Origin of the sequence: Desulfoscipio geothermicus DSM 3669, assembly GCF_900115975.1 — a bacterium.
Classification (GTDB): domain Bacteria; phylum Bacillota; class Desulfotomaculia; order Desulfotomaculales; family Desulfallaceae; genus Desulfoscipio; species Desulfoscipio geothermicus.
In genome coordinates, this window is record NZ_FOYM01000006.1 from 1 (window position 1) to 115,343 (window position 115,343).

Here is a 115,343-nt window from a genome sequence, read left to right on the forward strand (position 1 = left end):
GCCGTATACATGGAAACATGTACGTACGGTTCGGGGGAGAATGCACCAAAACCTACTCAAGTAATTGAGTAAGGCGTGGTGCATTTATCCCACTCAGGCTCACCCGGGGGTGGATGTACTTGGTAGCCGTGATAGACTGGTATTCCCGTTATGTAGTTAGTTGGGCTATGGATCAGACTTTGGAGATCGATTTTGTTTTAAAAGCTGTTAAGCAAGCATTGATGCAATCCACGCCGGTCATCTTAAATAGCGACCAAGGAAGTCAATTTACCAGCCCTCAGTACATCCAGTTGCTCCAAGATGCCGGAATTAAAATTAGCATGGATGGTAAGGGTAGGGCCATTGATAATATTTTCACCGAGCGTCTCTGGCGGAGCCTGAAGTATGAGGAGGTGTACCTGAACGAATATACAAGTCCACGGCAAGCTCGCCAAAGGGTGGGTGATTACCTCGATTTTTATAACCACCGGCGCCCGCACCAGTCCCTGGATTACCGGACGCCGGCGGAGGTCTATCAGTTTCAATGAGGTTTTGGCCGCCCTTTACATGGAGCCTCTCGGCCTGTGTTTCCGGGAGGCCGGCGGGGAGGCCGCGCTGTGCTTGGGCCTCCCGCCCAAACAGGCTAACACAGGCCGCACTCCATGTAAAGGGCTTCGCAAGCGGCCAAAACCTTGGGTCGGCACTAATGGCTAAATTGTTAATATGTGGCAAATATGAAACTTGAATATTATAATTCCTCTTGATATATTGCCGTAATTAACTAATTAAAAACACTTGTTTGTATCTTGAATTTTAAAAAAATATGTCTTGACAATGGGGTCCACCTTGGTTTGGAATTTAAATTGGCCTTTCACCTTGGTGAAGTCATAAATGATATATACATGCCTTTGTTTTTTGCCAAGAGGATTGTTCCAGCTTAAAAATATTGATGAAGGTACAATCAATAAATATTTGCTATCGGCACCAAAAGTGCGGAAGAGCCACTTTTTTCTTGACATTCGCAAATTAAACCGAATTTCCAGGCGATTTTGGTTTTTTCTTGCAGTATTTTGCTGGTTAAGGTAATTATTGGTTGTTACTTTCCAGATTGAAGTTTAATTCTATAATCATTATTATAATAGGAGTTATGCAGTTAGTGCAAATTAATCCCAAAATACACAACTCAAAAAATATAAAGATGGCATTTTTGTCATTACTTTGGCAAATATGGGTTATACAAATGAAGGAATTATGCAAACCAGCCTTCGAGAAGAAGGATCACGGTCGAGGGGCCGGGATACCGGTACTCAAAACAATCTAGGATTTGTTCGATCTGCCCCTCTTGTTCTCCCAAACCGGAATCCGTAAGCACTCTGGTATTCCCGCATGGCTTCTGGCTTTTACCTACATATGCGGATTGGTTGATAATGCAAGTTCTGCGATCCAAAATGCAAAGTTTTCATCGGATGCTCCGTTTTTACAGCAGTTGCTTTCGGGCCGTATGATTTCACAAAGCACCTTCAGCCGGTTTCTGTCAAAACCTTAAGAACCTATGCCAAGCAGTGGAGAATAGAAGTTTTTTACCGGTCAGTCAAGCAGAATCTTGGTTTAACATCCTGCTATGCTCGGTCTGAAGTAGCTTATTTCGCACATGTGGAACTCTTGTTTACGGCGAAGACCCTTCTTTGCTATGCTACCTGGGAGTGCAATAAAGAAGGCGCTGAACAAGCTCTCTCCCTCTGCGAAGTTATTTGGTACTTTTTAACGCCGGTTGTCGGATCCGCTGTTGCAACCAGCTAATCCAAGTGTATTTTGACATGACAACCTAGCGCATTACAAGTCTGATCGATAAATTGTGGCCAACTTCTTTGGACTTTAAGTTATGGAATTAGGAGTATTATCCTGAAACTGCATAACTACTGTTTTTTACTTAAGTACGTGCCGAGGAGGAACCAATACGCAATATGGGTTTTAGTACCTTTCGAATCTCCACTATTAATTTATCGTCCTGCTCTCCTGGTTGCGGGCCAGTTCTTTTTGACCCGGCAGGAAGAGGGCCAGCAGTAAACCGATCACCGGGAAAATTATCATCACTTGAAATGCTGCCGGGAGTCCCCATTGATCAGCCACCCAGCCTAATAAAGTAGTTCCCACCCCGCCCATACCGACGGCGAAACCTAACATTAACCCTGAAGCCAGGCCCACATTATTGGGCAGGAGTTCCTGTCCGAAAACCACTGTTACGGCAAAGGTGGAGACTATGAGAAATCCGGCCAGGGCCACTATTACGGTTGTCCAGATGCCGCCAATCCTTACAAATAAAAACAATAAAGGCAACAGCATGGCCGTGGATCCGATGATTACATTTTTGAAGCCCCAGCGGTCCGCGGCCGGACCCCCTACTATGGTCCCAAAAGCGCCGGCAAAAAGAAATACCGAGGTGAGAGTAGCGGCATATACCTCGCTTCGCTGCAGGTAATGAACAAAATATTGCGGTAAAAAGGTGACCATTCCGAAGTGCACCCAGGAACGCATGGTTACCACCAGTACCAGCAGTATCACCGGTACAATTACTTTCCCAATATTCAAATTACCTGTTCTAGCGGAAGATTGTTCTCTATTTCCGGGGGCCGACCCTGAAATACCCGGCTGGGTACCCATGATGTTAGAAAGGTAGATCCAGAGCAACAGGGCCATGGCCCCGTTTAACCCCAAAAAACCTATGGACCCTCTTAAACCCGCCAAACCAAATAAAAAGCTGGCCAACACGGGGCCTGCCGCAAAGCCGATATTGCCGCCAACTGAAAACAGGGCCATTCCGGAAGCTTTTCGTGACCCGCTAGCAAAACGGGCGAATTTCGAGCCTTCGGGGTGGTAGGCGGCCACGCCCAGCCCGCTGACCAGTGCCGCTATTAATAAAATCATATAGTTGGGACTGTAACCGGTGAAAGCCATACCCAATCCGGCCAGTAAACAGCCCAGGGGGACCAGCCAGGCGGCCCGAAACCGGTCGCTAAAAATGCCGAAAATTGGCTGGATAACGGAAGAACTTAAGTTAAAAGCCAGCATCACAATGCCCACTTGCAGCTGGCTGAGTACAAAAGCGGGCTGTAAAAAAGTCAGCATCATAGGGATTGCTCCCTGGGTAATGTCGGTAATGGCATGACCCGTGCTCAACAAAGCGAGCACTTTTTTGTTCATTTTCATGTTATATAGACCTTTCTTGTTTTAGGATATGGAATTAACATTTTAAGAAGCGTTTTCCCCGGCAAAAGGTTTCCCATTGAGAACACAAAATTCTTTTTTCTCCTCGAATAAAAAACATGCTAAATAAGTTCAATGAGATGCTTATTCGAGCCTTCGCTAATGGTCGCGTTCCGGTTGCTTTATAAGAGCGGAATAATTTTTGTTTTTGCAAGCTCATCCTCTTCTCCAACCAATATACTTCTCAGCCCAACCTATCCCCAAATCCATTAATTTACCCTGGGTGGGAACCCCGTCTTCATCCCATCCCATAATTCTGTAATAATTGGCCCGGGCTTGTTCTAACTCTTCTTTGGAGAATTTGACTCCTTTCAAGGGCCCCTCCGCAAAAGAATGTTCAAACCACCGGCTCTTGATCATATCATCGTTTTTGGTGAACCCTTCCCTGATGTTAAAAACACGGCAAAGGGTGGCCGCCCTTTCTCCAACCTTTAATAGTTCCCAGAGACTGGTTGTCCACCCGGTAACCGCTTCCACCATTTGAACCACTTGCCTGTAACTCCACGGCACGAACATACAGCATAAGGTGCAGTTGCCAAGGTGGATCCAGTTTCCAAAATAGGCTAACAGCCTCATTTTTTCTTCCCCAATATTCTGCAGCGGGATGGGGTTTAACAACCCCAAGGGTTTGATCATATCGGCAGTCACATTAAAATACGTATCGTGGATATTGTGGCAATGGTCCGCCCCGGTGGGGGATACCATATAACCGACCCCCAGCCCCTGTTTGAGCCTCGGTTCGTGCATCGGGATTTCCTGGCCCTTGATATGCATGGCAAATTCGGCGGAATTACGGCCAATTATCTCCGATGCCCTTTTCACACCTTCACTTAATATTTTTCCAAAGTCACGCCGGTGGGCTATTTGCTCAATCATCTCCAACATCGCTTCGGCATTGCCAAACTTAAGTTCAATTCCTCCGGTATCTTCCCCGGTTAATATCCCCTTTTCATAACATTCCATGGCAAAAGCAATGGAAACTCCTGTGGAAATGGTATCGAGTCCATAACTATTGCATAATTCATTTCCTTTGGCCACAGCGGCTAAATTATCAATTCCCAGCAGAGAACCAAGTGAAGCAATGCTTTCATACTCCGGCCCTCCATAAACCGGATCAACGTTATATGGTTCTAAAACCTTTACTACGCGTTTACAGCGTACAGGACAAGAATAGCAGGATTCACTTTTTACGTAAATGGTATCCCTGATTGTCTCGCCGGATATTTGTTGAGCGCCATCAAAAGTGCCGCTGGTAAAATTACGTGTCGGCAAAGCACCGAGTTCATTAAGCATGGTTACAAAACAAGCCGTGCCTAAATCGTGCAAGTGGGAGACTTTATTAACATTTTGGCCCATCCACTGAGCAAGTTCTTTTACGGTTTCAGGGTCGGCCAGCGCTGTCTTTTGGGTGCCGCGCACGGCGACAGCCTTCAAGTTCTTTGAACCCATCACTGCCCCCATTCCGGTTCGACCGGCAAAATGGGTAAGATCATGGGCAATATTCGCGTAACGGACTAAATTTTCTCCCGCTATACCTATTTGAGCTATTCTTATTTTATTGTCCCCGAGCTCTTCCTTGATCATATCCTGCGCTGCTGCGGTCTTTTTCCCCCAAATGTGCCCGGCGTCCCGAATTTCCGCCTGGCCGTTCTTAATCCATAAATAGACGGGGGAGTCCGATTTTCCTTCAATAATCACGGCGTCAAAACCCGCCTTGTTTAATTCGGCACCCCAGAAGCCGCCGGCCTCGCTATCCCCGTAGGCTCCCGTCAACGGGGACTTGGCACCTACACTGCTTCGCCCCGTCCCCGGCAGGGGCGCCCCGGTAAGAGGTCCGCCGGCAAAAATTAATTTGTTTTCCGGTCCCAAGGGATCTATTCCCAGAGCCAATTCCTTTAATAAGTAATGTATAATGAGGCCCCTTCCGCCAAAATACTGTCGATAAAAATTTTCACCGGGCCGTTCAAGCGCTGTGGTTTTAGTTGATAAATTAACCCGCAAAATATTTCCCGTGATACTCATCAGCAATATACCCCCTTATAAACATGGTCCCTCTAAATATAGCTCAAGCGGATTATTTATTTTGATCGTTTACGTCTTGGTTAAGAACCCGAAGCAATGTCGAGCACCTTGACCAACAATTTCTCCGGCCCGCTTCACGTCCTCGGCAAGGGCACCATAAAACCGCAGCGGAATCATCAAGAGAACAAAAACAATTAGGGTTAAAAACGGTCCGTTTTGGATGAGCGCACTAAACCAGGTGGACTGATCGGCTCCGCTGTACAACATAATGCCCGTCCACAAAAAAAATAGACCGTATCTTACGTACCAATTTACCCTGCCCCGCGCCCGGACCAGTCGGCGGCATTCCCAACGACGGGTTGGCGGCCAGACCCGAAGTAGTATTAGAAGCGCCGCATTCCAATCCAAGAATTATTTGATCCACCGGGTAAAAATCAGGCTTTGTTTCCGCCACCTGTTTCATCAAATTGTTTACTATGGTTACCTTTTGATATTGTTGCCGAAATTCCCCCGGGCTCCTGAATGATGATCTTTCCCGTTGGTTTTACGGAAGCGGCTATTTGATCCGCCAGCAGTTCCGGCTTTAATGTTTTACCCCCCAATCCCACAACTAAAACAGAGCCTACATTAGGCTTGCGTCCCAATCCGGCCAAGGTGCGGAAAGTTTGATCCAGATTTTTTCTATCTGACCGCAGCCATATTGATTGGCTAAATATACGGCTCCGGGAACATGGCGAGCTATCATTTCCGACACATCAGGGCACATCCTAAACCGGAAGTAAATAACACATGATTGCGGACGCCGACCCTGCCGTCCGGTCGCACCCCATTTTTACCACCCTTAATATTTTTTCTTTTGCTCTTTACAATCTCATGTTGGTCAGAGCTTAAATAGAAAATCATCTCATATCTTCCAAATTCGGGGATTAACCAGATATTTTGGTCGCTCCCCGCGTAAAACGGACACCACACCCTCCGCCACGTCCCGGGCCATGCGCACTAGCGCCCCGTCGGTCATGGCCGCGATATGCGGCGTCACGACAACATTATCCAGCGTAAATAAGGGATGGTTCTTGCCGGGTGGCTCCTGCGCAAAAACGTCCACTGCGGCCCCGGCAATAGACTTTTCCTTTAGCGCCTGGTAAAGATCATCTTCATTTACTACGCCACCCCGGGCCGAATTAATCAGAAACGCGGTCGGTTTCATCAGGTCCAACTGTTTTTTCCCGATCAGACCTCTGGTCCCCGGAGTAAGCGGCACGTGTACGGAAATAAAATCCGCTTTTTCAAACACCTCTTCTAGAGATCCACAGGGTTCCACCCCGGCCTGTTGGATAACGTCAGGCGCCAGGTACGCATCGTAACCGCAAACCTGCATATCAAAACCCTTGGTGCAAATCTCAGCAATACGGCGAGCTATTTTCCCCACACCAACCAGTCCGAGCGTTTTGCCGTACAGCTCCTGAGTTGTGTAACCCAGTTTGGTAACCAAGCCGGGCAGGGAACCGGGCCGGTCGAACTCGCCCGTTCGCAGAGCATTGTCTACTTCTTTTAAACGCTTGCACAGGTAAAGCATGGTGGCCAGAACGTGTTCGGCCACCGATAACACGTTGGCATCCGGCGTATTGACCACCGCCACGCCATACTGGTCGGCTGCTTTCAGGTCAATATTGTCCAAACCCATACCATGTCTGCCAATTACTTTTAGCTTTTTCCCCGCTTCTATGATTGCAGATGTCACTTTACTGCTGCGCACGATCAATGCATCAGCATCAGCAATAGCCTTGATAACCGTTTCTTCTCCCGGGTCGGCGGCAATCTCCAGTTCCGCGGCCTCCCGGATAATGTTCATCCCTTCTTCATGAATGGCCTCTGTTAATAACACCTTTTTGGTCATTTATGTACACCTCTTTATAATTTTGGCAACCAATTACAGTTAATTACTTATTGTCATAACTCTACCACTGCCGCGAAATACTTACTGCATTTGCGACCAATTTTTCATTACTTCCCTAAAACACTTATGCTTGCGCCCTTTTACCGGCGCCAGCCGTCCTGTTCATACAGGTAAAGAAAGGTATTATCGAATCTTTATTCTGTACCATGGCCAAACTCAAGTTCACTCCCATAATGAGCCCAGGATAAAAAAATGCAATAGTTACTTTAACAGAATTTTATAGAGTCACAACCTATACGATCAGCTAAGATAATGGCATCACTTATCTGGACAGGTTCAATATCAAAAAACATGTTGGATGCTGTTCCTTGCTCCCAAGCGATATTAGCCAACTTGTTAATCTCAGTTCGATCATTATAATCCATACCTAATTGACTAAGCGTACAAGGTAAACCTACGTCTTTAAAAAAACCAACTATTTGTTTAATTTCTTTTTTAGACCGGCCTTCTAATAGCATTTGTACTAATGTACCAAATGCCACTACTTCTCCATGGAGGCCATCCTTTTTGCCAAGGCTCCTGTATCCGTGGTAAATACTATGAGCCACAGCGAGCCCACCGCTCTCAAAACCGATACCACTTAATAACAAATTAGCTTCCACACATCTTTCAAAAGCAAAACCCCATACTCCGTTTTCTGCAGATAATTTAGCTATGCCCCCGTATTCCAGGAGAGTTTCTCGAGCCATCTTAGCACATTGAATGGCTAATAAAGACGGACGTCCACCGGATATCGTCTTGGCTTCCGACTTGTAACAGGCCTCCGCTTCATAGCTAACTCCTATAGCCCCCCCCATTCCAGACACGAAAAAGCGTATTGGTGATTTAGCTATAACCTCGGTATCTACCAAGACGATATCAGGATTACGATTGAAAAATTCGTAATGGCTAAATTCTCCTTTATCAGTATATATTACGGAAAGTGCACTCGTAGGAGCATCAGTTGAAGCTACTGTGGGTATTATTACAACTGGTTTATCCAAGTATTGTGCTACTACTTTGGCTGTATCAATGACTTTCCCACCACCAACTCCTATTACCGCTTTAACCTTGTTTTTCCGCCCTAAGCTAACTAAACACTCAATTTCTCGCTGCGTGCATTCTTTTGTAAAAAATTCCTTAATCCATCCTATTCCAGAATCTTTAAAAGATCTTGTAAGAGTAGTTTCAACAGCAGCCCATGCTCTTTTTCCACTGCAGATTAAAAATTCATCTCCTAAGCCTCCCAAAAAATCAGCTGCCCATTTTAAGCTTCCAGGCCCCTGAATGTATTTACCAGGAAAAGCTGCTACAGACGGTAGATTAGAATACTTTATTCTATTACTTTTTAAAGTTTGATCATTATGGTCTTTCATAAATATTCCTCCGCCTTTTTATTCCTTTATTTTACATTAAAATTTTTTTCATAATTTCATAAAATAATTACCATACTACCTTACAAGCCACTCCCATTCTTCGAAACCATCTTTCTAATTCCTGCATTCTCTCTCGTGAAGGAGGGGATAGATGAGAAAGAGGAAAGATAAGACCAAAAAGTTTATATTTGCTCGCACCTAGACGATGATAAGGAAGAATCTCCAATCTTAAAAATGACTTATTCTTTATGAATTCCCCTAAACTAACAAGATTTAATGGTTCATCGTTGTAGCCAGGTATCAACGGAAATCTAATTACCACATTAGAATTTAATTTAATTAAATTCTTTAGATTTTCCAATATTAGTTTGTTATCTTGACCTGTTAGGTCTTTATGTTTAATAGAATCCATGTGTTTTATATCATACAAAAACCAATCTACTTGATTAGCCAGTTCCTTAAGCAAAGACCAAGGGCCATAACCACTTGTATCCAAAGCAACATTTATGTTTTTTTCTTTAAGACTCTTTATCAATTCAATCAAAAAATCCCCTTGCATAAGAGGCTCTCCTCCGGAAATGGTAACTCCTCCGCCGGAAGTTTCGTAAAATGGTCTCTCTCTTTCAACTTCTTCTAAAATTTGTTCTACTCCCATGTACGTGCCCACCTTTTTTAATGCCTTTGAATAACAGGCTTGTAGACACTGTTCACATAAATTGCATTTTTCTTTGCAAAAATCCACACTGCCTTTTTCATTTAAAAACAATGCTTTCAAGGAACATACTTTTAGACATTCTTTACATTCCGGAGGGCACAAAAAGGGATCAAAGGTAAGTTCAGGAAAAAACTTCTGAGTATCAGGATTTGCACACCAAAGACAACGTAGTGGGCAACCCTTAAAAAAAATAGTGCTTCTAATGCCAGGGCCATCTTGAATGCTATAGTGTTGAATACTGTGAATAAGTCCCTTCATAGCTATAATTTCGTACTCACTCCTCGTAAGATAATAATTACCAAAGTAAATTTTATCCAGAAGTGGACACAACCTGTATATCTATATCCACAACTCACTACTTGGAGCTATATCTCAAGTTCGCTGCGGGCTATAATTTCATCTTGCATTTCCTTGCTTAACTGGGTGAATAAAGCCACATAAGCAGCTACCCGTACCATTAGGTCGGGATACTTTTCCGGGTACTTTTGTGCTTCCCGCAGCAATTCAACATTAACTACATTTACTTGGATGTGAAACCCACCAAGTTCCATAAAAGTACGAACATAGCTAGCTAGCTTTATAATTTTTTCCTCGCCTTTTAAGGTAGACACTGGAAACTTGACATTAAGAAGTGTACCATTAGCCACCTGCACATGATCTAGTTTTGCTACTGAGCGAGCTACTGCTGTTGGCCCTCTCCTAATACGGCCTTGAGCAGGTGAACAAGCATCTGAAAGTGGGTCATTACATTTCCGTCCGTCGGCTGTTACTACCCCTTGACCAAATGGGACATGGGCTGATATAGAGAATAACCCCGGGATAAACTTTCCACCCCGACGGTTTTGGTAACGAAATACTTCTTCACAGTAATGCTGAGATATAAGACGGGCCAGGCTGTCTACCTGGTCGTTATCATTACCATACTTGGGAGAATCATTTAAAAGAAGCAACCTAATATTTTCTTTGCCTACAAAGTTACTCTTAACTGCATTAAGAAGTTCGGAAGGTTTTAAACGCTTGTGTTCAAAAATATGGCTATTAATAGCCGCTAAAGAGTCTGCCGCAGTAGCTAATCCAATACCCTGAATACCCGTAAAATTATAACACGCGCCACCCGAATTTAATTCCTGCCCTTTTTCTAAACAATCATCAATTAAAACACTTTCAAAGGGAAGGGGGAGAACCTTACGATGGGCATCTTCCACGACATGTAAAGCTGTTACTAAAAGGCGAACAGCTGAAGCAACCTGCGTACGATAAGCATATAAAAAATCATCAAATGTACCAAAACTTTCAAAATTACCTGTAGGTGGCCCTAGCCTCTGACCAGATTTCATATCTATTCCATCGTTCATTGCTAATTCAACACATTTGCCAAAATTGATCAAGCCAGCATTGTGCCACCCCCATGTTTTACCAGGGACAGAACTTTCTACACAACCGACAAAAGCATAATTACGCGCATCCTGCAACGGTATACCAAGGCTTAATAAAATATCAAGACCGATATGAGCATTAAATATTTTCGGTTTCATTGTATGCGGAATAAGAGAACATGCCTTAGCAAGAAAGTCGTTACTCATTTCTTTAGTGTACAAGACACCAATATCGGGTTGGGGTAGCTTAACTCTCTCCTCAACCTCTAGGATTAGTTCAGAAAGCTCATTTGTGGCATCCCTACCCTCAGGTGTAAAACCACCTACTTGCGGAGCCTGCGTGATAGGAAAACCTCCATAATAGGATGCAGCCGTATTATTATATAGCTTAATAATTTCATTACACTTAATCCAGAAGGATTCTAATAGGGAAAGAACCTTTTCCTTATCCATAACCCCCTTTTCTATATCAGTTTTGTAATAGGGGTATAGGTACTGGTCCATTCTTCCAAGAGTTACAGCTAAGCCATTTTGGTTAATATAACAAATTAGATGTATAAACCATAAAGATTGCAAAGCTTCATGAAAAGTTTGAGCAGGTTCAGCGGGTACTCTTTTACATACTCGAACAATTTCCTCCAAGGCCGCTTTCCTCTTTGTAGAACATGATGACATCTGGCTCTCAGCCAAATCAGCATAGCGCTTTGCAAAATAGATAACGGCTTCACATGATATTTTTACAGCTTTGTAAAATACATATTGGTCAAATTCCTCTGGGTTAGTTAGGTCAAGTTTTTTTTGTTTTTCATCAATCTCAGCCAAAATATTGCGTAGACCCTTACGCAAGACCTTTTCATAGTTCGGCAAGTAGTGTCCAATTCCGCCCGTTAGCATGTTTTCAAAAGCAATAAGCTTAGCTTCTCTGGCGGCTTTTACTTCCTCTGGCATTGCTGCAAGAGCCACATCTTCAACTGCTTTGCCCCTCCAATAAGGAAGAAGGTCAGACAGAATTTTTTTGTCTTCTTTACATACATTAAAGCGATCACCGTCACGCCTATTGAAATCATCAAGTTGTTCGAGTACCCATTGCCAGGAAAATTCTGGATAAATTGGGGCTGAAAAGGGTTCAGGCCCAAGCCCTCCCACAATTAGTTCATAGTCTTTAATATATATAGTCATTTTACTAAGAATTTTTTTAAGCATTAAAGCTCTACGCATTATAGTTGGAAGACCTTCGCTCTCCTTGTGGACTTCAGTAACTAAAACAACGCGCTCCGTGGTTAGTTTTGGCTGGCGCAACTTTTTCAAACAAGCTTCACGAAATCTCTTTCTTTCAACATCAATAGACATTATAACAATACCTCCTTTAAAATAATTAGTTTAGAAAAATAGATGTTCTTATTTTATTATCTAAATATATTAGCCATATATAAAACAGTCCCGGGGAAATAAGTAACTATTAATAAAACAACAATGGACACTGCCACAAAAGGTAATACTGCCTTAACTAATCTTTCAAAAGTTGTATTAGCTATCTTACAAGCTATAAATAAGCAGACTCCTACAGGTGGCGTAGTAAGTCCAATTATTAGGTTTAACACCATTATTACTCCAAGATGTATTGGATCGATTCCTGCCGCATTAGCTATAGGAAGAAAGATTGGAGTTAAAATAAGAATACTGGCAATAGTTTCCATAAACATTCCAACAAAAAGTAATATTATATTTATTAAAAGTAAAATAACGTATTTATTAGAAGAAATACTAAGTATTAATTCACTCATCATTTGCGGGATTTGCTCATAAGTTAAAACCCACCCAAACAAAGCACCTGTGCTTACTATCATTAAGGCTGCCGCTGTAGTAGTCGCTGTCTCAATCATAATGCGTGGCAAATCTTTTAATTTTAGCTCTTTATATACAAAAAAACCAATTATAAAAGCATAAATAACAGCAATGGCACCAGCTTCGGTTGGTGTAAATATTCCAGATAGAATTCCACCTAAGATAATTATAGGAGCAATTAAAGCAGCTATTGCATCAAAAAAACTTTTAAAAATATTTTTAAAAGATATACGGGCTTCTAATTTAGGATAGTTCCTTTTAACAGCATAATAATAACAAAGTCCCATCTGGCTCAACCCTAATAATATTCCTGGTATTAATCCTCCTAAGAAAAGTGCCCCAATTGATTGTCCGGCAACTATTCCGTATATTACCATTACTATGCTCGGTGGTATTATCGGCCCCACACAAGAGGAAGCCGCGGTAACTGCAGCAGAAAAATCTTTATCATATCCATCTTTTTTCATCGCCGGAATAAGAACACTTCCAATAGCCGAAGTATCCGCGGTTGCTGACCCGGAAATTCCTGCAAACAGCATACTTGCCATTACATTAACAAGAGCAAACCCTCCCCTTATATAACCAACGATCATTCTACAAAAATTAACAATCCGAGTCGTGAGGCCCCCTGCATTCATAATACCGCCAGTTAGAACAAAAAACGGAATGGCCATTAATACAAACGAATCAAGGCCCACAAACATTCTTTGAGGAATCATAAGTGAAGAAGCATCAGAAATAGATATATACGAAAAAGAAGTAAGACCAAGTACAAATACTATTGGCACACCAATTATTAGTAAAAATATAAATATCCATATAACTATCAAAATAATCCTCCTTATGATTAAACTTCTTTCTCAAGAAACCAAGAACTTATAACAAAAAAGAACATCAAGATTACGCCCATGGGGATTGCTCCATATGCTAAACCCATTGGGATTCTTAAAGCAGGACTTAATTGATTTCTGCTAGTAACAAGATAGATAAGATCAAAACTATATACTATTACCACCACAAGAAAAACAACAATTAAAAATTTTCCCAATATCCTTAAAGGTCTCTGTACAACCTTAGGAACCGCATCAATAAATAAACTCACACCAACAAGTTCATTTCGACGGAGCGCAAGACTACCCCCAACAAAAGCAAAGTAAACACATAAATACCTTACCAATTCCTCTATCCAAAAAAAAGAGTAACTAAAAATATAACGACTGACTACCTGAATACCTACTAATAAAACTATTACCCCAAGAGTAAATATACACATTCCTTTTGCAAAATTTTGTACATATTTATCTATAATTTTTATTAATTTTGTTAACTTATTCCTGTCCATTAAAAATAGCTCCTTGATCAAAAATTAACAACTTACGCATAAAGTGAAGGAATATATTTTTAACATACTGTTTGTAATTTAAAAAGGTTATAGATTGGAGTGCAAGAGCACTCCAATCTCGTGTAATTTTCCTTTTTATTTTAATCAACTGTCTGAATTTTAGGAATAAGGTCCTTAACCCAATCCGGTTGTTCAGCAAGATATTTATCCCAAACGGGTTTTACACATTTAATAAAAGGTTCAAAATCTTCAGGTTTATTAAACTGGATACCTGCTTTTTTCATTTCCTCTATTCCAATATCTTCAAGTTTCAAGTATTCTTTATCTAATACTGAAACCACTTCTGGCATAACCTCGATGATTAGTTCCTGAATATCTTGAGGCAGTTTTTCCCAGTTATTTGCTGAATATAGCCATATAACACCGTTGGCAACAACGGGCATCCTGGTAATATATTTTGCATTCTCATATAACTTATCAGCATATATAGTTCCTATTGCATTTTCAGCACCATCTACAGTTCCCAGTTGAAGGGCCGTGTATAGTTCTGAATAGGCAATAGGTGTTGGATTTGCACCCATAGCTTTATAGCTATCCATATGAAGAGGTACTTCCATAAGACGAATCTTAAGACCCTTAAAATCTTCAGGTTTTTCTATAGGGCGAACATTATTAAAGGGTTCTCTAAAGATACTAGCGCCAAAATGCAATGTCTTAAAACCATACTTCATGTCAACCTTCTCTAAAAATTCTTTACCGATATCTCCATACATAACTTTCTGATAATGCTCTGACCCTTTAAAGAGAAAAGGTAGTGCAAAAGCATTAAGTTCTGGAATAAAACTTGCTCCTACTCCTAGCGTTAAGAGATTCATATCGATGGATCCCGCTTGCATACCTTCCGCTATATCTCGTTCCCCTCCAAGTTGCATAGCTGGGTATATTTTTACTTTTACTCTGCCATTACTTTTTTCCTCCATAAGCTCCTTGAATTTCAAAGAGGCATATTGATATGGATGCTCTATTGAACAAACATGAGCAAGTTTTATAATAATGGGTTCTTCTTGCGTAGCTTGTCCATCCTCTGTAGCCTTTGAAGACTGGCATCCAAAGAGAAATAAACTAGCGATAAGTAACGACATTAATAATATGATACATTTTGCCTTGTTCAACCTCATTTAAATTTCGCTCCCTTCTATGATTAATATAATTAAGTTTAAATTTAATGTAAGCTAATGTTTAAGCCTTAATCACCTCCTTCATATTTTCACTTACAGGCGGGAAGATCTTTAGCCAGGTTGCGGGCTGTACGGGAGTCTTAAGGCACACATTATTTTGAATTGTTCCTATAGTTGCATAATTGGGACAAAACCGGTTTTTAGAAACTCAGTATCAACAACAAATGAATCAGCTTTTTTATTTCGAACCTCCATTTCAAGAATTTTTATTCAGTTGTCACATCCAACATTGAAAATCCGCTTGCAAACCTGAATTTATCTTGGACTTACCACCAACCTTTCCTGATTAAATTCCCTTGGTTATCAAATTCCAGATTTACTTCATCCAGAATCTTAAAATCCTTATTTTTCGGCAAGTTATTTAATAATGCTTGGGATACCATTAACTTGGACAGCTGCATGGTATTATTAATAAACATGATTTTGATATCCCGGAGATTCTTCCCCTGGACGGCATTTAAACCAACCGTTATGGCGTCCAGGTCGTTTTCCATCACCAGCGGCATCTTTCCTCTGCTAAGGGAGCCTGCGGCAATTACATTGGCGTAGGTGGCCTGAAAATTAATTTTATCGGCAAAGCGGCGCGTAATCACGTCAGCAAGTCCCATACCTAAGGCGTTGCCGTGTGAAGCGTCGGACAAATCCAGGGCCACTATATTTTCCACGCGAGGCTTCTCCTCACTGGACGCAGGGCTGGTCACCCTGCCAATTACATTAACATCAATTCCACTGCCGCTGATATTTTTACCCATCTCATCAACTATTAGCAGATCGATATGTTCAGCAGGGAGAGATGGCATTAAATCCTTTGCCAGAACTAATAGCTCAGCATCTACTTCTTCCATTTTTTCTTTCCTAACTGCTGCAATTTTTGCAGTCTGTTTTAATGCATTTTCCACTATACCCAATCCGGCTTTTATCGGGGCCTTCTCTAGTGCAATGCGGGCAGCATAAACTATTTCAGGATATAAGCCAAAGGAATGTAATTCAGTACACCCTTTTTGTTTGCCAAGACCGATAGCTATCATTTTCATTAAGCCGCTTTCGATCCTTGCTTTAAATTTCGTATGAGGTTTTACCCTATTAATAACAAAGATCGCATCGGCATTAAATGCGTTTTTATCCATATAAACTGCGGCACCTTTTTCGGTCCGTCCTAGTTCTACTACTTCCGTATCAGATATTATGGGAGCGCCAACAGCTTCTTCATTTATACCTAAACTATCTAAAACTTCAGTTTGTCCTTCAGCAGTACCACCACCATGACTTCCCATGGCCGGCACAATAAAAGGCTTAGCGCCTAAATCTTTAAACTCTTTTACAACAACCTTCAAAATTTTAGCAATATTTTTAATGCCCCTGCTACCGGCAGTTATAGCTACTTTTTGATCCTTATGTATTAATTGGTCTATTTCAATTTTTTTCAGTTGTTGTACTACTTCTTCTTCTATATTTTTAACTACCGGCTGAGAAAAGCTTTGGTAAATTAAATATAACCCGGGAACGTCCATAAAGCTAATAATCATTCCCTTCTTAATTGAAAAATTATATTTTACCAGGTTTGGGTTAGCATATTTGCTTTAAGCTAAGTTGTCTGACAAATATTCTGCATACTAATAGCAAAATCAGGACATACGTAAAGGCATTTCAGGCAGCCAATGCAGTTTTCCGTTCTTGCGGCTACAGAGGGCTTGTAACCCTGAGGATTGAAGGTATCAGATATTTCAAACACATCCAAGGTGCATACTTCTTTACAGTACTGGCATCCCTTGCAGATCGTAAAGTTAACTTCAGTCTTAAATTCGCGGCGGTCACAGGCCAAACAGCGTTGGGCTTCGGCCATGGCCGCTTGTTTATCGTACCCGAGTTCTATCAAGTTGAAGCCGTTAAGGCGCTGGTCTACAGGTATATATTTTGCCTGTACACGCAATGTACCCCGGGGGCTTTCTTCTTGCATTTCACCTTGCTCTGCCTTTTCAGCCGGCAGGTCAATTATGCCAGAGCCACCTAAAAATTTATCTATGGAGGAGCTTACCTGTCTACCCTGAGCAATGGCTTCAATTATGGAAGACGGTCCGGTCACAGCATCGCCGGCGGCAAAAATACTTTGTCTGGAAGTTGCCAGGGTATTTCTGTCTACTTTTATAGTGCCGTTATCATTGGCTTCCAGGCTCAATGTTTGCGCATCCACTTTTTGCCCCACGGCCAGGATTACATTATTACATTCGATGATATACTCGCTTCCTTCAACCGGCACGGGAGCTGGCCTGCCACTGCTGTCTGTAGGGCCGAGAGTCATTTTAATACAGGTTATACTTTTTTCTGTTATCTTGACCGGAGCAGTTAAATATTCAATTCTTACGCCTTCTTCAAGCGCATCTGATATTTCTTCGGGGCCGGCCGGCATTTCGGCCCTGGTGCGGCGGTATACCATGGTGACTTCCGATCCGAGTCGTACCGCGGCCCGCGCAGCATCTACCGCTGTGTTTCCGCCACCCACTACAACTACTTTTTTGCCTATGGCCGGGTTATTTCCCGAGTTAACATCTTTTAAGAAGGAAATGCCGTTCAATACACGAGTGCTTTCTTCTCCTTCGATGCTCATTCTTGTTCCCTGCCAAGCACCCACAGTAAACAGCACAACGTCATAACCTTTATTAAACAACTCTTCCTGGCCGGTTATTTTGGTATTGTTGACTATTTCTACACCCTGACGGGTAATCAACGATATTTCCTTGTCCAGCACGTCATTAGGCAGCCTGTACTCGGGAATACCATACCGCATCATGCCGCCTGCTGCAGGCAAGGCCTCAAAAATTTTAACTTCGTGTCCATTCCGAGCCAGGTAATAAGCGGCTGTTAAGCCGCAGGGGCCGGCACCCACTATGGCGACTTTTTTCCCTGTTGCCGGTGCTTTAGCAATATCTGCTTCGTTCACCTGTCCGTATTCCTGTGCTGCCCGTTTGAGCAACCTGATAGCTACCGGTTCATCATATTGCACCCTGGCGCATTTTGATTCGCAGGGGTGTATGCAAGCATAACCGCAAACTGCGGGAAACGGTATTTTTTCGCGTATTACGGCTAATGCCTCTGTGAATTTTCCTGCTCTTATATACCTTATATAGCGGGGCACATCCACGCCCGCCGGACAAGCTGCTTTACATGAAGCGGTGGTAGATTTTCCGTTTTTCATGGCGGTCTCCTTTCTGGCTCACTAATTATTGTTCTTTACCAACTTAACACCGGTATTTAATGCTTTTATATTCATCTCAGCTACTTTCCCGGAAAATCTCCTTTTTAAAGCCTGGGCCAGGCTTTCTATTTGTACCATGTCAGTTTTTGTGACCATGGCGCCCAGGGCGATGATGTTGGCGGTACCCACATGCCCCAGTTTACTGGCAAGCTCGGTGAATGGATAACCATAAAGATTATCTCCCACACGGGTTTTCAAGAGGGTGGTATCATAAAACACCGGTATTTTGGATTCAATAGTGGCATACATTTCCATAGCCTGTTCCGTAAGGGCCAGTACTACATCCGGTTCCTGCACTTGTTGAAAAATTATTTCATTTCTACTGATAACGACTTCGGATTTGGAAAACCCACCCCTACTGGCTATACCATATGATTGAGTCTGAACCGCGTTCTGGCCTTCTATAATTGCTGCTTCAGCCAGTATAATGCCGCATGATACCAATCCCTGGCCACCTGAGCCAGCCATGATGATTTCGTATTTATCTTTCATTTGATTCACCTTCCCTTTAAGAACCCATTGCCCTAGCCCTGATTTCTTCATATCTGGTATTATAGTCAGGAGCATCCCGATCAACCAATTTGCCAATTATAAAGTATCCATCTTTTTGTGAATCAGTCAGTTGGGCATATTTTTCTTTAGTTACACCTTTTTCTTTAAGCCAGTTAAGCATTTTAACGGCTACTTTCATGTTGTTGTTGCGGCCAAAATGAGTGGGACATGGGCTTACTACCTCTACCAAGGAAAATCCTTTTTTGCTTAGGCCTTCTTTAATCAGGTTTTTCAGGTCCCAGCCGTGATATACTGTACCCCGAGCTACGTAATTGGCCCCAGCAGCTTCAGCCAGTGCACAGACATCCAGTTCTCTCTCGGGGTTGCCGTATACAGTTGTGCTTGTACGCCTGTCAGACGGGGTTGTGGCGGAAACCTGCCCGCCTGTCATACCATAATTGTAGTTGTTAACTATTATAGCGGTGAGGTCTATGTTTCTCCTCGCGGCATGAATAAAATGATTGCCGCCTATGGTTACGCCGTCGCCGTCACCCATTAAAACTACTACGTTTAATTTAGGGTTGTATGCTTTTACGCCGGTGGCAAAAGCTAACGCCCTTCCATGGGTAGTATGTAGGGCATTGGTTACCAGGTAATCATCGGCTTTCCCCCAACAGCCTATCCCTGTAACCACTACGGTATTTTCATTTGTAAAATCCAACTCTTCAAATGCGCGTAGCATGTTGCCCAGCGTTATCCCGTGACCACAGCCGGGACACCACATCAGCGGTAGGCAGCCATTCTTCAAGTATTTCAAGCCTGTTGCATGTGTCACGTTAACACCTCTTTCTTAAGTCATTCCTTGTTTATAACTTTTAATATATCCTTCGGAGTGATTATTGTGCCGTTATATCTATTAACCCGCCTTATTTCAATATTGGGGCCCAAAACCCGTTGCACTTCACCCGCCACCTGACCGCTGTAATTCATTTCCGGTACTACAACGGTCTTGATTCTTGGGCCCAAGGCCGCTATTTCTTTGTCAGGGAAGGGCCAGATAGTTAGAAGCTGCAGTACTCCGGCCTTGATACCCATTTCCCGGGCCTGTAGGGCCGCTGCCCTGGCTGCACGGGTGGTGGCACCAAAGGCAATAAGCAAAATATCCATGTCTTCGGTGTCAAAAGTCTTGGTCATAACTATTTCGTCGCGATAACGTTCTATTTTACGGTGCAGCTGCGCCACCCGCCACTCAGCATTAGCGGGATTATTGTTGCTGTAACCATCATAGCCATGCATGGAACTGGTTACGTGAAATACATACTCGCTTCCGTAGGCTGCCAACGGGGCGATATCATCATCTTCCGGTAAAAATGGTTTATACTCTTCCGGCGAGACAGATGGTTTTTTCCTATCCACTATTTCTAATTCTCCCGGGGCCGGGTAGCTAAGGTTTTCACGCATGTGAGCAACTATTTCATCCGCAGCCAGTACTACCGGCACACGGTACTTTTCAGCAAAATTGAACGCCTTCACTGTTAAGGTAAAGCACTCTTCTACTGTGGCCGGTGAGAGGGCAATGATACTCTGGTCGCCATGGCGTCCCCATCTCACCTGCATAACATCAGACTGTGCAGGCTTGGTAGCCAGTCCGGTGCTTGGGCCGGCACGCTGCACATTAATTATTACACAGGGAACTTCACCCATTACCGCCAAGCCCAGGTTTTCCTGCATAAGCGAAAATCCTGGACCACTAGTAGCGGTAAAAGATTTGGCTCCGGCCAGCGACGCTCCCACCATTGCTGCTATGCTGGCTATTTCATCTTCCATCTGCATGTAAACACCCCCCACTTTGGGAAGCAATTTTGAACATTCCTCTGCTATCTCGGAGGAGGGTGTTATTGGGTAGCCGGCATAAAACCTGGCTCCGGCGTATATTGCCCCTTCTGCTATCGCCTGGTTACCCTGAACCAGTCTTGTTTCCCGTTCCAATTTTATCCCCCTTTTCGTCCTTTACCCTTGTAAAAATGTATCCAGCCAAAATGGATACAAAAGTTACACTTAATGAACTTACAGTAAAATATACCATTACGTGAAACGCATACCATTAATTGCTTATAAAAAAAAATTGAGTTAATTCTAAAATTTGAAAACCTTATGATAAGAGGAAATTTCAGCTGCACCTTCCTTAACTAATTGAATAAAATTTTCTATTTCTGACTGGCGATCCATAGGTGCGGCAATGGAAAGCGTTGAAGTTACCTTACCATCCTTGTCCCAAATTGGAGCGCTAACGGAAATCACGCCAGAAACCTTTTCTCCTATACTTGTAGCATAACCACGCTGGCGTATCAGTTTTAAATCTTGCTCCAATAAATCTCGATTAATAATTGTATTCGGGGTAAGAGGCTTTAATTCAACTTCGTTAAAATACTTTTCAAGTTCTTCTTTCGAGAAATATGCCAATATTGCCTTTCCAGATGCACCCGCATACAATGGTGATTCTTGTCCTAAATAGACCATCACTCTAACCGCACTTTTACCTTGTAGGCAATCGATGCATATCCTCTGGTTGTTATGTAAAAAGTAAATATAAACGGTTTCCATACAACTATCCCGAATTCTTCTTAAAATAGGCGCTGCCACCTGCTTAACGGTTAATCGTTCAGAAACCGCGTAGCTATAATGAAGAAATTTCATTCCGAGTGCATATTTTTGTAAGCTACTGTCCCTTTCCACATACCCCCCTTTTTCAAGTGTATTCAGTATTCTTGCCAGGGTTGTTTTAGATAAACCCAAAGTCTTATGCAAAGAAGCAAGGCTTTGCGGTTCTTTTTCTTTGCAAAGCACCTCTAATATTTCAAAAGCCCTTTTCACCGCTCGTACTTCGGTCAAATGCATTCACCCTCTATCGTTTCATCTAGTGGGATGCGTAACAAATTTGATTATTAAGATAATTTTAAAAAACCAATGTTAACCTGTCAACAATTTTTCACAATTTTTTTACGAAATTGTTAATTTAAATTTGATTTTGCTGCAAAAACCCTATTTTCTATAAATCAACTACAATATATAACCGTCAAAAGTTTACTCATAACTATATATAGACAATAATCGCTTAAATTTAGACTTTTCGCAGTGAAATCAAATTTTACATAAAAGCCTGACTCAAATTGGATCAGGCTCTATGGCTAGTTCAGGATTAATATTACACATAAAACGCAACTTAACTTCGCGTTGCAAACTTTATCCCCCATTTTCGTATTGCTTGTTAGTTAATTAAATAATTGTTAAAACTTACACCCAGCCCCTTGCTTTCATAGCTTCCTCCCCCCTGCGCAAAGCCCTTACCCAGGCCGCCATGCGCATACTGATATGCTCTATAATAAAAATCCTGCTTTACCTAACTTTTTAATTGTTTAATATTGCATAACAAAAAGATAAGATATATCATCATTACTAACCCGGCTGTCAAAGATGACATATAAAAACGCTTTACCAAAAAGGCCGGGCCGGCAAGTCGAAATATTTAGTCGCATAAGGTGGTGGGAATAAATGATGGTCGAGAAACATGTTTATATTTCCGGTATCGTCCAGGGAGTTTACTTCCGGGATTATACCAGACGCGAAGCCGAAAAACTGGGGGTAAAAGGCTGGGTGCGCAACCTGCCCGACGGCAGGGTGGAAGCTGTTTTTGCAGGCCCCGCGGAGGCTGTGGAGAAAATAATCGCCTGGTGCCATCAGGGTTCCCCCAGCGCACATGTTACCGGCGTGGAAGTGACGAATAATGTACCGGCAAAAGATTTCAACGATTTTAAAATAACCGGTTGAAATGTACCAATCTCTTATCTGTTGCACAAAAAACTGTATAGTGCGAGGTGACTATACTTGAGTGATCGCCCTTTGCTGCTGGTGGAGGAAACCGGCTCAACCGATGGCCGGTCGCAAGAACACAACAACCAAGAGATTATAGCCATTGCAGTTTACGGTAAAAATATGGAGGTACCTTTGCCGGTATCCACCCAGCGGGTATTCACAGGTGACAACCGGTTTAAATTTCCCACGGAAATAACTGCCGGGGCCGCCAAAACCAGGGTAGTTTACCGGTATACCATTGACCAGTGGCGGGAACTGTTGGAGTCCACAACCCGGACCTCTTCCCCCGGTGGCTTAAAGCAACTAATGATACCCCTGCTGTTACATATGCAAAAGCAATTCCCGGATGTATTCGGGAATATTGATTACGACCGGGAATTTGACCCCGGTGACTACGCTGAACTAATTGCCATGCAGTAGCGGCCACCGCTATGGTGGACCGCTTTTAGGCCAGTGTTTTGATATTGCGCTGTTTGGGCAATGTAGGGATCTGTGATTTATTTTCCGAATCTTTTAAAAATAATAAACAGACCTGCGCCGGGCGTGGAGATAGGTCTAAGGGCTTTTCGGGAGCGGGATTCCGGGAATACATAAATTAAAAGTTCCTGTAGGTATGCAATGGAGGTAACCTGAATTGACCAAACATGATATTCAGTTAGTTGAAAAAAATGAAAAAATTGCTTTACTGATCGAAGAGGCCGCCCTAAAGGGCACGCGGCGGGCGGAACGCTATCCGGAACGAAAATTTTTCGGTTATTTCTGCAGTTACTGGCCTGAAGAACTGGTCCTGGCAGCAGGTCTTGAGCCGCTGCGCATCCTTCCCCCGTCCGCCCGGGGCACCCCGGCTGAACTGCCCGCGTACTGCTGCTCACTGGCCCGGGTCAGCCTGTTCATGTCTAATACAGGCAGCTTCCAGGACCTGGCCGGGGTTGGTTTTGCCCATACCTGCGATACCATGCAATGCCTCGGCGGAATATGGGCCGGGACCACACAAAACAATACCACTCCGGTAATAGTACCGGTAATTTTAAACGCCCCGGGGGCAAAAAAATACTACGCGGCGGAATTAGAAAGCCTGTTATTGCAGTTGGGACAACTGGCGGGAAGCGAACCTGGCGATGCAGAACTGAACCGGGCATTGGAATTGTGTTCACGGATTCGCAGCCTGGCGACGGAACTGGATGGCTTGCGCGACAAACTGCCCTCCCCGCTTGTACCGGCCCTGCTGCGCGCGAGCCAGGTAATGCCCCGGGATGTATACGCCGGGACACTGGAAGAAGCCATGCCCGCACTGCGCAACCAGGCCCGGGAACAGCCGGACCGGCAGCGTGTACTGTTAAGCGGCGCGGTACTGGAAAACGACAGCCTTTACGAGATGATTGAAGAACTGGGCGGCCGGGTCGTGGCTGATGATACCTGCACCGGTTTTCGGCACTTCGCGGCAGCGCCGGAGGCGGAAATACCAGGCGCCCCGCTGGAAAAAATCGTGTCCCGCTATATGACCATGCCGCCCTGCCCGTGCCGCAACCGGGGGGGGGAATGAACGCATGCATTACCTGGTAAATCTGGCCCGCAACCGGCAAGCCGCGGGTGCCGTACTGGTTAACAGAAAATATTGCGAGCCCCACGCCTGGGACGCAGTGCCGGCGGCCGAGCGCCTGCGGGCCGGCGGTGTACATACCCTGGTGTTGGAATTGGAAGGAGCTGACGTTGGCGGGCAGGAGCGCACCCGGCTGCAGGCTTTCCTGGAGAGTCTTTAATTTTATCCTTTATGTAATACCGTGCACAGGGCAGGCGCTCACCCGTTGCCAGTACATATATTGCCAATACACAAGTTAGTCAAAGGAGAGAATTCAAATGGCCGAAAAGCGCAAGTATCTACCGCTGGCCAGCACCAAACACCTGGAGAAAATGATGACCCGCCACTATGCCCTGTCCCGCTATCACCGGCTCTGGGGCAAGCCATTAAAGCGCCCCCTGGCCTGGATAACCAGCGGCGCTCCCGTGGAACTGCTGCGGGCATTCAATATCCATCCGGTGTACCCGGAAAACTACGGAGCCATATGCGGTACGAGACGGGTATCCGCAAAACTATGCCAGGTGGCCGAGGCGGCCGGGTACTCACAGGACCTTTGTTCTTACGCCCGCACCCATATCGGTTCCATCCTGCGCCCGGACCTGGCCCCCATGGGCGGACTGCCCAAACCGCCGGACCTGCTGGTATGCTGCAATAACATCTGCGGCACTGTTTTAAAGTGGTACGAAGCCCTGGCCCGGATTTTTCAAGTGCCGCTTTTGGTTCTGGATACTCCTTACTTGCCCGCCCGGTTGACCGACCACACCAAAGAGTACGTGCTTGCGCAGTTCGAGCAAATGGTGGTTGACCTGGAACGGCTGACCGGCCGCCGCCTGAACCGGCGGGAGCTTGCGGAGCAACTGGCCAGGAGCAGCCAGGCCATTGCGTTATGGAAAGAAATACGCGAATTTTGCAAGACCAGTCCCTCCCCGCTGAATGCGCCCGACCTGTTTATCCACATGGCACCCATAGTAACCTTGCGGGGAACGCAACAAGCCGTGGACTACTACCGCAGGCTAAAGGAAGAAGTCAACCGGAGGGTACGGCAACGCCAGGGCGCCGTGGATGGAGAAAAAATCCGGCTGGTCTGGGACAACATTGCCATCTGGTACCGGATTTTCGGATTTTTCAAAATGTTTTCCGAAAGGGGCGCTTGCTTTGTAACCGATACATACAGCGGGGGCTGGGTGATGGAACTGCCTTCCGGCGACCCACTGGAGAGCATGGCCATCACCTATACCGAAATTTTTTTAAATCGTTCACCGGACTTCCGGGCAGAGCAAATGATTAATCTGATCAAGGAATATAACGCAGACGGATTCGTCATGCATTCCAACCGGTCCTGCAAACCTTATTCGCTGATCCAGGAAGTGATCCGCCGCCGGGTGACGCGAGAAACCGGCGTCCCCGGTCTGGTGGTGGAAGCGGATATGGCCGACGAGCGGGTTTACGCGGAAGAGCCCATTCGCAACCGGGTGCAGGCTTTCCTGGAAACAGTGGGCGGAATTTAAAATATCGCAACTACATTGTTTGGAGGAATAAACAAAGTGGCTCGTTATTTTTTAGGCGTGGATATCGGCTCCCTGACCACAAAAGTGGTACTGGTCAACAAAAACGGCGATATGGTAGCCCGCGCCACCGGGCGTTCCGGGTACAGCGGGCGCAATGTGGCCAACCGGCTGTCGAACGGATTACTGGAAGAAAAAAAACTGGCCCCCAAAGACATAGCGGCCGCTGTGGCCACCGGTTACGGGCGGGTGACCTTCCCCGCAGACCGGGAAGTATCCGAGATCACCTGTCAGGCCAAGGGCATCGCCCACCTGTTTGCCGGTGCCGGAACCGTCATAGACATCGGCGGTCAGGACAGCAAAGTGATTAGATTGCTGCCCGGCGGGAAAGTAATTGATTTTGCCATGAACGACAAGTGTGCCGCCGGAACAGGGCGGTTTTTGGAAGTGATGGCCGCCGCCCTGGAATTGGAAATACAAGAACTGGGCCCCCTGGCCGCCCGGGCCCGGGAACATTGCGCCATCTCTTCTTTTTGCACGGTCTTTGCGGAATCAGAGGTTATCTCCCATGTATCCGCCGGAGCGCCAAAGGCGGATATCGTGGCCGGCGTATGCGATTCCGTGGCCGCCCGGGTCGCCTCCATGACCTCCCGCACGGGGTTGGAACCCGAAGTAGTTTTCACCGGCGGGGTGGCCCGCAACAGCGGGGTGGTCAACGCTCTGGCCAAACAACTGGGCTGCCGGCTGTCGGTTCCCGAAGAACCCGAGATTACTGCCGCCCTGGGTGCCGCCCTGTTTGCCAGGGATAATGCTGATTAAAATCAAACACCCCCTGCCCTTGGCCGGGTAGGGGGTATATTTAAATATTTACTGGCTTAATTCAATGCAACCTTCTTTTGTGTATTTTAACAACCCGCTACAGCTTTCTCCCCAGTAAAAACTGCAAAGTCGGCATTCCAGGCAAATTTGCTCATTAACTTTGGGTTGCGGCGCCATAGCAAACCCTCCCTTGCCTTGTTTGTGAAAATAATTTTAAAATTTATGCGGCGCCGCAGCAATGAATTCTCCTTGAATTGGCAAATTATAATATTTAACGGCTTTCATCCGGGTTAAAAAGCGTTTTCTATATGTGTAATTTGCATATCTTCCACACAGTTTACCGCCACCACGTCAAATCGTACATTTAACTCCCCCATTGACCTTTGAACCAGGTAATATTGAGCCAGCCGGCGCAATTTACGCACCTTGGCCGCCGTAATGCTTTCCTGCGGAAGTCCGAATGTCCGGGTACTCTTTGTCCGCACCTCAACAAAAATCAGACAGCCGCCATCCCGGGCGATGATATCAATTTCCCCCAGGCGGCACCGGTAATTACGCTCCACTATGCGCAGTCCTTTTTTTTGCAAATAACTTGCAGCTATATTTTCACCCCTGATTCCAAGGCGACGCCTTTGCAAAGTCAAGCCGGTTACCTACTTTCCCTGCGGCAAAAGACCTTTTTCCATTAAATATTCAGTTAATAATTTAGCCGTGTTTCCGGTAATTTTCAAACAGTTTTTCAGGTGCTCCTTGGTGTCAAAGGGGTGGGGATTCAACACGCGGCAGCAGGTGGCGGAAAACTTTTGTTCAAAGCGGTCATGCAATTCCTGCGTCAGTTTATAGCATCCATCCCTGTCTTCACTGGCACTGATGCGTCCCTTTAAAAGACCGAGCATTGCAGCAGATGCGGTAAGCGCCCCGCACATGCAGCCGGCATGGCCCAGCCCGCCCCCGAAGCCGGTAAACATCCTGGCCAGAGTGGGGTCAATGTCCGGCGCCAGCAGTTCCCGAAAAGCGATAAATATTGATTCCGCGCAATTGTAGCCGTTGCGGAAGTTCTCGCCCGCCTTGTTGCGCATTTGGGTAGCCAGATCGTTATCCATTTGTTACACACTCCTTTTATTATTTTTTGACCCGCAACTTTTTGATCGCCGCATTTAAACCATCCAGGGTCAGTTCAAACATGGGAAACACTTCACCAATCAGCTTGATGGTTCGGGCCCCCTCCACCATTTCCCAGTGCGCCCTGGGGATGGGATTCAGCCACACGCTGTGCTCAAAATGCCCGGCCAGTCGCTGCAGCCAGGTTAAGCCGGGCTCTTCGTTGTCCGCCCCCCAGTCCAGCGCCCCGTACGACATCAATAACTCACCGGGGCCCATGCTGGCATCGCCCACGATGACCAGCCTGTAATCCGGGCCGTAGCGGCGCAGGAAATCGTACGTGCCGGTGGCGTTTTTTCTAAGGCAAAAAGGATCGTTAAAAATGACTTCGTAGATACAGTTATGAAAATAATAAAATTGCAAGTCCCGGAAGTGAGTTGACTTGTTGGCTGCATTGAACAGGCGGCTGCAAAGCCTCTGGTAGGGGTTCATCGAGCCACCGGAATCCATGAGAATAAGTAATTTGATATTGTTTTTACGTCCCCTGGCCCAGACCAGTTCCAGCCTGCCGGCATTGCGCCCGGTGGCCTCCACGGTGCCGTCCAGGTCCAGCACGTCCCGCTCACCGTCCACCGCCGTGCTGAGCAACCGCAGCTTGCGCAAGGCCAGTTCAAACTGCCGGGTATTTAGCGTTTCATCCGTACGAAAATCCCGGTAAGCCCTGGCGGCAGCCACCTTCACCGCTGAGCGGTTCACCGATTCCCCGCCGATGCGTACGCCGGCCGGGTGGTAACCGGAATGCCCGAAGGGAGAAGTACCTCCCGTACCTATCCAATGCGAACCCCCGTGATGCTCCCCGGTTTGCTTCATCAGGCGTTCAGCCAGTTTTTTCTTTAACTCATCCAGGCTCCAGTGAAAATCCGCAACCTTATCAGCCTGGCCAACTTTAAGGGGCGGCAGGGCGTTCTCCAGCCATTTCAACACTTCACCGGTAATTTCCGGCGGGGTTTCAATTCCTTCAAAGCACTGCAAAAACGCCCGGTCAAAGGCGTCATACTGGGTCTCACTTTTGATGAGCACCGACCGCGCCAGGTAATAAAAATTGATCAGGCTGTTATTGGCCAGGCCGAGTTCAAGCGCCTCCATCAGGGCCAGCCATTCGATGACAGTAACTTTGACCCCTTCCCGGCGCAACGCGTAAAACAGGCCGGTAAACATGCGATCAACCCCGCCGGTATCCGGTTAGATTTTTTCTCCCCGCGCCGGGCAGTTCGCCGCCGCCATACCTGCGCTGCAATAAAGCCATGTCATTATCCTTTTTCAGCAACACGCCGGGCAGGGGCATTTCGGCTTCAATCATATCCGGGTCCACGCCGCCCGCGGCCAGCGCCTGCACCCAGTCCAGCAGTTCGCTGGTGCTGGGTTTCTTTTGCAACCCGGGCAAACTTCTAATCTTATAAAAAGCTCTTACCGCACTGCGCACCAGCTTTATGTCCAAGTCCGGATAATGCACATTAATAATTTCCCACATCATTTGCTCGTCCGGAAAGGCAATGTAATGAAAAATGCACCGGCGTAAAAAGGCGTCCGGCAATTCCTTTTCCGCATTGCTGGTGATCACTACGATGGGCCGGTGGCGGGCCGTGACGGTTTCACCGGTTTCCGGTATGTAAAAGCTCATCTGATCCAGTTCCCAGAGCAAGTCATTGGGAAATTCGATATCCGCTTTATCAATTTCGTCAATCAACAAAACCGTCTGCTCTTCCGAAACAAAGGCTTCGCCCAGTTTGCCCAGTTTAATGTACTGTTTGATGTCCCGTACGTCTCCCTCGCCAAACTGGCTGTCATACAGCCGCTGGACGGTGTCATAAACGTAAAGCCCGTCCTGGGCCTTGGTCGTGGACTTGATGTTCCATATAATCAGCCGCATTTGCATGTTTTCCGCAATGCTTTGAGCCAGCATGGTTTTGCCCGTGCCGGGCTCGCCTTTGATCAACAGCGGGCGTTTTAACAGTGCAGCCACGTTAACGGCGTTTATCAGTTCTTCCGACGCTATATACTTTGCCGAACCCCGGTAATGTTTCTTTTGTTCCATAACTCCCCCCTGTAAACACTATTTTAAGCATACCAGTTTACCCAATTATAACACGACTGCTCCCAAATGGCATCGCCCGTTCTCTTCTATATAAATAAAGATACTATCAACAAAAAACACTTTTTTTAAATTTTATAAAAACAAAAAGGAATCCGTTTATTTATTTAGAATATTGTTAATATAATGTTACGTCAAGGAGGTGCGCTAAAAATATGGACTGGAGCACGTTGATACTGGATAAAAAAGAGGGAAAAGGATACATAAAGCTAAACCGTCCCAATTACAACTCCCTCAACTTGGAAATGGCTAATGAACTTATCCAGGCATTGGAAAATTGTTGTGAAGATGAGAATGTTAAAGTAGTTATTTTGACCGGGTCCGGTAATGGTTTTTGTTCAGGAGGAGATCTTAAAACCGCGCGTGAGTCGGAGAATCCCGACCCTTCGGATTACTGGAAACATCTAACCCGCCGTTTGAATAGAATTATTGTGGACATTCGCTATGTGCGCAAGCCCGTAATTGCGGCCATCAACGGGCCGGTGGCCGGGGCGGGCATGAGTATCGCCGCCGCCTGCGACCTGCGCATCGCCAAGCGAAGTGCAGTTTTCAAACAGGCCTGGACCAGCGTCGGCTTGGTGCCCGACGGCGCCTGGACATTGCTCATCCCGTTAATGGTCGGCATGGGACGCGCCAGCGAACTGGTATTCATGGACTCTGTAATTTCAGCGGAAAAGGCGCTGGATATGGGCCTGGTTAACGCCGTTTTTAATGACGAGCAATTTGACCGGAACGTGGAAGCCTGGGCGAATAAATTGAAAAGCGGCCCCACCGAAGCATTCGCCAGGGCCAAGGAATTGCTTAACGAGTCCATGCTGTCGTTGCTGGAAGCCCAGCTCAGCCGCGAACGACGGGAAATCGTCACCACCGCCTTGACCAGCGACTACCTGGAAGGTATGCACTCCTTCCTGGAAAAACGCAAGCCAAGTTTTAAAGGCGAGTAAGTTGCACACACATTTAAACATTACGTACCGGTAAAAAGCTAGAGCGTGTTTAACCACTCTAGCTTTTTATCGGCCCCAAATTACCTGCAGCTAACTTGCACAGTGTAACCAAGAACCAATGGCAATTAAGCCATGACAGTGGACAAACGTGACTGTTTTATAGAGGCCGGTTTAAACATCAGTATTTAACCTTAGCTAAAAATGTCCCTCAGTTGTATTTCTAACCCGGTTAACAGAGGGGACGTTAACGTGTCCTCATCATCATAAGATTGAAACAGATTCCAGTTTTTCTCGGCAGGTATAAAAACTTCAATAATCTTATGGTCGGGATCAACTATCCAGTATTCCTTTACTCCATGCTTGTAATATATTTTACTTTTCTCGACTTTATCATATTTGCCTGTTGACGGCGACAATACTTCAACCACTAAATCGGGGGCACCTTGAACATTCATTTCGGTAATAATGTCCAAACGTTCTTTTGAGATAAATAGTATATCCGGCTGGGGCTTTTCTGTTTCTGATAAAAGAACATCCGTTGGGGCGATTAATACCTTGCCTAAATTGTTTCTGCGAACAAAATCTCTTATAATTGAAGCTATTGCTAATGTAATTTCCTGGTGAATCGTTCTTGGTGCTGGAACCAAAATTAACTTCCCTCCGATCAGCTCGTATTGATTGTCGTCGTCAATTTTTAAATAATCCTCATAGGTATACAACCTGTCGGCATTTTCGGTTCGCATGAACACCCCCCCTTTTACCTAAAGCCTACCTGTTTGATTAAATAATGTCAAGTTAATGGTGCACACTATTATGCCCAAGATAGCCGCTTCCAACATGCTGGAAGCCCGGCTGATGCATCTGTGGCTGGAGTATACAAAAGGGGACAGGCATCGTAAAAGGGGACTGGCTCCGATTCGCTTTGTGAATCGGTGCCTGTCCCCTTTTGTAATTAGCTTAGTGTTTAGTGCAAGAAGAACGTATGCGCCGCGTTGTTGACCACTTCGGAAAGCGGCCCCGGATAGACCCCAATGATCAGTGTGGCAATCATGGTAACGATCAGGGTTACGGCGACGGGGCTGGAAACACTGATGGGCGTGGCGTCGATGGGCTCATCCCGGTACATAACCAGGGCAACCCGCAGGTAATAGTACACCGACACCATGCTCATGATCAGACCGATGAATACCAGCCAGAGGTATCCGTCCACGATGGTCTTGAACAGGTAGAACTTGCCCACGAAGCCGGCCAGCGGCGGAATACCCGCCATACTGAGCATGGCCACCAGCATCACTGCGGCCATCAACGGGGAACGCTGGCTCAGGCCGGCGTAGTCCTTTAATTCGTCACTGCCCGTAATATTGTAGAAGTAGGCTGCCACGGTAAAGGCCCCCACCGTTGCAAACACATACAGGAAGGCGTAGAACATGACACCCTTGATGCCGGCCTCGGTGGCTGTAACCAGGCCGACCATGATATATCCTGCCTGGGCGATGCTGGAGTAGGCCAGCAGCCTTTTAATGTTGGTCTGCGGAATAGCCACCAGGTTGCCCACAATGATGGTCACCGCCGCCAGGATGGCGATTACCATGGCCCAGTTTTCCCAGATTCCCGGCAGCCCGGCGATGAACAAGCGCAGCAGGATAGCGAATGACGCCGCCTTGGAACCCACGGCCAGGAATGCCGTCACCGGAGTGGGCGCGCCCTCGTAAACATCGGGCGACCACATGTGAAACGGCACGGCGGATATTTTGAAGCCCAGACCGGCCACCAGCATCACCACCGCCAGCACCAGCGCCGGGGAAACGGGCTGCATGGCCACGATCCGGCTGACATCAAGCATGATGACGCTGCCGGTCAAACCATACAGCAAGCTCAGGCCGTAAAGCAGCACCGCCGAACTCATGCCGGCCAGCAGGATATATTTAATGCCCGATTCCACTGATTTTGCTTCCAGTTTGCGGAAGCAAACCAGAATGATAAAGGAAATGGTCATTAATTCCAGGCCCAGGTACAGAGTGATGAAATCACCGGCCGAAGCCATGACCATCATGCCCAGGGTGGCGAAAATGGTTATGCTGTAATATTCGGCCTGGTCTCCTATGCTGTCCACATAGCGCATGCAACCCAGGATTACCAGCGCAGCGGACAAAAGGAAGGTAATTTTCCAGAACAACGCATAATTATCCACCAGGTACATGCCGTCCAGCAGTTCCCGGTTGTCGCCCCACAGGGCCACGGCCACCCCGATAATGCCCAGCAGGCCCAGGAAACTGACCCAACCCAAACCGTGCCTGGAGCCTTTGGGTACAATCAACCCGAGTATGAGCACACCCAGGCCCAGGACCGCAGTTAACATCTCCAGTGTCAATGCAGAAGGATCAAATGGCATTTATAACTTCCCCCCTATCTGAAGAGCGTCGCTAATGGCCGCATGGAGGGGTACGACGCCGCTGTTAATCATGTCGAACAACAGGGATGGGAGGAAACCCCCGACAACCAGCACGGTACCCAGCACCACCAGGGGTACCAGTTCCGGTCCTCTGATATCCTCCAGGTGATTATATTCCGGGCGGGGCGGGCCGAACAGGGTGTTGGCGCCGGCACGCAACACGTACAGTGCGGTAATGATGATACCGGCGATACCAATAACGGCCAAGCCGCCGAAATTATTGAAACCGGAAATGAAGATGGTAAACTCAGGAATAAAGCTGACCAGACCGGGCAGGCCCAGCGAAGCCATGGCCGCCATCATGAAGCCCACCGCCAGGCGAGGTGTTTGCCTGGCCAGACCGCCCATATCCGGAATCCAGCGGGTATGGGTTTTTTCATAAATGAACCCGATCATGGAGAAGAAGAGGGCCGCCATTACGCCGTGGGCAAACATGTTGGCCACCGCGCCGTTCAATCCGATGACGTCCAGGCAGGCCACGGCCAGAATTACATAACCCATGTGGCTCACACTGGAATAACCGACGACATACTTGAGGTCCTTTTGGGCCAGCGCGCCCATGGCGGCGTATGCCACGCCGATAATGCCCAGCACGGCCATGTAAGGCGCCCAGAAGGATGCGCCCACCGGCAGCATGTAAACCGCAATCTTCACCAGACCGTAGCCGCCGATCTTTTTCAATACGCCGGCGTGAATCATACTTACCGCCGTGGGAGCGCCGGCGTAGCCGTCAGGCGACCAGGAGTGGAACGGCCACATGGATATCAGTGAACCGAAACCGATCAGCATCAAGGCAAACAGCCAGATTTGATCAAACCGCGACAACTGCTGAGCCACCTGGGCCATACCGGTAAAACTCATGTCCGGCACGCCGGCCAGTGCGGTGGTCTTCACAAACAGCGCAATCACGCCGGCCAGCAGGAAGGCGCTTCCGATCAACAGGTAGATGGTCAGTTTCATACCGGCGTACTCTTTAGTGACCCGTTTGGAACTACCCCAGATAACCACCATGATGTAAATGGGGATGACCACCACTTCATAAAACAGCAGGAAGATAAACAGGTCGTGGGCGATAAATGTGCCCATAACACCGGTAATCAGCAGCATCAACAGGATGAAGAATTCCCTGGGCCGGTTGTTGATGTTCCAGGAGGCGAATACCGCTGAGAAACCGATCAGGTTGGTTAAAAGCAGCATGGGCAGGCTGATGCCGTCCGCAGCCAGGAAAAATGTCACGCCCAGGTCCTTGATCCACGGCAGGTCATGTCCAAAGACAAACTGCAGCCCGCCGATTTCCTTGTTGTAGGTGAAATAGACGAACAAACTGAGAGCCAGGGATACAAAGGTGCCGACCGCGGCGATGCTCTTGTGCAGCATGTGTTCTTCCTTGGGCACAAACACCATGATCAATGCTGCAGCCACGGGAGCCAGCAATATGGTTAGCAAGATCGGAAAATCCATTTATTTCACACCTCCCAGTAGCAGGCTGGTGGCAGATGGGCCGCTAAAAGCCATTAAGACGGCCACAGCCAGCACGCCAAGGAAGAAAACAAGCACATAGTTTTGCAACCGGCCGGACTGGAACACGCGCAGGCCGTCCCCCGAAAACCGGGCAAAAGCACCGATGCCGTTTACTATTCCGTCCACCACGTAAATGTCAAACAGGTAGAATAACCGGGCGGTGCCGTCCACCAAAGCGTGGTTGAACCAGAGATACAGTTCGTCGATGTAGTACTTGTTATACAGCATCCGGTAAACGGGTCCGAACCATTCGGCCATCCTGCGGGCCCGTTTTTTCTTGGCGTCCTTGAGATATAGCGTATAGGCCAGGTAAATACCGGCAGCAGCCAGTACAATGGAACCGATCATGGCACCGTAATTGATGGGGCCGTGATGCGGGTGTCCGAAACGGATCCATTCGCCCCAGATATTATGCCAGGGAGTGCCCAGCCAGCCCACGCTGATGGCGCCCGCCGCAAGAACTACCAGCGGCAGGGTCATGACCCACGGGGATTCATGCGGGTGATTCTCGGGATTTTCCTCGCCGAAGAAAGCCAGGAAAATCATCCGCCACATATAGAAAGCAGTCAGAAACGCGGTAAATGCGGCCAGGGCGAACAACACGTAATGCCCGCCGCCCAGAGCGGCCACCAGAATTTCGTCTTTACTCCAAAAGCCCGCAAAGGGCGGAATACCGGCAATAGCCAGGCCGCCTACAACAAAGGTCCAGGCGGTGATGGGCATTTTCTTAACCAGTCCGCCCATCTCCCATACGTCGGCTTTATGGTGCAGCGCATGCAACACACTGCCGGCGCCCAGGAACATCAGGGCCTTGAAAAAGGCGTGAGTCCACATGTGGAACAATCCGGCGCTCAGGCTGCCCACTCCCAGGGCCAGCATCATGTAGCCGATCTGGCTGACGGTGGAATAAGCCAGAATGCGCTTGATTTCCCGCTGGGTAATAGCTATGGTTGCAGCGAAAAATGCGGTAAAGCCGCCCGTAACCGCCACCAACTGCATGGCGGAAGGCACCTCGTGGAATAAGAACATGGTCCGGGCCACCAGGTATACACCGGCGACGACCATGGTAGCGGCGTGAATCAGCGCGCTGACCGGTGTGGGGCCTTCCATGGCGTCAGGCAACCATACATGCAGCGGAAACTGGCCGGACTTGCCGATAGGCCCGATAAACACCAGCACGGCAATCAGCGTAATCATGCCAAAGGTAGTGTATTCTTCAAAATGAGCAATCTTATCACTGAGTTCCACCAGGTTCAGGGTGCCGAAAATGATTTGCAGGGACAACAGTCCGAGCAACAAACCGAAGTCCGCAATCCGGCAGGTGACGAAAGCCTTTTTGGCCGCCTCCCGTGCGGATACTTTATGCGTGTAAAAACCGATCAGCAGGTACGAACAGAGTCCCACCAACTCCCAGGCAATAAACATCTGCAACAGGTTGCTGGAAATCACCAGCAGGAGCATGGAGGCTCCGAACAATGACAGGTAAGAGAAGAAAACTGAAAACCCTTCCTCCCCTTCCATATAACCGATGGAGTACAGATAAATAAAAGTAGCTATAAACGATACCATGAACATCATCATGGCCGATACGGGGTCCAACTGCACTCCTACTTCCACCAACAAGTCCGGCATTCCCGGCAATCCCAGGGAAAACCAGCGCGTAGCATATACCAGTGGTTTCTCAATATATTCATGATTGGTAAAAATCCCGTAAGCCGCCAGAGTGGCAATTACACAGGACATAGCCATGGAACCGACCGCCACGATGGCGCTTAACTTTTGCCATGGCCGGGTGAGGAACACAATTACCACAAAGGCACAGGCGGGAAGGAGCGGCACCAACCATGCATGCTGCATTGCAAATTCAACAAGCATTATTTTAAGCACCTACCTTCACTATTGAAAATCCTACCATTTAAGCCAGTCGAAATCATCCAGATTCACTGACAGCCTATTCCGGTAGATGGCAATGATGATGGCCAATCCTACCCCCACTTCGGCAGCGGCCACAGTTATGACAAAAATGGAGAAAATCTGCCCGATGAAATCTGCCGGGGTAATGTATTTGCTGAAGGCCACCAGGTTGATATTGACCGCATTGAGCATCAACTCAATACAAATCAAAACAGCTACGGCATTACGCTTGGTCAAAACCCCGAACAGGCCGATGCTGAAGAGGAGTGCCGAAAGCACGACGTAATGGGTCAGGCTAATCTCTGGCATTGGCCTTCACCTCCTCGTCCCTGGCTATAACAATGGCGCCGACCAGCGCCACCAGCAAAAGCAAGGCCGCCACTTCAAAGGGTATGACATACTTGCTGAGCAGCAGCGTTCCGATAAACTGCACTGTATTGGCCGGAACCTCTTGCGCGGTTACCAACTCCGTCCAAGCGGTGCGACCGGCCAGTACGGCGCACAAAGCCACTACCAGCGCCACCAATCCGCCGCCGGCAAGCAACTGCTTGTTGAACAGGTTTGTTGCCTTCATATCGGCCCGCTGAATGAGCATGATACCGAAAACCACCATGATACAGACCGCGCCGGCATAAACCAGCACCTGTACTGCGGCGATAAAGTCGGCATCCAGCAACAGAAACAGGCCGGCCATGGCGACAAAGGTAACCGCCAGAAACAAAACCGAATGCACAATGTTGCGCACAAACACCACCAGGGTAGCCGCTCCCAGGATGGTTAGCGCCAGACCGTAAAACGCCACTACACTGTATATACTGCTTTCCATCTGTTACTGACCCTCCTTATCGGGTGCCTTGCCGGCGGCAACCTCGGAATCAGCGGCGGGCTCGGCAGGTTTGTCGGTCTTGGCCTTGGGTTTCGGTTTTGCCTTGGCCTTTTTATCGTCCCCTGCTTTGGCCGCCGGCGCTTCCTCATCCACCGGTTCGGCAGGCGCTTCCCGCTGTACCAGCACAAGAGGGAGGTCCCGGTAAAAATACTGGTTCATATTGAAATCCTGAGAAAAGTGCAACGCGTCTTTGTTGCATGATTCCACGCACAGCCCGCAGAACAGGCAGTACTGGATATTCATTATATAATCAGTCATAAATTGTTTTTTGCCCACTTTTTGCTTTTTGATTGTAATTACCTTATTGGGACAGGCATTGGCACACAGCGAACAGGCAATACACTTGTCAACATCCAGTATAAAACGACCGTGGAAGCGCTCCGGTACCGGGTGCTGTTCATCCGGGTATTGCACGGTCAGCTTCTGCGCCCAAAATTCCTTCCAGGTAATTTGCAGTCCTTTGATCAACCCTTTTCCAAACATGCAATCACCACCCTATCGCCTGGTATATTTTCATCCCTATACCGGTTATAAAGATGTTGGCCAGGGCAAGGGGCACCAGCACCTTCCAACCAAAGCCCATAAGCTGGTCCACCCTGATGCGCGGATAGGTCCAGCGGAACTGCATGACGATGAAAATCAAAATGTACATCTTGAGGAAGAACCATACCCAGGACGGGATGAAGTCCAGGCCGAAAGGCGCGTGCCAGCCGCCGAGAAACATTATGGTGGCCATGGCGCAGATTACCATGATATTCGCATACTCGGCCAGGAAGAACATGGCGAATGCCATCCCACCGTACTCGGTATACGGCCCGGCGATAATTTCGGACTCACCTTCCACCAGGTCGAACGGGGTGCGGTTTGTTTCCGCCACAGCAGCGATAAAATAAATCAGAAAGGCAATCGGTTGAGTGAAAATAAACCAGGTGTGTTCCTGCGCAGCTATAATATCGGACATTTTCAAACTGCCCACTATCATGACCACGCCCAAAAGTCCCAGCACCAGCGGCAGCTCGTAACTTACCATCTGAGCCACCACGCGCATGCTGCCGATCAGCGAGTATTTACTGTTGGAAGCCCAGCCGCCCATCCAGAAAAACAAAGTCGATAATGAGGCTATGGCCAGCAAGTAAAACACGCCGATATTCATGTCAATGGCCGCCATATTTTTACCAAAGGGTATCACGGCAAATACCATAAGCGTCGGCACGAAAATCAGTACCGGAGCCAGCAAAAACACAACCACATCGGCTTTTTTGGGGATTACAATTTCCTTGCTGATCAACTTGCCGATATCCGCCGTGGTTTGTAAAAGTCCCTTGGGACCTACCCGGTTGGGGCCAATACGGGCCTGCATGTAGGCGGCAACCTTGCGCTCCATGTATACCAACCACAGAGCATTGACCAAAATAAAAACGAGGATAGCCACAAGCTTGGCCAGCATAACGATGGCTTCATTTATCTCCCCCGGCGTCCCCAGACCGCCGAGAAGTGATCTAAGCCAGTCGGCTATACCTACAAATAAATTTTCCAACATGCCACTTCTCCCCTATGATCCCGTATTTGCTAACAGTCCACTTCACCAAGAACGATATCAATACTACCCAAAATAGCCACAACGTCGGCGATCAAATAACCCTTGAGCATTTCATCCAGGTATCCCAGATTGATAAACGACGGGCGCCGCACATGCACACGGTACGGTTTATTACTGCCGTCACTGACAACATAGTAGCCGATAATGCCCTTGGAAGTTTCAATCTCATGGTATACCTCGCCCTTGGGCGGTTTCAGCACCTTGGGTACCTTGGCCATTACCGGACCGTCGACTTCTTTGATCTGCTCAATAGCTTGTTTGATAATTTTTACCGACTGCTCCATTTCCAACACCCGGCAGTAGAACCGGTCAAAGCAATCGCCGTTTTCACCCAGCGGTACTTCAAAGTCAAAACGGTCGTAAATACCGTAAGGCTTGGCCTTGCGCAAATCGTAGTTAACCCCGCTGGCCCGCAGTACCGGACCGCTCAAACTGTAATTGACAGCCGTTTCCGGCTTGAGTTGACCTACGAACTTGGTCCGGGCCTGAAAAATTTCATTGCCGGTAATCAATCCGTTATACTCCTCTATATAGCCCGGCATTTCATCCATAAGCTTATCCAGCTTATCCAGCCAGCCCTCGGGCGCATCGTCGGCCACACCGCCTATGCGGGCGTAGCTGAGGGTCATTCGGGAACCGGTCAATTCCTCCAGCAAGTCCATCATTTTCTCCCGCTCACGGAAGCACAGGAGGAAGCCGGTGAAGCCACCGATATCCAGCGCGTATACGCCGGTAGCCAGCACGTGACTGGTAAGCCTGGAAAGCTCGCCGGATATTACCCGTAAATATTCGGCCCGTTCCGGCACTTCAATGCCCATCATCTTTTCAACCGCCTGCACATAGCCCAGGTTCTGCAGCATTGCCGCCAGGTAATCCATCCGGTCGGTATAGGGAATCACCTGGGTATAGGTGCGCGACTCGGCCAGTTTTTCAATACCCCGGTGCAGATAACCGCAAACCGGCTCGGCCTTGACAATTCTTTCTCCGTCCAGAGTGAGAATGATCTGAAAGACACCGTGGGTACTGGGGTGCTGTGGACCGAAGTTCAGAAAATATTCTTGCGTCCTTAACATTTGCTACACCTCTTATAATCCCTATAATAGGTTACTCCCTGCCGCCTTCCCAACGGAAGTCCTTGCGCAGAGGGTGTCCTTCAAACTTATCGTCCAATAAAATGCGTTTCAGGTTGGGGTGACCGGTAAATACAATCCCCAGCAAGTCATACACTTCCCGCTCCTGCCAGTTGGCGCCGCCCCAGACAGGGAAAACCGACGGCACTTCCGGATGCTCCCTGTCGACATCGGTTTTAACCATCAGTGTGTAGCCCTTTTCAATGGAGTTGAGGTTGTATACCACTTGAAGTTTGTTTTCTTCGGGATAATCAACTGCTGTCAAATTGGTCAGGAAATCCAGCGCGTATTCATCTTTCATCGCTTGCATGAACTCCAGCAGTTTATCCGCCGGAACATTGACGGTCTTTTGCTCATCAAATTCAATATAGCTGAACTTTTGTTTCATTTCATCAACCGGTGCGAGTTGTTCTTTCATTTAACCCGTCACCACCTTGCTCTTATTCTGCAGCCGTTCACGTTTATCCAAAATCTTGTCCTTCAACATGAGGAACCCTTCAATAACGGCGTCGGGCCTGGGAGGACAACCAGGCACATAAACATCCACAGGCACCAGTTTATTGGCGCCGGGCACCACATAATATGAATCGACAAACGGTCCGCCTGATATGGCGCAACTGCCCACGGCGATGCACCACTTGGGCTCGGCCATTTGCTCCCATAAACGAAGCACGAAGGGGGCCGCCTTTTTAGTTATGGTACCGGCCACCACCATGACGTCCGCCTGACGGGGCGTACCGCGCATAACCTCGTATCCGAAACGGGAAAGATCATAACGCGGGCCGTTGGCGCCCATCAAAGCCTCGATGGCGCAGCATGCCAGGCCGAAACCCAGCGGCCATATTGAGTGCGCCCTGGCCAGGTTCAATATTTTTTCCACCGGTGCCAAGTAAACCAATCGCTTCAACTCGTGCATGGTGTGGTAATCAGGGTTATCTCCGAAATATTCAGGGGCCCAGATATCTTTTTGCACGGTTTCAATCTGTGTTTTCCCCTTGTTTACTTCCATTCCAACGCACCTTCCTTCCAGGCGTACCACAAGCCCACAATCAAAATGAAGATAAAGATGATCATCTCAATGAACGCAAATAATCCCAGGCTCTGGAATTTCACCGCCCAGGGATAAAGGTAAATTGTTTCTACGTCAAATATGACAAAAAGTAATGCATAGAGGAAGTAACTGGTCCTGAACTGCACCCAGGTGGGGCCCACAGTCGGCAAACCGCACTCATATTCTTCCAGTTTGACCGGGTTTAACCGCCTGGGGTGGATAATAAAAGATGTAACAATTCCACCCGCCCCAAAGATTAATGCAACCACAAAAAATATAAACACACCCGCCCAATCTGACACTTCTCTCCCCCCTTTCCCTTTAATTTTTCATAGCAATAAAACAATTGCTTTATATATTCAAACCGGGGAGAACAAAAACCACTACATGTGAAATTCGTAACTCCCTGGCACGCCAACAAACATTTTGAAAACAAGCGCCTGTTCAAAATCAACAAGCCCAGTCCGGCAATTTATGATCGCTTTCTCACAATGTCGTCTACCTGACAGAAGTATTTAAAGATATTATATAAAATTTTGTCAAATTAACTATTTTGGTCCGTATTGTCATGTTTGTCAATTAACTGCTTGACCGGCGCAAAACCGCGCCTGTGTATGGGGCACGGTCCGAATGCCGCCAGGGCCGTCATATGGGAAGCGGTACTATATCCTTTGTGGCGGTCGAAGCCGTATTCGGGGTATAGTACGTGACAAATATTCATCAACCTGTCCCTGGTGACCTTGGCCACCACCGAAGCCGCGGCAATGGAGGGACATAACCCGTCGCCCCCGACCACGGCCCTTTGTTCCAGGTCCGTCAATGACAGGGTAAACTTCCCGTCAAGCAAAACCAGGTCCGGCTTTAATGCCAGGTTTTGTACCGCCCGCTGCATGGCCAACATTGAAGCACGGTGAATATTGTATTTCTCGATTTCGCCGACGGTGGCCATGCCCACCGCCCAATCCAGGGCCGCATCCTTAATCCTGGTTTCCAAAGTTTCGCGCCTGGCCGGGACAAGTTTTTTGGAATCATCCAGCCCGTCCAACAGCCAACCTTCGGGCAGGATAACGGCTGCCGCCACCACCGGCCCGGCCAGCGGACCGCGGCCCGCCTCATCCACACCCGCCACCAGGCTCTGGCCCGGTTTTTTCAAGGTCTGTTCGTATTCCCGCATCCTTGCCAGGCGCTGCCGGTTCGCTTCATACTTTTGCCGGTCGGCCACGCACCGTTTGTATAAAGCCTGCACCGCTGACCGGTTGTCCCGGGCCATGGCCGCCAGCAAATCTTCAGCCGGCCCGCCACCTTGTTGCAGCAGCTTTTTTATCTGGGTCACCGTCAGGGAACTTATATCCACGGCAATAACTCCGACAGGAAAGCTAAACTTATATTTTTTTTCGCGGGTTGACCGGCAAATCCCTGCCCGCAGCAAAATATTTTTAGGTTTTTTTACTTACTGTCCAGGCAAATCAAGGGTATACTTCCCCAATCTACCCTCCCTGAATTCTTTAAGCACCAGCACCGCGGTCTTGTACCCGTCCACCTTTCCGCCGGAAACAATAAACCCTCTCTTGGTCCCAATGCTTATCAAAACCTCCCAGGCAGTGCCCGGCGGATTATCCAGTTTGTAACGCTCAGCCAATACGCCCGGGGCCCGGTCCAGCAACCATTCCACCAGTTTCAGACAAACATCTTCGGGGTCGTAAACCTGTTCCTTGATGGCGCCGGTCATGGCCAGTTTATACGCAGCCTCCGGGTCCTCAAACTTGGGCCACAAAATACCGGGCGTATCCAACAATTCCAGGCCGCTGCCCAGCTTGATCCACTGCTCCCCCCGGGTGACGCCGGGGCGGTTGCCCGTGCGGGCGGCCTTTTTCCCGGCCAGCCGGTTGATCAGCATCGACTTGCCCACGTTGGGCACGCCCACCACCATGCAGCGCGCCAGTCGGGCCCGGCGGCCCCTGGCCCTGTATTTATTCAAGGCCGGGCGGGCCTGTTGTTCGGTCAGCGCGACCATCTGCTTGACCCCCATGCCCCGCTGCGCATCAACGGCCACCGCCGGCAGGCCATTTTTTTTGAAAAAATCCAGCCAGAGCGCGGTTTTTGCCGGGTCGGCCAGGTCAGCTTTATTTAAGGCCATCACCCTCGGTTTGCCCTGCAAAATCCGATCTATGTCAGGGTTTCGGCTGCTGGCCGGTATCCGGGCATCCAGCAGTTCAATAACCACGTCCACCAGTTTTAGATTTTGCTGTACCTGCCTGCGGGCCTTGGCCATGTGCCCGGGGTACCACTGGATATCCATGCTTTCACCTGCATCGTCCTAATATTAACTTATTCTTTCCACCAAAGCTTATGATTCATATTTACAGCAACCTGATCCGGTCCAGGGGCCAGTATATCAACACTGCCTTGCCCACGATGTTTTCTTCCGGCATCGGCCCCCAGACCCGGCTGTCGTCACTGTTGTTGCGGTTGTCGCCCATCATGAAATAGCTGTCCGGCGGTACTTTCACCGGTCCGAAATCATCGAACCGCAAGCCTCCCGGCAAGTAATTCTCCGCCACCGGCTTGCCGTTTATAAACAGCCGGCTGTTGCGAATTTCCACCGTTTCCCCGCCGCGGCCGATCGTGCGTTTGACGAAATCCCGACTGGGGTCCAGGGGGAACCTGAACACCATGATGTCGCCCCGTCGGGGCTCGCTGAAACGATACGTCAATTTGCTGACAATGATTCTATCCCCGACTTGCAAGGTCGGCACCATGGATTCCGACGGGATATAAAACGGTTGAAAAACAAACATCCTTATTACTACCGCCAGTAAGACCGCTATGGCAATCGACTCCAATATCTCCATGACAGCCGATTTTTCCTTTTTACCCGGCTTGTTTTCCAGTTGCTCCCGCCCCGCCTGTTCCATTTTCATCCCCTCAAGCTTTAACAGATTTAAAAAGGGACTGTCTAACAAGCAGTCCCTGATTATAACTAGCGAATGTCTTTAATGCGAGCGGCTTTGCCGCGCAGGTTGCGCAGGTAGTAAAGTCTGGCCCTGCGGACGCGCCCGCGTCTGACCACTTCAATTTTGTCAATGCGCGGGGAATGCAAAGGGAAAGTTCTTTCTACGCCAACCCCGTATGATACCCGGCGAACGGTAAAAGTTTCACCCAGACCGCCGCCGCGGCGCCTGATAACCGCGCCTTCAAAAACCTGAATCCGCTCCCGGCCGCCTTCAACCACCTTGACGTGCACCCGCACCGTGTCACCGGGACGAAACTCGGGAATGTCCTGTTTAAAATGTCCTTCTTCAACGGCTTTAATTAAATCCATGCAATGTACCTCCTTCCCCCCGGGCGTTCATGCCCCGCATCATTTCAGAGCAGCGGACCGCCGTAATCAACAAGAAAAATTATACCATAATCGGCCTCGTAGCGCAAGAATGCCTGCATTAGTCTAACTGCAAAATTCCCCGAATTACTTCTGCCATTTCGCGGAGTATGTCACGATCTTCGTCGGTGAGGATTTCCTCCCGTAGCAAGTCGGGACGGCGCTCCAGGGTTTTCAGCAAGGCCTGGCGACGGCGCCAGCGCCTGATATTTTCATGGTGGCCGCTGAGCAGGATGTCCGGCACGATTAGCCCCTCGTATTCCCGGGGCCGGGTGTACTGTGGATACTCCAACAGTCCCCGGTAAAAAGAATCCTCTTCCGCCGAGGCGCTTTCGCCAAGGACACCGGGGATCATGCGGGATACCGCGTCCACCACCACCATGGCCGGCAGTTCACCGCCGGTGAGCACGTAATCGCCGATAGACAGTTCGTCCGTCACCGCCAGTTCCCGCACCCGCTCGTCGAATCCTTCGTAATGACCGCAAATGATCACCAGGTGTTCCTCCCGGGCCAGATCCCTGGCCCAATTCTGATCAAAGGGCAGGCCGGTGGGGCACATCAGCACCACCCTGTTCAGAGCGCCGCCCCGCAGGCCTCGCACATGCTCCAACGCCCGCATGACAGGCGGCGCCTGCATTACCATCCCGGCGCCCCCGCCGTAGGGAGTGTCATCCACGGTATTGTGCTTGTTGCCGGAAAAGTCCCGGATGTCGGTGAAGTTTATTTCCAAGAGCCCCTTTTCCCGGGCCCGTTTGATAATACTGCTGTCAAACGGCCCCGCGAACATTTCCGGAAACAGTGTCAGGATATCGATTTTCATGATCATTCCTCCAACGGTTCAACGGTGCCTGGCACCAAGTCAGCAAGTTATTGCGTTTCCTCCAGCCCCTCCGGCAGTTCCACGGTCATCCTTTTCTCCGCCGTATCGACGCGAAGCACCACTTTTTTCAGCGCCGGTATTAAAAGCGGCCGCCGGGTATTTCCTTCCACCACATAGACATCGTTGGCTCCGGTTTGTAACACTTCCTTCACATGCCCCAGGGAGCGCCCTTCGGTGGTAACCACTTCCAGTCCGACGATGTCAAAGATATAAAAGGTATCCTCCGGTAGGGGCATCAACTCTTCCCGGGGAATCATCACCAACGCCCCCTTGAGCGCCTCCCCGGCGTTCATGTCGTTAACGCCCGCAAACTTAACAATAATAAACTTTTTATGTTGATAGGTTTTCTCAACAAGGCGGATTTCAAACCGACCGCCCTGCTGCAGATAGACCCTTTCAGTGTCGGCAAAACGTTCGGGGAAGTCGGTGAGCGGAATCACCCGCACTTCGCCCCGGTTTCCCTGAGTGTTTACTATTTTGCCTATGGCAATAAATTTATTTGCCTCTTCTGTCAATAATCCCACCCCCTCGGGAAGGTCCAAGCCGGTTTCCAATACGTTCAAATATGTACAAAAGAGGGCCTTGAAGCCCCCTTTGGTAAATCGTTATTTATTATTTCACGGACCGGCGGCCATTAAATAATTTCCACGGTAACCTTTTTGCGCTCTTTGGTGGCTGCCGCTTTCACCACGGTGCGTATGGCCCTGGCGATCCGGCCCTGTTTGCCGATAACCTTGCCCATATCGTCCGGGGCAACGCGCAACTCAATGGTACAGGATTTTTCATTTTCAATCATGTCCACGGTTACCATATCAGGATTGTCGACGAGGGCTTTGGCCAAAGTTTCCACCAGTTCCTTCATGGGATTAACCTCCTCAAATTACTGGCCCTCGCTGCCGGCGGCATTTTTGGTGATGCCGACCTTATTAAACAGGGCTTTGGTGGTGTCCGTCAGTTGTGCACCTCTGCGCAACCATTCCGCTGCCTTCTCTTCGTTGATTTTGATCACTGCAGGTTCTTTCAGCGGATCATAATAACCTATCTCCTCAATAAAGCGACCATCTCTGGGAGATCTGGAATCAGCCACCACTATCCGGTAAAAAGGATTTTTTTTGGCCCCCATTCTTTTCAGCCTGATCTTGACTGCCACTTGTGTTCACCTCCTTATGCTGGTTTGTACGTCATACACCATGCGATTGGATATGTTTGCTGTTGCATTAAAAAGGCGATCCTTTTTTCCCCAGTCCGAGCAGATTTTTACCCAGCTTGCCTTTTTTGGCGCTTTTTTCCATTTCCATGAGCTGCTTCATCATTTTTCGGGTTTGCTCAAATTGCTTGAGCAGGCGGTTTACTTCCTGCACGCTGGTGCCGCTGCCCCGGGCTATGCGCTTGCGCCGGCTACCGTTGATCTCCTGCGGGTGCTGCCTTTCCCAGGGCGTCATGGAGCTGATAATGGCCTCCACGTAAACCAGGTCCTTTTCATCAACTTCCAGGTTTTTTAGTTTCTTCATATTTCCCAAACCCGGAATCATGCCCAGGATCTGGTCAATAGGACCCATCTTTTTTACCTGGTTAAGCTGCTGGACGAAATCATCCAGGGTAAATTCCATGCTCCGGATACGCTTATTGAGTTTTTCCACCTGTTCGGCGTCAAAGCTGGCCTGGGCTTTTTCAATCAGCGAGAGCACGTCGCCCATACCCAGTATGCGGTCAGCCATCCTGTCCGGGTGAAAAGCCTCCAGGGCGTCCAGTTTTTCGCCCATGCCGACGAATTTAATGGGACAACCGGTGACCGCCTTCACGGACAGCGCCGCCCCGCCCCTAGTATCGCCGTCCAGCTTGGTGAGCACCACCCCGGTTAAGGACAAGCGCTCGTTGAATGTTTTGGCCACGTTAACCGCGTCCTGGCCGGTCATGGCATCGACCACCAGCAGTATCTCATTGGGCTTGACAGTTTGCGCGATATTTTGGAGTTCGGTCATCAGTTCGTCGTCTATGTGCAGCCGGCCGGCGGTGTCGATAATCACCAGGTCGTTGCCGTCCCTGCGGGCCTTTTCCACCGCAGCCCGGGCAATATCCGGCGGCGCCACGCTGTCGCCCATGCTGAACACGGGCACATCAAGCTGCCCGCCCAGCACTTGCAGCTGCTTGATAGCGGCCGGGCGGTAGATATCACAGGCCACCAGCAAAGGCCGCCGCCCCTGGCGGCGCAGGTGATTGGCCAGCTTGGCGGTTGAGGTGGTTTTACCCGCCCCGTGCAGGCCCACCATCATCACTACCGTGGGCGGTGCAGGAGCCGGTTCAATCTTGCTCTGGGTGCCACCCATCAGCATCGCCAGTTCATCGTGCACAATTTTTATCACTTGCTGGGCCGGGGTCAGGCTTTGCAAAACATCGCTGCCCACAGCCCGCTCCCGCACCCGGGCAATAAAATCCTTGACTACCTTAAAGTTAACGTCCGCGCCGATCAGCGCCCGGCGCACTTCCTTTAACGCCTGGTCCACGTCCTCCTCGGTCAGCCGGCCCTTTCCTTTCAGTTTTTTAAATGTTTCCTGGAGCCTTTCAGCCAATCCGGAAAAAACCATCACCTTACCCCCTGTCCATCTCCAGTATTTCCTGTAATATCTCTCTGGCCCGGGCAATTCTACCTGGCGAATTTTTATTATGCTCTTCCAGCAACCGGGCCGCCTCGGCCAGCTTGTTACGCTGTTTTAAAAATTTGTCTATCAGCCCCAGTTTCCGTTCATAGTTCCGCAGCGTGCTTTCCGCCCGTTTCAGTGTATCATAAACCGCCTGCCGGCTGACGCCGTAGTTTTCGGCAATTTCCCCCAGGGAATAGTCGTTTCCGTAATATAATTCAATGAACTTCTGCTGCCTTTTGGTCAACAACTGGCCGTAAAAATCACACAGCAGCGTCATCATGGTTACTTTATCCATACTCATTTAAAAAAACCTTCTCGCATATAAAGTAAAAATACTTTACAGCAAGATTTTACTCAAAACTCTTTCGAGTGTCAAGTATTCTAATTAACACCCCGTGATAACGTGTTTTTTAATAAAAAGGGGACTGGCTCATTTTTCGCTTTTTGAAAAAGGTGCCTGCCCCCTTTTTACGCAAAATATAAGACTTTTTAGCGCTACTAAAAATTGACAAAATAAATGTGTAATGATAAATTTAAATTGTGCACAAAAATTTGCACAACCGGGAGGGATGAAATTTTGATCTCTGAAAAACAGGTTTCCATAATTTCACCTGAATTGATTATAACTCTGGATAACGCGGTGGCCTTACAGAGGAATGAAGTCCGGTCCTTGCATAAAAATTACGGCAATGCCGGCCTGGTAAACCTGATGGGCATATTGAACTTTGACCGGCAATTTGTCCGGGCTGAAGGAACGCGGGTATGGGACAGCGAGGGGAACGCTTACCTGGATTTCCTGGGTGGATACGGCTCGCTGAACATAGGCCATAACCATCCCCGGGTTATCGAGGCCGTGGAGCAAGTCAGGGAATTACCCAATATATTGCAAGCCAGTATTCCGACCATAACAGCGGCGCTGCTGCACAACCTGGCCGTAATCACCCCGGGTAAATTAAAAAGATCCTTTTTGTGCAACAGCGGCGCCGAGGCCGTGGAAGGCGCTCTCAAACTGGCCCGGGCCGCCACGGGGAGAAAGACATTCATTTACTGCCGCAACTCTTTCCACGGCAAATCGTTCGGTGCCCTGTCCGTGACGGGCAGGGAAAAGTATCGCGAACTTTTCGAGCCCCTGCTTTTCGATTGCCGGGAGGTGCCTTTCGGCGATATTGATGCACTGCGCAAGGCCCTGCGGAAGTATCAAGCCGCAGCTTTCATCGTGGAGCCCGTTCAGGGCGAAGGGGGCATTAATATGCCGCCCCGGGGCTACCTCTCCGAGGCAGCCCGGGCCTGCCGGGATGCCGGCACCCTTTTCATCGCCGATGAAATCCAGACCGGTTTTGGCCGGACCGGGGCCATGTTCGCCTGCCAGCATGAAAATGTGGAGCCGGATGTCATGTGCCTGGCCAAGTCCCTGGGCGGGGGCATCATGCCCATCGGCGCGTTCATCACCAACGACGACATCTGGCAAAAAGCGTACGGCAGTGTGGAAAAAGCCACTCTGCATACCTCCACTTTCGGCGGCAACACCTGGGCCGCCGCGGCCGGAATAGCGGCCATAGAGGTGCTGGTCAAAGAAAAGCTGCCCGCCGCGGCGGCGGAAAAGGGCACTTACTTTATCTCCGGCCTGAGGGATTTGCAAAAAAAATACCCCCTGCTGCAGGAAGTACGGGGGCAGGGTCTTTTAATCGGCATAGAGCTGGCCCAGCCGGGCGGCCTGACCAACAAGGCCACCATGGGACTGGCGTCGAAACTTTCCCATGAATACCTGGGCAGCATGGTGGCCGGCGAATTGTTGAACCGGCACCGCATCATTACCGCCTATACTTTAAACAACCCCAATGTAATAAGAATGGAACCGCCTTTGACCGTAACCGGGGAGGAGCTGGATTATGTGCTCAACGCCCTGGACGACGTGCTTAAAAAGCATAAGGGATTTTTCAGTTTCGCCGCCACCAGCGCCAAGACGGTGCTAAAAAGTATCCGGGGCAAATAAGAACCGGTTTACTGATACAGGCCCTTGCCATACCCAAAGCAAGGGCCTTCTCTATACACGGCGCCGGTTATTTGCGTTTGCCAGGTATCGTTTAAACAGCACTTTGCTATCATCTTTTAAACCAGCGTACAGGGTTAATATATTTTTTTAACCGGACAACAACTTCCTTGCCCAAAATTAAACCACCGACCCAAAATGACACTTCACCTGTAACAGCAAGCGCCGTAGAAATGCCTACTTTCACACCGGTGGAAAAAGGGGTAAACGGCACAACTAAAATTAAGCCATATAAAATAAATGACAATACAATAAAACCTGCACCCAGTTTCCTGAACTTATTATTCCTAGAATCAACCGTTGTACGAACCTCTTCTTGCTTTTGATCCATCACCTGGTTTTCCTCTCAAAGAATGATTTTCCTTTTCCTGCATACATGCGATAAAAAAAGCGTTACATACTTAAGATCACATGTAATTATCTTTTCAACCGTAAATCTTCTTATCATAAATTATCTTACCCGTCAAATGACCTTTCCACAGTGTAACATATCCTCATCCGGCCAGGCAAAATATATTTTCGTTTTTTACCTAAATTTTAAAAAAATATATTTTTTTGTCTCTAAAAAAAGTCAAATATAACATAAATACCTCCCTAAACGGAAAAGCTGTTTTAATAGTAAGTGTTATAAAAGAATATGCTTGATAAATGGTTTTAAGGGGGAATATCATGCCCAAGGCCGGTAAATTACGTTCTATTCGGGCAAGTGAATTAAGGAAAGTCACTGCCGGTAAATTAAGAACCTTTGATGCCGAAGATCTACGAGATGTTACAACGGAAGAACTGGAAGAATTATGCGAAGCCCCAGGGGATCAGGGGTGCGCGGATCAACTAAAGGCTGCGGCCGAAGACCGCCAAATGTTAAAAACTACCGATTTTTTTAAAGAGACACGAGACTAACTCAGAAAGTTGTAAGATTAAGGAGTAATAAAAAAATTAAAAACTGTAAAAAAATTTCAAGAAGGCGAATAAAAACCCGTACCCCCTGTTAGAAAGGTAAGGACGGGTTTTTGTTGCATTTCTTTCTGTAATTTTTTTTAAACATAACCCAAGTGTTAACATTTTTGTCCAAAATGGCTTAGCTGGCATTTTTTTAGTAAGCTGCAGAAATCACAATGAGTTTTCCCCTTAAAGTCCGGTAGGTTGCGTCCCACTCCGGCTACCATGGCAATTGATTTGCGGGGCATCATTAAGTTTAAATCTGTCAGACGAAGGCCAATTTGCTCAGCTTTAAGAAAGTGAAAGATAGTTTGCATATCTTCAAGCGAACGCCAGTATGAGTGTCCGGGACCCATGGGAAAGGTCGTTTTCAGGCCTGCGTTACGGTAATGCTCCTTGATTTTATCCATTAATGAACTACTGCTTTTGACAATATATGCTGTTCCGGCCGCACTAAGGGCAAAAGCTTCCAACGTTTTCCCAGCCTTACTATAGTAATCCTCACGATCGTCTAATGCACTTCCGACGGTCATCGCGAAAATAATTAACTTATCAGCAGTTCCCGCCACCCTCACCAAAAGTCCGCTGGTTAACTTTTGCCCTTCCTCAAGAAAAAGCTCCTGCTCTCGGGCACCCAATATATCAACCTCACGCCAAATCACGGTTGGGCGGACTAAAGCGGTGGCTTCCGCCAATAACTGGCGGTGTAATTCCACCGTACTTGGACGGGGAGGACGTTTGCTGTAATCAGCCCCTTCTGCTTGGAAAAGATCTTCTACAGTCACATCCGGCAATGTAATTTCCCAAATCTTCGGCTCTGTCATAACTTTGCTTCCATCCTTTTCTATTCAGGCTTTAGAATAATAAGGTGTGGCCAACCCAAATAAAGTCTCAAATGGTTTTAAAATACGTGCATTCTGCAAAAATACTATTAAATTTGGGATAACTGCCTAATTCAACAAATTTAACAGAACCAGCTATACCAGCTGCCCGGCGATACTCACTTAACGATAGTAAAGCTAATTTGGACCCGGTACCCGCGGCATTGCCGACCATTTTGATTTTACTTTCCAGTTCCAGCGGAATTAATCCGATCATACATGCGCTGTGCGGGTTTAAATAATTCCCAAAGGCCCCGGCCAATAGAACTTCTTTGATTTCGCCGGCCTTGATACCATAAACTTCCATCAAAACCCTAACACCTGCCGCTATTGCACCCTTGGCCAACTGAAGTTCCCGAATATCACTCTGGGTAATCATAATCGGCCTGCCGTGTCCGGTTTTACTTGCGTCTGCAAGAAGAAAAGCGGCTTCACCTTCGCACTTCGTAAGACGGTCTTTAAATCCTTGTGCCGCATTATTTGTTAATTGTTCAAAAGGTAATATTTTTCCCCTCTTATTAATAATACCCAATTCCAGCAATCCCGCCACCGTATCAAGCAAACCAGAACCGCAAATGCCCAGGGGTCTGCCCCCTCTAATTACAGAATATTCAAGTTTATCCCCAAAATAAACATGGTCAATGGCTCCGGTGGCGCCCCTCATGCCGCTGCTTATCTGGGCTCCTTCAAAGGCAGGCCCGGCCGCGGCAGAACAGGCAACTATTTTTTCTCTTGAGCCTAGAGCAATTTCCCCGTTGGTACCAATATCTATGACCAGCTTGATATCATCACTCCGGTCAATTTCTGTAGCCAAGAGCACCGCTGTTGTGTCCGCTCCGACAAAACCTGCAATATTGGGCAGCACGATGATTTTACCTGCCTGGTTAATGTCAATTTGCAGTTCATTGGCATTTATCACCAAGGGTTCACTGATAGCTGATACATATGGTGATACCGCGACATTCCGGGGGCTTATACCAAGAAAAAGATGATTCATACAGGTGTTTGCCACAATGGATATCCCGTAGATATGCTTTCTGCTTATTCCGGCTTTTTCTGCCGCTTCCCCAATAAGTTTATTTATTGCCTCTAACACAACGGCATGCAGTTTTTCAAGCCCGTCTTTTTCCTGGTTTGCAAAGGTGATACGTGAAATAACATCTGCGCCGAACTTCGCCTGCGGGTTAAGCGTCGATACCACACCTAACTCATTCCCGGAATAAATGTCCAGCAAATATCCTACGATAGTAGTTGTCCCAATATCAAAAGCCATGCCCAGCATGGTCCCCGTGGTATCTTGCTCCTCGATTCCCACTACTTTATTGCCATACATAACTGCAGTAAGGCAATGCTCGGCCTCTCGAATGGTTCCCGGCAGCTGGCGCAAAAGGGAAACCGGCACTTCTAAATCGGAATGATTATACCCGTGTTTAGCCAGGCAATCTTTCAGACGACGCCAATCTGACCGCTGAGCATCCAGCGAAGGCTTCTCAACTTCAACAAATATTTTGTTTAAGTGCGGCTCAACCTGAAATGCCCTTTGCCCTGAGGTTATCAAAATATTGTGCTGCAGCTGTTCAGGCAGCTCCACGGTAATATTACCGTGGATTTTGGTTGAGCAAGCTAAGCGAATTCCGTCTTCCAATTCTTTTTCCTTAAGGATTTCCTGCTCCACAGCGGTCGGTTCGCCCGCACCCGCCAAAATCTTCACCCGGCATTTTCCGCACTTTCCCCTGCCGCCGCAAGGAAAATCAGCATCAAATCCAGCCTCGTTTATAGCTTCCATAATGGTGCTGCCTGCCAATACTTCTATTTCCAAATCTCCGGGTTGGAAAATCACTTTATAGCCTTTCAAGGTAAATCCCCCTAACACTAGAGTAATTTAAAGGTTAGCGGAGCCATGGGGACGGTTCAAGCGTCCCCGAAGCGCAGCGAAGGGCCGAAGGGAAGACGATGGAACCGTCCCCGTGGCGTAGCCGGAAAAAACTAAACTGCACCGGTAACTGATGCAGCTTTTCAACCCCCATCCAATCATCTTGGAATTTCATTCACTAATTCCCTGTAATTTAATATAGTCTCCCCGATAATAAGTTATCCCCAGGCCCATTGGCTTGTTTTCAGTGTTATAAAGTTTCTGCTCAACAACCAATAAGGCGAGCCCGTCGTAAATATTTAAATATCTTTTTATATCATCACCAGGCACTGCGGAATAAATTACCAGTTCTTTCTTCAACGCAAAAAGAGGAACTTTTTTAGATAACATTTCGGGAAAAGTTGCATGTTCAATTTCCTTTTCTACAATAGGCATCCCTTTTTGATAAAGTAAATATTTAACGTCATATGCTACGGGGGCGCCATCTGTATAGAACAGCCTGCGAATCATAATAACGTTTTTGTTTTTGGTAATTTGCAGATCACTGGCCAACTTTTCATCCGGCATAATAATATTAACTTCTAACAGTTTTGTTTGATCAACACTGTTAATAGAGTTGTTCTTCTCGTCGTAGTATATGGTATATTTGTTAAGCTCAGGTTTCCGAACAAAATTACCTTTCCCCGGAATAGAATAAATGTATCCTTCGTTAGCTAAAACGGCTAGACCTTTTCTCACAGTCATCCGGCTGGCGCCATATTCATCACATAATGCTTTTTCTGATGGTACGGTATCACCCGGTTTTAATTCGGCGCTGTTTATCTTCTTCTTGATATCTTCAACTATTCTTAGGTAAACCGGACTAACCATTATCAATTACTCCCTGTTCTTTAATGCCGTTCATCCACTCTTTGCAAACTTTAACCCCAACCGAAGCGTCGTTGGCAAAGTTATCCGCCCCAATAAATTTACAGATTTCTTCTGTGAGATGGTTGCCGCCAACAATAATCTTGACTTTGTCCCTGACCCCGGCTTCTACAAAAGCATCTACTACCTCTTTCATTGTATCGACGGTATTGGTCAACACTCCGCTAAGCCCCAAAATGTCCGGTTTGTATTCCTCATATTTTTTTAAAAACAATTCTTTGGGCACATCCACCCCAAGGTCAATAACCTCAAAGCCGTTTGCCTCCAACATCCCCCTGAAAATATCCTTGCCAATATCATGGATATCCCCTTTTACAGTGCCAAGAAGAACCTTGCCAATTTTGTTATTATGTTTAACGTAAAAATGGGTAGTCATTTTATCCAATTCCAGCACTTGTTTGAAAATAAGTCCTGCCATAATTAAATCAGCTATATAATAATCCTTGCACTCATAAAGTTTACCTACCCGGTTCATGCCTTCGTTTACCAGGTCCAGCAGGTAAAGTGGATCCATACCGTCATTTAACAGTTCGTCGGCTAATTTAACGACATTCTCTTCGTCCAACTGTTCCACAAGCCTTATTAATAACCTTTCCTTTTTTCCCAAATCTTTCATTCTGCCCTCCGTTAAACATAACATTGGAGTTTTGCTTGACTTTATATAGCCTGATGGGCTGGTACTGTATGCGCCAATCCGAGGTGAGTAATACTTACCGTTCCGCCTTTGGGGACAACGCAAAAGTCTTCATCATAAGGTCCCGTCAACAGCTTTTTCAGGAACCAAATGTCACCTTTAGCCATAACCAGTTCCAGGGCAGTGTTTTGGGCCAACTCTTCAGCTTTTCTTAAACAGTCCTCCAGATTATAAGCTCCGGTGTCTATAAGCATAAAATAATGGTAGTGCTTAAGCATTACTTCAAACAATCTTTTGGTCCTTTTTTCGCCATAACGTTTTAGCGCGTGCTCGTATTCCACAAATATGCTTTTAGAACCTTCCATCCAACCTTTGGTTAAAAAATATGTCTGTTTATGGCGTTCAAATTTTTCATCAGGCCGGCTTAGTACCATAGATATACAATCTTCCGTCTTAGGGATAATCAGGTTAGCCGTTGAGGCCTTTAAACCTACCAGACCGTTCCCGCAGCAACCATAGACAAACAAAATGTTATCTATGTTTTTCAGGCTATCTATTTCTTCCTGCAGTTTTGCCCTTAATTGGTTGGGGTCGTTATGGTAATCAGACTCTACCCAAATTACCGGAGGCCGACATCCGGTTTCGTGCATGGCCAAATTCAATTCATCATGCAGTGTTTGGCAGGCAATAATCGCATCACTCACAAAAATCATCCCCGTAAGCAATGTAGTAACAAAGCCAAGTTTAATATTTAGGTTAAACCGGAAAACCTGCGGTAACAATGCGAGACGTATATACAACCATATACTAATTCTCATCATAAATTTAGTAAATCTTTTTGTCAACTATAGGATGCCGGTCCGGCCCACTATTGAAGATGCCGAGTTTAAACCAAGTTGCGCGGCTTAAGTATAAGGGAGGGGGAACAGGAAAGTTCCCCCTGCTTCCCGACACAGCTTCTCCTTTTATCAGGTGGCTTCGGCAAAGTCAGCACCGGCTTTAGCCCGGAGCTTGGCGCCCAGTTCAGGAAGCAACAAGACCACAACGCTCACGAGGGAAAAGCACAAACTGCCCAGGGAGAAGAACAGGTTGTAGTTCTGACCCGCCAACGGAGCAATAACAAAAGATGGGATAAAGACAGCTCCGATAACCTGAAGGGTACCGATGATTCCTCCGGCGCTTCCGGCATAAACGGGGCCTATTTCCGGAAGCAGCATCGGAAATGCTATAAGCAACGGTGCGCACATTCCCGACATGATGCCGAGAACGACAAGCAGCACCGGCATGGCCGCCCCTTGGGGCGCAACCCAGGCAGAGTACCCGGCCATCGCTCCCAAAATTGCTACAGATGCCAAAAAGGGCTTCATTTTGCCAATGCGGTTGGAGACGACAGGCCCTAAGATACTGCCGACAATGGTACCAAACGTGATTAAAGACGTCATAAAACCGGCCGTTACCGGACTCATCCCACGCACATTATGTAATGCATTTGGTAGGAACCCGGAAAATGCCATGGAAGAGCCCATAAAAAACATCAATGCCACACCCACCAGCCAAACGTTTCTGCTCCTGGCAGCAACACCGATATACTTAGTCACGGGCATAACCGGCAGATCAGGCGCTCCCTCAGGCTTGGCTTTAATGAACACCATCCATAAAATCCATACTGCCAGCATGACTAAACCTGCAGTAATGAAGGCGCTTTTAGTTGTGGGAAACAATGCTGATGTGGCTAAAGCGATACTCATGCCGACACCGGTGGCAGAAAAATAGATACCCATAGCGATGCCCATGTGCTCTTTGGGAAACCATGCTCCCAGAAGCTTTGATACGTTAGCATTCAAGAAGCCGGGACAGATCCCGGCCAGGAACATCAGGGCAAACAACTCCAAGAAGTTGTCGGCGGCAAATCGGAAAAACGCTCCTGCTATAGAAAAAACAAATCCTACTGCAACCACTCTTTTGACGCCCCACCGGTCAGCCAAGGCGCCTGCCGCAAAGCTAAAAAATAAACCTGCCAACATGGGCGCGGTTAGGACCATGCTATACTGCCCGGATGTCAGTTGGAAATCGGGGATAATCTTATACGCCAGAGCTGCTACTTGAAACTGTGCGGCAAGCCCGATACACACGGCAGACCACATGATGGCCAGGATCACCCAGCGATATGGCGAGAGCACTGTTTTTAAACTTTCATTCATATTTATATTCAACCCTTTTGAGTAATTTTTAACATGTATCTCCCGCGGGGCTAAAAAAGTAAAAATAATACAGAGAGACGGGGGCTCTCTCTGTATTAACCGGGGTAAACCAACCCGCTGCTAAAATATTACATTAACAGGAACATAATGAATGAAAACATCATTTCCTCATAACCCTGCATTTTGGGAGCCATTACCTTGGCTTGTTTTTCGTCGATTTCAGGATGCTCCGCCCGATACTGTTCCCAGGTTTTATAATATTTTGTATTCATACCCAACCCTCCCCTAATAATTAGCATTGGCGGCCACATACTCCAACACCGCACGCGCGTTTTCCACATTCACGCTGTCCAGTGTAATCGGAACCTTATCAAAATCAAAGTAATACCTGCCGCCCGGCGCCAGAATATCTAAAAGTTCCTTGGCCTTGTCAATGCACTGCTGCTTGGTTCCGGTTTTGAGCAATGAAACTGGATAGAAACCTGCAATAATGTGTTTTTTGCCGAGTTTTTCTTTAACCAGTTTGGGGTCGCCGTATTCAAATCTCATGATTGTGTTTTCCGGTAATTCATACAGGTAATCAAGATAGCGCATCCAGTCATGCTCAACAAAAAGATTTGAAGGGTGTCCCGCTTCGGCCAGCGCTTCAACCAGTTTCTTGAATGTAGGCCAGTAAAATCTCTCAAAATCTTTAGTGCGCATAAACGGCGCCATATGCAGCGGGATAAAAGTGGCATTGTATTTTGACGGAAATGGCTGCATCCCGGCTTTGATCATCAGCGGAGTTGCTGCTTCCACCGCCGCTTCCACTTTATCCGGAACTCTTCTTATATCGGTTGAAATACCTTTAAAGCCCCTTAACTGGTCGGAAATAAAATCAAAGGGCGCCTCGGTAAACCCTGCAAAGAAATTTACGTCACCATAGCCATATTTTTGGTTCAGCCTGCCGTAGATCATTATGGCAGTGCCCATTTCGTCATGGAAAGCTTTAAATGCTTTGGCCAGGGCCAGTGCTTTTGTACTGGCATCGGTATCAAGTTCAGTATATATACGCGGCAGTATTTTCTCGATGATACAGTTGTAGGGGGAGGCAATGAAATCATCGTATTCTTCCTGCAACAACCCTTCAACTTCGGGGTGCTGCAAAAAACCATTGGAGCTCATCACAAAATTTCTTGCCCCCAGCAGTCTGTAGAAGGAAGGGAATCTGAAGGCGTTCACAGGAAGCAAGTCCGAGTAGAAATCCCGGCATATTTGATCAAATATTTCTTCAAGCTGGCCGGTGTCCCATTGGGCTTCCATCAGGTTTTTTCCAGCATACTGAATAGCAAATTCGATGGAAAAACTCACAAAAATGGGCACCCTTTTGGGGATATTACCGTCAATCACATCGCGGAACAATTGTGTTCTTTCCCGGGCCAAAGCCATTACGTCGGTCATACTATTTCACCCACCCTTGACATATTTTAACGCCTTCGGCGGCGTTGGTTGTGAAAGCGTCCGCACCGATAGCCCTGCATGCTTCCTCTGTAACAGGGTTCCCGCCAATAATTACTTTAACTCCATCGCGCAATCCGGCTTCTTTAAGCGCATCCACTGTTTTTTTCATGGAATCCAGGGCGAGGGTAAGCACGCCGCTCATGCCCACGATTTCCGGCTTTATTTCTTTTACTTTTTCCACAAAAGTGCCGGCGGGAACGTCGATGCCCAGGTCGATGACTTCAAAACCGGCTGCTTCTGACATGCTCTTAAAAATATTTTTACCGATGTCGTGTAAATCACCTTCAACCGTGCCAAGAACAATTTTCCCCACTTTGGCGGTGCTTTCCCCACCTATGACAGGCTTTAAGATATCGATTGCCGCATTAAGTAATTCCCCGGCAAAAATTAAATCACCGACAAAGTACTCTTTCGCGTCAAATAGGTCACCGACTATGGCCATTCCCTGCTGACATGCGTTTACCACCGCTGCGGCTTCTTCGCTGCCGGGGTTCGCAGCTACAAATTCTTTTAACATTCCTAACACCTTTGGTTCGTCGAGATCTCCTACGGCCTGAGTTAATACTTGCATATCCAACATTTGTAAGTCCCCCTTTAGTATAGTAGTTGTTAGATAATCCGTTTGCGTTTGCTGGTTGCTCTTACTGCTTGATGCTTATTATCCCCCCCTCATATAAGCTAATTTTTGTGCGTATTCATCGGTAAATAATAAAAGCGTTGGTTTGGTTCTTTCTCAGCCTTTGCATAAAACCTGACTATATTGTACATACTTGTACATACAAGTTACGCAAAAAAATATATTCTTGTGCTGGAAAGGCTTGTCTTTTGCTAACTGTTTACTTGTCAAATGTTTATTTAACGGCACTTCTATCTGGGCCAATTTTGTTTTTCCGATAAGCATTGGCAAAATTCCTGCAATGCCTGTCGCGCCCGAGTAATGCTTCAGTTGCCAGAAGGGTGGTTAATATATCTCTGTTGCATGGGTCAAGGATGGCCGAATCCATGCCCGCATAGGCTGCAATGGTTAAGAAGTGTTGGTTAATAATTTTTCTTAGGGGCATGCCAAAGGAAATGTTACTTAAGCCTGAGGTTACTTTAATTGTGGGGTAGAGTTTTTTTACAGTTGTTAATGTCTCAATGAAGTTTAAAAATGACTGGTTATCTGCTGATAGCGCCATTACCAGTGGGTCAATGTGGATTCTGTCGGGGGTTATATCATACTTTTGGGCTTTTTCTACCATTATTTTGGTTATATCAACCCTTGTCGGAACATCAGACGGAATGCCCTTGTTATCACAGGTTAAGGCAATAACCTGCCATTCCGTCCCCTGAATCATGGGGTAAATAACTTCACACTTTTCGCCTTCTTCAGATACCGAGTTAATGATGCCAGGCTGCTTTGCGTACTTGAAAACCTGTTCAATTACTCTTGGATTGGGACTGTCAATACATAAGGGTTTATCGACGGCATTCTGAACAATGTCCATTAGCCATTTTAAAGTTTCAGCTTCAATCTCCGGAGCAGTGCTTGCACATACGTCAAGATAGTCGGCGCCTGCTTCAACCTGCTTAACGGCCAGATTACGAATATGCTCTTCGTCCTTGTTTTCTATAGCCTTTTTTACGCTCGGGATCGTTCCATTAATTTTCTCTCCAATAATTATCAATTTGAAAACTTCCCCCTTATTTTATGCTTTTAAATTTTTGTATTTACTTGTATATACATGTATATTTATATATTATCATACTTGACTAAATTGTCAATACATAACTATCTGATAAATTAAAAATTTAAAGTTTTTTTATTTTTTTGAAAGAGCGGGATAGGACATTCCTTAGTTGGGGACATTCATACGTTGGGGACGTTCCTCCGAAGGAGGTGTGTCCCCGTACCTTATAACCGTCCCCATGGCTCCGCTAACCTTTAAATATATTAGAAGAAGGATTTTATAAAGCAACGTCGAAAAACATATCTCCGTGAAAAAATTACCCAGGAAAGGAGAATGAACTATGCCCATTTTTGAATATAAGTGCAAATGTGGTAAAGTATTTGAAGCCCTTACCCTCCCTGCTAAAGAAAACGAACAGCTTAAATGCCCGGAATGCGGAGGAATAGAATTGACCAAATTGATCTCCAAGCCTTTCCTGCCCAACTCGGTGGGCGCACCGGCGGACTTGCGCGGTTCTTCCGCATGCTGCGGCAGTAAACCGGAAAATCAGGGCTGCACGCCGGGCAGCTGCTGCGGGGATACTGCGGAAAAAGGGCTGGAACACTAAAAAAAGCCAAAAGGAGCCATTCCCCTTTTATAACTTAATGCAAAATTTTTAAAGGCCCGACCATTTTGGTCAGGGCCTTTACTTTTAAGCAGCGCCAAGAAATAATAGTATCCAAATATTAACCTATTTTTCCTAAAACAGCGCGACAGAAGGCCGGCAGGTCGTCGGGCATGCGGGAGGTGACCAGGTTGCCGTCCACCACCACTTCCTGATCAACATATTCTGCACCGGCATTGATTAGATCATCCTTGATGGCAAAGAAAGACGTCGCCTTTTTGCCTTTTAATATTCCCGCCGAAGCCAGCATCCAGCCGCCGTGACAGATGGATGCCACTACGCCGCCTTTTTGGTACACCTTGCGCACCAGATTGACCATGGCCGGGTCGCGGCGCATGAAATCCGGAGCAAACCCGCCGGGGATAATCACCGCGTCAAATTGCGCGGGATCGGCGTTCACGGCGGAAACATCTTCTTTGGCCGGCAATCCTACCTTGCTGGGGTAAGCCTCCCTTCTGCCCGTGCCCACCACCGTTACTTCGCAACCCGCTTCCTTAAAGCGATAGTACGGGTAGATAAACTCGTACTCGTTGTACATTTCTTCCAGCAAAATAGCCACCTTTTTAGCCATTGACTTTGGCCTCCTTTCTGCTTACCAGTGATTCAGCGGTACGCTGGGCTTCCTCCAGTACCGCGTCCTCGTCCAGCGTCAGAATACGGCGGTTTTCCATAACTACCCGGCCGTCGATAATCACCGTGTCCACGTCCGACGAAGCCGCGGCATACACCACGTGGGCGTACAGGTCAAACAAAGGGTAAAGGTGCGGTTTATGCATATCCAACAATATTATATCGGCCCGCAGGCCGGGTTTAATGCGGCCAATGGTATCTTCCATGCCCAGCACCCGGGCCCCCTCGGCGGTAGCCATAAGCAGGGCCGTATAGGCCGGCAAAGCTCTGGAATCGCCGGTATGCACTTTTTGCAGCAGCGCGGCGGCCCGGATTTCCTCCAGCATATCCAGATTGTTGTTACTGGCCGCGCCGTCGGTGCCCAGGCCGACTACCGCCCCGGCTTCCAGCAAACGGCTCACCGGGGCCACCCCGCTGGCCAGCTTCATATTGCTCTGGGGATTGTGGGCAATGCCTACCCGGCGCCGGGCCATGATTTCAATATCGTTGTCGTCCAGGTGCACGCAGTGGGCGGCCAGCACGGGCAATTCAAACAGCCCCACTTCCTCCATCAGAGCAACGGGTGACTTGCCGTACCGCTCATTAATTTCCTTTATTTCATCCAGGGTTTCGGCCAGGTGAATGTGAATTCCCACCCCCAGTTCCTTCGCCGCCTCTATTACCCTTTTCAAATACTCGGGCGGGCAGGTGTAGGGAGCGTGGGGCCCGAACATGGCGGTGACCCGCCCGCCGGCGCCGCCGTGCCACTCTTTGATAAACTCCACACTTTCCGAGAAAGCCCGGTCGGCCTTGGGGCCGAAACCGATCATGCCCCGGCTGAGCACGGCCCGCATCCCGGACTCATCCACCGCTTGGGCCACCCGCCCCATGGCATCGTACATATCGGCGAAGGTGGTGGTGCCCCCGCGAATCATTTCGGCGCAGCACAGCAACGTGCCCCGGTAGATGTCATCCGGCGTCAGGTGCTCCTCCAGGGGCCAGATTTTTTCTTTCAACCACTGCATCAGGGGCAGGTCGTCGGCATATCCTCTGAGCAGCGTCATGGCCGCGTGGGTGTGGCAGTTAATCAAGCCGGGCATGGCCATCATCCGGGGACAGTCCAACACCCGGTCCGGTACAAAATCCTCCGGCGTGGAACCGGCCGGCCCCACGTGGGATATTTCATTATCCTGCACCGCAATTTCCCCGTTGCGGATAATCTCCCCTTCGCCATCCATAGTTAAAACAGCCATACATTTAATCAGCAGCTTCGACATAACACCCTCCTTTTACGGGGTCAGACTTAAACTTATTTAAACTAACTGCAATATTAATATATTCCAATAAACAACAAACAGCAACTACAACCATTTTTTGTCTTGCGCCGGGCCGGCTCTCTATCCTTGTCGGGGCTGGCCGTAAGCGGTCAAATATGCATCCCGGAGGGCTACCACCTCACCGGGGGGAATAATCGCCGCCCGGCCCAGCAATTCCGCCAAAGTATAAACCCGGGCCGCCTTTTCCACCACCTGACAGACTGTAAACGCCTCTTCCACAGTACGCCCAATACCCACCAGACCGTGGTTGGCCAGCAGCACGGCGTTGTTTTGACCCAGCGCTTCCACCGCCACGGCGGCCAGGTTGCTCGTGCCCGCCCGCGCATAACGGGCCACCGGCACTTCGTCGCCCGCCAATTGCACCTGGTCCTCCAGGATGGGCGGCAGCGGTTTACCGGCCACCGCCAGCGCGCTGGCGTAGACGCTATGCGTATGCACTATCGCGCCCGCATCGGGGCGGGCGTTGTACACCGCCAGGTGCAATTTCAACTCCGTGGACGGCCGGCGCTCGCCCTCTATCACGCGGCCCCCGCCGTCCACCACCACCAGGTCCGTCTTGGACATGGCATCGTATGGAATGCCGCTGGGGGTTACCACGAAAATATGTTCACCGGGCACCCGGGCCGTTATGTTGCCCCAGGTGCCCGCCACCAAACCGGAGCCGGCCATGCGCAATCCTGTCTTTAAAACCTGCTCTTTTACTTTTTCCGCTGTCACCGACATAGCTGTTCCGCTCCCGTACTGTTACTCAAACTGCCATTCATTGATATACTTGACCTGTTCTTCCGAAAGCCGGTCTATTTCTATACCCAGTGATTTTAATTTTAACTCGGCCACCCGCGCATCCAGTTCGGGCGGTACGTTGTACACTTTCTTTTCCAGTTCTTTACCGCGCTGCACAATGTACAACGCTGACAGGGCCTGCAGGGCAAAGGACATGTCCATTATTTCCGCGGGGTGCCCGTCACCGGCCGCCAGGTTCACCAGCCTGCCTTCAGCCAGCAGGTACAGGCGACGACCATCGGGAAGCATGAATTCCTCAATGTTTTTACGCACGGTACGCCGGGAAACGGAAACCCGCTCCAGTTCCGGTATGTTGATCTCGACGTCGAAGTGACCGGCGTTGGCCAGGACGGCCCCGTCCTTCATCCGCCGGAAATGCCCGGCGCGCAGCAAATCCCGGCATCCGGTGACGGTAATGAAAATATCGCCCTCGGCGGCGGCCTGCTCGCTCTTCATAACCCGGAAACCGTCCATATAAGCTTCAATGGCCTTAACGGGATCCACCTCACAAATAATCACATCGGCCCCCAGGCCCTTGGCCCGCATGGCCACCCCTTTGCCGCACCAGCCGTACCCGAAAACCACCACGGTTTTACCCGCCGTAACCAGGTTGGTGGTACGCAGTATCCCGGCCCAGGCGGACTCCCCCGTACCGTACCGGTTGTCGAATAGATGCTTGCAGCGGGCATCGTTGACAGAAATCATGGGAAACAACAACTGCCCGGCCCGCTCCAGGGCACGCAGGCGCAGCACCCCGGTGGTGGTTTCTTCGGCACCGCCCAGCACCTCCCCGGCCTGTTCCCGCAGGTCGGTATGCAGCAAGTGCACCAAATCTCCTCCGTCGTCTATCACTACATGGGGACGGTTGGCCAGCACCAGGCGCAGGTGCCGGTCGTATTCTTCGGCGGTGGCGTCATACCAGGCGTAAACCTTGATCCCTGCATGGGCCAGGGCGGCAGCCACATCGTCCTGGGTGGAAAGAGGGTTGGAACCCGTAATGGCCACATCGCCCCCCCCGGCCCGGAGCACTTCGGCCAGGTAAGCGGTTTTGGCTTCCAGGTGAATGCTCAGAGCCACCCTGATCCCCCGGAACGGCTTCTCTCTTTCAAATTCCGCGCGGATTACGTTTAGCACGGGCATGTGGGCCCGTACCCAGTCTATTTTAAGCCTGCCCTGTTCGTGCAGGTTGATGTCCCGGATTACATAGTCGGACAAGAGATCAACTCCTTTAATTTGTGTTTCCGCCATAAGAGCATTATTTATACAGGGCCGGTTGTTCTCACAACCACGTTGCGCGCATTATACAGGACCGCCGGAGCCGGTCCGAGGCAAGCTAAATTCCCGTCGGCGCGTAGATTCTGAACGCAGCGGAGAACAACCGGGACCCTACTTTTTGCGTGACCATTCTTTATTCCTTCCCCGCCAGCGCGGCCAGCGAATCGATATAAGGCGGGCGGGCCACGCCCCGGTCGGTGATGATGGCGGTGACCAGGCGGGCCGGGGTGACGTCGAACGCCGGGTTCCAGACTTTAACCCCCTCCGGGGCCACCCTTTTACCGGCAATGTGCGTAACTTCCTGCTCGTCCCGCGTTTCTATGGGAATATCCCGGCCGCTTGCGATATTAAAATCAATGGTGGACATGGGCGCGGCCACGTAAAAGGGAATGTTGTGTTCCCGGGCCAGCACCGCCACACCGTATGTACCGATTTTATTGGCCACGTCGCCGTTGGCGGCAATGCGGTCGGCCCCCACGATAACCAGGTCCACTTTGCCCTGCGCCATTAAATACCCGGCCATATTGTCCGTTAATAACGTAACCGGTATATTCTCCTGCAGCATTTCCCAGGTGGTCAGGCGGGCACCCTGCAGCAGCGGCCTGGTTTCATCGGCATAAACGTGCACATTTTTTCCGGCTTTGTGTGCCGCCCGGATGACCCCCAGGGCAGTGCCCAGACCCGCCGTGGCCAGGGCTCCGGCGTTGCAGTGCGTCAATACGGCGGCATTGTCGGGAAACAGGGTTTGCCCGAATTCGCCCATCCGCCGGTTGCTTTCCAGGTCTTCGCGATAAATGGCGTGGGCTTCTTCCAGTAGCGCTTTCTTGAGGTCGTTGATATTATCGTTTGTGTTCCCCCGCAGCGTCTCCAGCATCCGGTCCAGGGCCCACTGCAAATTTACCGCGGTGGGCCTGGTGGCGGCCAGATCGCCGGCGATTTTCTCCACGGCGGTGATAAATACTTCCCTGCTTGCGGCCTGCACGGCATTAGCCCCCAGGGCCAGTCCGTAAGCGGCAGCGGCGCCGATGGCCGGCGCGCCCCGCACGCTCAGCCGGCGTATGGCGTCACAGACGGTTTCATAGTGCTCGCATTTGATATATTCCGCAGTTTCCGGCAGCAACGTCTGATCCAGAATCTCCAGTCGCCCGTCAACCCAGCGCATTGTTTCCATTTGCGACATCCTTTCAACAGCTTTCATCTTTCAACAAAACTACGATTCAACACCCGGCACCGGAGTTATTTCACCGCGGACGGGTCCTGGGGATGCCGGTGGCACGGGCAGTCCGCATCCTCATCAAGAGCGGCAATGGCCTCCATCACCAGTTTTCGCAGGTTGTGCACATTTTCGTCCATGATATCCACCACTTCCTGGTGCGACAGCCGGTCCGGGGAAATTCCCGCGGCAAAATTGGTGACCATGGCAATGGTGGCGTAGCATATTTCCGCCTCCCGGGCCAACACCACCTCGGGCACGCTGGTCATACCCACCAGGTCCCCGCCCAGCTGGCTGAACATGCGAATTTCCGCCGGCGTTTCAAACCGGGGCCCTTCAGTACAAACATATGTGCCGGTTTTATGATAGGGCAGCCCGTGCTTTTGCGCCGCCTCTTGCAGCACCCGGCGCAGTCTGGGACAATAGGGATCGGTCATATCCAGGTGAATGACCCCTTCTTCCAGGAATGTTTGCGGCCTGGACTTGGTGAAATCCAGAAACTGGTCCACAAAAACAAAATTTTTGGGCTTCATGTCGGAATTCAAAGAACCCACCGCTGCGGTGGCAAATATGTTTTTGACCCCCAGCATATGCAATCCGTAAACGTTGGCCCGATAATTAATCAGGTGCGGCGGTACGGAATGGTCCTCGCCGTGCCGGGCCATAAAGGCCACCCGTTTACCCTGGTAACCGCCCACCTTTACCTTTACCAAGCCAAAGGGTGTATCCACCTTTTCCTCGGTGATATCCGTGAGAATATTGGGGTCGTAAACCCCGGTACCGCCGATAATGGCAATGCGTACAGTCATGACAAACCTCCGTTTTTTTAATGTTAGCATAACGTTTAACATTACCTACTATTCGCGTTTTTTCCATGTTTTCCTTTCACAAGAAAAAGGGGACAGGCACCTTTTTCGCATATACTTTCCTTAACAACAAGAAAAGCGAGTATGCTTCACTCGCTTATACCACCTGTTCCTCGGCCCGGCTTTCCCGGTCAAACAGGGCCTCCACAAATTCCTTGGCATCAAAGGGACGCAGATCGTCCATCCCCTCGCCTATACCGATCATTTTAATGGGGATCTCCAAACCCTGCTTGACGGCTATGATTACCCCGCCCTTGGCGGTGCCGTCCAACTTGGTCAGGGCCACGCCGGTAACCCCCACGGCCTCATTAAAGAGCCTGGCCTGGTTGATGGCGTTCTGCCCGGTGGTCGCATCCAGCACCAACAGCACTTCATGCGGAGCGCCCGGCATTTCCCGGCCCAGCACCCGGTGCACCTTTTTCAATTCCTCCATCAGGTTGCTCTTGGTATGCAGCCTGCCCGCGGTATCCACGATAACCACATCCGCTTTCCGGGCCCTGGCGGCCTGCAGCGAATCATAGGCCACGGCAGCCGGGTCGGATCCCTCGGAGTGTTTAATTACCGGCACCCCCACCCGGTTGCCCCAAATTTCCAGCTGGTCAATGGCTGCCGCCCGGAAGGTGTCGGCAGCGCTTAAAAGCACGCTTTTCCCATTTTCCTTGAAATAGTGCGCCAGCTTCCCGATGGTGGTGGTTTTACCCACGCCGTTCACCCCCACCACCATAATTACGGCCGGTTTATCGGCATCAACATTCAGAGAAGGAGTTTCTTCGCCAAGTATGGCCTGTATTTGTTCTTTCAGCAAGGCCCGCAATTCCTCCGCATCGCTGATGTGGCGTTTTTTAACCTCGCTGCGCAGGTTCTCCACCATCTCCACCGCGGCATCAATGCCTACATCAGCCTGGATAAGCGCTTCTTCCAATTCTTCGTACAGATCTTCGTCGATTGCTTTGCGGCCCGTCACAATCTGGTCGATTTTTTCCACAAAATTTTTCCGTGTTTTAATCAGGCTTTCCTTCAGCTTACCGAAAAACCCCATGGTTTACCTCCCGGATTAGTCGCTCTGCAGGTACTTTTCCAGCGCCATTTTGGCTGCCTGCTGCTCGGCTTCCTTTTTTGATTTGCCCCGGCCCCAGCCCATTTTCTTACCCCGGTGTTCCACCGCGGCAGTAAACACTTTATCGTGATCAGGGCCTGCCTCATTTATAATATGGTAATGAATGGGGTCGGTGGATTTGCGCTGCAGTACCTCCTGCAGGTCGGTCTTGTAATCGCGGGCCGTTTGGCCCGTTTTAATTTTCTCTAAAATGCCGGCCAATTCCTGCAAGGCCACCCGGCGCGCCTCTTCCAGCCCCGCGTCCAAATAAACCGAGCCCAGCAGGGCTTCGAAGGCATCCGCTAAAAGGGAGGGCCTGTCCCTCCCGCCGGACCGCTCTTCGCCGCGCCCCATTAGCAAATACCGGCCCAGTTCCAAGCGGCGGGCCACCAGGGCCAAAGAAGGCTCGCACACCGTCAGGGCGCGCATTTTGGTCAGCTCGCCTTCGGTTTTTTCCGGGAAAGAATGATAGAAATAGTCGCTGATAACCAGCTCCAGCACGGCGTCACCCAGGTACTCCAGGCGCTCGTTGTTATAATGTTCCCGCCCCTTGTTTTCATATGTATAGGAGCTGTGCACCAGCGCCTGGCGCAACAATTCCGGGTTGCGCCAGGTGTAATGCAGCCGCTTTTGCAGTTCGGTCAGCCCGTTCTCAAACCGCTCCATATCATTAATTCCTTTCTCTGACAAACCTCTCAAAGACCAGCGTGGCATTGTGGCCGCCAAAGCCGAAGGAGTTGGTCAGCGCCACTTTGACATCGGCCCGGCGTGCCACGTTTGGCACGTAGTCCAGGTCGCACTCCGGGTCCGGCGTATCCAGGTTGATGGTGGGCGGAATCTCCCCCCGGTCAATGGCCAGTACGCAAACCGCCGCCTCCAGGCCTCCGGCCGCTCCCAGCAGGTGTCCCGTCATGGACTTGGTCGAACTGACCGCCAGGCGGGCAGCGTGCTCCCCGAAAACTTCCTTGATGGCCAGGGTTTCCAGCTTGTCGCCCAGTGGGGTGGAGGTCCCGTGCGCATTGATGTAATCCGCGTCCTGCGGCGCAAGGCCGGCGTCCTCCAGGGCCAACCGCATGGACAGGGCCGCCCCCGCGCCTTCCGGGTCCGGGGCGGTGATGTGATAAGCATCGCAGGAGGCGCCGTAACCCGTTATTTCGGCCAGGATATTGGCTCCCCGGGCCAGGGCGTGTTCCATTTCCTCCAGGATAAGTATTACCGCGCCTTCCCCGATGATAAAACCGTCACGCCCGGCGTCAAAGGGGCGGCTGGCACCGGCCGGATTGTCATTACGGGTAGATAACGCCTTCATTGAACAAAAACCGGCCACGGCCAGCGGCGTAACGGGCGCCTCGGTGCCGCCGGTGATCATCACATCGGCCTGCCCGCGCTGAATCAACCTGAAAGCGTCCCCCACAGCGTTGGAACTGGAGGCACAGGCGCTGGTAGTGGTCACATTGCAGCCGCGCAGGCCAAAGTTGATGGCCACCCGCCCGGCGCCCATATTGGAAATCATCATCGGTATAAAAAGCGGGCTCACCCGGCCCGGCCCGCGCTCCATCAGCACCCTGTGCTGGTCCTCCAGCGTTTCCAGGCCGCCCACCCCGGAACCCAGGATAACGCCCGCCCGCTCCCGGTTGATTTTAGTCATATCCAGGGCGGCATTTTCCACTGCCATGGTCGTGGCGGCCACCGCGTAATGGGTAAACCGGTCCATCCGGCGAGCCTCTTTGCGGTCTATAAAGTCAGTGGGATTAAAATTCTTTACCTCTGCCGCTATTTTACTGCTGTATCCTTCGGTGTCAAACCGGGTTATCGGCCCCACCCCGCTGACCCCGCCGGTGAGATTGCGCCAGAACTCTTCCAGGCTGTTCCCCACCGGGGTTACGACGCCGATACCGGTTACTACAACTCTTTTTAACAAAGCCCTATACCTCCCAGGGGCAATTATATAATTTCAAAAAAGCCCACCGGTGTTCCGGCGGGGCTTTTAATTTTATTGTTGATGTTCTTTGATATACTGTACGGCTTCTCCCACCTTGCGGATTTTTTCCGCGTCCTCGTCGGGGATCTGCAGCTCAAAGGTTTTCTCCAGGGCCATGATTAATTCCACGATGTCCAGGGAATCCGCGCCCAGGTCATCGACAAATGAAGCCTCGGGAGTTACTTCTTCCTGGTCTACGCCAAGCTGCTCAACTATTATTTCCTTAACCTTTTCAAATATATCGGCCACTTTTTCACCTCCCCTCACAGCTTAAAAAAATAATCACATAAATATGGTATATTACATGGTCATGCCGCCGTCCACCGCTATAACCTGCCCGGTGACATACCCGGCCCCGTCGCCCGCCAGAAAGGCCACCACGGAGGCCACTTCCTCCGGCTCACCCAGCCGGCCCAGGGCGATGCGGTCGAGCATGCCGGCCTTGTTTTCTTCCGTCAACCCGGCAGTCATGTCGGTTGCTATATAGCCCGGCGCCACAGCGTTAACCGTAATATTACGCGAGCCCAGTTCCCGGGCCAGGGATTTGGTGAGACCCACCAGACCGGCCTTGGCGGCGGCGTAATTGGCCTGCCCCGGGTTGCCGGCCAGGCCCACCACGGAACTGATATTGATAATTCGCCCCCACCGCGCCTTTAACATGGGGCGCATCACCGCCCGGGCGCAGTTATAAGCCCCTTTTAAATTGACATTAATCACCGCGTCCCAGTCTTCTTCCCGCATGCGCGGCAGCAAATTGTCGCGGGTGATGCCGGCGTTATTGACCAGTATATCGATGCGCCCGAATGTTTCCAGAACCTGTTTCATCATGGTATTGACCTGCTCCTGGTCGGCCACGTCGGCCCCTATCACCAGGGCTTCGGCGCCGCATGCGCGCACGGCATCCGCCGTTTCCCCGGCGGCCGCGGCATTACCGGCGTAATTGACCACCACCGCGGCACCCCGGGCGGCCAGTGCAACGGCCACGGCCCGGCCGATGCCCCGGGAAGACCCGGTAACAACGGCCACTTTTCCGTTCAGATCCAATTTATACAGCCTCCTTCAACCGGGCAATAACCTTTTCCGGCTCGGCCTCGCTTTGGAAATTGACAGATTGGGTCTGCCGGCTGATTTTTTTCAGCAGGCCGGTCAGTACCTGCCCCGGCCCCACTTCCACAAACAAATTGTAGCCGTCAGCCAGCAGGCGGCGCATGCTTTGTTCCCATAGCACGGGACCGGAAACCTGGCGAATCAGCGCATCCCGCACTTGCTGCGCGGTGTATACGTAGTCAGCGGTAATATTGGCCATCACCGGCACCGCCGGGTCCCTGATCTCCACCCGGGCCAACTCCGCCACCAGCTTTTCGCCGGCGGGCGCCATCATACTGCTGTGGAAAGGAGCGCTTACTTGCAACAGAATACACCGCCGCGCGCCCATCTCTTTAAAAATTTCCTGCGCCCGTTTCAAAGCTTTGTTTTCACCGGCCACCACCACTTGACCCGGACAGTTGAAGTTGGCTGCCTCGACTATGCCGGCGTTCGCCGCGCGGCGGCATCCTTCTTCCACTTCGTCCGGGGTCAGTCCCAGCACAGCCATCATACCGCCCCGGCCCAGGGGGACGGCCTCCTGCATAAATTGCCCGCGCAAGCGAACCAGCCGCACGGCATCGCTGAATTTAAGGGAACCGGCCGCCACCAGGGCCGAATATTCGCCCAGGCTGTGCCCGGCAACCGCCCCGGGACGTACCCCGGCCCGCCTGATGACCTCGTACAACGCAATGCTGGCGGTAAGGATAGCCGGCTGCGCGTTAACGGTTTTCTGCAGTTCTTCCGCCGGACCCTCAAATATCAACCCGGAAAGCGAAAACCCCAGGGCCCGGTCCGCCATATCAAATACTTCCCGTACATAATCATACTTATCGTATAAGTCCTTACCCATACCCACGAACTGCGACCCCTGCCCGGGGAAAATGTATGCCAGCATCTTAAACCACCACCTTGCTGCAAATATTTTTGATAATTTTTTCTGCTTCCGTTACCACATCATTTATAATTTCCCGGGCCGGCTGGACCCGGCGCACCATGGCTGAAACCTGGCCGGCCATTACCGATCCCATAGCAATGTCACCGTCAACCATGGCCAACTTCAAGCGGCCCACGCCAAGCCTTTCAAACTCTTCTGCCGGAGCACAGGAATCTTCCAGCTCCATAAATTGCCTGGCCAGCTTGTTTTTCAGCACCCGTACGGGATGGCCGGTGGGCCTGCCGGTAACGATGGTGTCCCGGTCCTTGGCCTTGATAATCATTTCCTTGACCTGCGGGTGTACTGTACATTCTTCAGCGCTGATAAACCGGGTGCCAATCTGCACGCCCTCGGCGCCCAGCATCAGCGCCGCGGCCATCCCCCTGCCGTCGCAAATGCCTCCGGCGGCGATTACCGGCACCTCCACGGCCTCCACCACCTGGGGAACCAGGGCCATGGTGGTCAATTCCCCCACGTGCCCGCCGGATTCCATGCCTTCGGCAATCAGGGCGTCAACCCCGGAACGAACCAGCCTTTTGGCCAGGGCCACCGAGGATACCACGGGAATCACTCTGATGCCGGCCCCGTGCAGCAAGGGCAGGTATTTGCCAGGATTACCCGCCCCGGTGGTAACCACGGCCACCCGTTCTTCCGCCAGCAGTTGCATGATGTCCTCGGCGTGGGGTGAAAGCAACATCACGTTGACCCCGAAGGGTTTACCGGTCAACGCCTTGGTTTTTCTTACCTGCTCCCGCACCCATTCGGGCGGAGCCTGACCCGAACCGATAATACCCAGCCCGCCGCCCTCACTCACGGCGGCGACCAGTTCGGCGGTGGAAACCCAGGCCATACCGCCCTGCAGTACGGGGTGCTCTATACCCAGCAATTCGCAAATGCGCGTTCTAATACTGTTTCCCTCCTACCGCTTTTTATAATCATACCACTTAATCAGCAAGCCAGCCCAGGTGAGACCGGCACCGAAACCCACCATCACCACATTGTCGCCGTCTTTAATTTTACCACTGTGCAGTGACTCTTCCAAGGCCAGCGGAATGGAAGCCGTAGAAGTATTGCCGTAGCGGTCCACATTCACGGCCACCCGCTCCATGGGCAGTTTCATCTTTTTAGCGGCGTGTTCGATAATGCGAATGTTGGCCTGGTGCGGGATCAAAAAGTCCACGTCCGCGCCGGTCATGCCGGCCCGGCGCAACACCTCGTTTGCACCGTCCTCCATGGCACGCACGGCGAACTTGAAAACTTCACGCCCGTTCATGGTCAAACAGTGCAAATTTCGTTCTACAGTTTCCGCTGTGGCCGGTTGCCGGGATCCGCCCGCCGGCAACTGCAAAAGGTGGCCGCCGCTGCCGTCCGAACCCAGCGCGGTGGCCAGGATGCCACGGTCGCCGGGCACCCGGCGCAACACCACCGAGCCCGCCGCATCGCCGAACAGCACGCAGGTATTGCGGTCCCGCCAGTTTAAAATCCGCGACAGCGTTTCCGCGCCCGCCACCAGCACCGTCCGCGCAGTACCGGCGGCAATAAATTGCGCACCAACGGCGACCCCGTAAATAAACCCGGTGCAACCTGCCAGCAAGTCAAACGCCCCGGCATTGGCCGCACCCAACCTGTCTTGCAACAGACAGGCCGTGGCGGGAAAGAGCATGTCCGGTGTATTGGTGGCCGCAATCACCAGATCCAGTTCTTCGGGCCGTACGCCGGCATCGTCCAGGGCCCTGCGGGAAGCGGTCAGGGCCAGATCGGAAGTGGCCTCATCCGCGGAAGCCAACCGCCTTTCGAGAATCCCCGTGCGCGTGCGAATCCATTCATCGCTGGTGTCCACTATTTGCTGTATGTCTGCGTTGGTCAATACCCGCTCGGGCGCGTAAGTTCCTACGCCCACAATACCCGCCCGGATTGTTTCACATCCCATCGACATATCCAACCTCTCGTACCGGATCATGCAAGCTGGCGCCAATGGCGCCGATCAACCCGGCTTCCACGGATTCCCGGGCACGGAACAGGGCATTTTTAATGGCCAGCGCCCTGGAAGTACCGTGGCAGACAATAGCCACCCCGTTAACCCCCAAAAGCGGTGCCCCGCCGTACTCGGAATAATCCAATCTTTTCTTTAAATTCCGCATGGCCGGCAATGTCAGGGTGGCACCGATTTTCGCCAGGCTGCTCTGCTGCATTTCCCGCTTGATCATTTTCATCAGCGCGTCGGCCAGCCCCTCGCCGGTTTTCAGCACCACATTGCCCACAAAACCGTCGCATACGGCTACGTCAACCGTACCTTGAAAAATGTCCCGACCCTCAATGTTGCCGTAAAAGTTCACCGGCGCTTCCTGCAGCAGCGGGTAAGTCTGTTGGGTCAGTTCATTGCCCTTGGAACTCTCTTCACCGACATTCACCAGCCCCACCCGGGGGCTGTCAATACCCAAAATCTTTTGGGCATACAGCGAACCCATAACTGCAAACTGCAACAGGTGCTTGGGCTTGCAATCCACATTAGCGCCCACGTCAAGCAGTATGGTAACTCCCCGCACGGTGGGCAGCACACTGGCTATGGCCGGGCGGGCAATGCCGGGTATGCGACCCCAGTTCAGCAGGGCGGCGGCCATGGTGGCGCCGGTACTGCCGGCGGAAACCATTGCCTTGACATGGCCGCTGCGTACCAGTTCAGCGGCCACGACCACCGAAGCATTTTTTTTACGTCGCACTGCCACAGCCGGCGCCTCGTCCATGGCGATCACTTCCGTTGCATGTACAATTTCCAGAGCAGAACATGGTTCTGCCAGTTCATCAATTTCTTTTACCAAAGTATCTCTGTCACCCACCAAGACTACTTCCAACCCGTTTTCCCGGCAGGCTTCCCAGGCCCCCCGCACTATTTCCCGGGGCGCGTGATCGCCACCCATGGCATCAAGGGCTATTTTCAAGCCTGTTAACCTCCTCGGATAGATCAAATACCAAAAATTTTCCTTGAAACACTAACTCATCCCGAACATGGGAAGAAACCCTTACCATATATTTATTGCCCTTTTTCCTGGTGATTAACGCCCGGGCCACTACTTTTTCATTGCGAAAAACCGGCCTTTTGAAACTGGTTTTGGCCGTTCCCGTGAGGACCACATCGGCATCGATAAGCGACACGGCCAGCGAATTGGCCTGGGCAAAAAGATACCGCCCGTCAAGTACCTTGGTTTTACGCAACGTCATTTCTTCGGTGACGGTAAGGATGGATAATCCCTCCCGGCCCACCTCCAAGGTAACCAACTCGCCCACTATCTCGGTGCTCTCAATCGACCGCAGGTTGCGGTACGCCCCCCGGGCCATTTTTTTAACCCGCTCCCGCATTTCCGGAATGTCCAGTTCAGCCCGGTCCAACCTGATGGTTTGAATGCTGACCCCCAATACTTGCGCCAAATCCTCGTCGGTCAAAAAAGGGTTCCCGGCAAGATACCTGGTCAATAAAACATGTCTTTCCGATTTTACACAACCGTTTTTACTCATTTTTACACCTTGCTGTGTACCCGGAAAATTAGCACCAGGTACTAAAACAGAGTATATATCAATTGGGAAATAAAAGCAACCTCCAGGGGCATAAAAAAATAAGCTCTTTTTCGAGCTTATTTTTTGCAAATATTCCTTTATTTGGCTGCCACTACTTCTCTGCCTTTATAATAACCGCATTCAGAGCAAGCCCGGTGCGGCACCGTCAGTTCATGGCATTGCGGACAGTTGACCAGCTTGGGGGCTTCAATTTTCCAGTGCGCCCTGCGCTGCCGCTTGCGTTGTTTGGATGTTCTCCTCTTTGGCACTCCCATGTTTCTCCACCCCCTTTAATTTATGACTCAAAGAGGATGTTCGAAAAGTCCGCGCGAGATCCACTTCGAATTTCTGCGTTGGCTCGGCTTTTGCGGTGCTCACGTATTGTTTTAAGTGCAGCGACATAAAAGTCCTTTTTCATAACATACGGATAATTTCTAAGCCTACATTGGACTTTTATGTCAAAGCTGCACGTTTTCAATGATACTAGTGCCGAAGGCACTAGTCGCTCCGCTCCTCAAAGCCTTCGCCGCCTTGAACTTCTCGTGTCTATCGTGCTCCTTTTCGAACACTCACTTAAATAAATCCTTTAATTTAGCCAGGCGCGGGTCTGTGTCGTCCTGGACGCAATCACAGTTTTGTTGGTTCCGGTTGACACCGCATACGGGGCATAATCCCCGGCACTCTTCCTGGCAGATAAACCGTAACGGCAAATTTACCAAAATGGTGCCCTGTGCCTCCGGCGTAATATCTATAGTGTCGCCGCTGTACGGGATCCATTCCTCACCACTATCCCCGGGTGCCTGAAAGGTCTTATCGTAATAGGTTTCGTGAAAGTCCGCATCCATGGTCAGCGTGAAATCCTCCAGGCAACGGCTGCACTGTACTTTAATGTCGGCTTTAATACCGCCGTAGACATCAATGGCGTTACCCACATTGGTCAGCACCAGGTCAAATTGCGCCGGCTTGGCAAACTTCACCTGATTACCGTCCACCCTAATCGGCGGCAGGTCACCGGCAAAGGAAACCTTTTGCCGCTCGCCCTTCACCTTCTTTAATCGTTCCACGTCCAAAAAGGGCATAAACTTACCCCTCCAGTAGTTCAACAGGTAAAATTATATAAATACGCAGGGACTTTGTCAAGAATAACAAATGTTTAACCTCATTTTTCATCTGCACAGCTTCATGCACCGGTTATTATTCTCTTAGCAATCAATATAAATTATCGAAAATTTATTTTTAAAACGATTTAGAGCCCGGTAAAAAGATTTACCCAATAAAACAGTAAAAATAACGTTCCCCACGGCGTGGAAAGTATCAAAGGTAAAACTGGCTAAATAGGTGGCGATAAAAGTTTCCAATGTCAAAGGATAAACAAAGCCGACCCAGTGCCATATATTCATAATCCAGCCGAAAAGATAACCCCAGAATCCAGCCAGTATTATAAAGGTACTTAATTTAAAACCTTTTTGTCTGCCTGCCAGCAGTGCCGCCGATACCCCGCACAGGCCCCAGCAATACATCTGCCAGGGTGTCCACGGCCCCTGCCCCAAAAAGAAATTAGATACCAAAGCCGCAATAGCTCCAACCATAAATCCGGTTTGTGCACCGAAAACATAACCGGTAATCATAACGATAAAAGTTGTCGGCTGAACACTCATAATGGCAGCAAAGGGTATTCTCGAAACAGCAGCCAGTGCGGCCATGGTAGAGATAAGGGCAATCTCTTTTGATGTTACCGCGCTTTTCTCGAAACACCGGAAAAAAGCCAGCATGGCCAGACCAATTACAACTGATGAAAACAAAGCCCAGTTCACATTATATAATGGATTGACGGGAATTACGCTAACGGCCAGCAAAAGGCCGAGAAACACCAGTATCGCGGCAAAAATTTTGATTTTCATTAAAATCCATCCTGTTTCGATCTTATTACTTTAATAGGTTTCTTAACCGCGTAATACTGTAGGCACACTGGGCCCTGGTTGCCTGGGCCCGGGCATCAAAGCCGGGATACAACAGCCCGTTATCCCCGGCCAGCTGTACGCTTCCCGAGTACCAGTAAGAGCCGGCCTCAACTTTGACCTGTTTTTCCGGCGGCAATGCCCTGACCAGCATGGCGGCCAGTTCCCCTCCGGTTATATTGCCGCCGGGATCAAAAACTCCGCCCGGTTTTCCTTTAACATACCCCATATCCACCGCTATTGAGATAACCCGGTTAGCCCAGTAGCTTTCTGATACGTCCTTAAACCTCAAAGCGGAATCACTTTCCAAGCTCCGGTAACCCAGGCCGTAAACCATAAACTTGGCAAATTCAGCTCTGGTCACCGGATTCCCCGGCTTAAAGGTTCCGCCGGGATACCCGCTTAATACTTTTTCTTTCACCAGTTCCATAATGGAGCTGTGAGCCCAATGACTGGTGGAAATGTCGGAAAATATCCCACCACCGGGAAGTTCCGTTTTTCCAGCACCGTATTCAATATTCACCGGGAACGGCTTTTTCGCCAGAGCCATTACTGCATAGGCCGTCATCATCACCGGTGAAGATCGTACATCAGGCATCCAATTAAAGGAACCGTCACTGTTTTGCAGGCTGAAAAGGTGAGTTACCGCATTCTTACCGTTTACTGACCATTCTTCACTTGCCGGGTTTTCACCGGCGGCAAACAGCCCCTGCAACACCCAGGCATCGGTAGCGCTGTTGGACTTGTTACCCTCCCAGCTAAAGCCGCCGTCTTCTTCCCGGCAGCTTTTTAAGTAATTCAGAGCACCCCTTATGGCCGGAGAACTTTGCGGGTCCTCTCCCAGCACAACCAGGGTTTGGATGGCTACCGCCGTGTCATCCGGGTCACTGTTTATTCCCTCGGCCCAGCCGAAGCCGCCGTCCTTATTCTGCCGGGCCAGCAGCCACTCTTTGGCCCGCTCTTTGTTTGGTATATCCTGTCCGGTAGAGGCAAGGGCCAAAACCGACCACATGTGATAGTTTATCAATCCCTGCTCTCCCCGGGCAGGCTGGGCAAATTGACCGCCGGTCTGCTGAAAGGAAGCTATTTTCCCGGCCAGGTTAACCCCTTGATAAGCATTACCCTGGCGGGCAGCTGTCAAAGCCAGTAGAGTAACAGCATAGTCACCGGTGGATTCCAGGGAATTTTTACAATTCTTTAAAAAATCAATGGGACTTTGGCCGGAGGGAGACCATCTGCTGCCGGCAACATCCTCCCCCGCCGCCGCCAGGGCCATGATAACCCAGGCAGTTATAGCCCGGCTGCTGTCGCGTCCCTTCTGAGTGGGAAATCCGCCATCATCATTTTGAATACCGCGCAGGTATGTTATCGCTTTTTTAATACTTTGCTCAGCCTGCTGCTCCGGAAATAAATTGGTTGCCGAAGCGATACCGGTAAATGGAAAAATAAATGATAATGCAATACTTATACAAACAACTAGTCTTTTACTTATCATAAAAATTCCTCCCTGTAAACTAACCACAATTCACCCGGTCTTCATTTAATCCCATTAACCGGGTTAATATTTCGCTACCCTGCTCCAAAGTGACCACGTCTTCGGCCAGATTATTGAATAACTTGCTGATCTGCGGAGAATAAAAGGTGGAACGGGTGAGCATTTCATATTTACTTCCACTGGCAATGATGGTACCTTCAGCCATTAATATAATATTACCGGCATATTCCGCGGCAAATTCCACATCGTGGGTAACAACCAAAACAGCCGTCCCTTCCGCCTGAAGCTGCAAAAGGATATTCCCCAACTCCGCCTTCAGCCGGTAATCCAGCCCCCTGGTGGGCTCGTCCAGCAGCAGTACTTGGGGCCTGACTACCAGGACAGAAGCCAGGGCCACGCGCTGGCGTTCCCCCGCGCTTAAATCCCGGGGGTTGACTTCCGCGCAGGAAGTTAATTGCAACCGTTTCAGCATTTTTTCAATAATCCCGTCATCGGGCAGTCCCAAATTGTTCAGGGTGAAGACCAGTTCTTCCCGTACAGTAGGTAAGAATAAATAGTCATTGGGGTCCTGTGACAGGTAACCGACGGTAGAGGCCAGTTCTTCCACCGATAATTTTTTGGTATCTTGGTTTAAAACTTTCACCTGTCCCCTGCCGGGTTTGAGTAAACCGTTTATATTTTTCAGCAAAGTGGTTTTCCCCGCTGCATTTTCTCCCAGTATTACCGTAAAATCACCGGACCTGATTTTAAGATTGATATTCTTTAATGCCTCTTTACCGTTGGGATAAGCAAACCAAAGGTTTTGTATATCTACCAGGCATTTACCCCCGGCTGATCCCGCTCTTTTTATTTTTAAGTTCTGCATTCTTAAGCCGGGAAGCGGATCATAAGATTTAAGAATCTCCCTGCCCTGTTTCACGGTGAGCGGCACCTCCGGAAAGCCCGCGCCCGCAAATAACCTGGCCAGCGGCGGAATAAAGGGTGTCTTATTTTTTGCCGCCCACCGGGCTACCACATCCGGAGCATCGTCACATAGAATACGCCCGTTTTCCATAACCATCACCCGGTCAGCCAGGTGAAAGCACCTTTCCAAACGTTGTTCCACCAGGATAACCGTAATGCCGTTTTCCTCGTTTAATCGCCTAACCATAGTAAGTATTTCTTCACCGGCTATGGGATCCAGCTGGGAAGTAGGTTCATCCAATATCAGAATTTCCGGCTGCATGGCCAAAACAGAGGCCAGGGCGACTTTCTGTTTCTGCCCCCCTGATAATTCCGGGGTAAAGCTACGTAAATAACCGGATAACGCCAGGGCACCGGTAACCTCCATTACCCGCCTTTTCATTAAGCTGTTGGGCAAACCCAGGTTCTCCAGACCAAAGGCCACCTCCTGTTCCACGTCGGTCATAACCAGCTGGCTCTCCGGGTCCTGAAAAACCATGCCCACCTGCCGTACCAGGCTACGCCGGTCGAGTTGTCTGATTTCTTTATCATTAATATAAACCTTGCCCCCGTAAGTTCCACCGTAAAAGTCGGGGATCAAACCCGCCAGGGCACGAACCAAGGTTGATTTTCCGCAGCCGGATCCACCCACCAACAGGATAAACTGTCCCCCGGGGATTTCCAGATTGATTTTATCCAGGGCCGGTTTCTGTGTCTCCGGATAATAATAGGTTAAATCTTGGATTTTAATAACGGCCATTTCTTCCACCCCCAGCTCAGCACGGTCGGAACTGTTAATGCTAATACTATAACAGCCGCCATCTTGAGATCATTTAGTTGTAAACTCTCCAACCGGGGGTAATAGGTGTAGCCGGCCCACCCCTGCCAGACCGCCCAAATTCCGGTTAGCAAGGAAAGAACCGCAGCGGAAAAGATTAAGCAGTCCCTAGGTCGCCATAAATCACGGGTATAACAAGTCCTTTTCCCACTACCATATCCCCTGGCCTGCATTGATTCGGCCAACTGCAGAGAGCGCTCCAGAGAAGACAACAAAAGTACATTTATTACCGGCAGCCGGTTCTTAACCCGCTGCCACCGGCTGCCCGTATCCAGTTTTACCCCGCGGCAGCGCTGCACCTCGGTTATTCGGCGCACATCCCGGATCATCAGGGGAAACAACCTGGTGGAAAGGGTTACGGCCAGCACGGATTTGTTGCCAAACTTGCTGAATAACTTTAATGCTTTATCGGGGTGTACGGCGTAGGTGTAGAAACAAAATGCGCTGACAATTACCAGCAAACGAATACCCATACCGATTCCGAAACATATGGCTTCCAGGGTTATTCTAATTTTACCCAGCACGGGAACCCGCGGGCCGTAAAACAGCACGGTGGAACCGGCCTGGACAAAGACAGCGTTAACCAGCATAATCACCGTAATCATACCCAGGCTGATCAACAAGTAAGGTGTCCATTCCCGGAAATTGCCGGAAGCAATGATCACCGTTCCCACCGCCAGCAGCAGGCCCAGCAGGTATACAGGATGGGAAAAGATCAGGGATAAAATAATAATTATGGAGATATAGGCCACCGCCGCAAGGGGATGCAGCTTATGTATTAAATTATCCTTTTCACGGTAAGCAAGCATGATTCATCCTGTTCCTTTAAGTTTTTTATTCCAGCGGCAGGCTGACAACTTCTCCTGCTACAATTGCCGCACTAAATAACCCGGAGATTTTACCGGGACTTGTAACCAGCACATCCACTGCCTGCTGCAGGCCTTTCCGGTCGGTACCCACAATCAGCCACAGCGGGCTTTCGTCTCCGCTGCCCTCACCGGTAGCTGTTATAACCCCGGCACTACTATCGATTATACGGGCGACCCGCCCCCTGTAATCCAACAACTCCAACCCGTCACTGGTAAAATGTACGCAAGTGCCGTTTTTGGTGTAAGCGTTGTTTAAATTGGCCAGCCAGTCAATTTGGCTTAATTCGCTCCATTGTCCCAGTACAATGACCGGACCCTGCCTGTTTTTCAACAAGCCGGCATCCGGATTCTTGATGGTGACGGAAGCCACCCCTTGAGCCTTTAAGGCTTCTTGTAGATTTTCAGCCAGCATTATGTTATCTTCAGAACTCATGATGACGGTAGGCCCGACCTTACCCCGGTATCCGCGAACGAATGGTTCGGGATAGCAACCGATAACCGCGGGGAACATAGCCATTCTTTCCCACCCGTGGTAATCCCACCAAATAATATCCCCCGGTCCGGGGTAGTAATCCAGCGCCCCCACGTCGGCGAATATTCCATTAACGTAATAAAACCAGTCTTGCTTCTTACCTCCAAAGCCACCGAAATCAGATTTTATCCCGTTAATACTATCAATAAAACCGCCGCCATGGGCAGTGGTTACACGGGTGCTTGTTTCGAGAACATCAAATACCGACCAGTTTTTTTGCAGAGCCACTGTTTTTTTTAATATGGAGTTTCTGCCAAAATCCCTCGTCAACCGTAAAGCTACTTTTTTTTCAGTACCTGCAACCGGCACCGATTGAGATCCCGATTCGGACGTGCCCGGCTTTTGCGCAGCTTTTGACTCAATCCCGTTGGCAGCAGGAGTAACATTGGCCGGTTCATCACCGGTTCCTTTGCCTGCACAGGCAGTAACGATCAGCAACATTAAGCCAAGAATTAGTAAGCATAAAAAACGGTGTTTTTGCACTTTCCCTCATCTCCTGTGGTACCAGGTGTTGAATTGTTGAATTACATCATGAAAAAGATAATGATACACTGCCGGCAAGTTTTAGCTGGCAGTGTATCTTTACAGTTAAATTTACTCTATATGCTCAAGTAACCGCCCGATTATCACAGCTACTTCAGCCCGGTTAACCATACCTTTCGGAACAATGGTATCTGCTGTACGGCCGTTAACAATGCCACTTTCCACGGCAAGGGCTATCCATTCTTTAGCCCAGTCGGGAATTTGTCCGGCATCGGTATATTTAGCCAGTACTTTATTTAGATCCGAAACTTCCCGACCTGTTTTGCTTTCAAGCACCCGGCTGATCATTACCGCCAGTTCAGCCCGGGAGATACCCTTATCAGGGGAAAACGTACCGGCCGATGTTCCCTTAATAATTCCCGCCTTTACAGCTGCCGCAACATCACCCGCATACCAGGCACTTTGGGAAACATCGGTAAATGTATGGCCGGCATTACTTTTGGGTATGCCCAGTGCACGGACCAACAGAGCGGCACACTGGGCTCTGGTTGCCGTCTGACCCGGTGCAAAGGTGGCAGGTGTAGCACCGCTTACTATATGCCTTGCGCTCAGCACCCGGATATCTTTTTCAGCCCAGTGACCGGCCAGATCGGTAAATTGCTTATCATATTCCAGCAGGGTAAAGGTACCTCCAGTGATTGTTTTGGCACTTATCATTTCTCTGGTTTTATCTGGTTTTGCTCCGACATAAGTGAACTTGCCGTCCTGATACCTGTAAATGCCGGTAATTTCCGGGTCCTCGGTCAATCCCCGGCAACTCATTTCCAGTTCCAACGGTTCGGCCAGGCTGTTTACAACTTCTTTGTTTATCAGATCCTTAACAGTCACCGTGTATGCTTTACCCACAGGGCGCAGGGTAAGATGCGAAGACGAATTGGCATTGGCATCCCGGACCAATTTATCTGCTTTGGCAGAATCCAATTGGGACACCGATAATACGTAACCTTCGGCAGCGGAAGATGCCGGTTCATTTTGTGAAAAAAGGCCGGAGGCAATTAAATCAAGTAAGCCATCAGTATCACGGGCAGCCAACATTACCGGCTTATGTCCCGTAAAGACTGTTTGCCGGTCGGCCCGTTCTGTTCCGGACAGCACGATTGTGAAGCCATCACTCACCCTGACAGCCAGTTTTAGCTCGCTTTCCCTCAAGTTCCGGGCAACATCATCTGCAACCACAAGCTCGGTGTTGGCTTTCTGTCCCGCCACCCCGGCAAGATCCACTTCAAGCTGCTGAACCGGTGTCCGGGCCAGCACGGCTATTTCTTGTAGCCGGTCACCGCTGAGAATGTCTGACAATTCCCGCTGCGCCCGGCTAAGCTGTTCCAGTTGTTGCTCCAGAATATTGGCCGGTAGACTTACTGTGGTTGTTGAATCCGAGCCGAATACTTTCAGCTGCGCGGATGAAATTGTTCCTGCCTTGGTGATTATATCCCTAACCTGGGAAGCAAGGCTGTTTTTAAGTTCCCCTGCAACATCAACCCCATCGGGTCTGGCCAGTACAATTTTCACACCGTCGTTTACTACGGGTTTCAAAACCGCTGCGGCTTGAACAGCAGTGGCATTTTTATTTTCAATCAGGGAAGCAATGATTTTTTCCATAAGGTCCCGGACCGTTTTACCTGCCTCTGTAACGCTTGTTTCCGGGGATGCCAGTTCATTTTTCACATTGTTCATGATTTTAATAGTTTCTTCTACTGCATCAGACGGTGTTATTTCACCGCCGGCAATTTTATTTTGTAGATCAGTTACTTGATTATTATACTCTTCCAGTATAGCCGGATTATCTGTTGCACTGTTACCTTTTACCAAGCTATCCCAGGCCGGGCCGCTGGAATTCGGGTCCGTACTGTACCACCAGATTATTCGGTCTCCTTCATTGACGGTTTTATCGCTGGCCAGCACACTGGGCACGGAATTATTAACTTTATACATCCACCCGCTCATCCCGCTGTTGGCCTGCCCGGCTATGCTGTTGACAAAGCCTCCGTCTTCCGTATAACTTAGTCCGGTGGCATGAAGAGCGCCCATAGCAGTTACACCCCATTCTTTACTTTCTTTTAATGTTACATCACCCTCAAATAAAATTTCTTTATTTTTGCCAATTACTTTTATAGGAACTATAATACCCTGCTGGTTATTATTACCACTATTTCCAACACTACCGGTAACACTAACATTGGCACTGCCGCTGACACTCTGATACGTTGCAGTAACAACTGTATCTCCTACTCCAACCCCTGTAACTAATCCACTATTATTTACTGTCGCTACATCTGTATTATCTATAGACCAATCTGTTAACTGACTTACATCTTCTTCATTACCGTCAAATTTACAAACCTTTGCAGTATATTGCTGTTCGTCTCCTACAATAATTTCTGCACCGGACGGATTTACACTTATTCCAAGTGCGGTATCTTCTGCAACATTCCCTCCAAGTATCAGGTAGGTTTCCAATGCCATAGTATTATCTAGTGAAGTTCCGTAGTCCCCAAATGTACCATCTTGATTCAAAGCTTTTTCTTTCATGTAATCTACAGGACTTTTACTTGCTTCACTTATCCATGTAGCAGGATCTATCCCTAAAAGATCTAGGGTAATAATCGCTTCTGCCGTATCTATAACTTTATCATCCCAAAATGTAAACTCGCCCCATACGGATGATACTGTAAAACTTCCGTCTTCTTGCTGTTGATTTTGTATCCAGTTAACCCCTTTGTCAATTGCAGACTGAACATCTGCAGCCTGATCCCCTGAGTAATTCTTTAAATATGTTAACGCCCGCACGGCTTGTGCCGTGCTCAAAAAATCACACCATTTACCTGTTGCATCATCTTGTTCGCCTAAAATATAAGCTATTGCACCTGCTGTATCTATTTCACCTATGACTCCGGCTCTGCCTAATGCCTCAAAAGCAGACATATCACTATAGGGATTTTGGTCAAATGAACCGTCTCCACTTGCAAGCTGCTTAGCTTTTAATATGTTTAACAATTCCGTAAGAGTATTTGCTTCTACTCCCCATCTCTTTGCAGTTATATATTCATAAGCTACTCTCTTTGCCGATGATGCATTCTCTGTATCTTTGTTTGCTATAGTAGTAGCAATCAAATTAAGCACATTATCTTTGAAACTTGTACCGTCATATACCCATGTATTTAAATTAGCTCCCGCTTGTGTTAATACATATGCATCATATGCTCCAAAACCATATGCGCCGTCAACTGCTTTTCCACCTTGGTATAAATTGTAGTTGTTACGTACCGCTTTTAAAGCTAAATCATCATAAACCTCAGCAGCAACAGCCCTACTATCTTCAATGCCTGTGAATACAAATGCAAGTACAGGTACTAATAAAGTTGTTAAAAATATTAATAAAGTTATTTTAAAAGCCAAATATCTATGGCTTTTTCTATTTAATATATTCATCTTTTTCCTCCTATCTCAATTAATTTTCAAATAGTTCAATTCAACAACTTCTGCTTGTTTTCGAACTTGTATTCCCCACCGGATAATAACAAATATGTATTAACTCCTTGCATTACCGCCTTATATACTGTTCGTCCAATCAAATAACCCAGGTCAGTTGCAGTACCGGCATAAGGCAGCGGCTCTCCCCTACCGGTACAGGCAACCACAATGGCATCCGTTGTGGTCCCTGTTATCCGCTCACCGCTCGGCAGGCTGATTTTTGCGTTGAACAAAGCCCTTGTCTTAGCCTCGGTTGCCGTTATTATCGCATTCACCATTGCAGAATCAGTTAAATCTCCGTCAATTAACAAAATAAGATTTATGGTTCCCGGCTGATATTTGCCAGACACCTTTTTGATCGGTAAGCCTGCAACCCCAGGATTACCTATTCCCGCCGTGCAAAGAGTAGCCACTGAAAGCTCTTTTTGCCTCCCATTGCTCAATACGGTATGGGTAACACTTACAGCCGTCATCATGCCCAAAACATCATGCCCCAACTGTAAACGTTCAGCCACCTGCTTTAAATCCTGCTCCGGATTACTACCCTGATAGTTTTTGTCAACAGAGTGATTAATTATGTACCTGGCCCATCGTAAATTTCCACCAAGAACAGCAGAACCAAGCACCTTCAAAGGTCTGTTAGATGAAATAAGAAATGTTGTTTGGTTATGAATATAAAAGTTTATCCCGTGGATGGAAACCTGTTTATTAAACAACGTTACTTCTTCTAACAACACATTTTCCTCCCGGCTAATTTTCATAACAAAAAACCCCGGCCTACAAAGAGACCGGGGGTTAATCCCTGCTACCGGGATAATAATTCCACATAAAAATAGCCACCTCCCTATCACCCGTAGGTAATGGTTACAACAAAACAGGCAGGTCTCCTGGCTCTGGTTCATCAAGATCTCACGTCTTCCCGGGTTAACACCCAGTGACACTATGTGAGAACTTTCCCCATCACAGTGGCGGGACCGCGCCGGATTTACACCGGCTTCCCTTTTAAGCTTGCACCTTTCCGGTGAAGACACCTGTTTGCTTAAAAGTATATTCTGTTAAAAAAAATTAAACTGGTTAAATTTTTAAAAGTTTAACATACTTTTATCAGGTTGTCCATTATTATTATCATTTTTATTTAATGGCCTCAAACATGCCCCCCAAAAGCTATTGCTAATGTAACCAATATCCAAAACCCCATTTATTATGTTGCCTTTTTTGCTCCACAAACCGGACAGCCTTGCAAACCCAGGGGCATTTCAAGCCCGCACTTTTCCATCAATTCTTCATTGGCCAGAATATCTAATGTCGTCCCGTCGGTAATTATTTGCCCATTATTTAAGATAATAGTTCTTTCGCAAAGCTCCAAAACCATGTCCAAATCATGAGATGCTATGATTTTGGTGTGAGTAAAGCGCTTCAGGAGCGTTATTAACCGGCGCCTTGATTTCGGGTCCAGGGCGGATGAGGGTTCATCCATAACAAGAATATCCGGTTTCATGGCTAAAACTGTGGCAATGGCCGCTGCACGCTTTTCTCCACCTGAAAGCTTGTAGGGCGGCCTGTCCATCAAGTGGAGAATTCCGACAGTCTCAAGCGAACTTTTTACCCTCTTTTCAACTTCGCCTTCAGGTAATTTATAATTACGTGGCCCAAAGGCCACATCATCATAAACAGTTGTCATAAACAACTGGTCATCCGGATCCTGAAAAACCATCCCCACACTTTGCCTTATCACCGGCAATGTTTTCTTAATTACCGGCACTTCTCCCACACTGATTTCTCCCTCATCCGGAAATAAAATGCCGACAAGGTGCATTAATAATGTCGACTTACCTGCACCATTTGCACCTACGATACCAACGGACTCGCCATGTTGTATTTGGAATGTCACACCATTTAGAGCCTGTCGCCCGTCAGGATACGTATATTTTAAATTGTTGGCTTGGATAATATGGTGACTCATCTTCACACTCCTGTTATTAATGAACCTATCGCAGCCGGAATATTGAAATAGCGTATTACCACAAAGTATAAACCCCATCCGGTAAAGTATAAAATATCTCCAATTTGGATTCTTTTCTCGCTGCCGACATTATAATCTCCTGCAAATCCCCGGCAGCACATGGAATGATAAACACGCTGGGCTCTTTCCAATGTTCTGATCAGCAACTGTCCTGTTAAAGAACCCCAATCACTGAATCTGATGCCTTTTTCACCCCGGGAACGCAACGAATACGCACGTACCGTGCGGCCAACTTCCTCAATCAGCACAGAGATATACCTGTATGTCAGTAGAAGCTGCAATATAAATACCCTGGGTACCCTCATCATTCCAAGCGCCGCTGCAATCCTTGTCATTCCTGTCGTAGCTATAAGGACCAATGCTGCCAGTATCGTTAAAACGCCTTTCAATAGAATTGAAAAAAAGGATATCCAACCTCCTGAAATCTGAATCCATGGCAATACAACCATTGGGCTGTGATCAAACAACGGGTTAAATAATCCTATACCAATTATAAAAGGTGCAACTACAAGCATCCTTTTTAAAAGCGGAACTATGGGAATATCTGCCAGTGCTATAATAATAACAGGGTAAAACACAAGCGGCAACAACCCGCTTAACTCGTACTTGTTGAAAGATACAACTACAATTAAATAAACGCATGTTGTTAACACCTTTATCAGCGGGTGTATATTATGAATAATTGTCCTTTTCTCTGCAAGCTCATCAAGGAGCCTGATATTGTACAATGATGCTATCATATTTGACATAAAATCATCAATCCCAATTTAAATTATAATGGCGAGGCTTAAAGCCCCGCCTCTTTTCCCCTAAACAGCACCGGCTTTATTTCGTTTCTTGATCATATAGATACAATAACCTGTCATTCCAGCCAGCAGCAAGGTCATTACACCGCCGACCAATCCCGATACACTTGTTCCGGCATCCACTGCAGGCCATGCTTCTTCAGTCTCTGCAGCATTGGCATTTGTTTCCTGTTCCTGAACTTTAAAACCATAATCAGGCAAAAACGCAATCTTTTCCTGAACAGCCGCCAGCGTTTGATGAATTCCCCCCGGTGCCTCGAGTTCCTCTTTACCTGATGTATTAAACATGGACCACTCCAGTCCATCAGGATATGCAGATGCAAACCATGAGAAAACACCACCGGTTATAACTGCAACAATGGCAAGCCCGGCAAGGACCTTCTTGATTGAAACGCGGCCCAATGCCTCACCTGATGCCGCTTTCTCAATGATTTCAGGGCGTGCCTTCCAAACGAATCCGACGACAGCAGCAGTGACAAGACCTTCCACCACTCCAATGGCAAGATGAATGGGCTGCATCAACATTACAAACGTACCAAAGGGCAACTCCGATTTACCCGAAAGGAGTGTTTCGAGAACCACACTGAACGCGCCAAGCTGAAGACCTACAATTGCAGATAACATTGTCCCGGTAAAGATGCGTCCGGTGGAATACCCTTTGCGCATAATCCATTTATAAATTAGAGGATAAGCGATAAAGCACGTATAAAAACCAAGATTAAAAACATTACAGCCCAGCGCAAGCAAACCACCATCCGCAAAAAACAACGCCTGGATCACCAGAATAGACGCCATGGCAAGAAAGCCTGCATATGGGCCCAGTAATATTGCAAGCAGCATGCCTCCCCCTAAATGGCCGCTGGATCCGGTTCCGGGTATTGTAAAGTTGATCATTTGAGCAGCGAAGACAAATGCCCCCATTACCCCCATTAAAGGAATCTTTTGTTCATCCAAGTCATTTTGAACTTTTTTGACTGAATATGCTGCGACTCCTGCCGTCGCCGCCCACATGGCTCCACCCACAACCGGTGAAATTAGGGCATCTGCCATATGCATGTGTATCCTCTCCTTTCCAGATAAAAGATTTTTCCGGCGGCAATAGAAAAAGCCACCAAAGCTAATACACCACTTCTGCAGTGTGTTCAGCCTTCGTGGCTGTGTTAATATTTCATATTATCAATCGATTTAATTTATAGCGGATTCATCCCGCTGTTATCCTAAACTTGCTCATAAAGTATTCTATGCTTAATTTATAATTCCTGCTTTAACTATTAAAATTTTTGTAAAAATTTTTCCGTTCGGCCATGGCAACATTTCAAATGATAATCAAGACCATTTAAAGATGAATATTTTTTCATAAACTCCCGAACTCATGAAGGATAATAAGGATCAAACCGAAATCAACCACCTGAGAGAACACATCGAGGAAGCTTCCGGGTTGTTGTATCAATTAAGGTGCGACAGTTACATCCGAGTTCAACATATAGTACTCGGAGGGAGATAATACAATGCCCTTGACTTTATTGCTTATGGCCATATAACTCTTAGGATAGACCAGGAAGGCAAAAGCCGCGTCATTGAGCACCACTTGTTGAGCTTCTCTGGCAATAGAATTTCTTTCCCGGGTATCAAAAGTTGTTTTCAGTTGATCAGCTAAAAAATCAAGCCTGGAATTGCTATATTTTCCGAAATTAGAATTTGCCCCTGTCCTGAACATGGTCTCCAGAAGGTATTGCGGGTCGCCGGTGGGAGCAGTGTTCAAACTGTAAATAGCGGCGTCAAAGTCTCCTTTCATCAGTGCCTCAGTAATATTTTCCACGTTGGCAATATTTATCCTGATGCCGATATCTTTCAATGCTCCCTGGATGGTTTCTAAAAGAATCGGCAGTTCCGGCCGATTTTTATAGCAAAGAACAGTAAATTCCAACTTTTTCCCGTTTTTTTGGCGGATGTTATCGGGTCCAGGTTTCCACCCCGCATCATCAAGCAATTTCTTGGCCTCCTCGGGCCGGTAATCATATCCCTTCAGTTCATTACCTCCAAAAGGCAAAACCAACGGGAAGGGACCAACCGCGGGAATGCCGCTCCCTTCCATCACTTTGTCGGCCAGGTCTTCTCTATTAATGGCCATATTAATAGCCTTTCTCACGTTAATATCATCCAGACCCGGTTTATTAACATTAAAAATAATCATATGCGTGCGAACAGAGGACGCACCTACAACTTGATAATTACCCGTTTTAGTAATGGCTTCCGTGCTTTCTACAGGAATGTTATTCGCAACCTGGATTTCTCCCGCCTGTAATGCCATCACCCGGGTATTGCTATCAGGAATGTATTTGAAGGTAACCTCGTCCAACTTTGCTTTATCCCCCCAATAAACGTCGTTTTTTTCGACTACCACCTGAATATCTTTAACATAATCCTTTACCTTGAAGGGTCCGGTTAATACGGGTTTTTCGGCAAATTCTTCACCCATTGTATTGGCTGCGGTAACATCCACTATGACCGCAAAAGGATCGGTTAAAGCAGATATAAATGATGGATTGGGATGATTGTTCTTTACCGTTATTTCATTGCCATTTGCCTCTATTGAAGCAATATCAAGCAACTGAGGCGCCCTTTTATTTATTTTAACGGTACGTTCGAGTGAAGCCTTCACCGCATCACCGGTAACTTTTGCACCGTTATGAAAAGTCACATTATCCCTGATTTTTATTTTCCACGTTACATCGTCCACTTGTGTCCATGATTCAGCAAGCCATGGTTCAATTTTCATGTCCTTACCTATCTTTACCAGAGTCTCGCCTATGCCGTACTTAATAACATACCAGCCGTTATAATTATCGGCGGGGTCCAGGTTGCCGGGCCATTGGGCCAAACCTATAGTTAAGGTTTTCTTTTCGGTTTTTTCTTTATGTCCCGATTTTTTAAAAACATTCTGACCGCAGCCTGCCATTGACAGCAACAACGTTCCAATTGTTATAAATATGATAAAATGATTTTTTAGCTTCATTTTTACAAGCACCCTCTTTCAAATGATTTAGTCATCATATTGCTTGTTTTTTTATAACTGCTCATATTTTTCTTGCAAAGATGCATCGCTTAGCCTAAGGTACCAATTAGCATCAAAGATGATTAGCTTTCCATTCTTACTTAAAACTCTGTACCATTCTTTGTATGCGTCCCGGGGATTGATTAGTGTCCAAACAAGATTTCTGCAAACTATTAAATCAAATGAATTATCGCTAAAAGGTAATTTGTGCACATCAGCTTTAACAAACTTAATTGAAAGCCCGGTATTTTCCGCATTTTGTCTTGCTTCGAGCAGCATATTCTCTGAACTGTCAACTGCTGTTACATTGTACCCCAATTCCGCCATCAATAAGGCGAAAAAACCAGGACCCGTACCTATATCCAGTGCCTTGATATTCCCACTTTGCCCGGCATTTTCGCTTATGAGTTTCTTCCAGGCGTCTTTTTTAAAAGAGCTAATCTCCTCTTTAATTAATTGACTATAACCTTTCGCTCTTGCTGACCAATAGTTTTTCATCCTATGCTTTATTAACATATAAAATTCCTCCGACCAATTATGTAGCGTAGCGGGCAATGCACAGGTGTATTTTTTTAAATCTTAAACAGAAATCCTATCATTTTTATTAACGGCCTACCGTCACCCCCCTTAAGCACAACAAAATAAATAACCATGAAAAGTCCATCTTGCTTCTACAAGACAATGACCTTCATGGTCAAAATACATGTTTTTAAAATCAATAACTAATGAGTTTTATAGCATTACTGTTAAGTAAAAGTCTAAAAAGAACCCCGGCGCATGAGGTTAGTTTAGGGGTTACCAACCCCATACGCCGGTCGAAAAAAGGAATTATTCTACTACCGGTGCATGTAAACCTGGTAACAGAATTACTTTAAGGAGGTTAAAGACCCTGCCAAGGTTAAGCTTTTAGCTAAAATTAAAATACCATGAAAGTTTATACCTGCTTCTGCAGGTTAAAAACCTCCATGGCATAATATTTTTCAAATGAATACTCATTATCTGACCGCTTTCAGCGGTCCAACGGATGATTCTTATCATCCTATTTTAGTTTATTATATTTTTTTAAAAAGATTAACATACTTTCGCTAAACTGTCCATATAATTAAAACTTTTTTTAACCCCCAATTTAAGCAACCTTTGTTTAGCCCGGCAACAGCTATCCCAAAGGCCATGGCGGCAGAAAAAAATATCCCGATGGATACGTCCTCCTGAATTCCTCCATGCCGGCTAACAAAACCGATAACCCAGGCAACTAATGTTGCGAAAATTCCACCTGTTAGAATCGGGTTTACTCCCCAAAGAAGGCCCAGTGCCACACCGCCAAAGACGGAATGAGAAATCCCGACACCTACAAAAGAAAGTTCCAGCTGGTATTGCTTTGCTTGTGCAATTCCCTGGTACGCTCGCAGCACTCGAAATATGTTTCTATTACGGCCTGTACTATCTGGGAATGAAAGTCCGAAAAAAAATTGGAAAAGGAATGTTAAAGTTAGTATAATTACTTTAGAATTTTTCGGATGGGGTTAAAATGCAAAATAATAAAAAACAATTCAACCAAGAAAAACTTATAGAGATTTTAAAGCAAGAACCGGACATTATTGCTGTTTATCTTTTTGGTTCATACCTGGATGAAAAGGTTACTCAACCTGGAGATGTAGATCTGGCACTGCTTCTTAGTAAACCACCCAAAAGCAATGTGCAGCGTTTTATTAAGCTGTATCCCAAGCTGTCCGAGGTGTTTGCACCGTTTGAAGTAGACCTGCTATTTTTACACTCAGTTAAAGTCCCCATGCGTTTTGAAGTAATCAGTGCCAGTAAGGTTATTTACTGTACGGATGATGATTTGCGTACTGATTTCGAAGATAACGTAACCAGGGAATATCTTGATTTTATGTATCACCTCAAAGCTGCCCACCGGGAGTTTTATGAGGAGTTAATGGAGGGAAATTTATTTGTATAATCACCAGTTGATAGCCGAAAGATTGGGGATCATTCGGTCTTCTTTTAGTAGATTAAAAAAACTTGCCCAGATACCAAAGGAAGAATTTCAGAAAAACGAAGATGCCCAGGATATTGCTGAAAACAGGTTGCGCAAGGCTTTGGAAGCCTTGTTTGATTTAGGTCGGCATCTAGTAGTTAAATCCGGGGCAGGAATACCCCATGATTACCGGTCTGTTATTACTATGTTGAAGGAAAAAGAAATATTGCCGGCAGATTTTGCCGATCAAATTGCGGGTATGGCCGGTTACCGGAACCGCTTAGTACATGAATATAACAAGGTAACTGTGCAGGAACTACATGAAATATTACAGACAAGATTAGAGGACTTGGAGCTGTTTTGCCAATATATAACTAAACACCTTGTAAACAAGAAGTGAAGTTTGTACCTAATACTTTACTTATGCCTAAATGAATTAAAAAAGAACCCCGGCGATAGCGCCTGATTCTTTCGCTCGTTTTTATATAATCGGTATAGTCTTTGGCTCTTTTGTTCCAGTAAATGGCATCGCTAACCTTGCTGGTTTGTAATACTCATTATCTGACCGCTTTCAGCGGTCCAACGGATGATTCTTACCACCCTACTGGGGGAGCAGTAATAATCAGGCCAATAGTGGTAGAATGAATATCCCATAAACCAGCAAACGGTTGCCTTGCTTGGGATAATTTAAAAATTTTTATAAACGGCAGGAATTTATTATCACATGTCAAATAAAATTATTAAACTACTTGCCGAAGCAAGGTAACCAGGGGAGCTTGCGAATGGCGAAATAGAGACCACGAAGGTTTCTAACCCGGTAAGTGCGGGAGTAGACTTTCGTGGTCTTTTTATGTCAAAAAGAGGAGGTAAGCCCAGTAAAAATGAAAAAAAGAGTGGCGGCAGCGGGTATTGCTTTGCTCATGGTGTTGGTACTAATTGCCGGGTGTGCGGCCAAAGAAAGCAATAAGTTAAAGGTGGTCACCGGAACTTCTCTGATTAACAATATTGTGCAGGAAGTGGGCGGTGATAAGGTAGAGCCGATTAATATTGTTCCACCAGGTTCCTGCCCCGGGCATTTTGATCTTAAACCGGACGACGTACAGAAGCTGGCGACAGCCCAATTATTTTTGCTCCATACCTGGCAGGGCGAAATGTTTACCCGGGATCTTATCGATTCTGTGCATAACGAGCAACTGGACGTGATGCCGGTGGATGTGGCCGGAAACTGGATGGCACCGCCGGTGCAAAAAGAAGCTGTACAGAAAATAGCTGCCGTACTGGCGGAAAAGGATCCGGCTAACCAATCATATTATGAACAAAATGCCGCCCGTATAGCTGCGGATGTGGAAGCCAAAGATAAAGAATTACGGGGCAAATTGAATGCTGCCGGCGCAGCCGATGTCAAGGTGATTTGTTCTGAAATGCAACAGGGGTTTTTAAAATGGGCCGGCTTTGATGTGGTGGCCACTTACGGGCGACCGGAAGAACTTACTCCACAGGTGATGCAAAACCTGGTCGTACAGGGCCGGCAGTCCGGTGTAAAACTGGTAGTGGATAATTTACAAAGCGGGCCCGAAACCGGGGCCGGCATCGCCGGGGAATTGGGTGCGGCCCGGGTAACCCTGTCCAATTTTCCCGGAGCTTTTCCCAAAACCGATACCTGGAGCAGCGCGGTGGAAAAAAATGTAGACTTACTTGTAAGTGCTCTAAAAGGTCATTAGGAGGTAGAAAAGCTTGAACCAACAATACCGGAAATGGTTTAACGACATGGCCGGGAGGTGGGATAGTATTCACCCGCCCTATGTCAAGGAAAGATTACGGGAGATTATATTTTCTATTGACCTGCCACCGGAAGGTAAAATACTGGACGTGGGAACCGGTACCGGAATCATGATTCCCCTGTTGTTGGAAAGGTTGGGGCCGAACGGAGAAGTATGGGCCCTGGATATTGCGGAAAAAATGCTGGAGGCCGCCCGGGCCAAGGTTTCCGATAGCCGTGTACGTTTTGTCCACGCCGATGTGATGGACATCCCGGCGGAAGAAGGCACTTTCGATGCGGTGGTATGTAACTCCTGTGTACCCCATTTCCCCGATAAACCGGGGTCCTTGAGGGAACTATTTCGAGTAACAAAGCCCGGGGGGATGATAATTATATGCCACGCAGACAGCCGGGATTACATTAACAACCGGCACCGCAAAATCGGGGGCCTGGTTGCAAACGATATGATTCCCGAGGCCGGGGAGATGCAAGCCATGCTGGAAGAAGCCGGTTTTTCCGGGGTAAGAGTAACGGATGGCCGGGATCGTTTTATTGCTTTGGCCAAAAAAGAATGATTATAACACCGGAATAATATTCAGTTAACCCGCTTAAGAAATGCACGACGTTGTCCCCGCTCATTCCAGCGCATAGTGCCGGCGGCAACTACAGCTTGCTTCGGACCAGACTTGGCGGCGATGCAAAGGCGGCATGTTCAGGACAACGCCGTGTTTTGTTTCCATGTATGGCTGATACGATGATCCTTAATTTTTCAGTGTTAACCCAATTCATTCTTCCATTTTTTTACTTTGCGCTTGGGAGAAAAAGCAGCTGCTATTATAAAAATAACCGTTGAAACAAGCACGATGGTAGCGCCGCTGGGTGTGTTGAATAAATATGAAATTAAGAGCCCCAGCCAGGTGGAAAGGACGCCAAATAAGGCAGATAAAATAAACATTATCCGCAAACTGTAGGTAAGCTGGTAGGCCGCAGCAGCGGGGTTAAGGATTAAATTAAAAATAAGCAAGCCGCCTATACTGCGCAAAGATGCGGTAATTACCGAGCCGGTTAAAAATAACATGGAATAAAAAATCAGGTTGGCCGGAATACCAACGGCCAGGGCAGCTTCCCGGTGGAATATAACAGCCTGAATTTCTTTAAAAAAGAGCGTTACCAGCATTAAGACAATTACAGCCACGATGACCAGCAAAACAAGATCAAAATTGCTCACCGTAAGTATGCTTCCCCACAAAAGTTCCAAGGCCTCGGTTTTGGGGCCGGGCAAAAGGCCCATAAACAAGAAAGCCAGCCCCATGGTTAATGAAAAGATAATGCCGATGGGCGTATCGGGATTAAACTCTCCCCGGTCGGCAAGCGGGCCAATGACCGCCACAGCCACCAAGCTAAAAACAAAGGCCCCGGCTTGTGGGCTAAAACCCAGCCAGGCCCCGCAAAGAGCACCGGCAAAGGCAGCATGGGCGATAGCCACCCCAATAAAGGAAAGATTCATAGTCACGACAAATACACCGATAAGAGAACAAGCTACACCGCCCAACAGACCGGCCAGAATAGCACTTTGCATGAACGGGTATATAAAAATAGAAAGATCCAGTTTTTTAACCTCCCTACGAATTCATCAACTTCAAGACGGTAGCTTTTAGCAAAGCAAATAGCTCTAAAAATAATTTACCACTCTGTTTTCATCGCCGTATAAAAGATCCAAAACTTCTTCCTGCAATACGTCTTCCGGTTTACCCTGGGACCAAATACGCCCTTCTTTCATCAAAACCAGCCGGTTGCAAATTGCCGAAGCTGTCTTTAGTTCATGAGTTACCATCAAAGTAGTCAGGTTGCGGGAGCGGTGGATTTCGTTTACCAGGGCCATTATCTCTACCCGTGCCCGGCGGTCCAGACCCGTGGTAGGTTCGTCCAGCAGCAGGATATCCGGCTCCTGAGCCAGAGCGCGGGCTATGGCCACCCGCTGCTGCTCACCGCCCGAAAGGTGGCCGATGGGGCGGGTGGCCAGGTGGCTCATGCCTACCAAACTCAGCAAGCTCTCAACCACCTGCCGGTCGAGAATACCAGGCCGGCGCAACAGGCCGAGTCGCCCGTAACGCCCCATCATAACCACTTCCCTGGCGTTTACCGGCATCCGGGGGTCAATATTGTGTATTTGAGGTACATAGCCGATGCGCCTGCGTAAATAAGACGGACAGCCGTTATTTAACATACAGCCCAGCACCTGCACTTGTCCCTTGAGCAGTTTTCCCAACCCGTTAACCAGAGTGAGGATGGTTGTTTTCCCGGCACCATTTGGCCCTATAATACCAACCAGTTCACCTTTTTTAACTGATAAAGAAACACCCCTTAAGGCTACATCTTCCCGGTAAGAAACCACGGCGTTATTAATCGTAATCACCAAGTCCTTTGTGGACGGTAAGTTTTTCACTCTTTTTCGTACAATAATTTTTATCCCTCCTTCAAACTTATTAATACAAGCTGCCAAAAAACAAAAACCCATCCGAAAAGAAAACCATGAAGGACCCCTCTTCTGAGGAGCAAAACCTTCATGGTTTCGTTTTTACTCGAAATCTATATATCGCGCAACATTTATCTTTCCTTTAAAAATTTAATTACCTTATATTAGATCTTACAGTTACATCCGAGTTTAGTAGATAATACTCGGATGGGAATACCTCAATTCCCTTTACCTTATTATTAATGACTACATTTCTTTTAGGATAGACTAAGAAGGCAAAGGCCGCGTCATCCAGTATCACTTGTTGAGCTTGTTTAGCAATACAATTTCTTTCCTGAGTATCAAAAGTAGTTTGTAATCTATCTGCCAAGGCATCAAGCTCCGAATTACTGTATTTACCGAAGTTTGAACTTGCCCCGGTTCTAAACATTACCTCCAATAGATATTGCGGGTCACCGGTAGTAGCAGTGTTCAGACTGTAAATACTGGCATCAAAGTCTCCTTCTTTAAGTTTATTACTAACTTTTTCCATGGTAACAATGTCTATCTTGATGCCAATCTCCTTTAGCTGACCCTGAATGGTTTCCAGAAGAACCGGTAAGCCATGGTTCTAACTTCATATCCTTTCCTGTCTTTACCAGAGCTTCACCTATGCCGTATGTTACTACATACCAGCCGTTATAATTCTGGGCAGGGTCCAGGTTGCCAGGAGCAAAAGTTACGCCGATAGCTATTGTTTTCTTTTCGGTTTCTTCTTTGGTTCCAGCTATTTCAACAGCCTTTTGACCGCAGCCCGCCATTGACAGCAACAACATTCCAATTGTTGTAAATATGATAAAATAATTCCTTAGCTTCGTTGTCTATAACCCCTCTTTTTCATAATGAATCATTTTACTTGTCTTTTAATCAACGTAACCGTATGCAAGCGATCACCCCGAACCGCAACCTCTCATGGTAATACCTTCAAAATGGCAGGCCACCTGGTGTCCTGCTTTTACAGATTTCAGTACCGGTTCCTCCCGCCGGCATTTTTCCTCCGCCCATGGACAGCGGGGGTGAAAACGGCAGCCCGCAGGCGGGTTAACCGGGTCGGGAGGCTCACCCTTAACAATTAACTCCTTACCCTCCCTGAGCCGCGGATCGGACACCGGCACCGCAGCCAGCAAAGCCAGTGTATAAGGGTGACAGGCCTCTGTGGCTAAATCCCGGCTTTTCAGAACCTCCACAATCTTTCCCAGGTACATCACCGCCACCCGGTCGCTAATGTAGCTGATCACTGCCAGGTCATGGGAGATGAACAAGTATGAAAGTCCGAATTCCTGCTTGAGTTTTTTTAGTAAGTTCAAAATTTGCGCTTGAATGGAAACATCCAGGTTGGAAACCGGCTCGTCGCATATCACCAGCTTCGGCCGCAGGGCCAAAGCCCTGGCAATGCCGATACGCTGGCGCTGGCCGCCACTGAATTCGTGAGGATACCTCGTTGCGTGCTCGGGATTCAAGCCAACGGTTTCCAGGAGCTCCTGCACCCTTTCTTTTTGCTCCTTCCTTGTTCCCACGTGAAAATTGGCCAAAGGTTCACCGATGATAGAACTCACTGTCAAACGGGGATTAAGGGAAGAATAGGTATCCTGAAAAATAACCTGCATTTCACATCTTAACTCCTGCAATTCTTTTTCGGACAGCTCTGTTATGTCTTTTCCTGCAAATATAACCCTCCCGCCGTCCGGCTCTTCCAGCCTCGCTACCAGTCGCGCCAAGGTGCTCTTCCCGCACCCGCTCTCTCCGACCAGACCAAGAGTTTCTTCCCTGTCCATGGTAAAGGATATACCATCCACCGCGTGAACCTTCTCCCTGCCGCTCGAGAACAGTCCTCCCCTTGTCCGGTAATATTTTTCCAGATCGTCTACCTCAAGCAAGCGCACGCAGTGTTACCTCCTCCGGTTTGGCCGTAATTACCCGGTGGCATGCCACCGCATGGCCCGGGATAATTTCTTCCAGCGAAGGTACACCGGCCCGGCACCCTCCGGCTCCGTGCTCGCAACGGGGCAAGAAGGCGCATCGCCCGGGAAGATCAATAAGACTCGGCGGTTGCCCTAGAACCGGTCTTAACACTTCATCTTTCGTTCCCAAACGGGGTATGGATTTGAGCAGCGCCTTAGTATAAGGGTGCAGGGGGTTGTCAAAAATTTCATATACATCGCCGTATTCCACAATGGAACCGGCATACATCACCGCCACCTCGTCCGCCAGCTCGGCCACCACTCCCAGATCATGGGTAATGAGAATAACCCCGGCCCGGCAGTCCTTGATCAGCTGCCGCATTTCATAAAGAATTTGCGCCTGGACCGTTACATCCAGGGCAGTGGTGGGCTCATCGGCAATCAAAACCCTGGGGTTCATGGAAAGAGCCAGGGCAATCATTACCCGCTGCCGCTGCCCGCCGCTTAACTGAAAGGGGTAACGCTTTATTATTTTCTCGGGATGGGGCAACCCGACCCTTTTTAACATCTCGATGGCTTCTATCTTTGCTTCTGCCCCGGCTATTCCCATATGACAAATCAAGGTTTCAGTGATCTGAGTTCCGATGGTGAAAACCGGGTTTAACGAGGTCATGGGGTCCTGGAAAACCAGCGCCATATCTTTACCGCGCAACCGTCGCAGTTCTTCCCGGGAAAGACCAAGCAAATTACGCCCGTCCAGGTAAATTTCACCGCTCACAATTTTACCCGGCGGGTCGATCAAACCGAGAAGCGACAGGACGGTAACGGTCTTACCCGAACCGCTCTCTCCGACAATTGCCAGGGTCCTGCCCGATTTAACATCAAAACTAACGCCGTTTACAGCCTTGACCACTCCCTGCCGGGTATAAAAATAAGTACATAAATTCCTTACGTTTAATATAGTTTTACAGGAAATAGTACCAACACCTCCGCTTGGCTAAACCAGTTACAGAAGAAACTTTTATACGCGCATTATGCCCTTTGGATCAAAAGCATCGCGCAAACCGTCACCCAGTAAGTTAAAAGCCAGTACCACCAGCATGATCGCCAGACCCGGGAAAAGCATCAGATGCGGCGCCACCTGCATGTAGGGCCTGCCGTCATTGAGCATGGCCCCCCACTCCGGGACGGGGGGCTGGGCGCCCAGCCCCAGAAAGGAAAGCCCGGAAATGGCCAAAATTAAACTCCCCATATCAAGGGTTGCCAGTACAATCACCGGTGATAGAACATTCGGCAAGATATGCCGGAAAATAATTTTACTGTTGGAAGTACCGCAAGACCTGGCGGCCAGGATGAACTCTTTTTCCTTGACCGAAAGAACCATCCCCCGGATAATCCTGGCATATCCCACCCACCAGACTGCGCCCAGGGCAATCATCACATTAAGCAGTCCCGGTCCCAGCATACCGGCAACAACCAGGGCCAGAACCAAACCGGGGAAAGCCAGAAGGATATCGATAACCCGCATGACGATATTATCCAGCCTTCCCCCAACATAGCCTGAAATGGTGCCGGCAGGAACGCTAATGAATATAATGACCGTTAATACAAGCATTGCAGTGGATAGAGAAACCCGCGTTCCGTATATTAAACGGGATAGGATGCAGCGGCCCAGGTGGTCGGTACCCAGAGGGTACGTTGCGGAAGGACGGGCCAGCTTTTGGTTAAGGTCCACTTGCACCGGGTCATGGGGGGCCAGGTAGGGTGCAAATATACCCACAGCAACAATAACAATAATTATGCCAAGACCTATAAGGGCCATTTTATCCCGGGCCAGGCGATAAATGGGCGAAATGATGAATCTTTCACCCGTTCCAAAAGTAAAGGACTTCATCCCGGCCTTTACCCTTTTTTCCGTTCCCGCTTCTATACTTTCAAGCACCAGTACCACCCCTGTTAATAAATCCAGACATCGAAACTCCCTCTTGGACATATGTTCTCAAATCAAATCATGTTTGACTGCCCTTTTCCAGGCGGATGCGCGGGTCCAGAAAAACGTAAGTGATATCAACCAGTAAATTAACTATTACAAACACAACGGCCATAAACAGCGCATAGCCCTGGATAACGGGATAATCCCGGTTGAAAATGGAGTCGACAAAAAATTTGCCCACCCCCGGCCAGGCAAATATAGTTTCCACGATCACCGCTCCACCCAGTAAATGGCCAAAACTCATCCCGAAAGCGGTCACCACCGGCAGTAGGGCATTCTTGAGAGCATGCCGGCCCACAATCAGCTTTTCTTTTAGACCCCTGGCCCGGGCCACCTTTATATAATCCTGCCCCAGAACCTCCAGCATGCTTGCCCGCAGCAGGCGGGCATAGGTGGCCGCCATCCCGAAACCCAAGGTTACCGCCGGAAGTACCAGGTGTTCAAGCCCTCCACGGCCCATCACCGGGAAAATCCCCAGTTTTACGGAAAAATAGTAAATCAGCAGGAGTCCCAACCAAAAACCCGGCAGGGAAGCACCGACCAGGGCCCAAATCCGGCTAAGGTGATCAACAAAAGCATGGCGGTGCAGCGCCGCCAGAATTCCCGAGGGCATCGACACCAAAAGCATAAAAAATATTGCTGCCACGGTCAGCTCCAGGGTGGCCGGGAAACGATAAAGGATTTCCTCCGTCACCGGCCGGCCGGTGCGGTAAGACTCACCCAGGTCCAGGTGAAGCACATCCAGAACCCAACGACCGTATTGTATATATACGGGATCGTTAAGACCCAGTTCTTCGCGCAGCGCAGCCACCGCCTCCATGGTGGGTTCCACCCCGCTGGATCTTAAAATAATCTCCGCCGGGTCCCCGGGAGCCAGGTTAATAAGTCCAAAGGTAATTATTGATACTCCAAAGATAACGGGGATAAGATAAAACAGGCGTTTAATCAAAAATTGTTTCATAATTACCGGCAACTCTCCCCAAAAGCTACACCATCCCCGAGCACACTGGACAAAGGACCTTACCGTTTATACGTTGAGCGCGAGCGCTTAAAAATTCTTCGCGGCAGTTATCGCAACAAGTGAATTGAAACATAAACCCGGCAGGCATCGGACTTAGCTTGACTTTCTGTACATTAAACAACTCTTCAGAAGGTGCATTGAGGATATATTGCATAAGACCGGCTTGGTGATTATAAAACTGCTCCTTTTCTTCAACACCGGCCTCACCGTTGGCTACCTTTTCCATCAGTTTCAGGAAAGGCTCTCCCAAACGGGAAAGCACCCCGGGCCTCAACACTACTCGCACGGCCCCGTCTGTAGAGGGATAACCCAAGGAAAAGGCATATTTACCGGTCTCCTTCACTTTTAAACGTCTACCTCCAAAAGTACAACCGGTAAGCACCTGAACGGCATCCGTGCTGCAATCTACCGTTTCTACCAAAGCTACCGGCTGCTCACCCTTTTCCGAAGCTTCTTCCAACAATGACAAGGCCAACTTCGCAGCCCGGTAACCAATGGCCAGGATACAGCAGGCATGACCGTGAAAGTTGATTACTTTTTGCCAATCATCCAATTCCATAACCTCCTTCGTATAATAGATCTCGGTAAAACACCTTCCCTCCAAGCCGGACAACCCTCACTGGACAACCAGTAAGATGAATTCTGCGTCCTCCTTGAAAGTGGTGATTTTACCCCTAATACTTGATTAAGTGTATTTCTTCCCCGGCCGGGCTTGATTTTAACGTTTGGCATGTTCGCCTAATCGGCAATTCTGATTAAAGTGAGGCTGTTTTTTTAATTTAAAAGGACTTTTCCGGCAACAGAAAAAGCCACCAAAGCTAACACACCACTTCTGCAGTGCATTCAGCCTTCGTGGCTGTATTAATATTTTATATTGCCAATATTGTCAATCGATTTAATTTATACCGGATTCTTTCCGCCGTTACCCTAAATTTATATTTATTTATTCTTTGCTCAATTTATAATTCCTGCTTTACTATTAAAATTATTGTAAAATTTTTTCGGTTCGGCCATGAGAACATTTCGATGAAAAATAAAACAAAAAACCATGAAAACCTTTGCCTTGCTTAAACAAGACGCCAGGTTTTCATGGCCAATTCTTAAATTTAAAGAATCTTTTCCATATGCACAGTTTGCCCGGGACCACCCTCATCCAATCTGACCTTAAATCCTTGTGACTGCCAGAATTCAAAAGCACCCGGCAAATGCATATGAGTATGCAGATAAATTAGCTTATATCCAGACCTCTTGCAAAACTGTTCAGCCTCTTTAAATAACAAGGAACCAATACCGGCTCTCCGGTATCTCTTATTGACAAAACATTTGACCAACTCTGCCGTCGCTTTTAAATCATAATACCCCTCCAGAGCCTGAATTCGACCATCATACCGGCGCACGGCCAGGGTTCCGACGATTTGATCATCTTCAGTAAAAGCGGCCCAAAAGGAATTTCCTTGCGTGTTGATATATACCTCTTTAAAATTAAGCAGGTCGTGGTCCCAAACAGGGTTAATCCCCCTACCATAAACATCTTTAATCATTTTAAAGGTAAATTCCGTGGTGGGTTGGATATTACTATATCCCACTCTTTTAAGAAAAATCCCTGTATTTGTATCCATGTAACGTTCTCCTTATTTCTTTATATATAGTTTTAGGTTGGTGCCAGGTGTTGAAATGTTGAAAAATCTTCGATTTTCAACATTTCAACACCTGGCACCCATCAAGACAGCGAAGGCTTTGAGGAACAGTGCAACTAGCGACGTGAATCTCGCGCGGACTTTTCGAACATCTTCCTAAAGTAGGAACTTAAAATTTTGAAATAAATTATTTTTTTATCAATAAAATACCTGCAATAATGAAAAGAGTTCCTAAGAGCTTATACCAGTTAAACTTTTCTCCTAAAAACAACAGCGCCACTGCTACCGTCACCAACGGAAACGCGGCAACAATGGGGACAATACGAGACGTTTCGTCCAGTTTTAAAGCATGGTAATAAGCAAGGTGACCTAATAGAGAAGCAAAAATACCTTCTCCTGCAAGAAAAGCAGCCGACCTGAAATCTAATTGCGCCAACCCTCCCAGTTTCCCCGTCAGGATACCGTATAAGAGAATAATTCCACTGATTACAAAGGTTCGCAATGCCAAACCAATAAAGGGGTCCGTTTTAATCAAGCCTATTTTGGCAAAAACCGGTGCGAGACCCCAGAATACCATTGTTAACAAAGCAAAAGTAAACGCTTTCAAAACAAAAAAGCCTCCCCCGATCAATAAATAGCATTACATGCATGCTTATGTTAACAATACTATCAATCCAAGAGCGAGGCAAGTAGCAGATTCTCGCACCAATAACGCTGCCAGGCTTACCTTGCTCCCTAACCTGGGGCCAAAAATGGAAATATTAGTAGGCAAACCCCCGCTCCAAAATTCATAAAGGTAGTGCAGTACCGAGGTAATTAATAGCGTGGTAATTGCCTCACAAGGAGTTACCAATCCGGCCTGCAGGATCGGACCCAGGGTACCGATGCCGGCAACCATGCTCATCACGCCGGTGGTAATTACAATAATAGTAACCCCCGGCAAACCCAGGTAGTTTAAAGCCGGGTCAACCTTATGCATTATTTGATCCATCAGCGGAGTGTGTAACAGGATAGATACCACCAGGGTAACGGGTATAAAGACCAGAGCAAGGCGGCGAAAAGCCGGAAGAGTCCGGCGCACCGCCATAATAAATTTTTCCCGCCACGGTTCCCGAACCGTTTCCCGGCTTGGTCCAGCTTCTTCCTTGCCTTGCTCCGGCAAAGGCAAAAGAAACTTGCCCATTAACATTCCTACACCGCTCACTATAATGTTAATGCCAAGGTAAATGGATAAATATGTTACTCCTGTATGCCACCCCAGAGAGGAAATGACTACCGGGCCAATGAAAAAGGCAATAAAGTATAAGCTGGTGGGAAGGGCGGAAACCAAAAAAGCAACCACCACATCCCACGCCCTTATTAGTCCGGTATTTTTTAACTCGGCCAGCATGGTATAGGCAGCAATGCGGTTAACCATGCATAGAGTAAGGGATGTAGCACAACCTGCGGGTAAATTTCCCAGCCGTGCCAGGGGGCGCATTCCCTGGCCTAAACGATGCAAGAAAGCAGTATTATGAAATAAATTGCCAAGAAAGCAACCCAGCAGCATGGAAGGTAACACATTTATCCATAACTTCAGAACATCAGGTAGCACTTCTAAAATAACCTGCACCCCTCATCTCCACCTTCGGAATAAACCAATAGAAAAATAATACTGCTAGATGAATGACCCCGGTCAAAGCCTCACCCTTATGCAATAGCTTTACCTGCAGGGTGTCGCCCGCTGCCTGGTATAATTCGCCATGGGGCACTATTTCCAATGTATTGCCCACCGCCGGTACCGTGCCGTTAAGTGCTTTTTATTTTGTTACCATAAACGCGAAGGTGGCGGTCAGCGAAAGCTCGTCGTAGACCCCTTCTTCCCCTTCGGGCACCCGGTGGCGGGCAATCAGCAGGTACCGGCCGGGCTCCTTGGCCCGCAGGGTGAGCCACCCGTCATCTCCCGTCATTTCCTGCCACTGCCGGTACCCGCCGGGGCCGTTGCAGGCCACGTCCACCGCTGTACCATCCAGGGGCTCGCCGCGGAAAAAGACCCGGAAATTAATTTCATCTCCCAGCCGCCAATGTTTCCATGTCTCCGGCTGTATTTCCAGCTGTATGTCCGCTTTTTGGGGGATACCTTCCAGGTCGTGCCCCACCGGTACAATAACCTGGGCAAATTGGTTGTAAAAGGTGGCCTTCGCGGCATCCGGGTAATCTTTCCGGGTACCCTTTTGAAACTTTTCTTCTTTATCTATCACATAATTCCCGGTGATGTTGCTGATTACATGATATAAGCCGTTTACCTATAAGTTATATTGACAAAAATAATCTTGGTGAACTATTGTATGCACCAACTGATGTTTTACTAACAGAAAAAGACAAACCACAACCGGATATAATGTTTATTTCTAAAGAACGCCTGGATATTATTACGGATAATTACATAAAGGGTGCACCGGATTTAGTAATTGAAATACTGTCACCATCAACAGGTAAATGGGATAGAGTGAAAAAAAGCAGACTGTATTATAAACATGGAGTAAAAGAATATTGGATTGTTGATCCAGATTATAAGGTTATTGAGGTTTTCACCCCTGGCGAAAAGAACTGGAACCTATTTCAATCTTATGATGCAGAGGTAATTTTAGTTTCACCACTTTTATCGGGATTGGAAATACAGTTAAAAGATATTTTTAAATAAATACAGTTCCAGTTGAACCGGGTACTCCACCTGGATGTTTCAATGATGCAGTATATTGGCGGCAAATAATTCTTCAAGGACACGCCAACTGGTGTATTTATGAGCCTGGCGCATCACGTGATACGCTCAGGACATCCTTCAATAGTTGTTTTGTATAAATATGTTTCGGGCTTTCAAATATTTCAAAGGACACACCATTTTCCACAATTTCACCTTTATACATAACATAAACTTTATCGGCCACTTTCCGGGCCAGATGCAAATCGTGGGTAATATATAACAGGGCAAAGCCATGCCTGTTTTGCAGCCCTTTAAGCTCCCTTAAAAGGTTGGCCTGGGTTGAAGGGTCCAGCATTGAGGTTACTTCGTCTGCAATCAATAATTTCGGTTTTGTTACCAGGGCGCGCGCGATTGCCAGCCGCTGGCGCTGTCCCCCGCTTAAACCGTGGCAATAACGATCCAAGAATTCGGGGGAAACGGGCAGTTGTACTGTCTGTAAAGCTTTTACCGCTTCTTCTTCCCTTTCTTGTTTACTGCCCCGCTTAATTATGTCCAGCGGCTCTTTAACCACATCTAAAACCTTCATCCGGTGACTGGTGGCGGAAAACGGGTCCTGGAAGATAATCTGCATACCCCCGATCATTTTAGTGGCCCATCTTCCCTCCACCTTTTTATTCCTGTAAAATACCCGGCCCGCTTCAGCCGGCAAAACCCCCGCCAGAATGTGGGCCAGGGTAGACTTGCCGGAACCGGACTCTCCTACCAGGGCCACCACTTCACCGCTTCTTATTTCCAGGCTGACATCTTTTACCGCCTCAATTTCCATATTTTTCAGCTTATATGTCTTTCGGATACCTTCAGCCCTGAGAAAAGTTTCAATACCCCCCTTATGACAGGCCACCATACGCTCAAGGGCTACATACTTGAGGAGAGGTCTGGTTTGACTGCAGCTTTCTTCCCCCTGGCAACACCTGGGATAAAAAGCGCAGCCTTTTACAGAATTCCCTGAAGAAGGTTCCCCGTCAATCCCCCACAGGTCCTTATATTTAAAAAGATTGGGGGAAGAATTCAACAGGCCGCGGGTATAACAATGCATGGGGTTTTTGAGCACTTCCGAAGTAATTCCCGCCTCGATTACTTGCCCGCAATACATGGCCATAACCCTGGAGGTAAGTTTTTTAATTACCCCCAAATCATGTGATATTAAGACCAAAGCAAAGCCCAATTTTTTTTGTAATTTTTGCAGTAACCGCACAATTTCATTTTTACTTAAAGGGTCCAAAGACGTGGTAGGCTCGTCAACTATTAATAACTCCGGGTCGCACGATAAGGCCATAGCCAACAACACCCGCTGCCTCATCCCCCCCGATAACTGGTGTGGGTAATAGTGCCGCCACTTCGGATTTAGGCCTACCATTTCCAAAAGTTTTACTACCTTTTGGTCAATCTCCGGGGGAGAAAGATTGTAATGAGTTTTCAAGGGCTCTCCTATCTGCTCTTTAATGTTAAGTACGGGATTAAGCACTTCCAGGGAGTTCTGGAATACCAGGGCAATATCTTTCCACCGGTACTTTTTAAGTTTTTTCTCCGGTAAGCCGGTTAGCTTTTGGTCTTTATAATAAATCTCCCCCTCAATGCTACCTTGTTTAATAAGACCCATTATCCCCAGGGCCAGGGTACTTTTCCCACACCCGGATTCCCCGATAATCCCCAGGCTCTCTCCTTTTCGGAGCTGCAGGGATACGCCGTCGACGGCCTTTACCGGCGAGTGTACGGCGCGGTAAGTAACGGACAAATCTTTTATTTCCAGTAAATACTTTCCGTCAGCGGTCAAAGTATATCACCCCTCAAGAACAAGCGTTTACCTTCCCATACGCGGGTCAGCCATTTTTTCCAGCTCACGGCTGATAAAAGCCAGGGAAATTACCATTAAAGTCAATGCCAGCCACGGGTAGAGCAGCCACCACTTCCAAAAAGGAGTAAAGTATATTCCTGCAAAATTGATGGCATGGTGCATGATTAAGCCCCAGCTTTTGGAGGTAGGGTCCCCCAATCCCAGAAATGAAAGTCCTGCTTCGGCTACAACCGCCCTCCCTGTAAGCCTGACCATATTTACTGCCACCAAAGGGAAAACTTCCGGGAGAAAGTGCCTGTGAATCAAATACCAGGCGCCGGCGCCGTATGTCTCCGCCGATTTGATATAACCTTGTTCCTTTAACATTAATACCTGGGAACGTACAATCCGGGCCGGAAAAACCCAGGAAAACAGGGCCAGTACCAAAATGATATTTAAAAGGCTGGGGCCGAAAAAAGCCGCCATCACAATCATTACCGGCAAGTCCGGCAACACAATCATAATATCAATTATTCTCATTAAAATCTTATCGGTCCACCCGCCCAGGTACCCCGAAACAATGCCGATCAAACCGCCCCCCAGGGCTGCCAGCAGGGCGGTAAGAAAACCCACCAGCAAGCTGACCCTGGCCCCGTAACATATCTGGGCCCAGAGGTCAATGCCCAGTTCGTCGGTACCCAACGGGTGTTCCCCTCCCGGCGGAGAAAGAGGCGGTCCCGAGGAGACATTGTAGGGATGTATTGATATACAAGGGGCAAAGATAGCTACCAAAAGGATGAGTAAAATTACGATAAAGCTTGTTTTTCCCAGCAAGGAGAATTTTTTAATTGTTTTGATCGGCTTTAGTAACAATTTGAGTACTCCGGCCACAATTACCCTCCATATGTCTCGCTGTAGTCATTGACTCTCGGGTCAAGTTTCCCGTAAATGAAATCGGCAATAAAATTGGCCAGTAATACGCATATAGTAACCACCAAAAAAATCCCCTGAATAAGCGGGTAATCCCGGACCATAACCGCTTCCCTCATTAAATGCCCCAACCCCGGGTAGGCAAAAACATTTTCCACCAGGATTGCGCCACCTACAAGGGAACCAAGACTTAAAAACACGCGGGTCACTATGGGAAGCATGGCGTTTCTTAAAACATGGCGGAAAATAACGCGTTTTTCAGAAAGTCCTTTTGCCCGAGCGGTACGCAGGTAATCCTTTTCCAATACGGTGATAACACTGTTTCTGGAAAGCAAGTACATACCGCCCGTCCGCGCAATGGTCAAGGCGATCACAGGCAGGAAAGCATGGTGCAAAATATCCAATACTTTTTCCCACCAGTTCTCGTAACCGGCAAAATGGGTCATCGCCCCCGACAGGGGGAATAAACCCAACCCCGCGGCAAAGCTAAAGAGTAAAACGAGACCCAAGAGAAAGGCCGGTATCTCCGACATAATAATCAAATTAAAAAACAGAAATTTATCCAGCCATTTCTCCCGGTACCAGGCGGATATACTACCTAAAACAGTGCCAATGAAAGTACTTAAAATCACTGCCGCTATTACCAGGAAAAAAGTCCACGCCAACCGGCGCAAAATGATATGGCTAACCGGTTCATTGTAGTACAAGCTGTGCCCCAAATTCCCCCGTAACAACTCGGACATGTAAGACAGGTACTGCCCGCCGACGGGCCGGTCCAGCCCGTAGTATGCCAGGTAATACTGCCTCTGCTCTTCTGAAAAAATCACCTCTTCACCCACGTCCGAAGACAGGTACAAAAAGGGATCGCCGGGCATAGCCCGGGGAAGTAAAAAGTTGAGGGTCACTATGACCCAAACAGTGAAAAAATATTCTGCTAGCCTGGTGACCCTCTTCTTGTTCAATTGAGATCAATCCCTTTCCAGGTAAGACAGTTTACTGTGCGTTAAACTATGGTGGTCAAACATGAACATCCACCCGTCATATTTATCCGGCCTGTATACGCTGTAACCGGTAGTATAATAAAGGGGTATTTCCGGTACATCTTCGGCCAGGATTTCTTGAATTTTAAAGATTAACTGCTTGCGTTTTTGCTCATCCATTTCCAGACACTGTTTTTCCAGTAAGTCGTTTAATTCCTGGTTATTATATCCCTGCAGTCCCGAAGCGGAAGGTGAAATACCTCCCTTGAAGAGACCGCCGAACCTTTCGCGCAAGTAATCCGGGTCATTGCCCCATCCTCCATGCCCGAGTACGGCCAGCTGGTACTCATTGTTGCGCACGCGGGCGTCATGGGTTTTGGTGTCTGCACTTTGCACTTTTATCTCAATGCCTGCTTTAGCCAATTGCTCTTGTAATACTTCCGCCATCCTGACTGCTCTGTCGGGAACAGACAAAGTAAAGGAAAGCTTTTTACCGTCTTTGTTTTGACAAATGCCTTTTTCATCCAACCTGTCATAACCTAATCTCGCCAGCAGATCTTTCGCTTTCTTTAAGTTAAGGTTATATTGCTTGACATTGGAGTTATACATTACGTGGTCGGGAGGCAGGATTCCCGCACTGCCGGGAACGGCAGCCCCACGTTCCACTTTGTTAATTAATTCTTGGGCGTCAATGGCGTAACTGATGGCTTGCCTCAGCTCCTTATGGCGCAAAACGGGGTAATCGCCCATATTAAACAGTAAACGATATCCCCAGAACCCCGGGCTTTGTACAACTTTGTATGCCGGGTTGTTTTGGAAGCGGGGCAACACGTCCGGGCTAACGCCTGTCAGGTCAATTTCCCCTTTTTCAAAAGCCAGAACCGGTTCGCTGACCGGAATAAATTCAATAACTTTAACTTTCTGCACAGGCCCCCAGAAATCACCAAAAGCCTCAAAGCGGTAGGTGCCATGCTCCTTGTTGTAATCCGTCAGGCGGTAAGGGCCGGTGCCGGTGACTGCTTCCGGCCCGGTAAATTCCTTGGGATGATCAACGTTTTCCCAAATATGTTTGGGAATAATGCGGGTCTGGCCCAGGTTATAAAGCATTGAGGCATTGGGCTCCGAAACGGTTACCAGGACCTGGCGGTCCCCCACCGATTCTACTTTTTCAATATCATCACTGCCGATATCAGACCATACCATGGGGTGCTTGCTTGCATATTCAAAGGTGAACTTGACATCTTCCGCAGTAAATGGTTTTCCGTCATGCCACTTGACACCGTCGCGAATGGTAAAGAGATATTGCTTGCCGTTATCTTTTATTTCATATTTTTCAGCCAGCCAGGGGATGAGTCCCTTTTCGCCCCGTTCCAAGAGGCCGTCAAAAATCAGGGCCATTTTAAATCCTCCCGGACCCCTGGGATAATGGGCATAAGGACTCGGGTAACCCCAATCTCCCCCTTCCAGCCGAATGACATCCACCTGTCCCTGTTCTTCACTTGCAACACCGGCATTTTGGTCGTCCCTGGTTTGATCCGATCCGCAACCAAATAAAAGCAGACTTGCGGAAATAACCAGCACCAAAATAATTAATAAGTGTTTCCTTGGCATTATGCCACCTCCCGTGTTGAGTTTTAACCATGTAAAAATTTCAACCACCCGGAAAACAGCTGCAAAATTACCCTCCTCTTTTACCTGCGTATTTAAAAAAGAAAACCATGAAGGAACCCTCTCCGGAGGAGTAGAAACCTTCATGGTTTTCATTTTCCAAGCTTAAAATTTTAATAAAGCTAATTACCAGCTTACTTTTGCCCGGCAACCAGCTTTAATGGATGACTCCGGTCACCCCGGTTTGCTTTAATTAAGTAATTCGATTGTCCGACAGTAAAATCCTTCTATAATTTTAAAAATTAATTTACGATAATACGAGCGGTTTGGGTGTTCCCGTCCCACTCCACGCTTGCTCCCAGCGCTTCGCTTATAAATCTTAACGGCACCATGGCCTTGCCGTTAATGATCTGCTTTCACTGGATAACAACATTAACCCTCTTCTCTGGATATGCACACAAAAAACAAATAGGTCCCAATTCGGTCGATTCGGTTTTGTTGAGCGCTACAATTTCCTTACATAAAGCACAATTTACGTATTTCTCAGTAAACGGTTCAGCCGGACATTCTAAAACAGTTATCGTCTTTCTAAATAATGAATCTTCAGGGAGGCTTAAAACCTTTTGCACCGACACATTGATTTTATCCCGGTATTTATTGATTTCCTGCCGGCTCGCCCTGCCGGAAACAATTTTCTCCTCAATGTCCGGCTCGAATTGTATATTAATTACCGGGCTTGTCAAAGCTATGCGAAGTGCCTCTTGATGCCTTTGTTCCCTTGAAATTTTCATAAAGTAATAAACGTGCTTACCGTGGTCATAAGCAATAAAGTTCTTATTGCCTATTGTACAGCCAGTCAAATACTGAACGGCATCTATTGCCGAAGACATATTTTCAGAAATTCCCCAAAAACCACCGCAATTTTGTTTATTAATTCCCAGTTCCCTGCGGGCTATTAAACCCACCCGGCAACCGATTGCCAGTTCCGGACAAAAGTGGCCGTGATAGCTAACCACGTCCTTAAATTCAACCGTGGTTAGCATAAAATTACCTCCCAACTGTTGATTTTCACCTTTAACATCCTCCAAAACTTTGTAATTCAATACCCACTTACTCTTAGAAATAGTTAACTGTTTATAATCTTTTACCAATATCAGATTAAAAACCCCTTTATTTGTTAATACCAGATAGTTTAGATTTTCCCATAAATCCTTGCTCATTGTTAATACTTCCAAAACCTCATAATGCTGGTTATGCCACTGAAAACCGATAGGCGATTGCTGGCGATTATCAAAATCTACTTTTACCTCTTCTTGAATGATAACTATTTCTTCCTGCTCAATTTTCCGCATAATTTCCGCCTTGTTCAACTCATCATCTCCTCTCATGTAATAAGCTTAAATAAATAAAAAAACCATGAAGTTCAAAACTCCACTCCCTGTGAAGTTTTTAAGCTCCATGGCTAATTTGTTTCTTTAAGGAATGGCATATTGCCCTAACTAAACAACCGCGACTTTGCCAACCGAATCCACATGTATAGCCCTGTGGCAGGCTACCATGTGTTCATGCGTTAAGGACAACAAAGAGGGCTCCTGCTCCCGGCATATTTGTTCCCGGTACAAATAACGGGCTTGA

Annotated in this window: 120 protein-coding genes, 1 pseudogene and 1 riboswitch (1 of these 122 running past the window's edge); of the genes and pseudogenes, 16 read left to right on the forward strand and 105 right to left on the reverse strand. The window is 48.2% G+C overall.

Going from position 1 to position 115,343, the window contains the following annotated elements; translation table 11 throughout:
- Window positions 1–92 precede the first annotated feature (92 nt).
- Window positions 93–527: pseudogene (locus BM299_RS04725) on the forward strand (IS3 family transposase); the annotation flags it as partial.
- A gap of 1,447 nt (window positions 528–1,974) precedes the next feature.
- Here BM299_RS04725 and BM299_RS04740 read toward each other — a convergent pair.
- The 17 genes from BM299_RS04740 to BM299_RS04820 form a co-directional block, all read right to left on the reverse strand.
- Window positions 1,975–3,186, reverse strand: coding sequence for an MFS transporter (locus BM299_RS04740; RefSeq protein WP_092482321.1), 1,212 nt, complete (start codon window positions 3,184–3,186; stop codon window positions 1,975–1,977).
- Window positions 3,187–3,399: 213 nt separating this feature from the next.
- Window positions 3,400–5,265, reverse strand: a complete 1,866-nt coding sequence (locus tag BM299_RS04745) for an aldehyde ferredoxin oxidoreductase family protein (RefSeq protein WP_092482322.1) — start codon at window positions 5,263–5,265, stop codon at window positions 3,400–3,402.
- 229 nt (window positions 5,266–5,494) lie between these two features.
- Window positions 5,495–5,719, reverse strand: a complete 225-nt coding sequence (locus BM299_RS04750) for a UxaA family hydrolase (RefSeq protein ID WP_165608184.1) — start codon at window positions 5,717–5,719, stop codon at window positions 5,495–5,497.
- On the reverse strand, window positions 5,700–5,981 hold the full coding sequence (locus BM299_RS20405) for a UxaA family hydrolase (RefSeq protein WP_092482324.1): 282 nt from the start codon (window positions 5,979–5,981) through the stop codon (window positions 5,700–5,702). Before BM299_RS20405 ends, BM299_RS04750 begins: the two co-directional genes overlap by 20 nt.
- Window positions 5,982–6,169: 188 nt before the next feature.
- On the reverse strand, window positions 6,170–7,162 hold the full coding sequence (locus BM299_RS04760) for a hydroxyacid dehydrogenase (protein WP_092482325.1): 993 nt from the start codon (window positions 7,160–7,162) through the stop codon (window positions 6,170–6,172).
- A gap of 266 nt (window positions 7,163–7,428) precedes the next feature.
- Window positions 7,429–8,577, reverse strand: coding sequence for a glycerol dehydrogenase (locus BM299_RS04765; protein ID WP_092482326.1), 1,149 nt, complete (start codon window positions 8,575–8,577; stop codon window positions 7,429–7,431).
- 67 nt (window positions 8,578–8,644) lie between these two features.
- On the reverse strand, window positions 8,645–9,550 hold the full coding sequence (locus BM299_RS04770) for a glycyl-radical enzyme activating protein (RefSeq protein WP_092482327.1): 906 nt from the start codon (window positions 9,548–9,550) through the stop codon (window positions 8,645–8,647).
- 107 nt (window positions 9,551–9,657) lie between these two features.
- On the reverse strand, window positions 9,658–12,018 hold the full coding sequence (locus tag BM299_RS04775; RefSeq protein WP_092482328.1) for a glycyl radical protein: 2,361 nt from the start codon (window positions 12,016–12,018) through the stop codon (window positions 9,658–9,660).
- 56 nt (window positions 12,019–12,074) lie between these two features.
- The gene (locus tag BM299_RS04780) at window positions 12,075–13,343 is read right to left on the reverse strand and encodes a TRAP transporter large permease (protein WP_245779650.1); all 1,269 of its coding nucleotides are present in this window, start codon (window positions 13,341–13,343) and stop codon (window positions 12,075–12,077) included.
- A gap of 17 nt (window positions 13,344–13,360) precedes the next feature.
- On the reverse strand, window positions 13,361–13,855 hold the full coding sequence (locus tag BM299_RS04785) for a TRAP transporter small permease (protein ID WP_092482330.1): 495 nt from the start codon (window positions 13,853–13,855) through the stop codon (window positions 13,361–13,363).
- Window positions 13,856–13,995: 140 nt separating this feature from the next.
- The gene (locus BM299_RS04790; RefSeq protein ID WP_092482331.1) at window positions 13,996–15,033 is read right to left on the reverse strand and encodes a TRAP transporter substrate-binding protein; all 1,038 of its coding nucleotides are present in this window, start codon (window positions 15,031–15,033) and stop codon (window positions 13,996–13,998) included.
- 326 nt (window positions 15,034–15,359) lie between these two features.
- Window positions 15,360–16,619 (reverse strand): nickel pincer cofactor-dependent isomerase, group 22, encoded by a 1,260-nt coding sequence (locus BM299_RS04795; RefSeq protein ID WP_092482332.1) that lies wholly within the window; start codon window positions 16,617–16,619, stop codon window positions 15,360–15,362.
- Between the two features lie 59 nt (window positions 16,620–16,678).
- Window positions 16,679–18,286, reverse strand: coding sequence for an FAD-dependent oxidoreductase (locus BM299_RS04800; protein WP_092482333.1), 1,608 nt, complete (start codon window positions 18,284–18,286; stop codon window positions 16,679–16,681).
- Between the two features lie 21 nt (window positions 18,287–18,307).
- Window positions 18,308–18,838: a 2-oxoacid:acceptor oxidoreductase family protein gene (locus BM299_RS04805; protein WP_165608186.1), complete on the reverse strand. Its 531-nt coding sequence runs from the start codon at window positions 18,836–18,838 to the stop codon at window positions 18,308–18,310.
- 16 nt (window positions 18,839–18,854) lie between these two features.
- On the reverse strand, window positions 18,855–19,673 hold the full coding sequence (locus BM299_RS04810) for a thiamine pyrophosphate-dependent enzyme (protein ID WP_245779651.1): 819 nt from the start codon (window positions 19,671–19,673) through the stop codon (window positions 18,855–18,857).
- A gap of 20 nt (window positions 19,674–19,693) precedes the next feature.
- A complete protein-coding gene (locus BM299_RS04815; RefSeq protein ID WP_281246355.1) occupies window positions 19,694–20,827 on the reverse strand; it encodes a 2-oxoacid:acceptor oxidoreductase subunit alpha in 1,134 nt (377 codons plus the stop codon).
- Window positions 20,828–20,974: 147 nt separating this feature from the next.
- Complete coding sequence (locus BM299_RS04820; protein ID WP_165608187.1) at window positions 20,975–21,730, reverse strand: IclR family transcriptional regulator; 756 nt, start codon at window positions 21,728–21,730, stop codon at window positions 20,975–20,977.
- A gap of 660 nt (window positions 21,731–22,390) precedes the next feature.
- Here BM299_RS04820 and BM299_RS04825 point away from each other — a divergent pair.
- From BM299_RS04825 to BM299_RS04845, 6 genes are all read left to right on the forward strand, one after another.
- Complete coding sequence (locus BM299_RS04825) at window positions 22,391–22,666, forward strand: acylphosphatase (RefSeq protein ID WP_245779652.1); 276 nt, start codon at window positions 22,391–22,393, stop codon at window positions 22,664–22,666.
- Between the two features lie 57 nt (window positions 22,667–22,723).
- Window positions 22,724–23,131 carry a hypothetical protein gene (locus tag BM299_RS04830; protein ID WP_092482337.1) on the forward strand — a complete coding sequence of 136 codons (408 nt, stop codon included), beginning with the start codon at window positions 22,724–22,726 and terminating at the stop codon, window positions 23,129–23,131.
- 214 nt (window positions 23,132–23,345) lie between these two features.
- Window positions 23,346–24,254: a 2-hydroxyacyl-CoA dehydratase family protein gene (locus BM299_RS04835; RefSeq protein WP_342741311.1), complete on the forward strand. Its 909-nt coding sequence runs from the start codon at window positions 23,346–23,348 to the stop codon at window positions 24,252–24,254.
- 4 nt (window positions 24,255–24,258) lie between these two features.
- Window positions 24,259–24,471 carry a 2-hydroxyacyl-CoA dehydratase family protein gene (locus BM299_RS20310; RefSeq protein WP_342741312.1) on the forward strand — a complete coding sequence of 71 codons (213 nt, stop codon included), beginning with the start codon at window positions 24,259–24,261 and terminating at the stop codon, window positions 24,469–24,471.
- Between the two features lie 97 nt (window positions 24,472–24,568).
- Window positions 24,569–25,798, forward strand: coding sequence for a 2-hydroxyacyl-CoA dehydratase subunit D (locus BM299_RS04840; protein ID WP_092482338.1), 1,230 nt, complete (start codon window positions 24,569–24,571; stop codon window positions 25,796–25,798).
- A gap of 36 nt (window positions 25,799–25,834) precedes the next feature.
- On the forward strand, window positions 25,835–26,614 hold the full coding sequence (locus BM299_RS04845; protein WP_092482339.1) for an acyl-CoA dehydratase activase: 780 nt from the start codon (window positions 25,835–25,837) through the stop codon (window positions 26,612–26,614).
- A 290-nt stretch (window positions 26,615–26,904) separates the two neighbouring features.
- Here the strand turns inward: BM299_RS04845 and BM299_RS04850 are convergent, their stop codons facing one another.
- The 4 genes from BM299_RS04850 to BM299_RS04865 are packed head-to-tail and all read right to left on the reverse strand — an operon-like array spanning window position 26,905 to window position 29,810.
- Window positions 26,905–27,258, reverse strand: a complete 354-nt coding sequence (locus BM299_RS04850; protein WP_092482340.1) for a YraN family protein — start codon at window positions 27,256–27,258, stop codon at window positions 26,905–26,907.
- A gap of 9 nt (window positions 27,259–27,267) precedes the next feature.
- Window positions 27,268–27,717 (reverse strand): C-GCAxxG-C-C family protein, encoded by a 450-nt coding sequence (locus BM299_RS04855; RefSeq protein ID WP_092482341.1) that lies wholly within the window; start codon window positions 27,715–27,717, stop codon window positions 27,268–27,270.
- A 19-nt stretch (window positions 27,718–27,736) separates the two neighbouring features.
- Window positions 27,737–28,933 (reverse strand): vWA domain-containing protein, encoded by a 1,197-nt coding sequence (locus BM299_RS04860; RefSeq protein WP_092482342.1) that lies wholly within the window; start codon window positions 28,931–28,933, stop codon window positions 27,737–27,739.
- Between the two features lie 4 nt (window positions 28,934–28,937).
- Entirely contained in the window at window positions 28,938–29,810 is an 873-nt protein-coding gene (locus tag BM299_RS04865; protein ID WP_092482343.1) for an AAA family ATPase, read from the reverse strand.
- A 212-nt stretch (window positions 29,811–30,022) separates the two neighbouring features.
- On the opposite strand from BM299_RS04865, the gene BM299_RS04870 reads away from it, so the two are divergent.
- Window positions 30,023–30,811: an enoyl-CoA hydratase/isomerase family protein gene (locus tag BM299_RS04870; RefSeq protein ID WP_092482344.1), complete on the forward strand. Its 789-nt coding sequence runs from the start codon at window positions 30,023–30,025 to the stop codon at window positions 30,809–30,811.
- Between the two features lie 191 nt (window positions 30,812–31,002).
- Here the strand turns inward: BM299_RS04870 and BM299_RS04875 are convergent, their stop codons facing one another.
- The 22 genes from BM299_RS04875 to ylxM form a co-directional block, all read right to left on the reverse strand.
- Window positions 31,003–31,554: a Uma2 family endonuclease gene (locus BM299_RS04875; RefSeq protein WP_092482345.1), complete on the reverse strand. Its 552-nt coding sequence runs from the start codon at window positions 31,552–31,554 to the stop codon at window positions 31,003–31,005.
- 221 nt (window positions 31,555–31,775) lie between these two features.
- A complete protein-coding gene (locus tag BM299_RS04880; RefSeq protein WP_092482346.1) occupies window positions 31,776–33,203 on the reverse strand; it encodes an NADH-quinone oxidoreductase subunit N in 1,428 nt (475 codons plus the stop codon).
- The gene (locus BM299_RS04885; RefSeq protein WP_092482347.1) at window positions 33,204–34,724 is read right to left on the reverse strand and encodes a complex I subunit 4 family protein; all 1,521 of its coding nucleotides are present in this window, start codon (window positions 34,722–34,724) and stop codon (window positions 33,204–33,206) included. It lies immediately after the preceding gene.
- Window positions 34,725–36,659, reverse strand: coding sequence for an NADH-quinone oxidoreductase subunit L (nuoL, locus tag BM299_RS04890; protein ID WP_092482348.1), 1,935 nt, complete (start codon window positions 36,657–36,659; stop codon window positions 34,725–34,727).
- Window positions 36,660–36,692: 33 nt separating this feature from the next.
- Window positions 36,693–37,007 (reverse strand): NADH-quinone oxidoreductase subunit NuoK, encoded by a 315-nt coding sequence (nuoK, locus tag BM299_RS04895; RefSeq protein WP_092482349.1) that lies wholly within the window; start codon window positions 37,005–37,007, stop codon window positions 36,693–36,695.
- Entirely contained in the window at window positions 36,994–37,524 is a 531-nt protein-coding gene (locus tag BM299_RS04900; RefSeq protein WP_092482350.1) for an NADH-quinone oxidoreductase subunit J family protein, read from the reverse strand. The genes nuoK and BM299_RS04900 overlap by 14 nt, the downstream gene beginning before the upstream one ends.
- 3 nt (window positions 37,525–37,527) lie before the next feature.
- On the reverse strand, window positions 37,528–38,067 hold the full coding sequence (locus BM299_RS04905; protein ID WP_092482351.1) for a 4Fe-4S dicluster domain-containing protein: 540 nt from the start codon (window positions 38,065–38,067) through the stop codon (window positions 37,528–37,530).
- Between the two features lie 4 nt (window positions 38,068–38,071).
- Complete coding sequence (gene nuoH / locus BM299_RS04910; RefSeq protein WP_092482352.1) at window positions 38,072–39,124, reverse strand: NADH-quinone oxidoreductase subunit NuoH; 1,053 nt, start codon at window positions 39,122–39,124, stop codon at window positions 38,072–38,074.
- A 29-nt stretch (window positions 39,125–39,153) separates the two neighbouring features.
- Window positions 39,154–40,257 carry an NADH-quinone oxidoreductase subunit D gene (locus BM299_RS04915; protein WP_092482353.1) on the reverse strand — a complete coding sequence of 368 codons (1,104 nt, stop codon included), beginning with the start codon at window positions 40,255–40,257 and terminating at the stop codon, window positions 39,154–39,156.
- A gap of 31 nt (window positions 40,258–40,288) precedes the next feature.
- Window positions 40,289–40,732 carry an NADH-quinone oxidoreductase subunit C gene (locus tag BM299_RS04920; RefSeq protein ID WP_092482354.1) on the reverse strand — a complete coding sequence of 148 codons (444 nt, stop codon included), beginning with the start codon at window positions 40,730–40,732 and terminating at the stop codon, window positions 40,289–40,291.
- Window positions 40,733–41,323 (reverse strand): NADH-quinone oxidoreductase subunit B, encoded by a 591-nt coding sequence (locus BM299_RS04925; protein ID WP_092482355.1) that lies wholly within the window; start codon window positions 41,321–41,323, stop codon window positions 40,733–40,735. It abuts the gene before it with no gap.
- The gene (locus tag BM299_RS04930; RefSeq protein WP_425429467.1) at window positions 41,314–41,622 is read right to left on the reverse strand and encodes an NADH-quinone oxidoreductase subunit A; all 309 of its coding nucleotides are present in this window, start codon (window positions 41,620–41,622) and stop codon (window positions 41,314–41,316) included. The genes BM299_RS04925 and BM299_RS04930 overlap by 10 nt, the downstream gene beginning before the upstream one ends.
- Window positions 41,623–41,909: 287 nt before the next feature.
- Window positions 41,910–42,719: a ribonuclease HII gene (locus BM299_RS04935; RefSeq protein WP_092482357.1), complete on the reverse strand. Its 810-nt coding sequence runs from the start codon at window positions 42,717–42,719 to the stop codon at window positions 41,910–41,912.
- A gap of 96 nt (window positions 42,720–42,815) precedes the next feature.
- A complete protein-coding gene (ylqF, locus tag BM299_RS04940) occupies window positions 42,816–43,664 on the reverse strand; it encodes a ribosome biogenesis GTPase YlqF (RefSeq protein WP_092482358.1) in 849 nt (282 codons plus the stop codon).
- 61 nt (window positions 43,665–43,725) lie between these two features.
- The gene (gene lepB, locus BM299_RS04945; protein WP_092482359.1) at window positions 43,726–44,280 is read right to left on the reverse strand and encodes a signal peptidase I; all 555 of its coding nucleotides are present in this window, start codon (window positions 44,278–44,280) and stop codon (window positions 43,726–43,728) included.
- 65 nt (window positions 44,281–44,345) lie between these two features.
- Window positions 44,346–44,687, reverse strand: coding sequence for a 50S ribosomal protein L19 (gene rplS, locus BM299_RS04950; RefSeq protein ID WP_092482360.1), 342 nt, complete (start codon window positions 44,685–44,687; stop codon window positions 44,346–44,348).
- 118 nt (window positions 44,688–44,805) lie between these two features.
- Entirely contained in the window at window positions 44,806–45,564 is a 759-nt protein-coding gene (gene trmD, locus BM299_RS04955; protein WP_092482361.1) for a tRNA (guanosine(37)-N1)-methyltransferase TrmD, read from the reverse strand.
- Window positions 45,565–45,611: 47 nt separating this feature from the next.
- The gene (rimM, locus tag BM299_RS04960) at window positions 45,612–46,139 is read right to left on the reverse strand and encodes a ribosome maturation factor RimM (protein WP_092482449.1); all 528 of its coding nucleotides are present in this window, start codon (window positions 46,137–46,139) and stop codon (window positions 45,612–45,614) included.
- Between the two features lie 119 nt (window positions 46,140–46,258).
- Complete coding sequence (locus BM299_RS04965) at window positions 46,259–46,486, reverse strand: KH domain-containing protein (protein WP_092482362.1); 228 nt, start codon at window positions 46,484–46,486, stop codon at window positions 46,259–46,261.
- A gap of 18 nt (window positions 46,487–46,504) precedes the next feature.
- Entirely contained in the window at window positions 46,505–46,774 is a 270-nt protein-coding gene (gene rpsP / locus BM299_RS04970) for a 30S ribosomal protein S16 (protein ID WP_092482363.1), read from the reverse strand.
- A gap of 67 nt (window positions 46,775–46,841) precedes the next feature.
- Window positions 46,842–48,209 (reverse strand): signal recognition particle protein, encoded by a 1,368-nt coding sequence (gene ffh / locus BM299_RS04975; RefSeq protein ID WP_092482364.1) that lies wholly within the window; start codon window positions 48,207–48,209, stop codon window positions 46,842–46,844.
- 4 nt (window positions 48,210–48,213) lie between these two features.
- Window positions 48,214–48,561: a YlxM family DNA-binding protein gene (gene ylxM / locus BM299_RS04980; protein ID WP_092482450.1), complete on the reverse strand. Its 348-nt coding sequence runs from the start codon at window positions 48,559–48,561 to the stop codon at window positions 48,214–48,216.
- Window positions 48,562–48,843: 282 nt separating this feature from the next.
- On the opposite strand from ylxM, the gene BM299_RS04985 reads away from it, so the two are divergent.
- Window positions 48,844–50,259, forward strand: a complete 1,416-nt coding sequence (locus BM299_RS04985) for an aspartate aminotransferase family protein (protein ID WP_245779653.1) — start codon at window positions 48,844–48,846, stop codon at window positions 50,257–50,259.
- 109 nt (window positions 50,260–50,368) lie between these two features.
- Here BM299_RS04985 and BM299_RS04990 read toward each other — a convergent pair whose 3' ends face one another.
- The gene (locus BM299_RS04990; protein WP_245779659.1) at window positions 50,369–50,647 is read right to left on the reverse strand and encodes a transporter suffix domain-containing protein; all 279 of its coding nucleotides are present in this window, start codon (window positions 50,645–50,647) and stop codon (window positions 50,369–50,371) included.
- Window positions 50,648–50,985: 338 nt separating this feature from the next.
- On the opposite strand from BM299_RS04990, the gene BM299_RS04995 reads away from it, so the two are divergent.
- The gene (locus BM299_RS04995; RefSeq protein WP_092482367.1) at window positions 50,986–51,216 is read left to right on the forward strand and encodes a hypothetical protein; all 231 of its coding nucleotides are present in this window, start codon (window positions 50,986–50,988) and stop codon (window positions 51,214–51,216) included.
- Between the two features lie 155 nt (window positions 51,217–51,371).
- Here the strand turns inward: BM299_RS04995 and BM299_RS05000 are convergent, their stop codons facing one another.
- The 10 genes from BM299_RS05000 to BM299_RS05040 form a co-directional block, all read right to left on the reverse strand.
- Window positions 51,372–52,079, reverse strand: a complete 708-nt coding sequence (locus tag BM299_RS05000; RefSeq protein WP_092482368.1) for a Vitamin B12 dependent methionine synthase activation subunit — start codon at window positions 52,077–52,079, stop codon at window positions 51,372–51,374.
- Window positions 52,080–52,146: 67 nt separating this feature from the next.
- Window positions 52,147–53,991 (reverse strand): ASKHA domain-containing protein, encoded by a 1,845-nt coding sequence (locus BM299_RS05005; protein ID WP_092482369.1) that lies wholly within the window; start codon window positions 53,989–53,991, stop codon window positions 52,147–52,149.
- Window positions 53,992–54,180: 189 nt separating this feature from the next.
- Window positions 54,181–54,879 (reverse strand): GntR family transcriptional regulator, encoded by a 699-nt coding sequence (locus BM299_RS05010; RefSeq protein ID WP_092482370.1) that lies wholly within the window; start codon window positions 54,877–54,879, stop codon window positions 54,181–54,183.
- Window positions 54,872–55,552 carry a cobalamin B12-binding domain-containing protein gene (locus BM299_RS05015; RefSeq protein WP_092482371.1) on the reverse strand — a complete coding sequence of 227 codons (681 nt, stop codon included), beginning with the start codon at window positions 55,550–55,552 and terminating at the stop codon, window positions 54,872–54,874. The genes BM299_RS05010 and BM299_RS05015 overlap by 8 nt, the downstream gene beginning before the upstream one ends.
- 41 nt (window positions 55,553–55,593) lie before the next feature.
- The gene (locus BM299_RS05020; RefSeq protein ID WP_092482451.1) at window positions 55,594–56,283 is read right to left on the reverse strand and encodes a DUF1638 domain-containing protein; all 690 of its coding nucleotides are present in this window, start codon (window positions 56,281–56,283) and stop codon (window positions 55,594–55,596) included.
- Between the two features lie 255 nt (window positions 56,284–56,538).
- Window positions 56,539–57,771, reverse strand: coding sequence for an MFS transporter (locus BM299_RS05025; RefSeq protein WP_092482372.1), 1,233 nt, complete (start codon window positions 57,769–57,771; stop codon window positions 56,539–56,541).
- A gap of 128 nt (window positions 57,772–57,899) precedes the next feature.
- Complete coding sequence (locus BM299_RS19235) at window positions 57,900–58,043, reverse strand: hypothetical protein (protein ID WP_165608188.1); 144 nt, start codon at window positions 58,041–58,043, stop codon at window positions 57,900–57,902.
- A gap of 13 nt (window positions 58,044–58,056) precedes the next feature.
- Complete coding sequence (locus BM299_RS05030) at window positions 58,057–59,211, reverse strand: uroporphyrinogen decarboxylase family protein (RefSeq protein ID WP_092482373.1); 1,155 nt, start codon at window positions 59,209–59,211, stop codon at window positions 58,057–58,059.
- 1 nt (window position 59,212) lies between these two features.
- Entirely contained in the window at window positions 59,213–59,851 is a 639-nt protein-coding gene (locus BM299_RS05035; RefSeq protein ID WP_092482374.1) for a cobalamin B12-binding domain-containing protein, read from the reverse strand.
- 271 nt (window positions 59,852–60,122) lie between these two features.
- On the reverse strand, window positions 60,123–60,938 hold the full coding sequence (locus BM299_RS05040; protein ID WP_092482375.1) for a methyltetrahydrofolate cobalamin methyltransferase: 816 nt from the start codon (window positions 60,936–60,938) through the stop codon (window positions 60,123–60,125).
- 343 nt (window positions 60,939–61,281) lie between these two features.
- On the opposite strand from BM299_RS05040, the gene BM299_RS05045 reads away from it, so the two are divergent.
- The gene (locus tag BM299_RS05045) at window positions 61,282–61,548 is read left to right on the forward strand and encodes an FmdB family zinc ribbon protein (RefSeq protein ID WP_092482376.1); all 267 of its coding nucleotides are present in this window, start codon (window positions 61,282–61,284) and stop codon (window positions 61,546–61,548) included.
- A gap of 118 nt (window positions 61,549–61,666) precedes the next feature.
- Here the strand turns inward: BM299_RS05045 and BM299_RS05050 are convergent, their stop codons facing one another.
- The 31 genes from BM299_RS05050 to BM299_RS05200 form a co-directional block, all read right to left on the reverse strand.
- The gene (locus tag BM299_RS05050; protein ID WP_092482377.1) at window positions 61,667–62,176 is read right to left on the reverse strand and encodes a type 1 glutamine amidotransferase domain-containing protein; all 510 of its coding nucleotides are present in this window, start codon (window positions 62,174–62,176) and stop codon (window positions 61,667–61,669) included.
- Window positions 62,169–63,491 carry an amidohydrolase gene (locus tag BM299_RS05055; RefSeq protein WP_092482378.1) on the reverse strand — a complete coding sequence of 441 codons (1,323 nt, stop codon included), beginning with the start codon at window positions 63,489–63,491 and terminating at the stop codon, window positions 62,169–62,171. Before BM299_RS05055 ends, BM299_RS05050 begins: the two co-directional genes overlap by 8 nt.
- Before the next feature lie 120 nt (window positions 63,492–63,611).
- Window positions 63,612–64,274, reverse strand: coding sequence for a class II aldolase/adducin family protein (locus BM299_RS05060; RefSeq protein WP_092482379.1), 663 nt, complete (start codon window positions 64,272–64,274; stop codon window positions 63,612–63,614).
- A gap of 21 nt (window positions 64,275–64,295) precedes the next feature.
- Window positions 64,296–65,549, reverse strand: coding sequence for an adenosylhomocysteinase (locus tag BM299_RS05065; RefSeq protein WP_092482380.1), 1,254 nt, complete (start codon window positions 65,547–65,549; stop codon window positions 64,296–64,298).
- Between the two features lie 193 nt (window positions 65,550–65,742).
- Complete coding sequence (gene mtnA, locus BM299_RS05070; RefSeq protein WP_281246356.1) at window positions 65,743–66,807, reverse strand: S-methyl-5-thioribose-1-phosphate isomerase; 1,065 nt, start codon at window positions 66,805–66,807, stop codon at window positions 65,743–65,745.
- Window positions 66,808–66,845: 38 nt separating this feature from the next.
- A complete protein-coding gene (gene mtnP / locus BM299_RS05075; protein ID WP_092482382.1) occupies window positions 66,846–67,631 on the reverse strand; it encodes an S-methyl-5'-thioadenosine phosphorylase in 786 nt (261 codons plus the stop codon).
- A 154-nt stretch (window positions 67,632–67,785) separates the two neighbouring features.
- The gene (ftsY, locus tag BM299_RS05080) at window positions 67,786–68,727 is read right to left on the reverse strand and encodes a signal recognition particle-docking protein FtsY (RefSeq protein ID WP_092482383.1); all 942 of its coding nucleotides are present in this window, start codon (window positions 68,725–68,727) and stop codon (window positions 67,786–67,788) included.
- 15 nt (window positions 68,728–68,742) lie between these two features.
- Complete coding sequence (rnc, locus tag BM299_RS05085) at window positions 68,743–69,450, reverse strand: ribonuclease III (RefSeq protein WP_092482384.1); 708 nt, start codon at window positions 69,448–69,450, stop codon at window positions 68,743–68,745.
- A gap of 4 nt (window positions 69,451–69,454) precedes the next feature.
- Entirely contained in the window at window positions 69,455–70,705 is a 1,251-nt protein-coding gene (gene fabF / locus BM299_RS05090; RefSeq protein ID WP_092482385.1) for a beta-ketoacyl-ACP synthase II, read from the reverse strand.
- 72 nt (window positions 70,706–70,777) lie between these two features.
- Window positions 70,778–71,014: an acyl carrier protein gene (locus tag BM299_RS05095; protein WP_092482386.1), complete on the reverse strand. Its 237-nt coding sequence runs from the start codon at window positions 71,012–71,014 to the stop codon at window positions 70,778–70,780.
- Window positions 71,015–71,065: 51 nt separating this feature from the next.
- Window positions 71,066–71,809, reverse strand: coding sequence for a 3-oxoacyl-[acyl-carrier-protein] reductase (gene fabG / locus BM299_RS05100; RefSeq protein WP_092482387.1), 744 nt, complete (start codon window positions 71,807–71,809; stop codon window positions 71,066–71,068).
- A 1-nt stretch (window position 71,810) separates the two neighbouring features.
- A complete protein-coding gene (gene fabD, locus BM299_RS05105) occupies window positions 71,811–72,746 on the reverse strand; it encodes an ACP S-malonyltransferase (protein WP_092482388.1) in 936 nt (311 codons plus the stop codon).
- 1 nt (window position 72,747) lies between these two features.
- Window positions 72,748–73,692, reverse strand: a complete 945-nt coding sequence (gene fabK / locus BM299_RS05110; RefSeq protein WP_092482389.1) for an enoyl-[acyl-carrier-protein] reductase FabK — start codon at window positions 73,690–73,692, stop codon at window positions 72,748–72,750.
- Between the two features lie 12 nt (window positions 73,693–73,704).
- Entirely contained in the window at window positions 73,705–74,715 is a 1,011-nt protein-coding gene (locus BM299_RS05115; protein WP_092482390.1) for a beta-ketoacyl-ACP synthase III, read from the reverse strand.
- Window positions 74,705–75,724 (reverse strand): phosphate acyltransferase PlsX, encoded by a 1,020-nt coding sequence (gene plsX, locus BM299_RS05120; RefSeq protein ID WP_092482391.1) that lies wholly within the window; start codon window positions 75,722–75,724, stop codon window positions 74,705–74,707. Before plsX ends, BM299_RS05115 begins: the two co-directional genes overlap by 11 nt.
- Entirely contained in the window at window positions 75,708–76,298 is a 591-nt protein-coding gene (fapR, locus tag BM299_RS05125) for a transcription factor FapR (protein ID WP_092482392.1), read from the reverse strand. The genes plsX and fapR overlap by 17 nt, the downstream gene beginning before the upstream one ends.
- A gap of 137 nt (window positions 76,299–76,435) precedes the next feature.
- Window positions 76,436–76,612, reverse strand: coding sequence for a 50S ribosomal protein L32 (rpmF, locus tag BM299_RS05130; protein ID WP_092482393.1), 177 nt, complete (start codon window positions 76,610–76,612; stop codon window positions 76,436–76,438).
- A gap of 294 nt (window positions 76,613–76,906) precedes the next feature.
- Window positions 76,907–77,416 carry a YceD family protein gene (locus BM299_RS05135; protein ID WP_092482394.1) on the reverse strand — a complete coding sequence of 170 codons (510 nt, stop codon included), beginning with the start codon at window positions 77,414–77,416 and terminating at the stop codon, window positions 76,907–76,909.
- 123 nt (window positions 77,417–77,539) lie between these two features.
- A complete protein-coding gene (locus tag BM299_RS05140; protein ID WP_092482395.1) occupies window positions 77,540–78,238 on the reverse strand; it encodes an ECF transporter S component in 699 nt (232 codons plus the stop codon).
- 25 nt (window positions 78,239–78,263) lie between these two features.
- Window positions 78,264–79,790: an S-layer homology domain-containing protein gene (locus BM299_RS05145; RefSeq protein WP_092482396.1), complete on the reverse strand. Its 1,527-nt coding sequence runs from the start codon at window positions 79,788–79,790 to the stop codon at window positions 78,264–78,266.
- A gap of 19 nt (window positions 79,791–79,809) precedes the next feature.
- Window positions 79,810–81,492, reverse strand: a complete 1,683-nt coding sequence (locus BM299_RS05150) for an ABC transporter ATP-binding protein (RefSeq protein ID WP_092482397.1) — start codon at window positions 81,490–81,492, stop codon at window positions 79,810–79,812.
- Window positions 81,465–82,379: an energy-coupling factor transporter transmembrane component T family protein gene (locus tag BM299_RS05155; protein ID WP_092482398.1), complete on the reverse strand. Its 915-nt coding sequence runs from the start codon at window positions 82,377–82,379 to the stop codon at window positions 81,465–81,467. The genes BM299_RS05150 and BM299_RS05155 overlap by 28 nt, the downstream gene beginning before the upstream one ends.
- Window positions 82,380–82,404: 25 nt before the next feature.
- Window positions 82,405–83,454: a DUF4430 domain-containing protein gene (locus BM299_RS05160; protein WP_092482399.1), complete on the reverse strand. Its 1,050-nt coding sequence runs from the start codon at window positions 83,452–83,454 to the stop codon at window positions 82,405–82,407.
- A gap of 111 nt (window positions 83,455–83,565) precedes the next feature.
- Window positions 83,566–86,943, reverse strand: a complete 3,378-nt coding sequence (locus BM299_RS05165; RefSeq protein WP_092482400.1) for an S-layer homology domain-containing protein — start codon at window positions 86,941–86,943, stop codon at window positions 83,566–83,568.
- A gap of 35 nt (window positions 86,944–86,978) precedes the next feature.
- Window positions 86,979–87,719: an adenosylcobinamide amidohydrolase gene (locus tag BM299_RS05170; protein ID WP_092482401.1), complete on the reverse strand. Its 741-nt coding sequence runs from the start codon at window positions 87,717–87,719 to the stop codon at window positions 86,979–86,981.
- Window positions 87,720–87,845: 126 nt separating this feature from the next.
- Window positions 87,846–88,035, reverse strand: a riboswitch (cobalamin riboswitch).
- A 151-nt stretch (window positions 88,036–88,186) separates the two neighbouring features.
- Window positions 88,187–88,948 carry an energy-coupling factor ABC transporter ATP-binding protein gene (locus BM299_RS05175; protein WP_092482402.1) on the reverse strand — a complete coding sequence of 254 codons (762 nt, stop codon included), beginning with the start codon at window positions 88,946–88,948 and terminating at the stop codon, window positions 88,187–88,189.
- A 2-nt stretch (window positions 88,949–88,950) separates the two neighbouring features.
- Complete coding sequence (cbiQ, locus tag BM299_RS05180; RefSeq protein ID WP_092482403.1) at window positions 88,951–89,757, reverse strand: cobalt ECF transporter T component CbiQ; 807 nt, start codon at window positions 89,755–89,757, stop codon at window positions 88,951–88,953.
- Between the two features lie 60 nt (window positions 89,758–89,817).
- Complete coding sequence (locus BM299_RS05185; protein WP_092482404.1) at window positions 89,818–90,870, reverse strand: energy-coupling factor ABC transporter permease; 1,053 nt, start codon at window positions 90,868–90,870, stop codon at window positions 89,818–89,820.
- A gap of 394 nt (window positions 90,871–91,264) precedes the next feature.
- Window positions 91,265–92,830 (reverse strand): ABC transporter substrate-binding protein, encoded by a 1,566-nt coding sequence (locus BM299_RS05190; RefSeq protein ID WP_092482405.1) that lies wholly within the window; start codon window positions 92,828–92,830, stop codon window positions 91,265–91,267.
- Window positions 92,831–92,881: 51 nt separating this feature from the next.
- Window positions 92,882–93,385 carry a class I SAM-dependent methyltransferase gene (locus tag BM299_RS05195; RefSeq protein ID WP_092482406.1) on the reverse strand — a complete coding sequence of 168 codons (504 nt, stop codon included), beginning with the start codon at window positions 93,383–93,385 and terminating at the stop codon, window positions 92,882–92,884.
- 569 nt (window positions 93,386–93,954) lie between these two features.
- Entirely contained in the window at window positions 93,955–94,281 is a 327-nt protein-coding gene (locus BM299_RS05200; RefSeq protein WP_165608189.1) for a metal ABC transporter permease, read from the reverse strand.
- A gap of 116 nt (window positions 94,282–94,397) precedes the next feature.
- Between BM299_RS05200 and mntA the strand changes: the two genes are divergently transcribed.
- The 4 genes from mntA to BM299_RS05220 all read left to right on the forward strand — a co-directional run bounded on the left by mntA (window position 94,398) and on the right by BM299_RS05220 (window position 97,181).
- Window positions 94,398–94,829 (forward strand): type VII toxin-antitoxin system MntA family adenylyltransferase antitoxin, encoded by a 432-nt coding sequence (gene mntA / locus BM299_RS05205; RefSeq protein ID WP_092482408.1) that lies wholly within the window; start codon window positions 94,398–94,400, stop codon window positions 94,827–94,829.
- A complete protein-coding gene (gene hepT / locus BM299_RS05210) occupies window positions 94,822–95,247 on the forward strand; it encodes a type VII toxin-antitoxin system HepT family RNase toxin (RefSeq protein ID WP_092482409.1) in 426 nt (141 codons plus the stop codon). Before mntA ends, hepT begins: the two co-directional genes overlap by 8 nt.
- 481 nt (window positions 95,248–95,728) lie before the next feature.
- Window positions 95,729–96,568 (forward strand): metal ABC transporter substrate-binding protein, encoded by an 840-nt coding sequence (locus BM299_RS05215; RefSeq protein ID WP_092482410.1) that lies wholly within the window; start codon window positions 95,729–95,731, stop codon window positions 96,566–96,568.
- Between the two features lie 13 nt (window positions 96,569–96,581).
- Window positions 96,582–97,181, forward strand: a complete 600-nt coding sequence (locus BM299_RS05220) for a class I SAM-dependent methyltransferase (RefSeq protein ID WP_092482411.1) — start codon at window positions 96,582–96,584, stop codon at window positions 97,179–97,181.
- 200 nt (window positions 97,182–97,381) lie between these two features.
- Here BM299_RS05220 and BM299_RS05225 read toward each other — a convergent pair whose 3' ends face one another.
- From BM299_RS05225 to BM299_RS05290, 13 genes are all read right to left on the reverse strand, one after another.
- Window positions 97,382–98,185: a metal ABC transporter permease gene (locus BM299_RS05225; protein WP_092482412.1), complete on the reverse strand. Its 804-nt coding sequence runs from the start codon at window positions 98,183–98,185 to the stop codon at window positions 97,382–97,384.
- Window positions 98,186–98,278: 93 nt separating this feature from the next.
- Window positions 98,279–99,022 (reverse strand): metal ABC transporter ATP-binding protein, encoded by a 744-nt coding sequence (locus tag BM299_RS05230; RefSeq protein WP_245779654.1) that lies wholly within the window; start codon window positions 99,020–99,022, stop codon window positions 98,279–98,281.
- 214 nt (window positions 99,023–99,236) lie between these two features.
- The gene (locus tag BM299_RS05235) at window positions 99,237–99,614 is read right to left on the reverse strand and encodes a periplasmic substrate-binding domain-containing protein (RefSeq protein WP_092482414.1); all 378 of its coding nucleotides are present in this window, start codon (window positions 99,612–99,614) and stop codon (window positions 99,237–99,239) included.
- The gene (locus BM299_RS05240) at window positions 99,601–99,882 is read right to left on the reverse strand and encodes a hypothetical protein (RefSeq protein WP_131820607.1); all 282 of its coding nucleotides are present in this window, start codon (window positions 99,880–99,882) and stop codon (window positions 99,601–99,603) included. Before BM299_RS05240 ends, BM299_RS05235 begins: the two co-directional genes overlap by 14 nt.
- Before the next feature lie 129 nt (window positions 99,883–100,011).
- Window positions 100,012–101,004 (reverse strand): ABC transporter ATP-binding protein, encoded by a 993-nt coding sequence (locus BM299_RS05245; RefSeq protein WP_092482416.1) that lies wholly within the window; start codon window positions 101,002–101,004, stop codon window positions 100,012–100,014.
- Entirely contained in the window at window positions 100,991–101,935 is a 945-nt protein-coding gene (locus tag BM299_RS05250) for an ABC transporter ATP-binding protein (protein WP_245779655.1), read from the reverse strand. Before BM299_RS05250 ends, BM299_RS05245 begins: the two co-directional genes overlap by 14 nt.
- Before the next feature lie 108 nt (window positions 101,936–102,043).
- Window positions 102,044–102,916 (reverse strand): nickel ABC transporter permease subunit NikC, encoded by an 873-nt coding sequence (gene nikC / locus BM299_RS05255; RefSeq protein WP_092482452.1) that lies wholly within the window; start codon window positions 102,914–102,916, stop codon window positions 102,044–102,046.
- 115 nt (window positions 102,917–103,031) lie between these two features.
- Window positions 103,032–103,976, reverse strand: a complete 945-nt coding sequence (gene nikB, locus BM299_RS05260) for a nickel ABC transporter permease (protein WP_092482418.1) — start codon at window positions 103,974–103,976, stop codon at window positions 103,032–103,034.
- Window positions 103,977–104,001: 25 nt separating this feature from the next.
- Window positions 104,002–104,589 carry an FmdE family protein gene (locus tag BM299_RS05265; protein ID WP_165608190.1) on the reverse strand — a complete coding sequence of 196 codons (588 nt, stop codon included), beginning with the start codon at window positions 104,587–104,589 and terminating at the stop codon, window positions 104,002–104,004.
- Between the two features lie 553 nt (window positions 104,590–105,142).
- Complete coding sequence (locus BM299_RS05275; protein ID WP_092482421.1) at window positions 105,143–105,655, reverse strand: GNAT family N-acetyltransferase; 513 nt, start codon at window positions 105,653–105,655, stop codon at window positions 105,143–105,145.
- 205 nt (window positions 105,656–105,860) lie between these two features.
- Window positions 105,861–106,280 (reverse strand): EamA family transporter, encoded by a 420-nt coding sequence (locus BM299_RS05280; protein ID WP_092482422.1) that lies wholly within the window; start codon window positions 106,278–106,280, stop codon window positions 105,861–105,863.
- Window positions 106,281–106,325: 45 nt separating this feature from the next.
- A complete protein-coding gene (locus BM299_RS05285) occupies window positions 106,326–107,285 on the reverse strand; it encodes a nucleoside recognition domain-containing protein (RefSeq protein WP_092482423.1) in 960 nt (319 codons plus the stop codon).
- 187 nt (window positions 107,286–107,472) lie between these two features.
- A complete protein-coding gene (locus BM299_RS05290; RefSeq protein ID WP_165608191.1) occupies window positions 107,473–107,913 on the reverse strand; it encodes a DUF4198 domain-containing protein in 441 nt (146 codons plus the stop codon).
- Window positions 107,914–107,969: 56 nt separating this feature from the next.
- On the opposite strand from BM299_RS05290, the gene BM299_RS05295 reads away from it, so the two are divergent.
- On the forward strand, window positions 107,970–108,356 hold the full coding sequence (locus BM299_RS05295; protein ID WP_281246359.1) for a Uma2 family endonuclease: 387 nt from the start codon (window positions 107,970–107,972) through the stop codon (window positions 108,354–108,356).
- A gap of 97 nt (window positions 108,357–108,453) precedes the next feature.
- Here BM299_RS05295 and BM299_RS05300 read toward each other — a convergent pair whose 3' ends face one another.
- The 7 genes from BM299_RS05300 to BM299_RS20410 form a co-directional block, all read right to left on the reverse strand.
- The gene (locus tag BM299_RS05300; protein ID WP_092482426.1) at window positions 108,454–110,190 is read right to left on the reverse strand and encodes an ABC transporter ATP-binding protein; all 1,737 of its coding nucleotides are present in this window, start codon (window positions 110,188–110,190) and stop codon (window positions 108,454–108,456) included.
- A 27-nt stretch (window positions 110,191–110,217) separates the two neighbouring features.
- Window positions 110,218–111,063 carry an ABC transporter permease gene (locus BM299_RS05305; protein ID WP_092482453.1) on the reverse strand — a complete coding sequence of 282 codons (846 nt, stop codon included), beginning with the start codon at window positions 111,061–111,063 and terminating at the stop codon, window positions 110,218–110,220.
- Window positions 111,064–111,083: 20 nt separating this feature from the next.
- Entirely contained in the window at window positions 111,084–112,082 is a 999-nt protein-coding gene (locus BM299_RS05310) for an ABC transporter permease (RefSeq protein ID WP_092482427.1), read from the reverse strand.
- Between the two features lie 6 nt (window positions 112,083–112,088).
- Entirely contained in the window at window positions 112,089–113,711 is a 1,623-nt protein-coding gene (locus BM299_RS05315; RefSeq protein ID WP_092482428.1) for an ABC transporter substrate-binding protein, read from the reverse strand.
- A gap of 299 nt (window positions 113,712–114,010) precedes the next feature.
- The gene (locus BM299_RS20180) at window positions 114,011–114,118 is read right to left on the reverse strand and encodes a stalk domain-containing protein (RefSeq protein ID WP_342741313.1); all 108 of its coding nucleotides are present in this window, start codon (window positions 114,116–114,118) and stop codon (window positions 114,011–114,013) included.
- Window positions 114,119–114,124: 6 nt separating this feature from the next.
- Window positions 114,125–115,078 (reverse strand): FmdE family protein, encoded by a 954-nt coding sequence (locus BM299_RS05325; RefSeq protein WP_165608192.1) that lies wholly within the window; start codon window positions 115,076–115,078, stop codon window positions 114,125–114,127.
- Window positions 115,079–115,207: 129 nt separating this feature from the next.
- A protein-coding gene (locus BM299_RS20410) for an oligopeptide/dipeptide ABC transporter ATP-binding protein (RefSeq protein ID WP_092482431.1) crosses the window boundary here: on the reverse strand, window positions 115,208–115,343 show its 3' portion. 164 nt of this gene lie beyond the right edge of the window; the window shows 136 of its 300 coding nt (coding positions 165–300); its start codon lies off the right edge, out of view — the gene reads right to left on this strand; it ends in the stop codon at window positions 115,208–115,210.

Coding starts and splice junctions, on each gene's coding strand:
- BM299_RS04920 (WP_092482354.1), bottom strand. CDS start 40,732: ATGAAAGAACAACTCGCACCGGTTGATGAAATGAAACAAAAGTTCAGC.
- BM299_RS04885 (WP_092482347.1), bottom strand. CDS start 34,724: ATGGATTTTCCGATCTTGCTAACCATATTGCTGGCTCCCGTGGCTGCA.
- BM299_RS04785 (WP_092482330.1), bottom strand. CDS start 13,855: ATGGACAGGAATAAGTTAACAAAATTAATAAAAATTATAGATAAATAT.
- BM299_RS05165 (WP_092482400.1), bottom strand. CDS start 86,943: ATGAATATATTAAATAGAAAAAGCCATAGATATTTGGCTTTTAAAATA.
- BM299_RS04800 (WP_092482333.1), bottom strand. CDS start 18,286: ATGAAAAACGGAAAATCTACCACCGCTTCATGTAAAGCAGCTTGTCCG.
- BM299_RS05050 (WP_092482377.1), bottom strand. CDS start 62,176: ATGGCTAAAAAGGTGGCTATTTTGCTGGAAGAAATGTACAACGAGTAC.
- rnc (WP_092482384.1), bottom strand. CDS start 69,450: ATGGAGCGGTTTGAGAACGGGCTGACCGAACTGCAAAAGCGGCTGCAT.
- BM299_RS05030 (WP_092482373.1), bottom strand. CDS start 59,211: ATGACCGACGTAATGGCTTTGGCCCGGGAAAGAACACAATTGTTCCGC.
- ffh (WP_092482364.1), bottom strand. CDS start 48,209: ATGGTTTTTTCCGGATTGGCTGAAAGGCTCCAGGAAACATTTAAAAAA.
- nuoK (WP_092482349.1), bottom strand. CDS start 37,007: ATGCCAGAGATTAGCCTGACCCATTACGTCGTGCTTTCGGCACTCCTC.
- BM299_RS04925 (WP_092482355.1), bottom strand. CDS start 41,323: ATGGAAGTAAACAAGGGGAAAACACAGATTGAAACCGTGCAAAAAGAT.
- mtnP (WP_092482382.1), bottom strand. CDS start 67,631: ATGACTGTACGCATTGCCATTATCGGCGGTACCGGGGTTTACGACCCC.
- BM299_RS05235 (WP_092482414.1), bottom strand. CDS start 99,614: ATGGAAAAAGTTAGTAATAAACTTAAAGAAGGAGACTTTGATGCCAGT.
- BM299_RS04825 (WP_245779652.1), top strand. CDS start 22,391: ATGATGGTCGAGAAACATGTTTATATTTCCGGTATCGTCCAGGGAGTT.
- fapR (WP_092482392.1), bottom strand. CDS start 76,298: ATGAGTAAAAACGGTTGTGTAAAATCGGAAAGACATGTTTTATTGACC.
- ylxM (WP_092482450.1), bottom strand. CDS start 48,561: ATGGATAAAGTAACCATGATGACGCTGCTGTGTGATTTTTACGGCCAG.
- BM299_RS05010 (WP_092482370.1), bottom strand. CDS start 54,879: ATGGTTAGTCCGGTTTACCTAAGAATAGTTGAAGATATCAAGAAGAAG.
- BM299_RS04765 (WP_092482326.1), bottom strand. CDS start 8,577: ATGAAAGACCATAATGATCAAACTTTAAAAAGTAATAGAATAAAGTAT.
- BM299_RS05045 (WP_092482376.1), top strand. CDS start 61,282: ATGCCCATTTTTGAATATAAGTGCAAATGTGGTAAAGTATTTGAAGCC.
- BM299_RS05055 (WP_092482378.1), bottom strand. CDS start 63,491: ATGTCGAAGCTGCTGATTAAATGTATGGCTGTTTTAACTATGGATGGC.
- BM299_RS05035 (WP_092482374.1), bottom strand. CDS start 59,851: ATGTTGGATATGCAAGTATTAACTCAGGCCGTAGGAGATCTCGACGAA.
- fabD (WP_092482388.1), bottom strand. CDS start 72,746: ATGCTGGCATACATTTTCCCCGGGCAGGGGTCGCAGTTCGTGGGTATG.
- ylqF (WP_092482358.1), bottom strand. CDS start 43,664: ATGGATATCCAGTGGTACCCCGGGCACATGGCCAAGGCCCGCAGGCAG.
- BM299_RS19235 (WP_165608188.1), bottom strand. CDS start 58,043: ATGAATACAAAATATTATAAAACCTGGGAACAGTATCGGGCGGAGCAT.
- BM299_RS04880 (WP_092482346.1), bottom strand. CDS start 33,203: ATGCCATTTGATCCTTCTGCATTGACACTGGAGATGTTAACTGCGGTC.
- BM299_RS04795 (WP_092482332.1), bottom strand. CDS start 16,619: ATGATTATTAGCTTTATGGACGTTCCCGGGTTATATTTAATTTACCAA.
- BM299_RS04775 (WP_092482328.1), bottom strand. CDS start 12,018: ATGTCTATTGATGTTGAAAGAAAGAGATTTCGTGAAGCTTGTTTGAAA.
- BM299_RS04740 (WP_092482321.1), bottom strand. CDS start 3,186: ATGAAAATGAACAAAAAAGTGCTCGCTTTGTTGAGCACGGGTCATGCC.
- BM299_RS05115 (WP_092482390.1), bottom strand. CDS start 74,715: ATGGGATGTGAAACAATCCGGGCGGGTATTGTGGGCGTAGGAACTTAC.
- BM299_RS04990 (WP_245779659.1), bottom strand. CDS start 50,647: ATGGATCAAAAGCAAGAAGAGGTTCGTACAACGGTTGATTCTAGGAAT.
- BM299_RS05150 (WP_092482397.1), bottom strand. CDS start 81,492: ATGGCCGTTATTAAAATCCAAGATTTAACCTATTATTATCCGGAGACA.
- nikB (WP_092482418.1), bottom strand. CDS start 103,976: ATGAAACAATTTTTGATTAAACGCCTGTTTTATCTTATCCCCGTTATC.
- BM299_RS04995 (WP_092482367.1), top strand. CDS start 50,986: ATGCCCAAGGCCGGTAAATTACGTTCTATTCGGGCAAGTGAATTAAGG.
- BM299_RS05225 (WP_092482412.1), bottom strand. CDS start 98,185: ATGCAAAGTGCTATTCTGGCCGGTCTGTTGGGCGGTGTAGCTTGTTCT.
- BM299_RS05025 (WP_092482372.1), bottom strand. CDS start 57,771: ATGAATGAAAGTTTAAAAACAGTGCTCTCGCCATATCGCTGGGTGATC.
- BM299_RS04875 (WP_092482345.1), bottom strand. CDS start 31,554: ATGCGAACCGAAAATGCCGACAGGTTGTATACCTATGAGGATTATTTA.
- nikC (WP_092482452.1), bottom strand. CDS start 102,916: ATGAAGTCCTTTACTTTTGGAACGGGTGAAAGATTCATCATTTCGCCC.
- BM299_RS05020 (WP_092482451.1), bottom strand. CDS start 56,283: ATGATTTTTGTGAGTGATGCGATTATTGCCTGCCAAACACTGCATGAT.
- BM299_RS04745 (WP_092482322.1), bottom strand. CDS start 5,265: ATGAGTATCACGGGAAATATTTTGCGGGTTAATTTATCAACTAAAACC.
- BM299_RS05060 (WP_092482379.1), bottom strand. CDS start 64,274: ATGTCGGTGACAGCGGAAAAAGTAAAAGAGCAGGTTTTAAAGACAGGA.
- cbiQ (WP_092482403.1), bottom strand. CDS start 89,757: ATGTCAAATATGATAGCATCATTGTACAATATCAGGCTCCTTGATGAG.
- BM299_RS04865 (WP_092482343.1), bottom strand. CDS start 29,810: ATGGAACAAAAGAAACATTACCGGGGTTCGGCAAAGTATATAGCGTCG.
- BM299_RS04870 (WP_092482344.1), top strand. CDS start 30,023: ATGGACTGGAGCACGTTGATACTGGATAAAAAAGAGGGAAAAGGATAC.
- BM299_RS05015 (WP_092482371.1), bottom strand. CDS start 55,552: ATGAAAGATTTGGGAAAAAAGGAAAGGTTATTAATAAGGCTTGTGGAA.
- BM299_RS20310 (WP_342741312.1), top strand. CDS start 24,259: ATGCATTACCTGGTAAATCTGGCCCGCAACCGGCAAGCCGCGGGTGCC.
- BM299_RS05155 (WP_092482398.1), bottom strand. CDS start 82,379: ATGCTTGCTTACCGTGAAAAGGATAATTTAATACATAAGCTGCATCCC.
- BM299_RS04855 (WP_092482341.1), bottom strand. CDS start 27,717: ATGGATAACGATCTGGCTACCCAAATGCGCAACAAGGCGGGCGAGAAC.
- rplS (WP_092482360.1), bottom strand. CDS start 44,687: ATGGATTTAATTAAAGCCGTTGAAGAAGGACATTTTAAACAGGACATT.
- lepB (WP_092482359.1), bottom strand. CDS start 44,280: ATGGAACAGGCGGGGCGGGAGCAACTGGAAAACAAGCCGGGTAAAAAG.
- BM299_RS04790 (WP_092482331.1), bottom strand. CDS start 15,033: ATGAGGTTGAACAAGGCAAAATGTATCATATTATTAATGTCGTTACTT.
- rpmF (WP_092482393.1), bottom strand. CDS start 76,612: ATGGGAGTGCCAAAGAGGAGAACATCCAAACAACGCAAGCGGCAGCGC.
- trmD (WP_092482361.1), bottom strand. CDS start 45,564: ATGAAAATCGATATCCTGACACTGTTTCCGGAAATGTTCGCGGGGCCG.
- BM299_RS05190 (WP_092482405.1), bottom strand. CDS start 92,830: ATGAAGCTAAAAAATCATTTTATCATATTTATAACAATTGGAACGTTG.
- mntA (WP_092482408.1), top strand. CDS start 94,398: ATGCAAAATAATAAAAAACAATTCAACCAAGAAAAACTTATAGAGATT.
- ftsY (WP_092482383.1), bottom strand. CDS start 68,727: ATGGGGTTTTTCGGTAAGCTGAAGGAAAGCCTGATTAAAACACGGAAA.
- BM299_RS05195 (WP_092482406.1), bottom strand. CDS start 93,385: ATGTTAATAAAGCATAGGATGAAAAACTATTGGTCAGCAAGAGCGAAA.
- BM299_RS05185 (WP_092482404.1), bottom strand. CDS start 90,870: ATGCATATGGCAGATGCCCTAATTTCACCGGTTGTGGGTGGAGCCATG.
- BM299_RS05175 (WP_092482402.1), bottom strand. CDS start 88,948: ATGAGTCACCATATTATCCAAGCCAACAATTTAAAATATACGTATCCT.
- BM299_RS04805 (WP_165608186.1), bottom strand. CDS start 18,838: ATGAAAGATAAATACGAAATCATCATGGCTGGCTCAGGTGGCCAGGGA.
- BM299_RS05140 (WP_092482395.1), bottom strand. CDS start 78,238: ATGAAAATCAAAATTTTTGCCGCGATACTGGTGTTTCTCGGCCTTTTG.
- BM299_RS04965 (WP_092482362.1), bottom strand. CDS start 46,486: ATGAAGGAACTGGTGGAAACTTTGGCCAAAGCCCTCGTCGACAATCCT.
- BM299_RS05240 (WP_131820607.1), bottom strand. CDS start 99,882: ATGGCGGGCTGCGGTCAAAAGGCTGTTGAAATAGCTGGAACCAAAGAA.
- BM299_RS04900 (WP_092482350.1), bottom strand. CDS start 37,524: ATGGAAAGCAGTATATACAGTGTAGTGGCGTTTTACGGTCTGGCGCTA.
- BM299_RS05000 (WP_092482368.1), bottom strand. CDS start 52,079: ATGACAGAGCCGAAGATTTGGGAAATTACATTGCCGGATGTGACTGTA.
- mtnA (WP_281246356.1), bottom strand. CDS start 66,807: ATGAAAGCTGTTGAAAGGATGTCGCAAATGGAAACAATGCGCTGGGTT.
- BM299_RS04770 (WP_092482327.1), bottom strand. CDS start 9,550: ATGAAGGGACTTATTCACAGTATTCAACACTATAGCATTCAAGATGGC.
- BM299_RS05135 (WP_092482394.1), bottom strand. CDS start 77,416: ATGCCCTTTTTGGACGTGGAACGATTAAAGAAGGTGAAGGGCGAGCGG.
- BM299_RS05215 (WP_092482410.1), top strand. CDS start 95,729: ATGAAAAAAAGAGTGGCGGCAGCGGGTATTGCTTTGCTCATGGTGTTG.
- BM299_RS04760 (WP_092482325.1), bottom strand. CDS start 7,162: ATGACCAAAAAGGTGTTATTAACAGAGGCCATTCATGAAGAAGGGATG.
- nuoH (WP_092482352.1), bottom strand. CDS start 39,124: ATGTTGGAAAATTTATTTGTAGGTATAGCCGACTGGCTTAGATCACTT.
- BM299_RS04860 (WP_092482342.1), bottom strand. CDS start 28,933: ATGTTTACCGGCCTGTTTTACGCGTTGCGCCGGGAAGGGGTCAAAGTT.
- BM299_RS04840 (WP_092482338.1), top strand. CDS start 24,569: ATGGCCGAAAAGCGCAAGTATCTACCGCTGGCCAGCACCAAACACCTG.
- BM299_RS05145 (WP_092482396.1), bottom strand. CDS start 79,790: ATGATAAGTAAAAGACTAGTTGTTTGTATAAGTATTGCATTATCATTT.
- nuoL (WP_092482348.1), bottom strand. CDS start 36,659: ATGCTTGTTGAATTTGCAATGCAGCATGCATGGTTGGTGCCGCTCCTT.
- BM299_RS04905 (WP_092482351.1), bottom strand. CDS start 38,067: ATGTTTGGAAAAGGGTTGATCAAAGGACTGCAAATTACCTGGAAGGAA.
- BM299_RS05275 (WP_092482421.1), bottom strand. CDS start 105,655: ATGGATACAAATACAGGGATTTTTCTTAAAAGAGTGGGATATAGTAAT.
- BM299_RS04915 (WP_092482353.1), bottom strand. CDS start 40,257: ATGTTAAGGACGCAAGAATATTTTCTGAACTTCGGTCCACAGCACCCC.
- BM299_RS05315 (WP_092482428.1), bottom strand. CDS start 113,711: ATGCCAAGGAAACACTTATTAATTATTTTGGTGCTGGTTATTTCCGCA.